Genomic DNA, 115,343 nt, shown 5'->3' with positions numbered 1-115,343 from the left:
TGCCGGCGCCGGTTTCGCCGTAAAGCATGACGTTGCTGTCGCAATCGGCAAAGGTATCGACGTGCTCCAGCAACCCGTGCATGGCCGGCGATGCAGCCACGAGGTCGCTCTGATCGTGCGCCTGAGCCTGCGCAGACGACATCGACGGCAACACCTTGCTGATCTGCGCACGGAGCTCGGTCGCGCCAAAGTCGGGCCCAAGCACGTGCGTGTATTCGGGGGGGAAGCGGCTCGAATCATGCTGCGTATCCGCCGCCACCCAGATCACCGGCATGCCTTGCGCGGCCTGCCAGTCGAGCACCGTAAAACCGCCGCTTTCCACCACCGACGCGCTGATCACCGCCACCGCCGGCTTCAGCCGAGGCTCGGCCGGCTGGAAGTCGATGCCGCCCGCGCGGATCACCTCCGCCCCAAACGGCGCCATGAACCGTGCCACACGATCGGCAATGTCGTGGCGGCCTTCCCAGACAAAAATCTCAAGCGTTTCGTACGTCCAGCGATCGGTTTTCATGTCGTCGCTTCCATGTCAGTAAACCAGCTCGACGGCGTCGCAGTCGAGCGAGAGGAGTTTGATGTCGGCGTAGCCGAGTTGGATGCCGAGGACTTCGAGTAGAGGTGACAACACTGCGTCGAGTGTCTGGCCGACAAGGCCAAGCGTCGCTCGAACGATCAAATCTGAAAGTCCCAACAGGTTTAGAACGCCCGAGCCGAGAACTTGAAGTTTCACTTGATTCGTATCGTTCAGAATCGAGGCAAAGAAAGTTCCAGTGCCTGAGACGCGAGTAGTCTGTCCAACGGTCAAGGTGGTGGGGTCAGGTGTCCAACCAGCACTGGCTGCGGGCGCGATGTTGGCTTGTAGCGATATCACGTCAACGCCCAAGGCTTGCAACACAACCGCTGGCGTGGAAGAGCACGAATAGCTGCTGACACTACTGGCAGCCGTGGCGGATCCGTTGGCAATGCAAAGCGATACGGGGGCTATCTGCCCACCAAAATCGGCGGAAATGCCGCTGCGGGGCACAGGACAATGCGCAGCTTCAAAGTGCGCATTTGCACCGGCAGCAATGAGCCCGATAGGGACATTGATGTTGACAATTCCAAGCACTGAAGCCGAAACATTCAAGCCCAGACTCACCTGCCCCGTGCGCGCCACCGTACGCCAGTTTCCAGATCCATCGGTTCCGGGAGGGCCGATCGCGATCACAGGCGGCTGAATGATTTTGAGCGACAAACCGACATTCACGAGGCCCGGGAGGCCGGCGACACCAGGCAATCCCAGGTTCGTGGAAACCGCTACACCATTCTGCGAATTGGCAATCTGTGCAGCCGTCATCAGCAGATCGAGCACGTTCAATGTCGCATCGGCCGCCGACTGATCGTTCCCCACATCCGCTAGCAGTTGAAGGACACCAGGCGTGCCTGCACTGTTTCCCATATTGATGGTTGTGCCGCTCAACAGTGGGCCAAGCACCAGCGTATCCGGCGCGGCTACAGTACCAGCCGAGACACCGACCAATCCGTTCTGTGCACCCGCCGCGATGACCGCGTTGAAAAACTGCGTCAAGGTCAACTGCGCTGACAAGAGTTGCTGCACCGTACCCACACCGACAGCCGCCATCAGGTCAGAAACACGAATGTTCGTGTTCGCCAGCCCTTGGTACGAGACCAAGCTAAGGCTCAAAGGATTGGCGTTACCAAGAAGGCTTCCTAGTAGCTGATTAAGTAGCCCTCCGTCGACGGCTGCCAGACCGGAACCTAACGAAAACGATGCAATCGGCGTGTTCTTGGCAATCGCCGTCGCGGTCAGTTGCCGCCGGCCCACCATGAAGAAATACGGCACGTTCTGTGTGATCGTCACCTGCGCTGCGTTGGTGTTGCCGTCAACGGCCGCCTGCGCGGTGAAGTACGTGGGCGCAGTGCCCGCGCTGGCATCCCAAACGCCCGGCACGACTGCCAGCGTGACATTGGTGCCATCCACTGCCAGTCCGTTCTGCACCACCGCCTGTTGTGCGGCGGTCGGCAGGTCAAGCCGCTGCACGGCGGCCATCGCCGCCAGATCGGCCGAGCGTTGCAGCGCGCGCTGCTGATAGAACAGGTTGCCGATGTCGATCGACACCAACACCGCCAGCCCGACTGTGGCGATAAAGGTGGCCGTCATCACGCTCACCGCGCCGCGCAGGCGGCGGAGCATGACGGCTCGGCGAAGACGGGGGGCGGCGGCTCGTGTCACAGCGTGGGGCGCATTCTGCAGGGATCAGCGCCCCGACTGCTGGACAAGATTGACCGTCGACGCCCGCGTTCCGGAGCTCTGCTGTGCCAGGCCGGGCATGGCCTGATTGAACGAATTGAGGTAGCGCTGATAGGCCAGCGCTGCCTGCTCGCCTCGCAACGGTACGAACTCGCCCGCGTAGGTGCCCTCGGCTTGCGCCTTGAACAGCGCTCGCGTCGCATCATTCACGTGGGTGCCGACCTTGGGTGCCGCCGGGGCGCCCTGCGAGTCGCTGCCCGAGAACCCCTGGGCGCCGGCAACGCCGCACGCCAGCCATGCCGCCACACCGGCGGCCATCAGGATGCGAAAAGTCATTGCGAAACCTCCAAGGTGTCAAGCAGGCGACCGCGCTGCAATGCCAGCGGGCGGGCCGATGTGGGGGTGGCGGTCGCCGCGGCGGCGACCGAGACGCCCGCAGACGCTGCCGCAGAAGGCCCGGTTGCCACGCCGCGCGGCACCATCGTTGTGGTTTCCCGGGCGATACGGCGATCTCGCCAGGCAGCGCGCACGCGAGCAACGTCGTCATCGACTGCTTTGCGGGCAGATGCCGTCAGTTGTGCGTGCGACGCGAGGGATGCAGCATCGTCCTTGCGATCGTTCACGGCCAGCCAGATCACCAGATTGCCGGCGATCTTCGGGCTGGAGGCGGCCATCTGCTGCGCCTGCATCAACGGCACGCGGGCTTGCTCAACCTCGCCGGCGCGCATGAGCGCGTAGCCAAGATCGCTGGCCGTGCTGGCGTCGGTCGGGTTGGCCTGGGCCGCCACCTGCAGCCGGCGAGCCGCTTCGGCAAAGTTGCCTTGGCGCCCCGCAACGATGCCCAGCCCGCGCCAGGCCGCGGCATTGAGCAATCCGCCTTGCGTGCCTGCGCCCATGGCGGAGGTGGCACCCACCACCGCCCGGTACTCGGCATCAGCAGCAGCAAGTTGGTCGGTTTCGCGCAGCGCATCCGCGCGCAGCAGCATGATCTCGGGTGCGCGGCCATAGCGTTGCTGGTAGGCATCGATATGCGCTAGCGATGCGTAGTACAGGCCCTGCTCCTGCATCTTGCGGATCAACGAAAGATACGTCGCCGGACTGGTGATCTCGGACTTCTCCTGGCTCTGACGCTGACGTGCCATTTCAATGTCGGCGTCGGCACGCAGGCTCATGTCGGACGTCGCCATCGAGCCACAGCCAGCCAGGAGGATGGTCAACATGGCCACGCCGGCCCAGCTGGCGCGCGCGGTGTTTGGGAAGCGTGTCATCTCAATGTCCCCCGGTATGTTGCAGGCTGCGCATGACGCCCATGAAGCCCGGCCCCGCAGTGACGATCAGCAACGCGGGCAACAGCGTCAAGACCATGATCATCGTCATCTGCACGGTCAGCTTGCCCACGCGCTCCTTCAGGCGAGCGCGGCGGTTCTCCTGCAGACGCCCGCCGAACTGCCGCAGCGGCTCCTGCACTGCGCCGCCGAAGCGGTCCACCTGCGTGAGTAGCGTAATCAGGCCCTTCAGGTCTTCGTTGTCGAACAGGCGCGCAATGCGCAGCAGCGTCTGCTCGCGGGGACGGCCCGAGGCGAACTGCTGGTTGGCGCGGCCAAATTCACCCGCCAGCACGGGCAGCATGCTGTGGAATTCGTTCGCAATCACCTGCAGGCTCTGGTCAATCGACAAGCCCACACCCTGCAGCAGCCGCAGCATGTCGACCATGACCGGCAGCTCATCGTCCATACGACGCCGACGATTTTCCTTGCGACGCCCGAGCAACCACTTCGGCGCAAGGTAGCCCAGTGCAATGCCAACAAAGCCAAACACGAACACGAACAGGAGCGATGACGCATGCAATGCGCCGAACACGCCAAGCAGCGGCGGCAGCAAGATACGGGTGCCACCAAAGACGGTGCGGGCGTGTTCGCCGTAGTAGCCGCATTCTTCGAGCAGCTTGCGGTCTTCCTCAGTCACGATGCGGCGGCCCAGGTCCGTGTCGATCCAACGCTGCCCCACCTTGGCAATCTGCTGCTGGAGCTGCTGGGCTTCACGCGGGCCATGCGGGCGCGGCTTGGTGGCGGGCGGCACGACTGGCGCCCCAGCGGCCGCGGGGGCCTTTGCCGCCGTCGCACGCAGGTCTGACAGCGCCGTATCGAGCTTGCGCGCGCTGCGATGCCGCGTGAGCGTCGCACGCAGCGCGAGCCCACCGAATACCAGCACGCCCGCCGCCGCTGCGGTCAGGCTGAGGGTGATCAGGGTGTCGTCCATGCGCCCTCCTCAGACCGATTTCGCCAGCTTGGCCAGCATGACCGCACCCAGCACTTCCAAGCCGAAGGCAGTGAGAATCAACGTCTTGCCGAACGGGTCGCGCCACATCGACATGATGTACGCCGCATTGAACATGACGATGACACCGCCGACCACGATCGGCAGCAGCCCGATGATCCATGCGGACAACCGCGTCTCCGCCGACAGCGCAAACAGCTCGCGCTGAGCTTGCTGGCGGTCGCGCATGAATGCGGCCGTGCGCTCCATCACAATGTCTGCCCGACCGCCGTAGCGCAACGCCAAGCGCAGCACCGACGACAGCAGGACCAGTTCGTTCACACGGTACTGCTGGCCGACTGTCAGCACCGCTGCGTCGAGGTCTTTGCCGGCGCGCTGCATCTGGGTGATGGCGATCAGGCAGTTGCGCAACGGCTGCTCGGTATTGGCACTCGCCGCCTGAAACGCCGCGGGCACCGCGCTGCCGATGCTCATCAGCCGCACCACGCCATCGAGGAAGCCCGGCAATTGCGCCAGCAGGCGCTCGTTCATCTTCCGGGTGCGGTTCCAAAACAGGAACGCAACGATCACGACATACAGCGCGAGCACTGTCAGGGCCGAAAGCAGGCTCGACACGGCCCAGGCGGCGAGCGCAATCATCAGCGCGGGGCCAATCAGCACCACGTAAAACCGCCGGCTCGGCTCGATATCGGCGCGGCGCAGTGCATCCTGCCAGGCCCGATTCAGCGAATCGGGCACGCTCGCCGGCACGGGCTCCACATTCGGTTGATAACGCGCATTGATCTGCTCGGTCTGTGCACGCACGAAGCTGCGCGATGCCTCGCGCTCGCGACGGCGCACGGCCTCCGCCCACAGCATGAGCGATGCGCCCATCAGCAGCAGCGCGAGGCAACCAAACCAGAGCGTCATGCTAGACATGGAAACGGCCTCCGCCGCCGAATCCGGTCATGCCACCGTCCATCCCGCCGCCTTCGCTGTTGCGCATGCGGGCCAGCTTGGGCGAATGCGGCTGCAGGCCGAGCGCCGTCCAGCGGTCGACCTCTTCGCCGTCCGGGCCGATGTAGGGCTCGTAGCGGTACAGCTCCTGCGTGGAGATGATGTTGTCCCCGAGCCCCGTCACTTCCGTGATCGACAGGATGCGGCGCTTGCCGTTGGACAACCGCCCGATCTGCACGATGAAATCAATGGCGTTGGTGATCTGCCGGCGCAAGCTCACCTCACTGCCTTGGAAGCCGGCAAAGCCCGCCAGCATCTCCAACCGGTAGAGGCATTCGCGCGGGCTGCTGGCGTGAATGGTGCCCATCGAGCCATCGTGGCCGGTGCTCATGGCTTGCAGCATTTCCAGCACTTCACCGCCACGCACTTCGCCCACGATGATGCGGTCGGGCCGCATGCGCAGGCTGTTGCGCAGCAGTTCTCGAATCGTGACGACGCCCGTGCCCTCGAAGCCGCCCGGCCGGCTTTCCAGGCGCACCACGTGCGGGTGGTTGAGCGACAGTTCGGCCGTGTCTTCAATGGTGATCACACGCTCGGCCTCGGGAATGTGATACGCCATCGCGTTAAGGAGCGACGTCTTGCCCGAGCTGGTGCCACCGCTCACCAGGATGTTGCATCGGGCGCGCACAGCGGATTCGATCAGCGCCCCGATCTCTTCATTCATCGTGCCAAGGCCGAGCAGGTCTTCCGGCTTGAGCGGGTCTTTCCGGAACTTGCGGATCGACACCACTGGCCCTTCCAGGGCGAGCGGCGGAATGACCACGTTGATCCGCCCACCATCGGGCAGGCGCGCGTCGACCATCGGATTCGATTCATCCAACCGGCGCCCGATCGGCGCGAGGATGCGGCGCACGATGCGCAGCAGGTGGTTGTTATCGGCAAAGCGCACCGGAATGCGCTCCAGAATGCCGTGGCGCGACACGTACACGTCCAGATGTCCGTTGACGAGAATGTCTTCCACCGCCGGATCGGCCAGCAGGTCTTCGATGGGGCCAAAGCCGGCCAACTCCTTCGTCAGCGCCTCGGCAATCTGCCGCACCTCCGTCTCGTTGACGGGGATGCGGCGCATGCGCGTGAAGCCTTCCACTTCCAGATCGACAAAACGCTGGATGGCCGTGCGCGACCAACGGCCGAACTCGGCGCCAAGTTCTTCGATGCGCGTCAGCAGGTGTTCGTGCGCGGCTTCCTTGATGTCCTGGAAGGCCTGCGAAACGGCAAACACGCCGTGGCCGGCGTCCGCCTGGTTGGAGAACTCGATGGGTTGGGTCATGTCGCGTTCCGTTCGGTGGTACCGATATCCAGTTCAGTGGCGTCTGCCGACTTGCGTTTGGAGCGCCCGCCAAAGCGCCCGCCCAGCCGCGCACTCACGCCTGAGACCCAGCTCGACACGCCCGACGCACGCTCGCTCTGCTGGGCATAGCCGAGCGTCTGCGCAATCTGGGCTAGCGCACGCACATAGGCATCGGTGGGGTGGGTCTCGGCCAGCATCGCTCCCTGGTTGGAGGCGATCACCAGCGCTTCGCGGCGGTTCGGCACAGTCAGCACCGAAGGAATTTCCAGCCGCTCGGCAATCTGCGCCGCGTCCAACGACAGGCGCGTGTCGAACTTCGAAATGGCCAGGTGCAGGTGGTCGCGGTCAATTTCGCGCTTCTTGAGTTCCTGCATCAGCTCGGCCGCCGACACGATGGCGCCCACGCTCTGCTCGGTCACCAGCATCACGTCGTCGGCGGCCTTGATGATCTGTGCGATGAAGTCGATGTTGCCGAAGCCGCCCAGGTCAACGACCTGCAGGTCGAAGAACGTACGCAGCCGATTGAGCAGGCCGAGCGCTTCGGAGAACGAAATGTCACGCATCTCGGCCAGCGAGATCGGCAGCGGCAGGATGGCAAGCCCGTTCGGATGGCGCGACAGCGCGGTCTGCACAAACACCTGGTCGAAGCGGCGCAAGTTGCGCACGGCTTCAACGAAATGGAAATTGGCCTGCACGTTCAGGTACAGCGCGCCATCGCGCAGCGGCTGGCCCAGATCGAGCAGCATCACATCACTGGCCGACGTGCGGCGCACGAGCGTGGCCAAATTGGTGGCCAACGTGGTGGCGCCCACGCCAGGGCGTGCGCCCAACACGGCCAGCACGCGGCCACGGCGGGTCGGCTCAGCCGATGCGCGCTCCGCCAGCAGGCGACGCACCACGCGCACGGCCTCGGCCGGCGCGCCGTCCACATCGACGAAATCCTTCACCCCTGCGCGCAAGGCAGCCAGCATCGCGCGGCCATCGGCAGCGGAACCCACGGCCACCAGCGGCAAGCCCGGAAACAAGCGCGTGAGTTGTGCGACCAGTTGCGTCGCCTCGTTGATCGCGTCGGCCCCCTCGCCCAGCTTCTGGTCGTGATCTGGCACGTCAATCAGCGTGGGCGACGAGGCAAAGCGCACGAACACCACTTCTGGGTTCACTGCGCCAATCTGCTCGATGAACGCGTCGTGGCCAGTCGTTTCGGCCACCAGCACGCCCAGTTCACGAATCGCCCCAGCCAGCCAGCGGTGCACACCTGCCGCCTGGGCGTCGCCCTGCATACCGCCACGCGCGCCGCCGTGCAGAAGGAAGTAATCCATGCCGGCCCCTTAGTTCGAGAACCCGGGCATGGTGGCCCGATCTGCCACCCCCAGAGCAAACGGCCGCCACACGGGGTCGCCTGCGGTATCGCGATCCTGCCCGCCGTTCTGTCCCGGCAGCATCTTGTCGATCGGCGCATTGCGTGCCATCGGCTTGACCAGATGCGGCGTGACGATGATCACCAGTTCGCGCTCTTCCTGGTTGTAGTTCAGGCGCTTGAAGAACGTCCCGATGATCGGCACGTCGCCCAGGAACGGCACCTTGTCGACGTTGGACAGCGTCGATCGGCTGACCAGCCCACCGATGACGAAGCTCTCGCCATCGCCGAGTTCAACGGTTGTATCGGCACGGCGCGTAACGATGGCCGGCACCGTTGCGCCATTGAGCGTGATGCCTCGGCTGAAATCCAGGTCGCTCGCTTCGGGCGCCACTTTCAGGGCGATGCGGTTTTCCGACAGGATCGTCGGTGAGACCGTCAGCCCGATGCCGAACGGCTTGTACTCGATGGTGGTGGTCCCCAGCGCTTGCGGCACGGGAATCGGAATCTCGCCGCCGGCCAGGAAGTTGGCGCTCTGGCCGGACAGGGCAACCAGGCTTGGCTCGGCCAACACGCGCGCCATGCCGTTCGATTCCATCAAACTCAGGTTGCCAAAGAGTCCCTTGCTGACCGACCCGATCAGCAGGTTGAACGCGGAGCCGATCGGCATGGTCGACTCGGTCGACAACCCCGTCGAGCCGAACGTGTACTTGGTCAGCGATGACGGCGAGAACGTGTTGAAGCTGAAACCGCCGCGCGTGCGGGTGAAGGAGAAGCCCGCTTCCTTGAGCACCGTCTTGCTGAACTCCACCACACGCACGTCGACTTGCACCGTGCCCGGCACGTTCATCGAAGTGGTGTCGATGACGTTGCCGTCTTTGGGCTTTTCCCCGCCGCTGGCTGCGGCGGCCGAGCGGCGCGCACGAGCCAGTGCGTAAACATCCTTGGGCTGACCTGAAACGACGGCGGTATCGCCCTGCGCAACCACGGCCGGATCGCCCGGCAGCGGCGCCGCGGCGTCCACTTGGACGTTGTAAGTCGTCGCAACGCCGCCTTGCGTCCAGACCATGACGTTGGCCGCACCCGGCTTCTTGGCGATGATCAAAACGCTCGTGGCCGTACCGCGCCCCTTGAGCAACAGCGCATCGGCAATCTCAGGGTTACCGATGGCAATGCGCTCGAGCGGTTTGCCCAGGCGGATTTCGCGCTGGCTGCCCGTCAGGAGATGAAGCGTCTGGCCGGTCGGTGCCGTCTCGGCAAATGCGCTCGACACGAAGGCGGCGCAGCCCAACGCGAGTACGCCCATCCAACCGCGAACCATGGCGGCATCAGTCATGTTGCTCCTCACGTTTTCCTGCGCGGATGATCTCTACGCCGCCGGTGGCGACTGTATTGGCGCGTGCGGTCTCGCGCGTTGATGCCACCACGGGCAGCGGCGGCACTTGGAGCACCGGCGAGCGGCGCGTCGAGCCAGTCAGGCTGGCCATCGACACGCCGGCCTGTGCCACATCCATCGGATTGCGGTTGGCGGCCGCCAGCAGGGCGGCGTCCTGCGGCTTCACGGTCGGCTCGGCGTCGTCCCCCGGGTTGCGCAGCGCCAGCAGCAGACGACCGCTCTGATGTGCCATCGCCAGTTGGCTGACAGCCTCCACCGGCACGGCCAGCACGGCCGTCTTGGCCTGATCGACCTTGCGCGTCACCCCGTTGTTCTCGGGCTGCTTCTGCGCCCCTTCATTGACGGCCAGCGGGCCAAACGCCAGCACGCGCAGGTGCGGCAACAGCAGGCGCGCCTGGCTGGCTTCAACCTCCTGGCCGTCCTTGCGCATCACGAGAAACACGTCCACGTAGTCGCCCGGCATGACGCGGTTGCCCACGCCAATCACCTCGTCCACATTGATGGCGACCGCGCGCTGCCCGGCCTCCACCTGCTGCGCAAGGCCCGACGACAGCTGCGAGGCAATCAACGGGACACCGACGCCGACCGGCAGAATGGGTTCACGCCCGACCACTTTCGTCACGTCCGAAAACGCCTCTGCCGGATTGATGGGCAGTTGCTCAATGGCCACCTGGTCTGCGGTGATGGGCTTGCCCGCCTCCAGCGGTTTCGTGGTCACGACCACGGGATAGACGGTTTTGCCATCTTTCTGCTCGGCCACGGGCGCCGGCGGGCGATGCGCCGTCTTCCATGCCACGGCGCCAAGAATGGCAGCCAGCAGCAACAGCGCGGCGGCGAAGATCTGGAGGTGTTTGCTGGTCATCTGGGCGGCGTGTCGTAGCGGTCGATCGAGAGGGTCAGCGAACTGAAACGTGTCAGGAGCCAGGCACCAGCTGCACGACGGCAGAGCCCGTCAATGTGTCCGGTGCGGGCAACAGGGGTATCGAAGGCAGCAACGGACTATTGCCGGAGGTCACGGGCAACGTCAGGACCACGCTCAGGCATTGCATGCCCGCCACGTTCTGGCAGTTCACAAGCGGGGTGCTGTTCTGATTGGTCTGGACCCGCCCGGTAAGGAAGGCGGGGAGTACCGACGTCACGGCCGCATAGGCAGCCGCCACGCGCTGCGTGTTGGAAGGCTGATAGCGGAGCGCGGCGCGTGCGCCCTCTTCCGCCGCCAGGGTCAGCGCCTGCTGCATGGCGAGGATCATGCCGTAGTACACGATGCCAAGCATGAGCACCAGCAGCACCGGCACGACGATGGCAAATTCGACTGAAGCCGCGCCACGACTGACTTGCCGCCGGGGGCAGCGGCCAGCATGCGTGCGGACTTTCGGGTGCATGCGAGCACCCTCCCGTTCCCGTTGCAATGTCGGCATGGCCGACTCCTTTCTTATAGGCTGGCCGCTTGGCGGCTCTTGTTCAACGCTTCAACTGTCTGAACTACATGCCCGGCAGCCATGGCATGCGCATCGCCGGGGGCACCCATGGCAGGCTCAGCAACCCGATTGCCATATAGGCGGCGTACGGGATGCCGCGGCGCCCTGCCTGAGCGATGTCCCAACGCACGATCGCTGGGCACACGCGCATCACGATCCATGCAGGTGGCGACGACGCGTCGAACTGGCGTAACACCATGATGGCGAGCGCATGCAGGCCGGAAATCATGCTCGAGACAAGCCATACGGCCACAAGGCCATGCCAGCCTGCCAGCAGGCCGACGACAGTGAAGAACTTCACGTCGCCGGCACCCATCCAGCCGAGGGCGTACAGCGGCAGAAAGCAGGCAAACGCGATCGCTCCGCCGAGCCAGAAGTCCTGCCAGTCATAGGCAAGCGCCTGTACCCCGCCGAACTTGATCAGGGTGACAGACAGCACAACTCCCGCAGCGACGAGCCAGTTCGGCACACGTCTTGCACGGAAATCCTGCGCAATTGCAACCAATGAAAGAACTACGACCGCTGCCCAGCCTGGCGTATCGACGTGGCCGTACCAGGTTGCTAGCAAGCCACGTTCTTGTTGACGGCTTGGCAGATGGACGCGAACACGCTCTCAAGCTTGGTACCGAGCGTGGACACGATTGTCACGATCGCTGCTGCGATGAGGCCAGCGATCATGCCGTACTCGACGGCGGTGGCACCTTGTTCGTCACGGATGAACTTCAGAATGGCGTTCTTCATGATCTCTCTCCTGTTTGTGCACTCGCCCGCGGATGTGTTGATCCCGACCAGCTTTCGGCGCTCCAACCGTAGCCAGTTCATATTGACTAATAGCGAATTAAACGCATGGGGATTTACTGCGATGACACGACCAGCAAAAAAAATCGCTGTTCGCGCCGTTCCACTAATGGAACGGAATTCAAATATCACCGAACGAAGCGTCCCGAACACGCCCGATGATCACCACACGCCCCCCATGGGCATTCATTTTTTTCGGTCATGTCACGTATGTCACGTAACACCCCGTAACAACTTTATAGGCGTGCGGTGCCGCAAACAAAATAACTCAATTGAGGTACTTGCCCCAAATTAGAGTGAAGTCTCTATTTAATTTCGTTAAAGACGTGCCAACCCTCTGAAAACTAATGGAAATCCCCTAATGATCCTAAGACTAGATCAATTATCTGGATGGGTTTCCCATTAATCCTCGGGGCCGGTCTGAACGCTCCCCATTTCTGTCCAGGCAAAAAAAGGATGCGCGAGCGACGGGAACACGCCCGCGCACCTTCAAGAGCACAGACAGGTACTGCTCAGTGCGCCAGGCTGCCAACGCCGCCCAGCAAGTTGGTAACAGGGGCCAGCGGATTGCTGCCCGATGCGCCGCCGGCCGCGCTGGTCGCGCCGCTCAGCAGGTTGGTGACGGGGGCGAGCGGATTGCTGCCACCGGCAGCGCCGCCCAGCAGACCCGTGACAGGAGCCAGGGGGTTGGAGCCGCCAGATGCGCCGCCCAGCAGGCCAGTCAACGGCGCCAGCGGGTTCGTGCCGCCAGTGCCGCCGCCCACGCCGCCGATCAGACCACCCAGCGGATTGCTGCCCGCCGAACCGCCGGTCGTGGCAACGCCGCCAATTGCCGCGACCGTGGTGCCGAGTGAAGTCACCACCGGGCCCAGGTTCGAGACCACCGGCACGCCCGTTCCGGTGATGGTGTTGCCGGCGCCGGCCACGCCGCCGCCAACGGTCCCCAGCAGGTTGTTCAAGGCGCCGCCCAGGCCCGTCGAATCGCCAATCATCTGGGTGGCGCCGCTGACCTGCGTGGTAACCGGCACGATCGCCGTGCTCAGTTGCTGCGTCACCTGCTGAACCGCGCCGGAAGACAGCGCGCTGCCCAGCAGCGTGCCACCGCCGATCAGCGCCTGGCCGATCTGCTGAACGCCGCCGCCCACAGGCTGGGTGATCGGGGCGAGCGGTGCGCCAGAGCCTTGGCCGAGGCCCTGCACGAGGGAGCCGGCGCTTACGGTCGCTTGGCCGAGATCCGTCACGACATTGCCGGTGCTGGCCACCGTCGTGCCGATCGGGTTCGGGTTCTGGCCCATCTTGCCGAGCCCGGTCTGGATGCCCAGGCCGAGATCGCTAACCGCTTTGCCAGTGTTGTCCACGGTGCCGCCGAGGCCTGCCTTGGCTTGGTCCGACAGGCCGGGAATGTTCGCGTTCTGGAGCGTCGAGCCGAGGCTGCTGACTGCCTGGCCGGTCGCCACAACGGTGTTGCCGGTGCCGTTTGCGACCTTGCCAACGGGCGTCACGCCCGTCGTGTCGCTTGGGCTCGGATTCGGCGAACTGCCCGAGCCGGAGCCTCCCGAAGAACAAGCCGCCAGCATCAGAGCAGCGACAGCGCAGGCCAATGGCGCAATGCGAATGGAGTGTCGAATGTGAGTCATGGTCCGTCCCCTTCTTGGAATGATGTGTCTTGATGTCTGAGCTCGGTATTGCGGACTGCGGGCCACATTCTGCAAATGGCATGCCAGGCGCGGTAGAAGCCCGATTCAGTTTTCAAAGGACGGCGTGGTTATTGGTTTTGTGGGCACCGCGCCAGGTGTTACCCCACCCTGAACGCGGACTGTTCCCCACCCAAATCCGTGTTCCGAGCGTTACGACGTAACGTGACACGGGAACACATTTCCCTCAGACATAACCCTGGAAACAAACGTTTAACCCCTACTTTGGTGGGGTATGTAATCCCATATTCTGATTAGTTTTCACAATTCCTCCATTTTTATTGAGCTAAACGCGGCAAGTTCACACACCTCATTACGCATTGCGTAATAACCATGACATGGCACACCGTTTGCAGAGTCCGGCCACCTCACATCGACAGTGAGACCTTTTCCAGCTGACTTAAGCGGACTTTTTAAAACGGGAGATCCATCATGAATAAGAACATCAAGTGCCTGGCCGCCACCATGGCAAGCCTGTTGGTTTTGGGTGGTTGCGCCAGCTCCGGTTCAGGCGACTTGGGCAGCTCGCTCGGTGGGTCGAACGGCGGCGGCTCGAATAACAACGGCAGCGGTTCAACACCAACGCCTTCGCCGTCCCCCTCCCCGTCGCCTTCGCCCTCGCCTTCGCCGTCCCCCAGTCCGACTCCGGCACCTGCGCCGCTGACCCCGGCCGGCGCTGTCCTCAACAATGCAGGCGGCATCGTCACGGCAGCCGGCTCGACCGTGAGCGGCCTGGGCAGTACCATCGCTACCGCACCGCTGCCCTCGCAACTGAGCGGCGTGCAAAGTGGCCTGGGCGGCGTGGTCGAAAATGCCGGCGCGACAGTCTCGGCACTGGGCACTGGCATTCAAGACGGGTTGGGTAGCATCGGCCGCAACGCCAATCCGGTGGGCACCACGGTTTCCAGCCTCGGGAATGTGGTGACCGGCGCAGGCAACACGGTCACGAGCGCCGGCACGCTGGTCAATAACCTTGGCACTGGACCGCTGGCGCCGCTGGCTCCGGTGACGACACCGCTGGCAGGCGTGGTCACGCAAGTCGGCCAGGCGGTTGCCAACGGCGGCAGCACGCTGGGCTCGGCCCTGTCGACCGGCCCGGTGGAACAACTCACGCAGCAACTGAGCACGGCCATCGTGCCGCTGACTTCGCAGATCACCAGCGGGACACAGACGCTGGGCGCTGCCACGGGCCTCGGTTCGCCGGCAAACACGCTGCTGGGCACGATTGGCGGCGCGGTGGCCAATGGCGGCACTGCACTCTCCGCAGCGAACGTTCCGGTGGTGAGCGGTCTCGGTGGCGTGGTGACGGCCACGGGCAACACGGTTGCCGCACTGGGCGGCGCGGTCTATTCGCCGACGGCATCGGGTGGCAATCCGCTCGCTCCGATTACGGGCTTGCTGGGCGGCCTGGGTGGCGGCACGGGCGGTAGCAACCCGCTCGCTCCCATCACTGGCGCACTTGGCGGTCTTGGCGGCGCTGGTGGCTCCAACCCGCTGGCTCCGATTACGGGCTTGGTGGGCGGCCTGGGTGGTGCTGCGGGCGGCAGCAACCCGCTGGCTCCGATCACCGGCGCACTGGGTGGTCTCGGCGGCGCTGGCGGCTCCAACCCGCTGGCCCCGATCACGAGCGCACTAGGTGGCCTGGGCGGCGCAGCAGGCGGTGCCAGCAACCCGCTGGGTCCCGTCAGCACGATCACGGCCCCGGCCGGCAACGTGGTCACTACGGTGGGTTCGGGCCTGACGTCGGCCGGTGCGGCCACTCCGCTGGCACCAGTTACCGGCGCGGTGGGCGGTCTGCTGGGCACGGTGGGCACCGCACTGGGCGGCACGCCCCGCTGATCCACGATCGAGGCTTCGGCGGACCGGCTATCACGCCAGTCCGCCGCTGTCGCGTTTCAAACGCATCGATGCCGCGCAATGCGGCATCGTCACTGGGCTGGCTGCCACGCATCGACGCATCCCAGTATTTACCTGGGCCGTTGCGTTGCGTGAACGCTCCCTCTATGTGTCTTGTTGTAAAGCACCATGTCTCGCGGTTATCGTTTGATGCAACGCGCGGCTGCACGGCTTCGCGACACTACAAACGAAAATCACGGAGGAGACAGGCGTGCGGACCACCACCATGCGGTTGGCCCTGGCCACAGGCATAGCACTGACCGGCCCGGCGCTCAGCTGGGCCCAGAGCAGCCCCACCCAAGGCAACCCGATCGACACGCTTCCCAAGGTCGATACCTCCCGCCCGCCCCAGCAGAAGATCCAGGTGGAAGTGCAGCGGCCGAATCCGGCGCTGGAGAATCTGCTCGCCTCGCATCTCACACCGACCAAGTTCCAGATCGAAGGCGTCAAGACGCTGCCGTTCCCCGAGGTCGCCGCGCATTTCGCACCGTTGGCCGGGCACGACGTCACCGTCGCGCAACTGCTGCAGGCCGCGAACGATGTCACCAAGCTGTATGCCGACCGCGGTTTCCCGCTCTCGTTTGCTTTTGTGCCGGCACAAACCTTTGAAGGCGGCGTCGTGCGCGTCACCGTGGTCGAAGGCTATGTGGCACGCATGCGCATCGAGGGCACACCCGGGCCACTGGAAGGCCGCCTGCGCGAAATCTCGAAGCGCCTGATGAACGAAAAACCCCTGCGCCGCGAAACATTCGAGCGCGTGACCGGTGTGCTCGCGCTGCAACCGGGCGTGCAGATCACCGCGACCGTGCAGCCGCCCACCACCACGGATGGCGCGAGCGAACTCGTGTTGAACGTCAAGCGCCAGCCGTACACCATCGGCACGGGCATCGAATACCGTTCGCCGGGTGTGCGGGCGATCATCACAGGCACGCTCAACAGCGTGACGCCGCTGGGCGAGCAGATCACCGTCTCGACGCTGCAACCACGCGGGTCGGATCACGAGACGTTCTACTCCGCCACTTGGGCGCAGCCGATCGGCACCGACGGGCTGCTTGCCAAGCTCACGTGGTCGCACTATCGCGGCATGCCAGAAAATCTGCCGCTGGAGCAACTGGGCTATCAATCGCGCTACCTGACCGACACGCAGCGGCTTGGGTTGTCATTGAGCTATCCGGTGCTGCTGTCGAACTCGCGCAATCTGACGGTGACGGGCACCGTCTACGGCAACGACGACAAGCAGCGCTATAACCCGCAAGACACTACGCTGGCGCAAACTGAGCTGGATACCAGAGTCCGCGTGGCCGGTGCCGAGGTTCTCTACACCGAGGTCAAGCCCGGTGAGACCCGACGCGCATCATTGGGCTTGTACCAGGGTATCAATAGTCTCGGCGCGGGCAAGGCCGCCTCCGTCAACGCCAACAACAACGTCGACCTGAGCTTCCTGCGCACGCGCATCACCGCCAGCGAAGCCCACGACCTGCCTATGGGCTTTGGCGTGGTGGTATCGGGAGCCGCGCAGTACAGCGGCGCGGTGCTGCCGTCATCGGAGCAGATCAGTTTTGGCGGGCGCTTCTTCGGCCTCGCCTATCCGGCTGGTGAGGTGGCGGGTGATCGGGGCTGGGGCGCGTCGGTTGAACTCAACCGCGCCTTCCAGGTATCGATGGATTACCTGAAAACCGTGCAGCCCTACGTGCTGTACGACACCGCAAAGGTCTATTCAAACGCAGGCACGCTCGTGCATGATCAGCTTGGATCGATCGCGCTGGGCGTGCGCTTCTCCGATCGGAAGTACTACACGCTGGACCTCGCCGTCGCGCGCCCCGTCGGCGACAAACCGATCAACTCAAGCTCGCGCAGCCTGCGGTTCAACGCGGCCTATACCTACCAGTTCAACTGACGCGCCAATATCGTGAACATGTGAACTAATTTTTTATATTTTTTATATTTTCAGCGCTGAAAGTCACCCATACTCCCCTCTGAAGGGGGGGATACATCGCCGCCGGAATTTGGGAGCATCGAAAGCGGAATGTTAAGTTTTTCCAAAGAGTTGCCGATTACCACAGAAGTCGCGCAGAACAACAATAATCATTACAGCGACGGCGGCATCACGCCGCAACACGCCGACAGCAAGGGATTGCATTCAGAGCTGTCGCAATACGCACCGGGGGCCATCATGCTGCAACGTCTATCGGATGACGCAGAGTTCCATCGACTCGTCGATACCATCTACGAGGCGGTACTTGAGCCTGCGCAGATGCCGATCGCCCTGGCCCTGCTCTCTGTCTACGCCGGCGCCGAAAGCGCACACTATTTCGTCTGGGACAAGCACACCGACACGCCGCGTCACGGCGTTTCGTCGGGCTGGTGCCAGCACTGCCCGCAGCCGGGCCACTGCAACGCCTTCTGCCAAGATCCGCAACTGCTCGGCCCCGGGCAACCTGAAGAGGCGCCGTCGGCATCGATGACCCTGATCGATACGCCCGACATGCGCGTCACGATGCGCCTGCGCACGCGCGACGACGATCTGTCGGAAGTCAGCGCCATCGACCGCGAGACCCGCCTGCAGCGCGTGCTGCCGCACCTGCAGCGGGCTGCGCGCATGCAGCAGCGCAATCTGGAGCTGAACGAACTCGCCGCGCTCGGCATGGCCGGGCTGGATACGCTGGACTTCGGTGTGATGGTCATCGAGCGCACCATGCGCGTGAAATACGCCAATGCCTGGGCGCGCACGATGACGACGGGCGACGACCGTCTGTCGCTAGATGGCGGCCTGCTGCACTCGGCAGATCACACACACGACGCTGCACTGCGCAACCTTATCGAACATGCCGCCGGCTCTCTCGGCGTACAAGGCGCGGCCGGTTCGTGGATGTACCTGGCGCGCGATGGCCGCCCGGTACCCTTCATTGCTACGCCCCTCGCGCCCTCCGATGCAATGCGTTCGACCTGGGCTTCGCCGCTGGCGCTGGTACTCGTCGGCAACTCCGAGGCCCGCTCGGTCATGGACGCCGGCGTGCTCGCCTCACTCTTTGGGCTGACCAACAAGGAGTGCATCGTCGCTGCGCGGCTGGCCGCAGGCGAAACCTTGCAGGAAATTGCCGAGCGCGAATTCCTCTCGCTGCACACGGTCCGCGTGCATATCCGCGACATCCTGCGCAAGACCGGCACGCATCGGCAGTCTGAACTGGTGCGCCTGTTGCATTTGTTGCCCAGCGTCGATCTGGAGCGTGCAGGCGCCGCCACTCCGGCTTCACGCCGGCGCGGCCGCCTCAATGCCTGAGTTCGCGCCCCATTTTCCTCTCCACTTAGCCTGACTCCGACGCCCAACCACGGGCGTCGAGCCATCCGCGTATACCCGGCTCACGTTTCGGCAGTTTCTGCCGATCCTCTAAGACAGGCGTGGCGCCGTCATGCTTGCTTGATGCGAGGCGGTATCCGCGAATGATCCCGACGCATTCTGTGAATAGCGCGCAACAAACGCGCTTTTTCGCGGCCTGAAACGACAGGTTTTTGCGCTATCCTCGCCGCAAAACACAGACTAGGCGCTGGTCGTAGATCGGGGGGCCGCGTCGGATGCGCTCGCATGCATAACGATTTCCATATTGCGCTGCTGCTGTTTGCGTGGGTCTGCACTGGGCTGACCACGTTTGCCGCACTGGACGCTGCGACACGTCTGCCGGGGGGCTCGACGATCGCAAAACGCCGCAACTGGCGCATCGCCTGCGCGGCCATTCTTGGCATTGGGTTGTGGTCGGGGCTTTGGCTCGGCCAGCTTGGCCTGCATCGGCAGGTCGGCACACCCATATCCGCGCCGATTGCGGCGACGCTCATGACGGCGCTGGCAGCATCGCTGGCGGCTTTCTCCATCGTGTTGCCAGACACGTCGTCCTCCAATGGCGCACAGGCTCCGCGACGACGCAGCATTGTCATGGGCGCCATGGCGCTTGGCATCGGGCTGTTGACGATGGAGTTGTACTTGACACGCCCCTGGGCGCATGACGAGGCCTTGCCGCTGCGCCGCGCCCTGCTTGGCTGGGGCGGCGGCACGCTGGTGCTTGGCGCAGGCGTGTGCCTGGCAATGTGTATGGCGTTTCATATGCCGCCTGGGCAGCGCCGCGCAGCCGTGGGTTTGCGTGCACGTGCTGCGGCGGTGCTGGCCACAACGGCTGTGCTGTCACTTGTGTTGTGGCCGGGCGCTACCGCATGGCCTGCGGACGAATCAACGATGCACATCGTGCCCGTCATCATGCTCAGTGCCGGCGGCGTGCTGATTGCACTGGGTTTGCATGCGGTGCTGATGATGCTTGAAACACGTGTCGACTCGGCGCAGGCGCACCTGGAAGCATCACTGGCGCGCGTGGCAAACCACACGCCTCGGCCCCAACTCCACGACACGCTGACAGGTCTGCCGAACCGCCTGCATCTGCGCGAAGCACTAGAGGCGGCAATTTTGTCGTCCACGCGGCGCGGGCGTCCGTTTGCCCTCTTCTATCTGGATCTCGACAACTTCGGTCAGATCAACGACCAATACGGCCGCAACGCGGGCGACCGCGTGCTGCAGATCATTGCGGAGCGCCTTCGCCAAGCCATTCGCGGCGAAGACACCGTGGCACGCCTGGGCGGCGACGAATTCGGCATTCTCGTTGAAGGTCTGGCACTGCCCGAAGCTGCCGCCACCATCGGCGACAAGCTGCTGTTCCGCCTGCGGGAATCGGTGGAAGTGGATGGTCGGCGACTGCGCGCGACCGCCAGCATTGGCGTGGTCGTCCATCCGCACAACGGCGCGACGGCGGACACGCTGCTTGAACATGCCGACACCGCCATGTTCGATTGCAAGCAGTCCACCGGCAACGCCTACCGCTTCTTCGAGCCACGCCTGAACACCACCGCGCACCGCGTGTTGCAGATTCAACGTGCGCTCTCGCATGCAGTGCTCAACGGGCAACTCTCGGTGTACTACCAGCCGAAGTACGATGCACGCACGCAGGCCATGACCGGCGCTGAAGCGCTGCTGCGCTGGAATCATCCGGAGCTGGGCCCGGTGTCGCCTGCGGAGTTCATCCCGCTGGCCGAACGCACCGGCACGATCGTCGAACTGGGCGATTGGGTGGTCGAAGAAGTCTGCCGCCAGATCATGCATTGGGATGCCATCGGCATGTCGCCGCAACGCATTGCCGTCAACCTCTCGCCACGGCAATTCCAGCAGCCCGATCTCGTGCAGCGTCTGTCGCAGATCCTGCATCGCTATCAGGTGGCCGCGCATCGGTTGATGTTCGAGATTACCGAGACGGCGGCCATGCGCGATGCCGGCCAGAGCATCGCGGTCATCCGTCAAATCCAGTCGCTGGGCTTTGAGGTAGCCATCGACGATTTCGGCACCGGTTATTCCAGCCTCAGTTATCTACAACGCTTTCGGGCCCAGCAAATCAAGATCGATCGCGCGTTCGTCTCTGCGCTCGACGACAATCCGCCCGAGGCAGCTGCCATCATTCGCGCCATTTGCGCGATGGCCCACTCGCTGGACATGACCGTGGTGGCGGAAGGCGTGGAAACCGAAGCGCAAATGCAGGCTCTGGTGAATCTGCAATGCGATCAGGTGCAGGGCTATCTGCTGGCCCGCCCGATGCCTGCCAAGGATTTTCAGGGGTTACTTGGAATCGAGTACGCCTGAACAGACGACCTCGAATAGGCGGCACTGAAAATGCGCCGTTCTGATGCAGGCGATACAGCCTTTCAGCAACCTTTCATCTTCATATTCGGAAATATTGGACGAAGAAGAGATGCGATTGCCGAAGCAATGAAGCAGTCACATAAGAAAGGAATTGTGTCGGGATTGCGTAGATAGTGCACTGCATCGATTGCAATACTGCCCAATGGTTTTTGCAATGGTTCATATGTTTACGAATTCGACATATCGCGCAAATGCCGGCCCCATGCAGGTTTGTGCAAGCGCAGTGCAGCAGAAAATCCACGCCGTTGACATGAGGTCTTAACGAAATTCAATTCTCACGTGCAAAGTCGTTATAATGCGCTGGGCTACGGGGAGCGTGCCCATGTTTCAATTGCAAAGTTGAGGAATCCATAATGCCGACTTACAAGGAAATCGTTCAGAAGATCTCTGAACTGCAGCGCCAAGCCGATGAACTCCGGGCAAATGAACAAGCGACGGTGATCGCTGAAATCAAGCACAAGATCGTGGAATACGGCCTGACCGCCGAAGACCTCGGTTTTGGCGCCAAGGGGGCCGTGGCCTCGAAGAAGGCTGGCCGCAAGGTGCCGGTGCGTTACCGCGACAACAACGGCAACACCTGGACCGGCCGTGGCAAGCGCCCGGGCTGGCTGGTAAAGGAGCTGTCGTCGGGCCGGAAGATGGAGGATTTTCTGGTCGCCTGAGCAGCGCTTTCAGCGCAGCATTCCGAGCCCGCACGAAGAGGCGCGCCGGAAACCACAAAAGAGAAAGGCCGGCGAATATGCCGGCCTTTTGCATTTCTGCTCGACAGAGGTCAGGCGCCGTTATACCTGGAAGCGCCCCACTGCCGTGCGCAGCAATTGCGCCTGCTCTTCCAGCGACAGCGCGGCGGCCGCCGCCTGCTCCACGAGCGCGGCGTTCTGCTGCGTCACTTCGTCCATCTGATTCACGGCCTGATTGACCTGCTCGATGCCGGAACTCTGCTCGTCAGACGCCGCAGAAATCTCGCCCATGATGTCGGTCACGCGCTTCACGGCAGTTACCACATCCTGGATCACCACACCGGCCTCTTCCACCAGCGCCGAGCCGTTCCGCACGCGGCCCACCGAATCGCCGATCAGTTCCTTGATCTCCTTGGCAGCGCTTGCTGAGCGTTGCGCCAGGCTGCGCACCTCGCCCGCCACCACGGCAAAGCCACGGCCTTGCTCGCCGGCGCGTGCGGCCTCCACAGCAGCGTTCAGCGCCAGGATGTTGGTCTGGAAGGCGATGCCTTCGATCACGCCGATGATGTCGGCAATCTTCTTGCTGCTTTCGTTGATGCCGGACATGGTCTCGACCACACGCCCGACCACCTCGCCACCCTTGACTGCGATATCCGACGCGTTGACGGCCAGCGTGCTCGCCTGCCGCGCGTTGTCGGCATTCTGCTTCACGATGCTCGTCAGTTCTTCCATGCTCGACGCGGTTTCCTCCAGCGACGACGCCTGCTGCTCCGTGCGCTGCGACAGGTCGGCATTGCCGGCGGCGATCTGCTTGGTGGCGCTGGCAATGGAATCCGCCGAGTTCTTGATGTCGCCAATCGTGCCGGTCAGTTGCTGCTGCATCTGCGACATGGCGAAAAGCATGCTGTCACGATCGCCCGGGCGGGTTTCAACTTGCACAGCCAGATCACCCGCGGCAATGCGGCCGGCAATGTGTGCGGCATAGGCCGGCTCGCCCCCCAACTGGCGCTGTAGGCTGCGCGTAACGGCCACGACCACCACCGTCATCAGCAAGCCGACGCCAAACAGCAGCCCCAGTGCCTTGAGGAGCGAGGCGTGGAATGCGGTCGCGATGTCGTCCATGTAGGTGCCCGTGACGAGGCACCAATCCCACGGCTGGTAATACAGCACGTAGCTCTTCTTCGGCTGCGGCGCCTCCGCGCCGGGCTTCGGCCATAGATAGTCGACAAAACCGCCGCCGCTCTTGCCCGCGCGAGAGATTTCCTGGAACAGATGATTCCCCGCCGGATCGGTAAAACCCGACATGTCCTTGCCGTTCATTTCGGCTTTGATCGGGTGCATCACCATCACCGAGTTGGTCTGGTTGATGCTGAAGTAGCCGTCCTTACCGTAGCGGATCACCTTGATGCGCGCGAGGGCCTGGGCGCGTGCGTCGTCGGCGGTGAGCTTGCCGTCTTGCGCCATCTGCCCGTAGTCCTTGATGATGCTGAATACGGATTCACTGATGTTCTGCAAGTCGCGCTCGCGTTCTTCCAGACGCAGGGTGCGGGTTTCCCAGGCGCTCCACAATGTGATCAACAACAGACAAAGCCAACTCAGGACGAGCGGCAGCCACAGCTTCTGACGAAGCGTGAGTCGATTCATCTTCCTTCCCTCCAAGCGTTTCTTTTGCCCGCGCATGGCACGAATGCCGTTCGCGGCGCTCCCCTGGCGCGATTACACGCGCTCTGCTTGAGCTATCGAACACAAACACGAAAAACTTGAGTAGGACATGCACTCAAGTGCCCGTTCGCCAGCGAGAAAGGGAAAGAAAGCAAACGCCTCAGCGCAAGGCGTCAGGATTGATGCTCGGAAGCGTGCCGCCCGTGGACGTCGTGGCGGGCACGGGCGTTGATGTCGATTCTTTTTGCGGTGCGACAGCTTCTGCGGCGGGATGATCGACAGGCGTCCACGACTCCCACAAGCCATGGCGACGCAGCGTTTCGGGCGCGTCGACGGAAGCTGAATAAGGCGCCACGGCAACTTCTGCCGAGGCCACCTTTGCTGCCACCTCGATATGCGACCCTGCCATGCGCACGGCATGGCCACCGGCGTCACGCACTGCCACGCCGTGCGCGGCAATCTGGCGATAGCTGCCATCCTTGTGCCGCATACGGAATTCCGCCACGTATGCGGGCGTGTTGCCGTCAACGTGCGCCTGGATGCGATTAAGCACCATGGGCAAATCATCCGGATACACCAGGCGGAGATATTCGCTCGTGCTTGGGCCGATCTCCTTGAGCGTGTAGCCGAGCATGGCGGCAAAGCGCGTGGAAAACTGCGCGGCGCGCGTGACCAGATCGAACTCCCAAAGGCCGAAATCTGCGCCGTCGAGCAACAGTTGGTGGCGTGCAACGAGTTCTGCTTCGCGGCGGCGGTAACTCTGCTCCAGGTCGTTGAGCGCCTGCACGGTTTCCTTGCGCAGACGAATTTCGCGCGCTGCGATGGCGGCGGCAGTGTCACCCGTAGCGCGGTCCCGATAGCCCAGCAGCAAAGCAGCGAGCACCGTGGCAACTGCGCCCATCACAAGCAGCAACCGCAACCCTGCCGGCGCATCGCCCGGCATGGCGGAAAGCGTCGAAAACGAGCCTGCGAGCGACGCCGTGTACACCGCATCCACCGTCAAGGCGGTGCCAAACAGCACGCTCACAAACAGACTCACGCCGGGGCGGCGCACCGCCACCCCCGTCGCGCCCGATCGTGCAGAGAGCGCAACCTGCAGCGCCGCCGCACACACCACTGCCGACAGCACCATGACGATGCCGAGCAGCCCAGCGTCTTCCCAGGCGGTGGTGCTGAAGCTCGTCACGCCCGCCAGCAATAACACCGCCACCGGGCCACTCACGCTCAGCAACACGCCGAGCAACATGGCACGCACTACGCCTGCGCGGCCGCCCAGCACGCACCACAGCGCCGCAACGGCCAGACTCCAGCAGAACGAAGCCAGTGTCATTACAAGCACAGCGGTGTCTTTGTGCAGCGGCCAATGCGCAAGCAGCGGCAGCAGCGGCACCGCCCATAGCCCAACCGCCGAGAGCAACGCTGTCATGACCAGCGGCACGCGCGTGCGCGGCGCCATCGCACTGCGCAAGTCATCGAGCAACCGCAACAGCAAGCTGCCCGCGCCGCAGGCGACGACAAAGGGCAGCAGCGCCGGCGACAATGCACGCGCCAGCGTACTGATCAGGTGAGCGATGAACGCCTCATCCACGAGGGGATGTCTCCTGTTGGTTCGAGCCGTTCAATGAATCAGCCACGGGTCTGAAAGCCGTCCGGATTCATGCTCTGCCAACGCCACGAGTCTTCACACATGCGCTCGATGCCGTATTGCGCGCGCCACCCCAAGAGCGAAGCCGCGAGTGCCGGATCGGCATAGCACGCTGCAATATCGCCGGGGCGACGATCCACAATCTCATACGGCACAGGCTTGCCGCTGGCGCGCTTGTAAGCCTCAACGACTTCCAGAACCGAATACCCACGGCCCGTGCCGAGGTTGACGGTAAAGCCGCGGCCATCGCGGCGCAGCGTGTCGAGCGCCGACAAGTGACCGCGCGCCAGATCCACCACGTGGATGTAATCGCGCACGCCGGTACCGTCGGGCGTGGGCCAGTCGCCGCCGTAAATCGAGAGCTTCTCGCGCTTGCCGACCGCCACCTGCGCCACATACGGCATCAAGTTGTTGGGGATGCCGCGCGGGTCTTCACCGATCAGGCCGCTGTGGTGCGCCCCCACCGGGTTGAAATAGCGCAGATAGGCGATTTTCCAGGCGGTATTGGAAATCTCCAGATCCCGCAGCACCTGCTCGCCCATCACCTTGGTCTGCCCATACGGGTTGGTGGCGGACAGCGGAAACGATTCGGTAATCGGCACGGTATGCGGATTGCCATACACCGTTGCCGACGAACTGAACACGAGCTGCCGTACGTTCGCATGCGCCATGGCTGCGCACAGCGTGACCAGCCCGCCCATATTGTTGTCGTAGTAAGCCAGCGGCTTCTGCACCGATTCGCCCACCGACTTGAGCGCCGCAAAGTGGATGACAGCTGAGATACGCGAACTGGCAAACAGGTCGTCGAGCAGGCGGCGGTCACGCACGTCGCCCTGCACGAACTTGGGCGTCTTGGCAGTGATCTGCTCGATGCGGGACAGCACAGTCGAACTGCTGTTGCAGAGGTTGTCGAGGCCGATCACCTGGTAGCCCGCATCCAGCAGTTCAACCCAGGTGTGCGAGGCGATGTAGCCGGTAGCGCCGGTCAGCAGAATGGTTTCTGTCATGGGGTGCGAGGTATCGAGGAAGGAGAGAGCTAGCGTGCCGGTTTGAACCCGGCATCGTCGTTCTACGCTGCGTCGACCTGCTCCGCAGCGCGCAAAACAGCGCGATCATAGCAAAGCCCGCCAACGGCTCGCGGGCAGTTTGAAGCTCTGGTTGCCCAAAACGGCACTACGGCCGGCCGTCTGGATGGGCAGCCGCCTGCCACTCAGCATAGGCCGCGCGCAGACGCCACGCCGAAGTCGCATCGCGCAAGCCCAGTGCGTACCCCACCTCAGCAGGGTCTGCGCCTGCGTCGAACAGCGCGGCGGTGTAGCCGTTACGCAGCGTCTGCGGTGACAGCCGCTCGCTGCGGTGCAACAACGCCGGCAGCGCGGCCAGCCATGCCTCCACGCGCCGGTATACCGACGCCGCGTGCATGACGCGCCCGCCGGAATCGGCAACGAACACGCGCTCGCCCGGCACCTCTGCGTGTGCGCGCACCGCCAGCCAGGCGGCCAGCGCGGGGCGCGCAGCTTCGAGCATGGGCGCCTTGTACGACGGACCGCGCGGCCGCTCGACGGTGATCGCCTCCAGCGCCTCGTCTACTTGGCGGAGCAGCAGCGATTGCACCTGCGCGACCTTCAGCCCCGCGCCATGACACACGGCTACGAGTGCGCGGTCGCGCGCCAGTTTGAACGCGCTGGCGTTGGCGGCGGCTTCGCTGGCCTGCGCGCCCACCTCCAGCGACGCCTCGATTGCCGCACGTTCAGCCGATGAAAGGAACGTGGTCGGATCGTTCTCACCTTCGGCCAACTTCTGCTGCACCGCAGAGCTTGCAGGGTTGTGCGTGCCGGTCCGTTGTTGCTCGATCTGATGGAAGACGCGCTCGATCAGGCGCGCGTAGCGGTAGCGATGCAGCTTGGTCAGGCCCGACTCGTCGAGAAAGGCGGCAATGTCGCCGGCGCTCCAATCGGCCAATGCGCGCTGGTGCGACTCCGCCCAGCGCAGCCATTTGCGCCACATCGCGCGGTACACCGTCGCCGACGATTCGCGATAGCCGCGTGCGGCCAGCCAGTGTTCGAAGGCTTGCGCGGGCCGCTCAGCCCAGTCTTGCAGGCTGGGCTGAAACAGATCCGGAACGGGCGTGGCGGGCGGCGTGAACGAGGTCAATGCGGTAGCGGAAATGCAGAAAAACGGGCGCAGGCGGACCGGGGGTTTGGCAATTCGCGTATCCTGCCGAGCGTAACACGCAGCCCATGTATCCCATTGCGGACCCCATCGTGAAGAAAACAGACCTCGAAAAACTCAAGGGCCTCAAGATTGCCAACAACATCAAGCGCGGCAGCCAGCGCACCGGCAAGCCCGACCAGGGCACCGGCAAGGCGATTCCCCAGAACAAACTGCTGAAAGCGCTGCTCGGCAAGCCCGCTGAAGACGACGCGAAGAAATCGGGAAAATCCTGACGCGCCTTCCACACATCTAGAGCCCCGCCCTGTTGTTCCAACGGGCGCTTGGGTGCTACCGTCCGGCGCGTTTCCACATCATCGCAGCGCCTGTGCCCTGCGCCGGACATGCCCTCCTCCACGCCCGCCTCGCCTTACCCCCACCTGCTCCAGCCCCTCGACCTCGGCTTCACCACGCTCAAGAACCGCGTGCTGATGGGCTCGATGCACACCGGCCTGGAAGATGGCAACCACTTCGACCGGCTGGCCGCCTACTTTGCCGAGCGCGCACGCGGCGATGTCGGCCTGATGGTCACGGGCGGATTCGCACCCAACATTGCCGGGTGGACAAAGCCCTTTGCCGGGCGCCTGGCCACGCATGGCGCCGCACGCCGCCACCGCACGGTCACCAACGCCGTGCACGACGAAGGCGGCAAGATCGCCCTGCAGATCCTGCATACCGGCCGCTACGGCTATCACCCGTTTGCGGTGGCTCCCACCGCGTTGCGCTCGCCCATCAGCCCGTTCACGCCACGCGAGCTGTCGGCGCGCGGTATCGAACGGCAGATCCGCGCCTTCGTGCGCTGCGCCCAACTGGCCCGCGAAGCCGGCTACGACGGCGTCGAGATCATGGGTTCCGAGGGTTACTTCATCAACCAGTTTCTCGTCACGCACACCAACAAGCGCACGGACGACTGGGGCGGCAGCTATGCGAACCGCATGCGCCTGCCCGTGGAAATCGTCCAGCGCACGCGCGAGGCTGTCGGCAAGGATTTCATCATCATCCATCGCTTGTCGATGATCGACCTGATCCCGGACGGCAGCTCGTGGGAAGAAGTCGTGCAACTGGCCAAGGCCGTGGAGCGCGCGGGCGCCACCATCATCAACACGGGCATCGGCTGGCACGAGGCACGCATCCCCACCATTGCGACGAGCGTGCCGCGCGCGGCGTTTGCATGGGTGACGAAAAAGATGAAGGGCGAAGTCGGCATCCCGCTGGTGACGTCCAACCGCATCAACACGCCGGAGGTGGCCGAAACCGTGCTGGCCGATGGCTGCGCCGACATGGTGTCGATGGCGCGCCCCCTGCTGGCCGATGCCGACTTCGTACGCAAGGCCGCAACGAACCGCGCGCAGGACATCAACACCTGCATCGCCTGCAACCAAGCATGCCTGGACCACGCATTCAAGGCCAAGATTGCGAGCTGCCTCGTCAACCCGCGCGCTTGCCATGAGACCGAACTCATCATCCGCCCGACGCCCGCCAAGCGCCGATTTGCGGTGGTGGGCGCGGGGCCTGCGGGCTTGTCGGCAGCCATCACGCTGGCCGAGCGCGGGCACGCCGTAGACCTGTTTGACGCGGCGCCGGAACTCGGCGGTCAGTTGAACATGGCCAAGACGATCCCCGGCAAGGAAGAGTTTCACGAGATGCTGCGTTACTTCAAGCGCCGGGTTGAGGCCACCGGCGTGACGCCCCGCCTGGGTGCGCGCGTGGATGCGCAGCAACTACTGGCAGGCAAGTACGACGAGATCATCATCGCGACAGGCGTGTCGCCGCGCAATCCGAAGATTCCGGGGCAGGACCATCCGAGCGTTCTGTCGTACATCGATGTGCTGCGCCATCGCAAGCCGGTGGGCAAGCGCGTGGCGATTGTCGGTGCCGGTGGCATCGGCTTCGACGTGGCGGAATTCCTCGCGCTTGACGGCCACTCTCCCACGCTGGATCTGCAAACGTGGCGCGCCGAATGGGGCGTCGGTGATCCGACCGAAGTGCGTGGCGGTGTGGATGGCATACGCCCTGAACCCCAAACACCCGCGCGCGAGATCGTCCTGCTGCAGCGGCGTGCCGGCAAACTCGGCGGCGGGCTGGGCAAGACCACCGGTTGGATTCATCGCACAAGCCTGAAGAACCTGGGCGTGCGCATGGTGGGTGGCGTCAACTACGAGCGCATCGGCGACGAAGGGCTGCTCGTGAGCTACGGTGAAAAACGCGAAGCCGCCGAATGGCTGCCGGTCGATTCCATCGTGCTGTGCGCGGGGCAGGAGCCGCTGCGTGAATTGGTCGAGCCGCTGCAGGCGGGCGGCGCCAAGGTGCACATCATCGGCGGCGCCGACGAAGCGCTCGAACTCGATGCCAAACGCGCCATCGACCAAGGCACACGGTTGGGGGCATCACTGTAGCGCGGGGCCGACTGGATAGCGCGTCGCATGAAGAACTCAGCGTTCGCTTCATGTTTCGCGCTTTCAATGAGAGTTAAAAAAATAGACGCATGAAAGGGCTTTCCTGCGCTTGCTGAAGTGCGCGCCGTGACCTTAGATGCCATTGCGCAAGCCGCTCAACCGGCCATCGGGCCGCAGTAGCACGCAAGAGGAAGCGGCACGCCTTGCGGTGGGGTGGGATGGTGCATGGGCACGACCACGGCCATCGCCGGAGGATCGCGCCATGCCCGACCAGCCTTCCAATCCCGGATCATCCGATCTGCTGCGTGCTCTTGGCGCAGACCTGTCGACCCATCCGAGCGTGCTCTCCGAGCGCGAGCGCGAATTGCTCGCCAGTCTCGTCGCACAGCTCAAGACGCAGACCACCGATCCGAACGTAGGCAACGCGATTCATACCGCGCTGTCCAACACGCTCGGCAAGCGCGCCAGCGATGTCCTCGGTGCGGCCATTGCCTCGCATCTTCTGGGCGCCGGCAGCCGCGTGCCGGTACAGGTCAATCCGGCGGTAGGGCCGGTGGTGGCGCATCCGGTGGCGCCCGTGGTGTCTGAGCCAGGCATCTTTGGCCCAATTGCCCCATCGCCCATCGGCCCCGTCGCGAATGACCCGAGCGGCGGGCCATGGGTGTGGCCGCCGTTGAACCCGCCGCCGCTTTTTCCGCCATCCATTCCGCCTGTCCCGCCGAACCCGGGGCCGGGCCCGGTGCCCGTTCCCATCCCCATTCCCGTCGATCCACAACCCGTACCGGTTCCCGGCGTACCGCCGTGGTTCCCAATTCCCGTGCCGCCTTCGCTGCCGCCGGACGACCCGTTCTTCCCGCACGGTCCCCAACCCATCTTTCCACCGATCCCGCTCGGCGATCCGGGTGTTCCGCCGCCTCCGGAACCGATTGATCCGGGCGTTCCGCAACCGATCGACCCAGGCTGGCCGGGCGACCCCCAACCTGGCGAGCCGGGAAATCCGGAGCCCGTCGATCCTGGCGAGCCCGGCCCGGTCGGTCCTGTCGGCCCCGGCGACCCTGGGGACCCCGGCGGCCCAGGCCCTGTTGGGCCGGGCGAACCGACTGGCCCCATCAATCCTGGGCCGGTAGATCCGGGTGGCCCCGGACCTGTGGACCCTGGGAGCCCTGGAGACCCGGGCCCCGTCGATCCAGGCCCGTCAGACCCCGGTTCGCCAGAACCTGGGCCATCCGACCCGGAGGGCCGGTGGAACGGCGTGCTGGATCCTGGCGCGCTCGAATCCATCGTCGACCAGTTCGCCAGCATGGCGGTGTTGCAGCAGGTGGCCGGTGCAGTGGCTGCGGCGGGCGCGCGCTTTGAAACCCAGGTCGTCTACACGCGGTCGATCGAAGCCAGCGAAACCCTGGCTCCTGCGCCGGTGCGCATCCAGGTGCTGCGCGACGCTCCGCAGATCGACAAGCTGCTCGTCGGCCCCGTGGAGCAGGCCTTGCCGGGTGCCGCCCGTCGGCTTGCGCCGCGTGCGCGGCAAGTGGGCCGGATTCGTGTGTCCGTGCTCGCGCTGCAGCCCGGTACCAGCACGCGCGTCGATCTGGCCAACCAGCCTGCGCACGCCAACGACGTGGTGCTGGTGGCAACGCTCGGCAGCACGGGCACGGCCAGTGCATCGCTGCGCATGCTGCGCGGACCGCTGCGCCTAGCGGGTGTCGACCCTCGCCGTGGACAGATCGTGGTACCGCTCTCCACGGGGCGCGCCGTGGTCGTGCCCGCTTTGCGGCCTGCGGAGATCGTCGCCCCTGTCGGACCCAACGCCAAGCCGCTGCTGGTCGCTGTCGTGCTGGCCGAGCTTTCGGTCAAGTAAAACGGAGGCCTGCGTGATTGCCCCCATGCTCGACTATCAGCCGGACGTTCTCGCACCGCGTGCAGCGGTGCAGCGCATCCGCGCCCGCGCGATGTCGGATCAGCCGCTGCGTATCAATCCGCGGCTGCGCTTTGGGCAATCGGAGCAAGGCTGGCTGCTGCATGTTGAAGACCCTGACCGTCGCATCGGGCGCACCTTCGCCGTCAGCCCGAATGTCTGGAGCAACCTGCGCCGGATGCGGCCCGGAGACGTCGCCCCGTCAATGGACCCGTTCATGCATAACGTGCTCGTTGACGCTGGCGTGCTGGTATCGGCCGCCCAAATCGATACCGCGCAGGTGCCGGCGCTCGAAGCCGCGCGGGCGTCGTTCGCCCGGGAAAGCTATGGCGTGGTGACCGACGCCCTGCACCCTTACGAGGTGGCAGTCGTGCGGCGCTACCTCCGTCATGGCGTACGCACGGGTGCCATCCGGTTTGGCGACCCGCAGGTGCCGCGCCGATACCGAGCCCACAATGATCCGATGCTGCGAACGCTGCAGGCGCGCCTCACGCCATTGATCTCGCACGTGGTGGGCGTTCCGGTCAAACCGTCGTACGCCTACCTTGCGGCCTATACGCAGGGCGCGGTCCTGCACCGGCATGTCGACCGGCCGCAGTGTGAATACAGCCTGACGATCGCCGTGGACTACACGCCCGAACCGACGCTCGAAGCCTCGTGGCCCATCCGTCTGGGCCTGCCCGATGCCGAAGTGCTGGTCTATCAAAGCCTGGGCGATGCGCTCGTCTATGCCGGCCCGCGCGTGGTCCATTTTCGTGAGGCCTTGCCCGAAGGACACATCTCGACCTCGCTGCTGCTGCACTACGTCAACCTCAACTTTCGTGGGTCGCTCAATTGAAATTCGAACCACAGCACTTGCCGACGGCATCCTGGCCCGACCTGTTACCGGTGGAGCTCGTCCACCCGCCATGGTGGGCGTCATGCGACGAATTCCTGCCGCCCAACGAACTCGAACTCGTGCGCGAAGCCGCGCTGGCGGACCCGGCCGCATACCGACCTTCAGCCGTGCTCAACACGGCCGGCGGCGGCGTCGAACTCGACATCCGCAGATCGCGCGTGCGCTACGACGAGCCGACCATCGTGGCGTTGTTCGAGGAGCGTCTGCTCGCCTGTGCCGACAACATCTTCGAGCGCTTACGCATCGCGCCGTTTCCGGTTCAGCGCCTGGAAGTGCAGCTCACCGTGACTGGCCATGGCGAATTCTTCAAGGTTCACAACGACAACACCCATGCGCAGTTGCGCACGCGCCGCGTCACGTTCATCTACTACTTCCACCGCGAGCCGAAGACGTTTGAAGGCGGCGACCTGCGGCTCTATGCATCGCGCACCGATGGCCGGCGCTGGCGCGAAACCGCAGATTTCGTCGACATCGCGCCCGTGCAGAATCGGCTCATCGTGTTCCCCAGCTTCCTCATGCACGAACTGCGGCCCGTGAGCGTGCCATCGGGGCGCATGGAGGATGGCCGCTTCACGGTCAACGGGTGGTTCCACAGTTGAGGCCGCTACGGCGGCAGGCCCGTGAAGGATTTGCATCCCGCTTCCGTTTTTACACACACCGCCCCCGCCACGCGCGCGAAGAATGGCGAAATGACAACGTGTGGTGCCGCCGCCCTCCGGTCGGCCCGGTTCTTGCGTGAAAAGGCGCATCACGCACATTTCCAAGAACCGGTTTGTCCAAAAACGTCTCTCCTCAGTCTTCTGCCAACGCGGCGCCCCTGCCCTCGCTCGACTTGGGGCGAACGGCCTTCCTGCTCGACTTTGACGGCACGCTCGTCGACATCGCGCCGCAGCCCGATGCTGTGCATGTCTCTGCGCCGCTGCGTGAAACGCTGGCTGCGCTGCACGCCGCAAGCGGGGGCGCATTGGCGATCATCAGTGGGCGCACGGTGCACGACGTGGAGTCGCGCCTGTCTCTGCCGGGGCTCGTCATCGCCGGTGTGCACGGCGCCGAACGCCGCTATGCAGACGGCGGCTTCGTCCGCCTGAACACCGACGCCGACGCGCTCGCCCGGCTGGAGCGCGAGTTACGCGCCGAACTCACACAGTTGTCGACGCAGTTTTCCGGCGTGGTGCTGGAGAGCAAGGGCATCGCTTTCGCCCTGCACTACCGCCATGCGCCAGAGGCTGAGAACGCCGTGCTGACGGTGGCTGACCGCCTCGCGCGCCGCTACGCCGACCACGTGCGCCTGCAGGCCGGCAAGATGGTTGTCGAACTCAAGCCGCGCGGCGCCAGCAAGGGCGACGTGGTGCACACGCTGATGACCGAGCCGCCCTTCATGGGCCGCACCGTGCTGTTTGCCGGCGATGACCTGACCGATGAAAGCGCCTTCGATGCCGTCAATGCGCTGGAGGGCTGGTCGATCAAGGTGGGCGCAGGCCCGAGTCAGGCGCGCTGGCGCGTGCAAGACGCCGCGGCATTGCGCGCATGGCTGGCAACGCTCACGGCCCCGGCCAAGCGAGGTGCCGCATGAGCCGGCTTATTGTTGTCTCCAACCGCGTTGCGCCCGTAGCCGAAGGCCAGGGAACAGCGGGCGGCCTGGCCGTGGGGGTGTTCGATGCGTTGCGCGAAACCGGCGGCATCTGGTTTGGCTGGAGCGGCGAAACTGCGACCACCAGCTCGGACACGATCGCGCACGAGCCGAACATCGTCACCAAGGGCAACATCACCTATGCCACCGTCGGCCTGAACCGCAAAGACTATGACCAGTACTACCGCGGCTTTGCCAATGCGACGCTGTGGCCGATCTTCCACTACCGCGTGGATCTCTCGCGCTACGAGCGCCAGGAATACCACGGCTACCGCCGCGTGAATGCGCAGTTTGCACATCAGCTCAAGGCGCTGGTGCAGCCAGATGACATCCTCTGGGTGCACGACTATCACCTGATTCCGTTTGCTGCGGAGTGCCGCGCGCTGGGGCTCACCAACCGCATCGGGTTCTTCCTGCACATTCCGTTTCCGTCACCGGAAATCCTGACGACGATTCCGCCGCATGAAGACCTGATGCGGGCGCTCTGCGCGTACGATCTGGTCGGTTTCCAGACCGAGACCGATCGCGTCGCCTTCTACGACTACATCGAGCGCGAGGCGCGGGGCTACATCGAACAGAAGGAACAGAACGGCCCGGTGCACGCCTACGGCCACACGCTGCGTGCCGAGGTCTACCCGATCGGCGTGCATCCGGACGAGATTGCGCAGCAGGCCAAGGCGTCGCTGGCGCGGCGCAATCCATTCACGCGGCATGCGAGCCCGCGCGGCGAGCGCGCCGTTGGTCAGGGGCAAGGTCAAGGCCAGCAGCCGCCGAGACTCATCATGAGCGTGGATCGGCTCGACTATTCAAAAGGGTTGCCTGAACGGTTCCGCGCATTCGAACAATTGCTGGACGATTTTCCGGACCATCGCCGGCACGTGACCTTCATCCAGATTGCGCCAACGTCGCGTCAGGATGTGCAGAGCTATCAGCAGATCCGGCAGCGGCTGGAGGCGGAGTCGGGCCGTATCAACGGCAAGCATTCGGAGCTGGACTGGACGCCCATCCGCTACATCAACAAGCAATACGAACGGCGCGTGCTGATGGCGCTCTTCCGCAGCTCCCAAATCGGCTATGTCACACCGCTGCGCGATGGCATGAACCTCGTCGCCAAGGAATACGTGGCCGCGCAAGACCCGGAAGACCCCGGCGTGCTCGTGCTGTCGCGCTTTGCCGGCGCAGCGCGCGAACTGGATGCCGCGCTGATCGTCAACCCGTACGACACGCGCGGTATGGCCGAGGCACTGAACCGCGCATTGACGATGCCGCTGGAAGAGCGCAAGGCGCGCTACGCCCACATGATGGATCGGCTGCGGGCCGCCAACCTCACCATCTGGCGCGAGCGGTTTGTGGCCGACCTGCGCAACGCGCCATCGCAGTAGTCAGGCGCGTCAGGCGCCTGCGCTGCCGGTGCGCGACATACGCTCGGCGGCTTCCGGTGGGTCTATCGATACGCCGGCCTGGGGCGACAACATGTCGGCCAACACGGCATTCATGCGTGCCCAGTGCGAACCGGGCCAATAGATACGCCGACAGGCATCGCAGGTGCTAAAGAGCCGTTGGCGCTCGCGCACGCGGGGTGGCACGCTGGCGGAAGCCTCTTCCGGGCTCAGCATCCGCAGCGGCACATTGCATTCGAGACAGCGTGAGAACGGCTTGGCCACATCTGCCAGCCGAAGGCGCATGACGATTTCGCGCATCTGCGCCTGCGGCTCGCGCGCGCGGATGAATGCGCCCCGGCGGATGCCGCGTCGCTTGAGGAGCTCACGGTCACGCGAGAGCACGATCCAGTCTTCGCCCTGTGCCAGAGCTTCGATGGCCGCGTCGGCGTAATTGTTGTCGTAGGCCGTATCAAAGCCCGCCATGCGCAGCAGCCGAGCCGTTGCCCCAAGATGGGCGTCGCACAGAAAATGCAGCGGCGCGGTTGGCACCAGGGGCGCCACGGCCGAAACGGCAACGTGCCCCCTGCCGGGCAACATGGCCTCCAGACCCATGGGTGCGCCATCCACCAGCACTTGCCCAACCTCGGTATGCGGCACGCCAAGCGCCTCAATGGCGTGCTTGAGCGTGGCGCCATCAGCCCAAGTACGCGCAACGGGATGCCCGCGCAACGCCAGCGGAAGAAGCGGCGTCAGACTGGAATCGAACGTGAGGACGACGGTCTGCATGCCTGCCACGATACTCCCAACCCAACATCGGCGCCCTGGCGCCCCGGCTCTCGCACCAACAAAAATGCGGCGTGACCGATGAAGTCACGCCGCAAACAGGGAGGAGGAGAAATTCAGCGGGTGCGCAGTTTATGCGCGCGATGCAGCGCCGGCCTTCGGATAGCTCGCATCGCCGTTCCACGACAGGTAGCCATAGGTGTCGGCCTGGCGATCCGCGCCTTGGCTGTACGGATCAAAGCGATCGTTCTTCCACGACAGATAGCCGTAGGTGTCTGCTTGGCGGTCGGCGCCTTGGGTGTACGGGTCGAAGCGGCCCGCCTGCGTCGCAGCCGGAGCGTCAAAGTTGGGCTGGATGGAAGCCGTCGCGGGCTGCGACAGCAGTGCGGCAGAAGCCGATACGGTAGCCACCATGGCCAGGACGGCGCGGCGGGAAAAAGCGGAGAAGAGGCGGGAGTTCATGATCTGTTCCTTGTTCGTTTGCGCTCGTTGTTGCGCTTGGAGGGCAGAATAGATCGTTGCTCCCGTCTGATAAATGCGACTTTGCAGAAATAACTGTTCAGGCGGCGCTAACAATCTGCAGCCGTGGATTTTCCTTGAGCTGCAGGCACGGGTGGTCAGCAAACAGCGTCGCCACCCAATCCACAAACACCCGCACCTTGGGCGACAGGTGCCGGTTGTGCGGATACACCACCGACACCGGCACCGGCTCGGAAACATGGTCCGGCAGCACTTCCACCAACGCACCCGACATCAGGTGCTCGTACACCAGGAAGCGCGAGGTCTGCAGCAGCCCCAGGCCATGCAGGCCGCACGCCACCGCAGATTCGGCATCGTTGACGGACACCATGCTGCGCACCTTGTGGATCTGCTTCTGCCCGTCAATCACGAAATCCCAGTCCATGCGGCGGCCGTTGCGCGCAGAGAAGTAATTCACCGCCGTGTGGTCCTGCAGGTCTTCCAACGTCTGGGGCGTGCCGCAGCGGGCCAGATATTCGGGCGACGCACAATTGACCATCGACAGCTGGCCGATGCGGCGCGCGACAAGACTTGAGTCCTGCAACTCGCCGCCACGCACGGCGCAATCCACACCCTCCTGCACGAGATCGACGGTGCGGTCACTCATGCCGATCTCCAGCTGAAGATCGGGGTACGCCTCGTGAAAATCCCGAATGCGCGGCACAAGCAACCGTTTGCCAATCGACGCAGGCACGTCGATGCGCAGGGTGCCGCGTGCGCCCGATGCGCTTTGCGAGAACGCAGCCTCGGTCTCTTCCAGATCGCCGAGCAGACGCACGCAGCGCTCGTAGTACGCAGCGCCATCGGCGGTGACATTCACGCGGCGCGTGGTCCGGTGCAGCAGGCGCACGCCGAGATGCGCCTCAAGGCTTTGCACCAGGTTCGTCACCGTGGCGCGGGGTAACTGAAGGCTGTCGGCAGCCTTGGTGAAACTGCTGGCCTCCACGACACGCGTGAAAACCTGCATGGCCTGCAAGCGATCCATCTGCGGCTCCTTAGGGACGGACTCCACGGGGCGGGCGCACTGCCGGAATCAAACGGGCAATGCGCCGGACCTGTGGAATCAAGAGGTCTGCTCATGCTCGAGAACACGCACGCGGTCTGAGCATGAGGCGCGATCAGGAAGGCGGCGACTACGGGTTTTCGCAGTGCAACAAGATCGGCCTCGAGCAAGAACACTTTGTAGCACAACCGTAAATTTTGATTGTTCGGCTGCAACTAATAGTGATGTCCGATTATAGGCATTTATCCGCGTTCGTCTAATCACCATCATTCAGCCCATCGATATCCGGGTTATCCGCAAAGGTAAGCCCCGCCTGACATCATGGGTTCTTCTCCACCGCGTCTCGTTGTTTCGGATCGCACGCTGACCAGCGATGCGGCATCGGCCGCTATTCGCCCAGCACGACCGTACGCAACGCCCGCCCCCACAAATGTTGCACTGAATAACAATTTGCGCGGCGCAACATCCAAGCTGCCTGAGCAAGCTTCTGCATGCGAGGAAACGGCTGGTGCGGGTCCGCTGCCGCGCGAGGTCACGACCGAAGATTATTGGACGCAGGGTTACGCCAGCCGCATCCGCCTGCGCGTGTTCCGCCCCGAAATGCACGCCGACGATGCCGCCGCGCCGTTGCGCCGCCCCGGCGTGCTGTACCTGCATGGCGGTGGTTTCGTACGCGGCTCGATTGACGATGCCGATGCACCGGCGCGCCTCCTGGCCGCCACATTGCCGGCGGTGGTGGTCACGGTCGGCTATTCGCTCGCACCGGCTGCGCCCTTTCCTGCCGCGCCCGAAGATGTGTACGCGGCGCTGTGCTGCATGGCCGACCACGCCGACGCATGGGGGATTGACCGCCGCCGCATGGCGGTGGCCGGGCATGACGCCGGCGGCAATCTTTCTGCCGCACTGACGATGATTGCGCGCGACCGCGGCGGCCCGAACCTGCGCGCCCAGGTCCTGATCGCCCCGATGCTCGACCCGACCATGGCTCGTGTGCGCCCGGATCATCTGGCCAATGCCGACAACTCGGCTGAAGTCTGCGCCGATTGTTATCGACAGTATCTGCCCCGCCCGACCGAGCGCGTGCACCCATACGCCGCGCCGGTTGAATCGCGCCGCCTGCAGGGCCTGCCCCCCGCCCTGCTGCTGACCGCGCCGCAAGACCTGCTGCGCACCGAAGCCGAGCGCTATGCCGCGTGCCTCATTGAAGCGGGCGTCGTCACGCAGGTCGTGCGTGTGAACGAGGCCTGCCATGACTCGATTGCCATGAGCGCGGTGGCGCAAGACGAGATGACGTGCTTCCTGCGCTGGCACCTCGGGATGACGCGTCAAGCGGCTGCGCCACGCAAACGCCGCGCACGTGCGGATCGAAAGGATCGCACCTCCATTGACCCGACTGTGGAGACGCCTGGCTGAACCCATACAACAAGAAACGGAGTGCGAGGCCGCCCGCGTGTTTCTACGCTGCGGCCAAAGCGCTTTTATCCAGTCTTTTCTCTTTGCTTACCCCAACAAAATCGAGAGAGTCATCATGAGCCTGTCCAAACGCACACTCGCCATTTCGGTTGCCGCCGTGCTCGGCGTTGCAGCTGTGGGCACCTACGGCCTTGTCTCCAGTGCCGGCGCATCGCAGCAGCCCTCCGCCGCACCCGCCGCCACGCCGGTGGATGTGGCGCCCGTCCTGGCAAAGAACGTGGCCGAATGGGACGAGTTTTCCGGCCGCATTGAAGCCGTTCAACGCGTTGAAGTCCGCCCGTTGGTGAGCGGCACCGTCACCGCCGTCCACTTCAAGGACGGCAGCATCGTCAAGAAGGGCGACGCGCTGTTCACCATCGACCCGCGCCCCTACGCTGCCGAAGTCGCACGCACGCAAGCCGCGCTGACCGCCGCCAAGTCACGCGTGGCCTACACCACGTCAGAGCTGGACCGTGCACGAAAGCTGGTGGCCGACAACGCCATCGCGCGCCGCGAGTTTGAAGAGAAGGAAAACGCCGCACGGGAGGCGCAGGCCAACCTGCAAGGCGCCGCCGCCGCGCTGGACGCCGCCAAGCTGAACCTGGAGTACACGCACATCGTGGCACCGGTTGCAGGCCGCGTGTCGCGCGCAGAGATTACGGTCGGCAACGTCGTTTCCGCCGGCGGCGCTGCCCCGGTGTTGACGACGCTGGTGTCGGTCTCGCCGATGTACGTGGCGTTCGACGCGGACGAGCAAAGCTATCTGCGCTACTCCGCCAAGGCAGCCCAGGGCGCGAAGACACCGGTCTACATCGGGCTGGCCAATGAAGACGGCTACACGCGCGAAGGCGTGATCCAGTCCGTCGACAACCGGCTGGACGTGCGCTCGGGCACCATCCGCGTGCGCGCCACGCTGGACAACGCCGACGGCCGCCTCACGCCGGGGCTCTACGCCCGCGTGCGCATGAGCACCGGCGCACCGCACGACGCCATCCTCATCAGCGATAAGGCCATCGGCACGGACCAGGACAAGAAGTTCGTCCTGGTGGTGGATGCCGCCAACAAGACGAGCTATCGCCCGGTGGTGCTGGGCGCCTCCATTGACGGCCTGCGCGTTGTGAAGTCGGGCCTGAAGGCGGGTGACCGCATCGTCGTGAACGGCATCCAGCGTGTGCGCCCGGGCGACGCCGTGGCACCCAACGCGGTGACCATGGATAGCCTGGTCACCAAGCGGGTGGTGTTGCCGGGTGCACAGCCGGAAGCCCCCGCCACGCCCGCCGAAGCCAAAGCCGACGCACCCGCTGCGCCTGCCGCCAAGGCTGAAACCAAGCCTGCCAACGCCAAGACCGCAGCCAACGCTCAACGCCTTCCGGCCGACCGCGCCTGATTGCGCCTGATTGCGACTGAAACTCATCGCTCACAGCCATGAACTTCTCTAAATTTTTCGTGGACCGCCCGATCTTTGCGGGCGTGCTTTCCACGCTGATCCTGCTGATCGGGGTCATCTCGATCTGGCGGTTGCCGATCTCGGAGTACCCCGAGGTCGTGCCGCCTTCGGTGGTGGTGCGCGCGCAGTTCCCGGGCGCCAACCCGAAGGTGATTGCCGAGACTGTCGCCTCGCCGCTCGAAGAGCAGATCAACGGCGTCGAGAACATGCTCTACATGCAGTCGCAAGCCAACAGCGACGGCAACCTGACCACGACGGTCACCTTCAAGCTGGGCACCGATCCTGACAAGGCACAGCAGCTCGTGCAGAACCGCGTGTCGCAGGCGCTGCCGCGTCTGCCCGACGTGGTGCAACGCCTGGGCGTGACCACCGTCAAGAGCAGCCCCGACCTGACGATGGTGGTGCACTTGCTGTCGCCCAACGACCGCTACGACATGACGTACCTGCGCAACTACGCAGTGCTCAACGTCAAGGACCGTTTGGCGCGTATCAGCGGCGTCGGCCAGGTGCAATTGTTCGGCTCGGGTGACTACTCGATGCGCGTATGGCTCGACCCGAACAAGGTGGCCGAGCGCGGCCTGACTGCCAACGAAGTGGTCAAGGCCATCCGAGACCAGAACGTGCAGGTGGCAGCCGGCGTGATCGGCGGCTCGCCCTCGGTGCCGGGCACGGATCTGCAACTGTCCGTCAACGCGCAGGGCCGGCTGAAGACCGAGCAGGAATTCGGCGACATCATCCTCAAGAGTTCGCCCGATGGCGCCGTCACGACCCTGCGTGACGTGGCCCGCATCGAGTTGGCCGCATCGGAATACGGCCTGCGCTCGCTGCTGGACAACAAGCAGGCTGTGGCCATTCCGATCTTCCAGGCGCCGGGCTCCAACGCGCTGCAGATTTCGGATGACGTACGCAAGACGATGGCCGAGCTGAAGGAAGACTTTCCCGAAGGCGTCGACTACCGCATCGTCTATGACCCGACGCAGTTCGTCCGCTCAAGTATCGAAGCCGTCACGCACACGCTGCTGGAAGCGGTGGCGCTTGTGGTGCTGGTGGTGATCCTGTTCCTGCAGACGTGGCGTGCGTCGATCATTCCGCTGCTGGCGGTGCCGGTGTCCATCATCGGTACGTTTGGTCTGATGCTGATGTTCGGCTTCTCGATCAACGCGCTGTCGCTGTTCGGGCTGGTGCTGGCGATCGGGATCGTGGTGGACGACGCCATCGTGGTGGTGGAAAACGTCGAGCGGAACATCGCTGAAGGGTTATCGCCACGCGAGGCCACCTACAAGGCCATGCGTGAAGTGAGCGGCCCGATCATCGCCATTGCGCTCACGCTGATTGCCGTGTTCGTGCCGCTGGCCTTCATGACGGGCCTGACCGGTCAGTTCTACAAGCAGTTCGCACTGACGATCTCCATCTCGACCGTCATCTCGGCCTTCAACTCGCTCACGCTGTCGCCTGCGCTGGCCGCCCTGCTGCTCAAGAGCCACGACGCGCCGAAGGATTGGCTGGCGCGCACGATGGACAAGGGCCTGGGCTGGATTTTCCGTCCGTTCAACCGCGTGTTTGGTGCGGCATCGGAATCGTATGGCCGCAGCACGTCGCGTGTGATCGGCCGCAAGGCCGTGATGCTCGGTATCTACCTGGCGCTGATCGGTGCAACTGCCCTGCTGTTCAACAAGGTGCCGGGCGGCTTCGTGCCGATGCAGGACAAGCAGTACCTGGTGAGCTTCGCGCAACTGCCGGACGGTGCATCGCTGGACCGCACGGAAGACGTGATCCGCCGCATGTCGGACATCGCCCTCAAGCACCCCGGCGTGGAAAGCGCCGTGGCGTTCCCTGGCCTGTCGATCAACGGCTTCACCAACAGCCCGAGCGCCGGCATCGTGTTCGTCACGCTCAAGCCGTTTGACCAGCGCAAGAGTGCCGACCTGTCGGGCGGTGCGATTGCAGGTCAGTTGAACAAGCAATACGGCGCCATCAAGGATGCGTTCATTGCCGTGTTCCCGCCGCCGCCGGTACAAGGCCTCGGCACGGTGGGTGGCTTCAAGCTGCAACTGGAAGACCGCGGCTCGGTCGGCTATGAACAGCTCTTTGCCGCCACGCAGGCCTTCATGGCCAAGGCACGCAAGACGCCTGAGCTGGGCCCGTCGTTCTCGAGCTACCAGATCAACGTGCCGCAGTTGAATGCTGACCTCGACCGCGTGAAGGCCAAGCAGCTTGGCGTGCCGGTGACCGATGTGTTCGACACCATGCAGGTGTACCTGGGCTCGCTGTACGTGAACGACTTCAACCGCTTCGGCCGCACGTATCAGGTGAAGGTGCAGGCAGACGCGCCGTTCCGCGCCCATGCAGAAGACATCCTGCAGTTGAAGACGCGCAACGCCGCTGGCGACATGGTTCCGCTGTCATCGCTGCTGCGTGTGTCGCAAGGCTTCGGGCCGGACATGGTGGTGCGCTACAACGGCTACACCGCTGCCGACATCAACGGTGGCCCCGCGCCGGGCTTCTCGTCGGGCCAGGCACAGGCGGCTGTGGAGCGCATCGCGCATGAAACGCTGCCCAAGGGTGTGCGCTTCGAGTGGACGGACCTGACGTATCAGCAGATCCTGGCCGGCAACTCGGCCGTGTGGATCTTCCCGATCTGCGTGCTGCTGGTGTTCCTGGTGCTGGCCGCGCAGTACGAAAGCCTGACGCTGCCGCTAGCCGTGATCCTGATCGTGCCGATGAGTCTGTTTGCCGCCATGCTGGGCGTCTGGCTCTCGCATGGAGACAACAACATCTTCACGCAGATCGGTCTGGTGGTGCTGGTGGGGCTGGCGTGCAAGAACGCGATCCTGATCGTGGAGTTTGCGCGCGAGCTTGAGCTGCAAGGCCGCACCATCGTGCAGGCCGCCATCGAGGCCTGCCGCCTGCGTCTGCGCCCGATCCTGATGACGTCGATCGCATTCATCATGGGCGTAGTGCCCCTGGTGGTGTCGACCGGCGCCGGCGCGGAAATGCGCCATGCCATGGGCGTGGCCGTGTTCGCGGGGATGCTGGGTGTGACGCTGTTCGGCCTGTTCCTCACGCCGGTGTTCTACGTGCTGCTGCGCACGCTGGCGGCACGCCGCGGCCAGCGCTCTGAAGATGCACCCGACCGCGATCTGGACCTGGACGGCGCGCTGCCTGTGCCCTCGGCCCAGCACTAAGGTCAACACTCATCAAGACATCGCTATGAACGCGTCTACACAACAACAAACAGGTCCGGCCATGCGGTCGGGCCGCTGGACCCCGCTGGCGCTGGCCGCCGCGCTGTTCCTCGCGGCCTGTTCGCTCGCCCCGACCTACGAGAAGCCGGACGTTGGCACACCCAACGCCTTCAAGGAAGCCGCACAAGCGGCACAAGCGGCGGATGCGCCGTTGGCCGCAGGCGAGCAAGGCAAGTGGAAGACCGCCGAGCCTGCCCTGCCCGCCGACGGCGCGTGGTGGAAGATCTTCAACGACCCGACGCTCGACAAGCTCGAAGCACAGGCCGCTGAAGCCAGCCCCACGCTGGCCGCCGCAGCCGCACGCGTGAATCAGGCGCGTGCGTTCGTGCAGGCCAACCGTGCATCGCTGTTCCCGGAACTGGACGCGGGCTTCGGCCCGACGCGCCAGCGGGCATCGGCGGCATCGGCCGGTTTGCCGGTCGGTGCGCCCGTGCAGCCGCAGACGTACTGGCGTGCGCAATCCACCGTGGCGTATGAGGTCGACCTGTTCGGCCGCGTGCGCAACAACATCGATGCCGCCGGCGCCGATGCCGAGCGTGTCGAAGCGCTGTACCGTGCCGCCCGCCTGTCATTGCAGGCCGACGTGGCGCAGACGTACTTCAGCCTGCGCACGCTGGATGCGGAAGAGGCGTTGCTGTCCCGCACGCTGGTCGGCCGTGAAGAGGCGCTCAAGCTGGTGCAGCGCCGCTTCAACACGGGCGACATTGGCGAGCTGGACGTTGCCCGCGCCGATGCCGAGCTGGCAACGGCACGCTCCGACCGCATCGGCGTACAGCGCCGTCGCGCGGTGCTGGAGCACGCACTGGCAACGCTGCTGGGCAAGGCGCCGGCTGATTTCACGATGGGCACCGACCCGCTGCAATCTGCCGACGTGCGCGTACCGGCCGGGCTGCCTTCCGCCCTGCTGGAACGCCGTCCCGACGTGGCCGCTGCGGAACGCTCAATGGCTGCGGCCAACGCGCGCATCGGCGTGGCGCGTGCGGCGTTCTTCCCGCAACTGCAGCTCACGGGCGGCTTCGGCTACGAGTCGCACGACATCGGCGACCTGCTCAAGTGGGGCAGCCGTACGTGGATTCTCGGCCCGCTGGTCGGCACCGCGCTCTCGCTGCCGATCTTTGACGGGGGCGCACGCAGTGCCGGCGTGAAGCAAGCACGCGCTGCATACGAAGAGAACGTTGCCAACTACCGCGAAAGCGTGCTCGTCGCCTTCCGCGAGGTGGAAGACAACCTCTCAGAACTGCGTCTACTGGCCGATCAATCGAAGGCACAGGATGACGCTGTACGCGCTTCCACGCGCGCCGCGCAGCTCTCGCGCACGCGCTACAACGCGGGTTCGGTCAATTACCTGGATGTGATCGATGCCGAGCGCAACATGCTGTCCGCCGAACGCATCGGCGTGCAACTGGCCGGCAGCCGCATGAACTCCACGGTGGGGCTCATCAAGGCGCTGGGCGGCGGCTGGGGCGGTCTGCCGCCGGCAGCACCGGCCAACGCGGCGCAGCCGGCAACGGTGGCGCAGCAGTAAGAATTTCTCTCCTCTCTCTCTGGAAAGCGAGATCTGCGCGGCTTCGGCCGCGTTTTTTTTCGTGCGTTCAGCGCGAACCTCTGGCCCCGCGCGCGTTCCAGCTCATCGCCCACGCATAGAAGCCCACCAGCGTGCCGAACTGCAGGAACACGGCCCACAGCAGAAAGATCTGCGGGTACCAGAGCATCGACCCCTTGAGCAGCACCACAGATGCCAGCGTGTACTGAAACGGAATGAACACCGTCAGATATGCCATGCCCATGACCGACAGCACCAGCTTGCGGATCAGGCCAAAGTCGAGCACGTTGTAGATCAACGCATAGAGCCACGGCGTGATCAGCACCACCACGACCGACGCCTGCGTGAGCGAGCCGATGGAACCACCGCCGTCATACGGAAAGCTCGCCGGCCACATGAAGAAGTAGAACTGCGCGCTGGCCTGCACCACGCCAATGAAGCGCAGCCAATACGCCAGCGGCAACGCACGGCCGCCGATGAAGCGGGTGCCGAACAGCAGCGCCAGCGTGACGATCATCCCGACCAGCCATTGCACGGCGGTGGGCAACGCGGCGTCGCTGTGCGGATACGGAATGGCCCCAAAGCCCGGCACGAGCGCCTTGACGGCCGCCACGCGAACCTGCCCTTCCAGTGCCACGCTCCAGAACCCGATGATGCGCTCCCACAGCCCGGCCACGGTTGGCCAGAGTGCGCAGTACCCGGCAGTGAGCGCTAGCGGAATCCCCAGCACGTCGATCCAGCGCGAGAGCGGGAACGCCAGACGCCGCATCGCACGGTGCATGACGATGCGATCGCCGCGATAGCCGATCACCCGCTTGGGCTCATGCCCGCGCAATCTGCGCCTGGTGGGCAAGTCGTCGGTTGGCGCTTCCTCGATCGGCTTGGCGTTCATCGGAAACTCCAGCGGAAGCCGATTTCACCGTAGGTGCGGTTGTAGAAGGGGTTGTGGTAGTACTGCGCGCCAATGAGCAGCAGCAGATCACGCGACACGCGCTCGCGCCACTGGATCGCGTAGCTCATGCTGTTGTAGTCCGCACGCTCGGTGCCGGTGGTCAGGACTTGATAAGCCTCGCGGGCGTGCTCCACGCGCAGGATGAGCGCGCGCTTTTCGTCGTTGCCGATCGTGGCCGCAATGTATTGGCTCGGGCCGAACACCAGGCCGGGATTGGCCCGGTTGAAGCGCAGGCCGCCTTCCAGCACCACCGACTGGAAATACGCCAGCGAGCTGAGCACCAGCCCCTGGTCATTGCGCACGCTGTCCTGGCCCTGCGCGTAGTAAGCGCCGATGCCCACCACGAAGCGGCGGTCGGGCCCGAACTTGCGATAGCCCGCCACATCCACACGCCACTTCGAGAACAGCTCGCTATTGCCCGTGCCCGCGCCGACCAGGAAGTAGTAATCCTCGGAGATATCGCGCGTGAGCGAGAGTGCGCCGTACTGGCCCGCAAAGCCAAACCGGCTCTGCCGATCCAGCTCGGCCTGCCAGATGCCATATGAGGTGACCATCATGCCGCGCAAGGCCACGGCCGTGGCACCGCCAAAGCCGTCGCTCATACGGCCGGTGTCGAGCACGGCCTCGATGGCGGCGCGCTCGGGTGCGTAGGGTTCCGGCACAGGCTGCGGCACGGTGGGCGCGTTGGCGCCAGGCGTGGGCACGGGCGTTGCGGCCAATGCCGTGGCGTCTGCTGGCGGTGTGGCGCCTTCCTGTGCAGCCGGTTGTTCCTGTTCGGTTGCAGCCTCTTGCTGGGTTGCCGGCTCTGCCGGTTGCATCGTTCCGGCCGGTTGCGCGTCTTCCACCGGCTGGGCGGCATCCTGGGCGGCGGCCGGCTCGGCAGCCTGAGCCCACACCGCTGGCGCAGTCATGCCGCAGATGGCCACCGCCGCCATCCATGCGATTGGAGTTCGGTTCACGCTGGTATTTCCCCGTCTGTTATTGAAGCGGGCGCCGGCCTTTTTTTTGATGCGCGGCGGCGGCCCTCTCTGCTTGTTGTCTTGTGCTTAGCCGCCCGTGCTCAACTTGGCAGCAACGGCGAGCTTGGTGCCGGCGCCTGCCACCACGCGCCAGTTGTTCCCTTCCCGAACCACGCTCGCCTGGCCCGTTTCCACGCGCGGCTCGGCATAGCGATCCGCAGGGAACAGCCATGTCAGGTCATTCAGTGTTTCCGGATTCTCAGCAATCACGCGCACGTCGCCGCGCTCCGATGTCGTGTGCCACACGGTCTTCTCACGCCGCTCGGCAAACTCGGCCATCTGCGTGATGGTGTGCCAGCGGAAGCGCTTGCGCGCCTCTTGCGCGTCGGCGGCTTCCATCAACGCGTCAATGGCGTGCAGGTAGCGCACCGCACCGGGCGGGTGGAAGTAGATCAGGCGGATCTCGCCCGAGTCCGTGGTGAACTTCACCAGCGAGGTCAGCCACGCCGCAATCTCCGCTTCCGGAATGTGCGCCATGTCGGCTTCTTCAATGGTCGCGTACTGCCCATACGTCTGCACGGGGAACGACCAGATGTGCTCGTCGCGGCGGCCGTTGCGATACGTGCGCGTCGGCCCCTGGCCGATGTTGCCGGTGAAGTAGTAGCCCTTGACGTTGTGCTCATCCAGCCAGCGCGTCGCCCATTCGGGCTGGTTGCCGGTGGGCGCGGAATACTCGGTCTGCGGCTTGCCTGTCAGCGCCTCGATGGCATCTGCGTTCTTCTGCAGGTAGGTCTCCATGGTGGCCTGGTTCTCTTCCGTCACGTTCAGGCCAAACCAGTCGTGAATCCAGCCGCCGTGGCTGCCCACTTCGTGCCCCTGCTTCATCAGGCCGTGCACGACCTCTGCAAACGCAGGGTTGTGAGCCAGGTTCACGCCCAGGCCGTCGCCAAACTGGCGCTGGTCAGGGCCGGCGGTGATGTGGAAGCTGAACGGGCCGCGCTTGAAGACGCCGTCTTCAATCAGCTTGTCCGTGGCGTCAATACAGATGCGCGCGTCGCAGTGCCAGTTCAGCACCAGGCCACCCACGCCCTGCGGCGCTGGCGACAGGCGCGGCTGTTCCAGCACGTGGCCGGCAAAGTAGCTGAGGAAGCCGTGCATCAGCACGCCATCGGTACGCAGCTTCAGATACGTCAGCGGCAGGTTGACGAACAGCACGTGGCCTTTACCCACGGTGCGCTCGCCCGCGATGATCGAGTTGTCTTCTGAGCGCAGCAGCACCTTGCCGGCGTAGTCGCCGTGCGTGCGCAAGGTCGGATACTGCAGCATGTCATGCCCGTAGCCCGACAACACGGCGCGCCCTTGCGACACAATCCAGCGCCCAGGCGGAATATGCAGATCGACCATCGCATCTGGCTGGCCATAGACGGTGGCCTGGCTTGCCATCTTTTCGCGCAGCGTTGAATAGAAACCGTACTGCACGCCAGCCAGCGTGGACATGCGCGAGGCGCCATCCTCGTAGAAGCCCTTTTCATTGAGGATGCCTGCGTCGTACACCTGCATGAGCGCGCCGCCGTTTTGCACGAACTGGCTGATCTGGTTGACAAGCGCGGTGGTCATCGAACGGTGCACGGTGTCGGGCAGGATCACGCCGGCAAACACACGCTCGCCATTCAACCCATGGCGCACGAAATCCGACGCCGACATGGTGCGCAGGCGCAAGCCCTCTTCCAGCGCGGCGTCTTCCCACGCCTGCACGTAGATGCGGTTGTCTTGCCCGAAGTTGTCAGGCACCACCAGGACGATGTCGTCGGTCTGCGGGCGACCTGGGCCCGCGCTGAGGTTGCGTGCCAGCAGCTGCGCGCAGGCCGCAAAGGCGATCAGGATCAGCAGACTGGCCAGATGCTTGCGCCAGTTGATGCGCTTGGAAGGTGTGCTCATTCGGAAACCGCCAGTGCGTGCGAGAGCCCGATCAGCGCGCCCTCTTCCATCAAGTTCCAGCGGCCTGCCGCGCGCCATTGCGGCGCGGCCCGCAGCCACTTCTGCGCAGTCGGCATATCGCCGAGCTTGTAGGCGGCCCAGGCGATCATGCCCCACGGGAACGGGTCAGCCTTGCCCGACAGCCACGTCTGCCCGTAGCGGAACTTCCATACCGCCCATTTGCGTTGGGCGGCGGAGCCGGTTTCCAGGCCATGCACCCACGGATAGACCGGCGCAACCGCCGTCGGGTAGAAGCCGTAGGGCGTGGGTGGCAGGCTCACGCGTGCGGGCTCCAGCGCGCCGTTCAACTGATAACCATAGGCATGCGCAAGGCCGTCCATCATCTGCTTGTGTGATGGCAGCGCGGCCAGCTCCAGCGTGTAGTGCAACGATGCCTTGGGGTCGGCGCGCAGGCGCTTGAGCGCTCCGGCCACTTCCACGTTGTCGGCAAAGTAGGCTTCCGGCCGATCGGCAAACGCCTGGAATGTCGCGCGCTTCGGGTCCCACAGCGTGGCCAGGTGCATCAACGCGAGGCTGCAGCTCGCCAGCAGTTGCGGCGGTCCATGCAGGATCTCATTGACGAGCAGGCACCAGAACACCGCTTGCGAGTCATCCGCATCTGCGTGGCCACATGCGGCCCAGCCGTCTGTGCCATTGCGGCAGAGGCGGGGGAACGTGCCATTCGGCTGTTGATATGGCAGCAGCCAGTTGGCCAGCCCAACGGCCGGGGCTTGCACGTCGGCACCCAGGCGGTGAGCGACCAGCAGCGCTTCGATGGCAACGTAGGGCTCGACGTAATCGCCCTGGGCGAATACGGTCATGGCCCCGTCGGGCGTGGTGAAGTCTTCAAACATCGTGGCACCGTGCGCAGCGGCAGCCGACATGGCGAGGCCTGCCAGCACAGCACCGCAGCGGCGAACGCAAGCGTTCCAGAACGTGACCATGCGAGCCCCCTTACCCTTCCACACGCGCGAACTCGTGCGCGGTAATCACGCCATGCACAACACAGCCGGGCGAGACGAACAGGCGGTTGCAGACAAGCGTGGTCGGTGCATCAGGGCGGCCGATACGGCAATTCGGACCGAGAACGATGTCCTCAAAGCCGATCAGCGGGCCAAGTACAGCGCTGCCCGCACCGATCTCAAGGTTCTTGCGTGCAGACAGCGTGCCGGCAATGCGCACGCCGTCGCCCGTGCGCAGGTGCCCGTGCGTTTTGATACTGCCTTCGAGCACGGTGCCGCCCGCGACCCGGCAGTCGCCACGCACCACGTAATCGCAATCGGTTAATTCGCCGGCCGACAGCGTGGCATCGCCGTCGAGCACGCGGCGCTCCGTTGCGGGTTTCGGCATGCCCACGGGGTGCGCAGCGCCGCGCACGTCGCCAAACATCACCTCAGTGGCGCCGGCACGCTCGAAGCGCGCCGGTGCAGCCATCACGATGCGGTCCTCCGCAGTGACACGGCCTTCGACACGCACGTTAGGCCGCAACCGCACATTGCGCCCATGCACCCAGCGCTGCACCACCACGTTCTCGCCCAGTTCGATATCGCCTTCGGCCAAGCAGGCACGCAGGCGGGTGTCGTGCTCGACCTCGACATCCTGCTCGACATACAAGTCGGCACGCACGCGGCTGCGTGGCCCCAGCCACGCGTTGCCCCGGAACACGACGATGTGGTTGACCTTGTCCAGCATGCGCACCAGCCCTGATTGCTCGGCAGACGGCCGGCCGCGCGGGTCGCGCCCCACGCTCAGTTCCGCGCTCACGGGCACCTGGTAGGCGGCACCGGCAGCGCGCATGGCTTCAACATCCACGCCGTACTGCTCTTGCAGACGGCGGCGGAAACTGTTGGCAAAGAAGGTGAGATTGTTCGGCTGGTCACGCCGCATCGGCAGCGGTGCGGAGTCGGTCGGACGCAGCCATTCCGACAACGCCGGCAGGAACGGCAGTACGAGCAGGCCCGCAACCGCGCCGCTCAGCAGCAGCACGCTTCCGATCATGTGCCCTCCGGGCCGGTGCGCACGGGCACCTCGCCGGCCATGATGTTGACCACACCCGCGGCTTCCGTGCGAAAGCGCTCGGTCTTGTCCCACACCAGTTCGCGCTTTTTCACGGCGTCGATGACTTGCGTCACACCCGCGCGCGCGATCGTCATCATGCTGACCAGGAAGCCGAACAGGTTCAGCGGCAGCAAGCGGATGCGGTTGCGATGGCCATCGAGGTAGGTGGCAGCCGCAATCTCAAAGAAGGCTGCGTTGGTACCCAGCCCGCCGTAGCACAGCAGCGCCGCCAGAAGAATCCAGCCCGAGACAATGGACTGCGCCGCCGCATAGAACAGGATGACGGCCACCACCCAGCCGGCCAGCTGCACCATCGGCATGACGAAGATCAGCAGCAGCAATGCGCCGTCCAGGCGTTCAAGCCGGCTGATACGATCGTTGGCGAGCAGCTTGCGGATGTTCTGCACCATCACCTGGTTGTGGCCGCGCGACCACCGGCTGATCTGCTTGAGCCGCACGGGCCAGACTTCGGGCACCTCTTCGTAGCATTCGGAGCGGTTCTGGTAGACCGTTTTCCAGCCGTGCTGCAGCAGCCGGAACGTCACATCGGTGTCTTCGGCCAGGGTGTCGATGTTCCAGCCACCGATATCGTCCAGCGCGCGGCGGCGGATGCCGCCCACGGTGCCGCCGTATTGCGGTACCAGGCCCAGGTTCATGCGGGCGGTCTGGTCCACCTGATAGCCGCCGGAGCGTTCAAGATCAAGCAGGCGCGTGAGCAGGTTTGCACCGGCATTCACCGGCACCACACGGCCCATGATGGCGCCCACTTCCGGGTCGAAGAACGGGGCCACGAGTTGCTTGATCAGCCCGCGCGCCGGCAGGTAGTCGGCATCGAACACGATCATGATCTCGGCGTCGATCAACTGCGTGGCGTCGCGCAACGCAGCCGCCTTGCCGGGCCGGCCTTCGGTGCGGTGAAAGCGCTGGAAGCGGCCCGGGTTGCGCGCTGCAATCTCGTCGATGATCTCGCGCGTGCGGTCCTTCGAGCGGTCATTGACCGGCATGATGGTCAGCTTGTCCTGCGGATAATCCACCAGCAGCAGCGCGTTGAGGCAATCGGCAATCACGCGCTCTTCGTTGTGCGCCGCCACGCAGACGACCACGCTGGGCCACGCACCCTGTTCAATGTCGAGATACGGCTGACGCTGACGGCCGAACAGCCGATTCAGCGTGAACAGGTAGTGCCGCGCGGTGTACACCACCAGCAGCGTGATGATGCAGAACGCAAGCACCAGCAGGATATCGATTGCGAGCGTGGACATGATCGTGATTGCCTTTTCGGTTTCCGCTCAGGCGGCTTCGCGTGCGTCCACGTCGCCAAGGAACTCCTGGACGAACCCGCCGCCCAGGGCGGACACGATGCGCTGTGAAGCCAGCCCATCGCCATATGGGTTGAGGTGCTGCGAGAATGCGCGCCATGCGTCGTCGTTGTCGTACAGGTGGCTGACGGCACCCACGATGCTGTCGACCTCCGTGCCGACCAGGCGCACTGTGCCGGCCTGCACGGCCTCCGGGCGCTCCGTCACGTTGCGCATGACGAGCACCGGCTTGCCCAGCGACGGCGCCTCTTCTTGCACGCCGCCCGAGTCGGTCAGGATCACGTGCGCACGCTGCATCAGGCGCACGAAGCGGGCGTAGTCCAGCGGCTCGATCAGGTGCACATTCGGCAGGCCTGCCAGCGCAGTCTGCACGGGCCCGCGCACGTTCGGGTTCAGGTGGATCGGATAGACGATCTGGATGTCGTCGCGGCGCGCCAGCTTGGCCAGTGCCTCGCAAATGTTGGCAAAGCCCGAACCGAAGTTTTCGCGCCGATGTCCCGTCACCAGCAACACCTTGCGGTCGTCCTTCAGGAAGGGGAAATGCGCATCCAGCTCCGCGCGAAAGGCATCGTCCTTCACGATGCGCTGCGTGGTCTGCAGCAGCGCGTCGATCACGGTATTGCCCGTCACCAGAATGCGCCCGCCCAGGTTCTCTGCCTGAAGGTTGCGGCGCGATGAATCGGTTGGGGCAAACAGCAGATCGGCGCACACGTCGATGGTGCGGCGGTTCATCTCTTCCGGCCACGGTTGGTAAAGGTCGCCCGTGCGCAGGCCGGCTTCAACGTGGCCGATGGGAATGCGACGGTGGAACGCAGCCATGGCCGACATCATCGCGGTGGTCGTGTCGCCGTGTACCAGGATGCGGTCGGGGCGCACCGTCTCCAGCACGTCGTCAAACGCCGTGAGCAGGCGGGCACTGAGTCCGTTCAGCGTCTGGTTTTGCGTCATCAGCTCCAGGTCGATCTGCGGAACGATGTCGAACAGGTCCAGCACCTGCTGCAGCATCTGCTTGTGCTGCCCCGTCACGCATACGACGGATTCCATGGCCGACTGCGCGGCCAGCGCCTTGACGAGCGGCGCCATCTTGATCGCTTCGGGCCGTGTGCCGAAGACGGAGAGAATTTTCATAGCCGGATAGAAGAAGCACGGCATGCGCATCGCAGACGCGCATACAGCACACAGGACTGACGAAGGGAATCGGGTGACGCCTCCTCCGTGCCTCCTTCTTGTTCTTGTGCGACCGTGGGGGCGGGGAAACCGGGCGTCGTGCAGGCCGCAATTTTCTCAATGAACACGCCATTGCCGCCACCCCTCGTTTTTTTAAACAGAAAGGCTGACTAGGATTACCCCTTCTTTAGGGGGTGCCGGAAATAACCAGCGTTTGCGGCGAAAAGGAGATGCAGGATCGCGTGCGTTGCTGAAACTGTCCGCGGGGCGCGGAGCCGCACTGGCACTTGCGTTGCAGCCGATTGATTGCCTGAACGTGAATAATCAGCTGATAAATCGGCGCCTCATGCCCGGCTTGTCTTAAAACCGAAACATACGCAATTGCAACGTGAATGAAAACACAAAAAGGCCAAATCATTCCCACCCATTAGTGGGGTGTTTCGATTTATTTTCTGGTAAAAAAAGCGCGGCGTCTTCCAAACGCCGCGCGCTGTGCACTTTGGGGGAAGCACAGGAGTTAAATCGATTCGAGTTCCCGGCCGCGTGTTTCAGGCAACGTGAGTGCCGCCACGATGAGCAGCCCATAGGCGCCCGCCGCGAAGATGCCAATGGCATGCCCCAGCGACGAATGCGCGCTCACCTGCCCGATCAGGAACGGGAAGCACGCGCCCACCGCCCGGCCAACGTTGTAGCAAAAGCCCTGGCCCGAACCACGCACCGCCGTCGGGAACAACTCGGTCAGGAAGGCGCCCATGCCAGCAAAGATGCCCGAGGCAAAGAAGCCCAGCGGCAGGCCGAGCAGCAACATTGTGCTGTCGGTCACCTCCAGCTGCGTGTAGGCCAGCGCCACCACCATCGAGCCCACTGCAAACAGGATGAAGTTGCGCTTGCGGCCCAGGCGGTCAGTCAGCACCGCGCTGATCAGGTAGCCGATGTACGAACCGATGATCACCACGGCCAGATAGCCGCCGGTGCCCAGCACGGTCAGATGGCGCTCGGTTTTCAGGAACGTCGGCAGCCACGTGGTGATGGCGTAGTAGCCGCCTTGCGCGCCGGTGGTCAGCACGGCGGCACGCAGCGTGGTGCTCAATAGCCGCGGGGAGAAAATCTCGAAGAAGCTCGTGCGCTCGGCGGCCTGCGACTTCGCCTCCTGAAACACCTCGGGCTCTTTCACCAGCCGACGCAGGAAGAACACGAATACGGCTGGCACGATCCCCACGAGAAACAACGCGCGCCATGCGGTCTCGGGCGGCATCACGCTGAAGAACCACGCATACAGCAATGCCGATGCGCCCCACCCCAGAGCCCACCCTGCTTGCACCATGCCAACGGCCTTGCCGCGATCCCGGGAGCGAATGGCTTCACCGATCAGCACTGCGCCGGCCGTCCACTCGCCGCCAAAACCGAAGCCCATGAGCGTGCGAGCAATCAGCAGTTGTTCGTAGTTCTGCGCGAGGCCGCACAGGAAGGTGAACACCGCAAACCACAGGATGGTGATCTGCAACGCGCGCACACGCCCGATGCGATCCGACAGGATGCCCGCCACCCAGCCGCCCGCAGCCGATGCCAGCAGCGTGCATGTGCCGATCAACCCTGCATCGGCCTTGGAAAGGCCCCACACGCCGATCAAGGTGGGGATGACGAAGCTCAGGATCTGCGTGTCCATCGCGTCGAGCGCGTAGCCCACCTTGCAGCTCCAGAACGTGCGGCGCTCCTGCGCGGAGATCTCTCGGTACCAGCGGAACAAACCGCCGGAATTGGCTGCGGTCGTGGCGTCCGTCCCGGCGGGCGCTCGCGCAACCGTTGCTTCGGTTGTCATGGTGTTTCCTCCTTTGTTGATGCTGTCTCGATGTATCTATCGCTTATTGCTTGCTATAGCCCAGCGCCTCTGCGTGCGCCAGTTGGAACCCCGATACCCGTCCGTCTTTCGGTCTTGCAGCTGCGTGTTCAGGTCAGCGCTGCGGTGCGCACGTCGGTGATCAGCATGTGCCCCGGCGCATGCGTGATGCACAGCTCCGGCCGTGCCTGTTGCACCACCGCCTGGGGTGTCACCCCGCAGGCCCAGAACACCGGCACTTCACCCGGCTGCACGGGCACCGCATCCCCCCAGTCGGGCTGTGCGAGATCGGCAATGCCGATGGCCGCCGGATCGCCAAAATGCACCGGCGCGCCGTGCGCACGCGGCATGCGCGAGGTGATCTCGATCGCGCGGATGGCATCGGGCACCAACATCGGCCGCATCGACACCACCAGCTTGCCCGCCAGGCGGGACGTGCCGATCGTGTCGACCGACGTGCGATACATCGCCACGTTGCGCGACATGGCGATATGGCGCAGCGGCACGCCCGCTTCCATCAACGCATGCTCGAACGAGAACGAGCAGCCGATGGCAAACGCGACCATGTCGTCGGTCCACAGCGCTTCAACGTCGGCCGGCTCGTCGGCCAGTTCGCCGTTGCGGTAGACGCGGTAGCGCGGCACGTCGCGGCGCACGTCAACGTCCTGGCCCAGATGGCGGAACACGGGCACGCCGGGTTCGGTCACGTCCAGCAGCGGGCACGGTTTCGGGTTGAGCTGGCAGAAGCGCAGGAACTCGTTGGCCCACGTATCGCGCAGCATCACGATATTGGCCTGCACGTAGCCATCGCACAGGCCGCTGGTGTGCCCGCGCAGCACGCCCGAGCGCGCCGCAAGGCGGGCGGAATACGGATTTGCGTACGCCACGCTGGCACCCGGGCGGGTGTGTACGGGCATCGGCGCCGGGTGTTCCGGCATTCTTTTTGCCTGGGCTATCTCCACTGCCGTCGTCATGCAAGCTCTTCCACAAGGTTGTTCGTGCGGCAAATTGTGAAAGCGTGATGAAACGCGGTCCAACGAAAGTTTCGGATTGCAGGCGATAGGAAAAGGTGATTGCCGAGGCGGGTGCAGCATCCGCGCGTGTAGAATCCCTCGCCCTACCGTTTGCCGCTCCTCGCCTGACATGGACTACCAAGCGATCCTGGACACCATCCACCGCGACATCCAGCCGTACCTCGGCCAGGGGCGGGTTGCCGATTACATCCCCGAGCTGGCCGGCGCCAATGCGGCGGATTTCGGCATGGCCATCGTCACGCTGGGCGGTGATGTCTACACGGTGGGCAAGGCGGATGCGCCGTTCTCGATCCAGAGTGTCTCCAAGCTGTTTGCCTGCACGCTGGCCTTCCAACTCGAAGGCGAAACGCTCTGGCAACGCGTCGGCCGCGAACCCTCCGGCAATGCTTTCAACTCGCTGGTGCAGCTCGAATACGAGAGCGGCATCCCGCGCAACCCGTTCATCAATGCCGGTGCGCTGGTCGTGACCGACGTGTTGTGCCGCCGCTTCGTGCAGGCTGAAACCGCACTGGTGCAATTCATGCGGCGGCTGGTCGACAACCCGCGCATCGACTATGTGCGGCGGGTGGCCGAATCCGAACTGGCCCATGCCGACCGCAATCGCGCGATGGCTCACTTCATGAAGAGCTTCGGCAACCTGCACATGCCGGTGGAAACCGTCATCGATGCGTACTGCCGCCAGTGCGCCATCGAGATGGACTGCACCGACCTCGCCCGCGCGGTGCTGTTTCTCGCCAACGGCGGCGTCGTGCCGTGGAGCGGTGAGCGCATCGTCGATGCCAGCCCCGCCAAGCGCCTCTCTGCACTGATGCTGACCTGCGGTACCTACGACGCGGCGGGCGACTTCGTCTATCGCGTGGGGCTGCCCGCCAAGAGCGGCGTGGGCGGCGGCATCGTCGCCGTGCTGCCCGGCGAGTTTGGCGTGTGCGTGTGGTCTCCGGGGCTGGACGTCAGCGGCAACTCGCTGGCCGGCCTGCAGGCGCTGGAATGGCTGACGACGCTGACCGGCCGCTCGATCTTCTAACCCTGCCACCACGGCACGCTTCCGTGGCCTGGGCGGCCTAGGCGGCTTAGGCGGCTTAGGCGGCTTCCGTGTTGCGCTCGACTTCTTCGGCAATGGCATAGCGCGGGCCGACCGACAGGCAGAATTCCCGCGCCATCGTGCGTGCCAGGCCAACAATGGCTTCGTGCACCTCCAGCCCCGCTCCCGCGCGCCATGACGCGATGATCGGCAGCGCGGGCAACGCCGGTTCCACTTCCAGCACCGTCAATGCGCCGCTCTCAATGCGGTCGCGCACCAGCACGGTGGGCAACGCGCCCACGCCAAAGCCATCGCCCACCAGGCGCGTCATGGCGGCCACCGAATTGACGCAGTTCACGCGCGGTGACTCCACCCCGCTCAGGTGCAGCAGGTTGAGCATGTCCTGATGCGGCCGCGAGTTGCGCACGAAGGTGATGAGCCGTTCGCGCGCCAGTTCACCCAGACTGCCATACGGGTGCGCCAGCCGGGAGTTGGTGGCCACCACCCAGTGGATCGGGTACTGCGCGAGCTGCACGTTGCGCACACTTTCGGCACGCAGCAGATCGGTCTGGAAAGCAATGTCGAGCGCGCCCTTCTGCAAATGCTCGACGAGGTGCATCGCGCTGTCGGCCACGAGTTCGATTTCCAGCGCAGGAAACATCTCCGCCGTGCGCGCGATGAGCGGCGAGAGCCAAGTGTGGATGACGCTGTCCATCGCCCCCACCCGCACGCGCCCTTCAAAGCCCGGGCGTTGTGCCACGGCTGCCTGCAACTGGTGCAGCGTGCTCACCATGCGGTCGGCATATTCCAGCACCTTGTGGCCATCGGGCGTGAGTTGCACGCCGCGTGTGTCGCGGTCAAACAGGCGCACGCCCAGCTCTTCTTCCAGCGCGGCAATGCGCGCCGAAATGGACGCCTGCGTGGTGAACAGTTTGTCTGCGGTGAGACGAAAACTGCGCAGCCGCGCCACCCAGACAAAGGTTTCCAGGAAACGTAGGTTCATGCCCTGCCCCTCGTGTTGTTGTATGCGGCCTGCTTGCGGCGCACCCGCTGCGCCACCGGCCCATGCAGCGCGCTCAGGTTACGGATTTTCGTGCTGCGGCGCACGCTCACGCACGCCTGTTCGGCAGTTTTTACCAGAGCCCCGCCAAAACCGCTACGGAACCTCGTAGTTTCTACAAAAGCGGCCGCGCCCACACCCGCGCCGCACTACGTAATTCGCCAATAGCTGTGCTGGCAACCGGCGTCCAGAATGCCCTTATCACCCGATTGCTTTCAATCAGGCCCACCCCGCATGGGGCGAAGCTGGAGGACACCATGCCTGCCATCGACGAGATCAACGGCCGCATCGTCTACTACCGTCCGCCGCCCCCTCCGCCGCCTCCGCCCACCCCCGAGCAGAAACAAGCCGCCGCCGACGCCAAAACCAAGACCGACGCGGCCATCCAGACAGCCAACACGGCGGTCAACGACTACATCAACAACGGCGACGACTCCACGGCCGCGCAGGCCAAGCTCGACAAGCCGCTTTCGGACGTCATCAACTCGGTGCAGAACGAGTTGCGCCGGCAGGCCGACGAAGCGCCCGGCGGCGGCGAGAAGAAAGCCATCGAAGACGCAGCGGACGCCATCAAGAAACGCGATCCCGATGCCAAATGGCTGGACAAGATCGTCGACGACGCAAAAGACGCGGTGGAGAAGCAAGACCCGAGCCAGCGCACCGCATCGGAAGCGCGCGACGGCGTGCTTGATGCCCAGGACAAGCTGCAGGACGCGCAAGACATCAAGGTCACGAACCGGACCATTGCTGAAGACAAGCAGGACTCGATCAACACGACGCAGGCCAACCTGGACAAGGCCATCCAGGATTTCAAAACCGCCATTGGCGGCGAGCTTTCCACGTACGAGAACTTCGGCTCCGGCGACAACCTGAAGGCCGCCAACGATGCCACCGATGCGCTGGCAAACGCCCACCCTGATTGGGACGACGGCAGCCTCGCCCTTGCCAGGAACATCGCCACGGCCGATGCGATCCAGTACCAGATCAACCACATCAACCCGAACGACCCCACGCTATCGGCACAGGACAAGGCGCTCGCCACCAACGACCCGGTGCAGTTTGCGTGTGTGCAGCTTGCGCGGCCGCACGCCAATGACAAGAACGCCGAGCAGATCTACGAGCAGATCGGCGCAGCCAGCTACGACGTGCGCGTGAACTACACCAAGGATCAGGTCGCGGCCAAGATGAAGGCGGGCGATGCCCAGGGCGCGCTGAAGATCCTGTCGACCAACATGAACGACGTGTCGGTCACCAGTGCCGACCCCGACGCGCGCGACCATCTGTACCAGGTGGCCGGCGCGCCCTTCTTCAACGCGCACAGCGACTACTTCAACAAGCAGATCAGCGACCTCACCCAGGTCTACAAGTACAACCCCGACGACCCGGACGCCAATCGCAAGATGGCCGACAGCACGGTCAAATACGACGCTGTCGGCAAATGGATGAAGGACCTCGCCACGGTGGCACCGCCCGAGGTGGCAAACAACCTGCTGACAACCGTAGAAGATCGCTTCAACGACAACGGCCACTGGTTCCAGAGCAACGCCGGCGCCGACACGTCTGGACTCGTGCCCCATGGCTCGGACTTTTATGGCGGCTTGAGTCTGACGGCTGCCGTGGCCGATTCACCGCGCTTTGCCAGCGACCAGTCGAGCACCGACCACGCCCAGCAGGTTGCCAACTGGCTGACCACCAACTCCAATGCCAAATCGTTCCTCTACAGCATGCAGACCTCCGGCTCGGGTGGGAGCATGCCGTCGTGGGTGCCGGTGCAGAACGCCGTGGGCGACGGCAACGGCGCCACCGTCACCGATGCGCTCATCCAGCAGCACGGCAAGGACTTGCCCAACGTCGACATGCTGCAACGCGCCTTCGACCGCGGCAACGAGAAGGTCCAGCAAAAGCAGGCAGAGGCCGACTACAAGACGTTCCAGTCCGACCAGAATGCGGGGCTGAAGAACATCTTCGGGCAGATGTCCAAGACCACCTTTGGCAAGGGCACGCCGCTTTACAACGACAAGGCGCAGACCTTCACCGGCCCCGATTCCGACACGCAGCTCAAGAACTACATCGGCGGCGCGCTGATGATCCAGGCCGACAACGCCGGCGCGCAGAGCAGCGGCGCCACCGGCACCGCGTGGTTCACCGGCGGCAACAGCACCAAGGTCATCAACGAGGTCAACAAGACGATCCACGAGGCGGGCGGGGACAACCCGACCGTGAAGGCCATTCCCATCGCCTACGTGGACACGAGCGCGGGCGTGATGCCGACGGCGTTGTTCGAAGTGGCCGACAAGAATGGGGGTAAGCCGCACTACATCGACGATCGTGGTTGGGACTACAGCAGCCTTGATGATTACCGCCACAACAACGCCTTGTCCGACGGCGGCACGATCTACGTGCCGAAGAACCTGGCTGGCACGGTCTCGCTCGACAGCAACGGCATTCCGGACGTCGATCACTTCAGTGCACATATCACCACGACGGGGCAGAAGATCCGGCACGTTGTCGACATCGTGGCCGGTGTAGCCACGGCGGTGGGCGGCGTGATCCTGTCAGTCGGCACGTTTGGCGGCGCGGCACCCATTGGGGGGGCCTTGGTTGCGGTCGGCACAGGCTGGATCGTGGGCGAATCGATCGATCACCTCGACACACTGGCGGATCACGGCCGCTCGTGGTCGCCGCTGAACCCCGAAGCGACGAATGACTGGCTGGCCATCGTCACCTCTGCTGCAGGCGAGTACAGCCTTGCGGGCAAGGGCCTGGTCGCCGTATCGGACGTGGCCAATGCATCGAGGCTCTTCAAGATCACGCGCTCGGCGTCGGACCTCGTGGCTGGCGGCGGCGGCATGATCATGACGGGCGCGCAGGTCAAGGACCTGCTGATGTACGGCGACCGGATGTCAGGCGAGCAGAAGGCCGAATCCATCATGTTCCTGGGTCTCGGCCTCGGGCAGGTGGGTGCAACGCGCATGCTCGAACGCGTTGGGCTGTCACAAGGCACCGAACGCGTCGGCCTGCTCAACGCACTGAAGAACAACGCCGGTCGCTACAAGCCCACCGAGATGGCGCCCGAACCCACCACGGTGGCCGCCAATGACCCAGCCACTGCGGGCCGACCAACCACCGATCCGACCACCGAGCCAGTGATCACGCAAGCCGGCGGCAAGACCACGGAGCCTGCCGGCACCGACCCGATCGACCCGGTCACAGGCAAGCCCAAAACCGCCGGCGACCCTATCACTGAACCGGGCAAAACAGGCACACCGGGCGACGAAAGCAACCCGACCAACCCGGGGCCTGCACGCCCCTCGCGGCCGCTGCCGGGCGCCCTGGACGACCTCGCCAACCCGGAAATCACGCTGACGAGCTTTACCGACACGCAAAAGGCTCTGGACGCCGGCACGCAGAATGCGCTGTCGCAGCATGCCGATCTACTGCTCGATGCAGAGAACTACCGCACCGACGGCACCACCAATGGCCGCCACCCGCGCGGCATTGGCGTGCGCAGGCTGGCCGCCAAGCTTGCCGAGATGAGCGACCAGCAGCGGCAGCTCATCCTCAGCAAGGCTGAGTTCGCGCACGACACCGCCAACATCAAAGACCCCGTGCGCATGAGCTGGCGCCAGCGCATGCAGCTCTACCGCGGCAAGTCGTCGGTATTCGGCCGCACGGCGGATCGCATCATGTCGCCGGTGGACCGCATCCAGGCGCTTTTCGTGGATCGCGGCATCCGCAAGTTCTTCGTCAAGGGCGGCACGGAAGACGCCGCCGCCGCGCTGCAAGACACCCAGCGCATTCTGCTGGTGACGGGCTTCACCGTCGGGCGAGATCCGGTCTCGGGCCGCGCCCTGCCGGAAACGGACGGCCCCGTCGGCACCGCTGAAATGGCAGCCAAGCTCGCGCTGGCCGGCCGGGACATGACCATCGCCACCGATTCGGCCAACATGCCGGTCGTGCAGTCCGTGCTGGCGAGCCTCGATGGCGGGCATCTCGTCAAGCTGGAGCCGTTCGATGCCAAGCGCGGGCAGCCCGCTCACGATGCCGCGAACGAACTGCTTGACCGCGTGCAGCCCGACGCAGTCGTCGCCATTGAACTGCCGGCCCGCAATGCCGACGGCGATTACCTCAACATGCGCGGCATCTCCGTGACGGAAGTGAATGCCCCGAAGGATCAGATCGTGCTTGAGGCCAACAAGCGCACGGGGATTGTCACGGTGGGGGTGGGCGACGGCGGTAACGAGGCCGGCATGGGCAGCCTGCGCAGCAATATCCCGCCCGTTACGCTCGCCGATAACACCACGATCGATTTCGCATCGACCGTGCCGGTGAAGTATCCCGTGACTGCGTGGAACTCCAACTTTGGCGCGCAGGCCATCCTGGCCAACATGCTGCACCAGATGGGCCGCATGGACCTCATGACCACGCCGGAGGAACTGCACGCAGCCATCAAGGCATCAGTGGATGCCGGGGCGGTGGACGGTGTCAGCCGCAAGCGCGAAGCCAGCGTCGACGGCTTCCCCTCACAGGTGCATCAGGGCATGCTCGTGCTGCTGCGCGAAGCGATGAACCACATGCCCACGGACAAGACCTTCGACGAAGCCACGCCCGCGGAGCCGTTTACGTTTGCCGCATTCGATTCCAGCAACGGCGGGCTGATCGCCGCCAAGAACATGCTGGCGACCATCAAGGCGCAAACGGGCGAAGACCTCCCAGTGGCCATCGTGGTCGACCACGCCAACGCGCCCTATGGCCCCAAGAGCCCAGAGGCGCTCATCCGCCTGGTGGGCAACGGCCTGCAGACGGCGCAGCGCCTGAAGGCCGCCATGGTTGCCATGGCGTGCAACACAGCGTGCACGGCCTTCCCCAAGGCGCTGGACAACGTGGACGTGCCCGTCATCGATTTGATTGACGTCACCTCACGCGCCATCGTCCAGCACGGCGGAGACCGCCCGGCCGTGATCGCTACCGCCGGCACCGTCAAGAGCCTCGCCTATCAGGAGAAGGTGGCCACACTGACCGACGGCAACATCCGCCCGCAGGCCGTAGCCGCTCACAAATTTGCTGATTTCGTCAACGACCTCAAGCACAAGATCGATGATCCGACGGTCAAGAAAGAACTGCAGGAGGCATCCGACCTGTACGTGTCGGAACTGGACCCGACCACCACATCGCTGTGGCTGTGCTGCACGCACTATCCAGCCATGAAGGACTTCCTCGTGACGTCGCTGCAGAAGCGCGGCATGGATATTCCCGTGGTCGACCCGATGCAGTACCAGGCCAAGGCGGTGCTCGATGCCATCGGCCAACAGGAATGGAAGGTGCCCAGCGCGGCGTATTCGTCCGATCCGTATGTCGTCACGTCTGGCAAGACCGGGCCGGTGAGCGAGTCGGCGCAGAACCTGATGGACCTGCCCGATGTGCCAGTGCAACGCGTGCGCAGGTTTGGCCCCGGCAGGACGCTGGACAGCGTGATTCCCTCGAACCCGAGGCTTGAGCCCAGCCCCATCACCAATGCCGTGCAGGCGCTGTTCACCGGCGACTCGGCCCGCATTGAAAACCCCTTGGGCATCGACCAGGCCGCCGCCGCGCTGCAAAACAGCAACCGCATTCTGGTACTGGCCGGCGCCCGCAACGCACACGGCGCAGTGGATACCGATGGCGTGGCCGGCGCCGCTGTGTTCGGGCATGACATGCAGGCGGCGGGCAAGCATGTCGTCTACGTGGTGCCGCATGAAGCCGTGCCGGCACTCGATGCCGCCCTGCAAGCGCGCGGTGCCGCAGTCAATGACTACAGCATCGTCCCCTTCGATGCCACACACGGTGAATCGGCACGCGCCGCCGCGCAGGAGCTGTTCAACGGAACAAACGGCGAGGCACCGGACACCGTTGTGTCGATCAACGTGCACGGCCGCAATAGCGAAAACCGCTACGTCGACCAGAACGGCAACGACGTCACTGACCAGACCGTACCGCTGGACGAAGTGGCCATTGCCGGCTGGAAGACCGACGGCGTGACCACCATCGGCGTAGGCTCGCGCGGGCATGAAGCCGGCATGGGCAACACGCGCCGCACGGCCCCGCAGGTAACCCTGCCCGATGGCACGGTGGTGGACCCGCGTTCAGTGGTGCCGGCGGACCACTATGTGAGTGCATCGAACTCCAACTGGGGCGCGCACGGCCTGGCGGCTTCGGTGCTGGAAGCCGCCGGCCGCACGGACCTGCTGACCACCCATCAGCAGCACATGGACGCGCTGAACGCCACCGCCAGCGCCGGTGCTGTCGATGGCGCGACGGGCCAGGCCACCGGTACGGTGGGCGGACACGACAGCAACACTTATCAGACGGTCGTGCAGATGATCAACCTGGCTGCGGGCAAGAAGCCCGATGTGCCGCCACCTTCGACCGCAAGCGCGACAGGGCCGAAGGGACCGGGAGGCCCGCGGCCCGACAACGCGGCGCCCAGCCCGCAGCCCACCGGCAGCAAGACTACGGAGCCCACCGCCCCGGCCATCAAGACCAGCGAAGCCGGCGACGATGGCAACGGCACTCCGCCCACCGGGCCCGACCGCGCCGCCAACGCTGGCGAACCCAAGCGCAAGCCGTGGATCCGCTGGATCTTCGCGGGCTCGCTCACGGGTGCGTTCTCCACGGCTGCGAGTTCCGCCACGCTCACCGGAAGCGCCGCGACGCACGCGGTATTCGATCCGTCCGTCACCAGCCCGCTGTCGTTCATGTATCGCGGCGGCATCGCAGCATTGCGTGCCAACAAGACACGCGCCGTGTCTGACCAGGTCGGCAAGTTGGGCACCGAAGACTCAGACTCGGCACTGGCTTGGCTCAAGACCAACATGTCGGATCATGGGCACCGCTGGGGCGTGACGAAGGGGGACCGGCAAACCATCGCCGACGCGGTAGCGCGGTTCCAGGACAACCCGGATGCGCTCACCGCCGCGCTGTCCAAGGTCGACGATCCCAAGGCCAAGGACGACCCCGATGTACAGGCACTGCTGGCCCTCAAGGGGGCGCCGGGCAAGCTGCTTTCGCCCAAGAGCCCCGTGGGGCGCGCGAACGACACGCTGCAACTGCTGACACTTGCGCTCAATAACGGCAACACGGCTTACTGGTTCGCCATGCATGGCGCGCACCTGAACACGCCGTCGTTCTGGAGCAATGCGCTGTTCCTGAGCGCCAACCTGGCACTGTCCAGCCGCAACTTTGCCGGCCGCCTGGGCGCGACGTTCAACGACAAGGCGACCAACGCGAGCCCGTGGCTGAACCGTGCCCAGGCGTTCACGATGTCGCTGTACACGGTCGGTTCAGTACCCCTGGCGATGAACGACGCGCTCATGCACACCAACAGCCCGGCCATGGGTGCCACCAAGGCGGCACTGGACCTGGCATTCGGCGCAGGCGCCCTGCGCATTGCCGGCGACCTGATGCCCAGGGTCGGCCAACGGCTGCCGAGCAACGCCATGCTGCCCGGCGGCGTGATCCTGGGTGTGGCGGCGGTCACGCGCTTCGGCATCGAGCTGTTCGCGCCCAACCAGGCGGCCAAGCCGGCCGTTGCGCAAGTGCAGGCCAACGGCAACGGGCAGGATCAGAACAACCAGCCCATTGCCGCGTTCCCGCTGCCCGACATGCAGGACGTAAGCGGTGACCTGCTGCGCGCCAATGCCCCGCACGCGTTGCCATCGATCGGCCCAGCGAAGTCGCCGCAGTATGCGATCGTTGGGCCCGGCGACACGCTCTGGCAATTGAGCGCCACCGATGCCGCCAAGCTGCTTGGCACCACGGGCCCGGCATCCGACGCGCGCACGGCTGCCGCGTTGGACAAACTGGCACCGATGAACAGCCAGTTCGACTGGGCGGCGCTGGATGGCAATCCATATACGCAAGGCGCAACGGGACAGGACCCGGATCTCGTCGTCCCGGGTGACATCGTGCGGATCGGATAACGGGGAAAGCAAGCCGGGCAGCGGGCAGCGGGCAGCGGCGGGCGCAGCAGTCAGGCGCCCGCCGCCTTTTTTCTTTCGCGTTCGTTGCGCGTTCAGGAAGTGGACGACACGTAAGGATTGCCCACCGCATCCGCGCCTTCAGCCCAGCGCAGCAGCGCCGCCACATCGCGGAACAGCGTGCGGTCAATGGTTGTATCCATCGGCACGGTGTCGTGCAGGCGCTCCGCCAGACCTGCGTTGGCAGCGGTCGGCACGAGGTGGTATTCGGCCATCTGCCGGATGCGCTGGACAGACTCGCCGCTGCCCTTGGCGATCACCATCGGCAACGTGCCATCGCCGGGGTAATACAGCGCCACCGCATGCCGCGCACTGAACACGATGGCGGTGGCAATGCGCATGCGATCTTCCAGCGCGCTGTATTGCACCTCCAATGCAAGCTGGCGGCGGCGCCCCACGATGTGCGGATCGCCCTGCAGCTCACGGTGCTCACGGCGCAGTTCTTCGGTAGACATGCGGTTCTTCTTGAAGAATTCGAAACGCACGTGCCAGTAGTCCAGCGCGGCCATCAGCACGTACACCACCGCCGCCCAGCCGAACAGCACAAGAATCAGATGCGCGACCACAGCCAGAATGGCCGCCGGCCGACCGTAACCGGCCTGCAGCGGCAACGCCAACGACCCGCGAATCACCACAAACAGCGTCAGCGCCAGGCAAGCCACCTTGAACAGCATGATGGCAAGGCCGATGAGGTTGCGCACGGAGAACATGCGCTGGATGCCTTCCCCCGGATTGAGCCGTGACATTTGCGGCGTCAGGCGTTTGGGCGCGAACATGCCGCCCACCTGGGCAAACGCACCCAGCACTGCCAGCACGGTCACCAGCAACAGGACGGCGGCGCTCAACAGGAGCCACTCCGCCCCGGCCGATACCAATGCCTGCCGCACCGCTGCAGTCGGGTCGCGCGCCTGCGCCACGGCGCTCACGTTCTGTATCAGCAGGCCGCGCATGCGTTCGAGCAACCACGGCCCGCCTTGCCACAACAGCACGAGCATCCCGATAAAGACCAGCGCGCTCGTCACGTCCGTGCTGCGGACGACTTCGCCTTCGCGCCGCACATCCTCCAGCCGGCGCTGGGTGGGCTTGTGCTGTTTCTCGCTCATGAGCCGGGGCTGTGCAGCAGCGCGCGCAACAGCCAGACCATCTCACCATTGCCAGCCAGGAAGGTGCGCATCGATTCGAAGACAAAGCCGAGGAACAGCACCATCATCAGCACGGCCAGCAGGCTCTTCACCGGCTGGGCGAACAGGAACACGTTCAACTGCGGCACCGAGCGGTTGATCAGCCCGATGCCCAGCTCCGCCACCACCAGCACGATGATCACGGGTGCGGCCAGCTTGAGCGTCCAGCCGAGCACGCTATCGGCCTCGTGCACCGCAAACTGCTCCAGCGCGACCGATGCGCTCGGCAACATGCGTTCGATCGGCCAAAGCTTGTACGACTCGAAGAACGCGCCAAGCATCACATGCAGGCCGCCGCCTGTGACGAACAATGTGACAGCCATGAAGCCGAGGAAACTGGCGGTCGGCCCGCTCTCATGCCCGGCCACCGGGTCAAAGAAGGATGCATTGCCCGAGCCGGTCTGAAAGTCGATCAGGTGGCCGATGTTCTCGATGGCCCAAAGCAGCGCGCCAAACGCCATGCCGAGCAGCACGCCGATCAGCGCTTCCTTGAGGGCCAGCGCCATCCACAGGCCGCCGCCCTGCACGTTCATCGCCGCGCCCGCCATGGACGGCGCCACGAACACCGCCAGGATGGCGATGAACCCGCTGCGCACCATGCCCGTCACCACCCGCCCGCTGAACACGGGCACGATGAACATGATGGGCAGCAGCCGCGGCAGCACCAGCAGCGCCTGCCGGAACAGGCCTTCCATGGAGTGCGGATCGAACCCTTGCATCGGCTCAGGCGGTGATCTTCTGGCTGACCAACTGGCGCGCGAGCTGGGCTTCAAGCGCGGCGTCTTCTTCCTGCCATTCCGCCGCGCGGCGCTGGGCGGCCACCACGCGCTGCTCGGCACGGTCGACGGCCTCGCACTTGGCGTTCGCGCGGGCCACATGCCGCTGGGCGCGTGCCTGCGCCACCTGCTCGGCTGCCAGCGCCGTGCCGGTCTGCGTTGATTCGACGTGCGCGTTGACGATGGCGCGATCCAGCGCCAGCCGCGCGGCATTGGCGCCGCACAGCAGAGCGACGGCGCTGCGCGCGTCTTCACGCACGGCCTGTTCAATGGCAGCGTCGTGCGCAGAGCGCGCCGATACCGTTTGCTGCAACCCTTGCTGCGCCGCCGCGTTCTGCGCGGCTGCCTGGGCCACCAGGGCAGCCTGCTTCTGCGCACGCGCCATGGCGCCGAGCTTGCGCGCTTCGCGCACGCGGGCGAGCTGACGCAGCACATCGCTCATAACGCCCCCACCACGGCTTCGAGGTCGGCCACGGTGCGCTCCAGCTTCACACGCGCATCGGCGTCCTGCTCAAAGAAGCGCGCAAGCGCGGCATGGGCGCGCAATGCGGTATCGCCCAGGGCATCGCTGCCTTCGCGGTATTCGCCAATCTGCACGAGCAATTCGATCTCCTGGTATTTGGCCAGCAGCTCGCGCACGCGTTGGGCGGCGGCGCGATGCGCTGGCGTGGTCACCTGCGGCATCACACGGCTGATGCTGGCCAGCAAATCGATGGCCGGATAGCGCCCGGCCAGCGCCTGCTTGCGCGAGAGCACGATGTGCCCGTCGACGATGGAGCGCACCTCTTCGGCAATCGGATCGCTCTCTTCATCGCCCTCCACCAGCACGGTGTAGAAGGCGGTGATGACACCATGCGCACCCGCACCCGCCCGCTCCAGCAACTGCGGCAATACCGAGAACGTGGAGGGCGGAAAACTGCGCCGCGTGGGCGGCTCGCCGCTCGCCAGCCCGACCTCGCGTTGCGCCCGCGCAAACCGCGTGAGTGAATCAACGAGCAGCAGCACGTTCTTGCCGCGGTCTCGGAAATACTCGGCCACGGCGGTGGCCACCAGTGCACACTTCACGCGCTCCATGGCCGGCCGGTCAGACGTGGACACCACCAGCACCGTCTTGCGCCGCGTCGCCTCCGGCAGGCAGAGCTCCAGGAATTCACGCACCTCGCGCCCGCGCTCGCCAATCAGCGCGATGACGTTGACATCGCTCTGCGCGCCGCGCGCGATCATGCCAAGCAGCGTGCTCTTGCCCACGCCCGACGGCGCAAAGATGCCCAGCCGCTGGCCAATGCCCACCGTCAGCATGGCGTCGATGGCACGCACCCCGGTGGAAAGCGGCGCGTCGATGCGGCGGCGTGACAGCGGGCTGGGCGGCTCTGCATGCGTTGAAACACGCTCGTTGGTGAACAGCGGTCCGCCGTCATCCATGGGCGCGCCCAGCCCATCGAGCACGCGGCCAAGCAACGCATCGCCCACGCCAAAACGATGCGCGCTGCCGGAGGGAATCACCTCCGTGGCGGCCGACAAGCCGTGCACGCTGCCCAGCGGCGTCAGCAAGGTGGACTGCCGCTCGAAGCCAACGACTTCCGCATAGATGCTGCGTTCACCGGGCGTGCGCAGTTCGCACACTTCGCCCAGCCGCGCCTGGATGCCCGATGCATTGAGCATGAGCCCCACCGCACGGTGAATGCGCCCGCGCATCTGGACGCCCGCAGCCATGCCGTCGGCGCGCTCCAGCACGTCGCGCAGGCTACGTTCCAGATCGCCCGCGTCGATGATGTGGCTGACGGCGGGTTCGGTCATCCTTCGTCCCCGACCAGTGCGGCGTGCAGCGCAGCCAGTTGCGTGTCGATGCCGGCTTCGACCACGCCGGATGCGGTCTCCACCACCAGCGCCTCTTCCGACAGGCTGGCATCGGGCACCACGCGCACGCGGCGGGTACCGTCGGTCATGGTTCCCAGCACACGCTCCAGATCCGCCACCTGCTGCGGGGCGATGCGCACCGTCAGCACGGGTTCGTGTTCGACCAGTGTTTCGATGCGCGCGAAGGCCTTGGCATAGATCGCCTCGCGCGGCAGATCGGCCGCCAGCTCGCGCACGGTGCGCGTGACGAGTTCGGCCATCAGTTGCTTCATGGCCGCCAAGGCACGCGCGTTGGCAAGCGCATCGGCGTACAGCCGCGTGGCGGCTTCGCGTTCGCCCTTTTCATAGCCTTCGTCGTAGCCGGCCTTGAGTCGTTGCTCGCGCTGCGCCTCGGCATCTTCCAGCAAGCGCTCACGTTCTTCCTGTGCGTTGCCGAGGATGCTCGTGGCATCGAGCAGCGCTGCATACTCGTGCTGCTTGAGCACCTTGCGCTCGCTCAGGATATGCAGCTTGTCGGTGGTAATCAGAAAAGCCAGTCCCATGCCGGCACCTGTTCAGGAATCAAGCTCAGCCGCAGCAGCTCGCCCAGTTCTGCGCGTTGCGTGCGGCCCAGCAAATACGGCGGCCGATCGGCGTCGGCCGCGTTGCGCGGAAACTTCAACGCCAGCCGACGGATGACGGCCGGGCCAAACGGCACCAGAAAATCAGTCAGCAACCGGCGCCCACGGGCGCGCAGCGTTTCCACCGCCAGGCGCGGGTACTGGCGCTGCGCCTGCAGGGTCTCGGCAACGGCCTCGAAGGCCGGCATGCGCTCCAACGCAAAGGCCACCAGCGGTGCACCGAACGCCAGATCGATGGCCTGGCGCGTCTTGCGCGAGACTTCGCCCTCGCGCAGCCACTGGCGATGCAGGCAAAGGCCGCAGCACACGGCCAGGCGCTCCAGCGCGTCGGCGGGCAACAGGGCGACGCGCTTTTCCATGGCGGTGAAGTCGTAGTCCCATTCGCCGTGCAACTGATGGGCTTGCAGCAGCGCCCGCGCCAGCACGGCGCGCCCGGCCTCGCCATAACGGGCGGGGTCGCGCAACGCCAGCGGCCAATCCGCGGGCAGCCACGACGCGTCGATATAGCGATCCGGCCGCAGGTTGAACGTGGCAACCAGCCCTGCCAGTCGCGCATCGGTGGTCATGACGCCCGCTCCGGCCGACGTCCGCTGAGGTTGTCGAACACGCCACGCCGCCATGCCACGAGACCTGTTACCACCATCGCCGCGACGATCAGCAAGCCGAGCAACCACACCAGGGGGTTGCGCATGCTGAATGTGCCGAGCAACGCCGCGCCCTTTCGCACGTCCACCGGCACCGGCTGTGCGCCCTGCAAGAACAGCGATACGTTGTCGTAGCTCAGCCCTTCAATGCTGTGCGCGACGAGGTCTTTCACCATCGGCGCCATGGCGGTGAGGTTCACGCCGGGCCGGTAACGGATGTACACCGCAGCGGAGGCTGGCTTGGCCTTGTCGGCCAGCGGATCGTTCTCGGGAATCACGACATGCACGTGCGCGAGCATCACGCCATCCACATCCAGCAGCGTGCGCGACAGCTCCTGCGATACGCCGTAGATGTAGCGCACGCGCTCTTCAGCCGGCGTGGCTACCAGCCCCTGTTTCTGGAACACCTGGCCGAGTGACGCCAGGCGCGGGCGCGGCAGGCCCTGCGCACGCAGCACCGCCAGCGAGGGACCCATGTCGGCCTGGTCGACGGTAAGCGTCCAGGTGCGGCCTTCCTGGCCCTGGCCGTCCTGCACGAGCTTCTGCCCGCTGATGCCAGCCGCCGACAGCGCGGACACCATCTCGTTGACCTCGACCTCCGACAGGCCGGTGTACAGCTCCTGCTCGCACCCGGCCAGGCCGAAGAGGCAGGCAAGCGCCATCAGCACACCCAGCAATCGGTTCATGTCAGCCTTCCTGGTTCTTCAGCAGCGAGTGGCTCACGCCGTTGGCGGCCTGCGCAAAGCTCATATCCATCTGGTACTCGGCCAGCGTCATCGAGGCGAAGTAGCTGAAGTCGGCCAGCTTCACCATGGTCATGGTCACGTCCATGCTGTCGAGCGAGTCGAGCATTTCCTGCCGCTTGCTGTTGATGCTGGTGTAGCGCTCGTTGAGGTCGTGGCCGTAGTCGCGCCACTGACCCATCGCACCGTCGGCGCCGGGCCCACGCGTGAACGAGAACGACACATCCGGCACCGGCGATGGCGTTGCGTGGGAGGCCATCGGAATGGGCTGCGCCGGCAACGTCGCGGGCTGCACCGTCGTGGTGGCAACCGGGCGCATCATGCCGCCAAACTGCTGGGCGTCGGTGGGCATGGCGGCCTGCGTAGCCGGAGTGCCGATGCCCTGCTCGACCTGCCCCGGGCCCTGGGCCGCATACGCCGCGGGGTTCACCTGCGCGGCCTGGCTGGCGCCGGCAGCACCGCCGGCTTGCGCCTGTGCGGCCTGAGTCGCGGCAACGGCCGCAATCGCATTCGCTTCGATCGACATCGTGCCCTCCTGAATTCGGTGAAGCGGCGGCAGGCCGCGCCCGCCGCCGCTGGGGTTGCGCGTCAGCTCGCGCGCGCGCCGTCGCGGACGGCACCGGCTGCCGAAGCCGCCGTATTGCTCAGCGATTGGGCCGCGCCGATGATGCCGCTGGCTGCCGCGCCCTTGGCTGCGGCGGCCTGCACCGCCGTGGCGATCTTCAATTGGTCATCGCCGGACTGGTTGATGCTGCCGATGGCGCCGTCGACGCCGGTGGTGGGTGTACCTGCCATGGTGCTCTCCTGGATGTCAGTCAAAAGGGTCAAAAGGATCAAACGGAACTACCAACTGCCTGGCGGTGGCAACCGGCCTCGCATCTGCCGGCGACCTCCGTACGACACACCCCACGCGCGGGAAAGGGGACCCGCTGCGCTACGGTGTTTGCGGCTGGATCGGCCACGTGACCGATTGCCCGCCGCGGTCGAGCACCACACCATCTGAAGCGATGCTCTTCACCTGGAGGCCGCCCTTGAGACGGGCGCCCTCGAAATACAACTGGCCGTCACGCGTCTGCACAAAGCGCGTGCCGTCTTCGTCTTCATACGTGCTCACGATGGCGGGCAGGCCGTCGGGGCGCGGCGTTTCCGCCACGATGTTCGGCGGCGGCGGGCCATCCCACGCCACGCGGTCGACCACCTCGACGGCCGGCTTGGCGTCGCGCGCGTAGTTGCGGATACGCTGCCATGCCTGTGCGCGATCGGCCGTGCCGCTCACCACGATGCGGCCATGCCCGTCGTAGGCCACGTTCAGCGCGGCCGTGCCGCTGGTGCCGCCGGCGCTGAAGTACTGCTGCGCAGCGGCCAGCAGATCGCTCACCACATACACCTCGCCAATCGACACATCGGACAACCCGCGCGCGCGGCTCAGCAGCGCCTGATGATCTGCCTCGGTCGGCACGTAGCCGGACACGCGCGACGTGCCGTCCGACGCCGGCGTCACCACAATCTCCGCCGGGTCACCCAACGCGTGGCGGACCTGCGCTGCACGCGCTGCGGGGTCGCGGCCCCACAGCGACCAGCCGTCATGCCCGGCAAACGCGACCACGCCGCCGGCCAGCAGCACCGCAAGCCACAGGCCGATGCCGGCAACCAGCCAAGTGCGCCCGCGCCCCGCCTTGGTGGACACCCGCGACAGCCACACCGCGGCGGCCAGCGGCATCCACGACGGCACGCGCTCTGCCAGCACCGCAGCACCCGCGCCTTCCACTGCGGCGGCCGGCATGCGGATCGTCCCGACCTTTTCGATGCCGACGCGGATGTCGCCCATGGCAATCACATCGCCTGGCACCACGCTGCGGCGCGTCTGGCCGAATGGCTGGCCGTTGAGCGTTGGCTCGGCGTCATCCAGCCGGCGTGCAGAGACAGCAATGCCGCCCACCTCGAACATCAGCTCGCGCGCAGCGACACTGCTGTCGGGCACGATGATTTCGCAGTTGGGCGCCGAGCCGACCACGTTGGCGCCCATCCGCAGCGGCATCGATCTGCCGTATAGCGGGCCGCTCAGGAAGCACAGCTTCCAGGGCGATTTATCCGAGTGCGGCGAGGGTTGTGTGGCTGGCTGGTTCATGCAGTCGCGAAACAGGCGGCGTGGGCAAGGTGCCGACACTGGCCGGCGGCTGGTTGGGTGCCGGCGTGTTGGGCAACGGGCCCGGTTTCCAATCGGTCGATCCCGGCACCGGCATGCCAACGCCCGGGATCGATACGGCAGGCACGTCGTTCGGATTGGTACTGGCGGCGGTCAGGATGCGGGGGGTCAGCAGATAGAAGCGCTCCATGTGCTGGCCGGTCTTGTTGGTGTACTTGAACAGGTTGCCGATGAAGGGCACGTCCGACAGGAACGGAATGCCCGACTTGGTGTTGTTCAGGCTGTCGGAGTTGAAGCCGGCAATCAGCAGGCTCTTGCCTTCTTCGATCATCGCCTTGGTCACGATCGAACGCTCCTGCACCACCGGCAACTGCGAGACGCGGTCGTTGGTCAGGTTGCCGTCGTCGATGTCGATCGACATCATCACGCTCATCTGCCCGGCCTCGTTGACGATGAGCGGCGTGACCTTCACGCTCGTGCCCGTCGTGATGCCGTACAGGGACGCATCCTGAAAGCCCGACACCGGCACGTAGAAGTGGATGAGGTTTTCGAGGATGGCTTCGGTGTTGTCGAGCGCCAGCACCTTCGGCTTGGCTTGCAGTTGCGCATTGCCGCTCTGCGTGAGCGCATTGATGCGCGCCAGCAGGTAGTTGCGCAGGCTGCCGCCAATCGATGCGGTGAGCGCCATGCCGATCGGGGTCGTGGCGCCGGTCTGGCCGTCTTCCGTGGTGCCGAGGTTGAACGTGAGCGGCGGATTGTTGCCGTTGCCGGATTGGAAATCGCCGTGCGTGGTATGCAGGCGCCAGTCGACGCCGAGGCTGTCGAGCGAATCGGTGCTGATGTCGATGATGGTGAGGTTGATCTCCACCAGTCGCGGCTTGGTATCGAGCGAGGCAATCAGGCGCTCGTACTGCGCCATGTGCTCGGGCACGTCGCGGATGAGCACGGCGTTGATGCCCGCGTCGGCCTCGATGCGAGGGAGGTCAGGCGGTGCACCACCGCCCGATGCGGCGGGCGCCTGCGCGCCGTAGCCGGAATCGCCCTGCGCGCCGGCCAGCGGAATCTCGATGCGCGGCACGTTGAGGCTGTCACCGGAGCTGAGCTTCATCTGCCGGGTCGGCCCAGTCAGCCGCATGGCGCGCGTGGGCGACATACCGGGGCTGCTGGCACCCGGGTTGGGCGCGCCCAGCAGACGACGCATCATGGTGGCAATGCCCGGAATCGTCACGGGCTTGCCAGACCGGTTGATCTCCACATCGCCCGCCCATGCGTACTTGAGCGGGAATGCGCGAATCTCGGCGCGATCCATGCCGCGCGACGGATCGGCAATCGATGCAATGGCCTGGCGCACCAGTTCCACATAGCGCTTCGGGCCAGATGCGTAGACGGTGTTTTCCTTGTCGCTCACAACCAGCGGAAAGCGCTGATCGGTGATCTGCATGGCGCGCAGGATCTGCGCAAGCTCCGGGCCGCTGCCCTTCGGAATGGGGAAGACCTGCGTCTGTGAATCGTCTGCGCGATCCACGTAGATGAGCGAACCGTCGTAGTACCACGTGAGCCCGTAGGTGGCGCACACGGTATTGAGCGTGCTGGCAGGCGGGCCCGAGAACTTGCCGTTGATGGTGCCCTCCACCTTCGGGTCGACAACCGCCGTCACGCCTTGGGATGCCGCCAGCTCGCGGATGAAATCGCCCACCTTCTTGCCTTCGGCCACCAGCGTGTACGACCGGTTGCGCCAGCGCAGCTCGGCCGCCTGCACCAGGGCCGCCGTCGTCAGCAGCCATAGGCACGCTGCTGATGCACTCCACCGCAGGAATCGATAGCGTTTGTTCACGCGTGTTCTCGCTCGGTTATGTTGTTGTTTGTTCGGCGCCATCTCGCGATCCCCCCGCTAGAAAGGCGCCACACCGCCGTAAAACACCTGATCGAGTGCCATGCGGGCAAAACGCAGCACTTCGCGTCCGCCCCACCCCGCCAGCACCACGATGGTCACCATCACCGCAATCAGCCGCACCGACAGGCCGATGCTCTGATCCTGGATCTGCGTCACTGCCTGCGCGATGGCAATCAGCAACGCCGATACCGTCGCCACGGCCACCACCGGCAACGAGACCAGCAGCACCAGAAGCAAGCCCTGGCGTGTGGCTTCGAGAATGGTGGCGCTCATGTTCATGGGCCTGTCTCCTTGTGCGTTCTATGCGTTCTGTTTTCAGGCGGGGTTGGTCACCCAGCCCACGGTGTTGAGCTCGATGGCTTCGTCGATCTCCTGGTACGACAGCACCGGCAGATCGCCAAACACCGGCTGCAACATCGTCTTGACGTAGCGCCGGCAATTGAGCGACACCATCACCGCCAGCGGGCGACCATGTCGGTCTTTCTCCAGCGGGCGTGTGCCGCCCAGGATCTTCACCACCTGGTCGGTAATCGCCTGCTTGGCCTCACGCGTGAGGCTCAACACGCTGCCCTGCTTGGTGTGCACGACGGCCTGCTCGATGCGTTCCTGCAAGGACTGCTCGAACAGCACCACATCGAGCACCCGGCTGGTGCCGCAGAACTGCTCGGTGATCTGGCGGTGCAAATCCACGCGCACCAGTTCCACGAGGCCGATCACGTCTTCGGGCTCCTTGGGCGACCACGTGATCAAGCTCTCGAAAATGGCCCGCAGGTTGCGGATCGACACGCCCTCCTGCACCAGCCGGCGCAGCACTTCGGTAATGCGCTGCGGGGGCACCAGGCGAGTGAGTTCGGCCACCAGTTCGCCGTGTTCGCGGCGCATGATCTGGATGAGGTTCTGTGTTTCCTGAATGCCGATGAGCGACGCGGCGTTGCGCTCGATGAGCGTTTCGACTTCGGCGGCCAGGCGGTCTTCTGCAGGCACGGCACTGTCTGGAATCGCATCGCGCTCCGGCAGCGTGCCTTCGGCGGCCAGCACGTCCTGCACGAGCAGCGCGTAACCGTGAGGCGGCAACGCCGCATCCCAGTTCAGTTGCACACGCGGGAACACCGCACCGAGCCTGCGCTGCACGCGTGACTTGGCTTCGGCCAGGCGGGTCTGCAAAGCAACGAGTTCGATCTCGCCACGCAGGTCTTCCGACAGGCGCACCGCAATGGGTGCCGCAATGCCTTCTGCGGGCGAGCCTGCTTCGGGCTCGGTCAACCGCCGTGCGTCGGGGCCGAGCACAAGCAGATCGAGTGGCGGGGCCTGCCGGCGCTGGCGCATGCGGAGGAACGCAGCCGAAGCGGTGCCGATCGCCAACAGCAGGAACGACCACTTGGGAAACCCCGGCACCAGCAGGAACGCCAGCAGCACGCCGCTGGCCATCAGCATGCCGCGCGGGTGGGCGGTGATCTGCGCGCCGATCTGCTGGCCGAGGTGGCGGGCCTCGCGGTCACGCGTCGCCACACGGGTGGTGACGATGCCGGCAGCAATGGAGACCAGCAGCGACGGAATCTGCGAGGCCATGCCGTCGCCCACCGTCAGGATCGCGTAACGGTGCAGCGCATCGCCAATCGACATGCCGTGCATGAGCGCACCCACGGCAATGCCGGCCAGGATGTTGATGACCGCGATGATGATGCCGGCAATGGCGTCGCCCTTGACGAACTTCATCGCGCCGTCCATCGCGCCGTGCAGTTGCGATTCCTGCTCCAGCGCTTCGCGGCGGCGCTTGGCTTCGTCAGACGTGATGATGCCGGCACGTAGATCCGCGTCGATGCTCATCTGCTTGCCGGGCATTGCATCCAGCGAAAACCGCGCACCCACCTCCGCCACGCGCTCCGAGCCCTTGGCGATCACGATGAACTGCACCACCGCGATCACCAGGAACACCACGCCGCCCACTACAAAGTTGTTGCCGACCACCAGCTTGCCGAACGTGTCGATCACGTGGCCCGCGTTGGCCTGCAGCAGGATCAGCTTGCACGAGGCGATGTTCAGCGACAGCCGGAACAGCGTCGTAAACAGCAGCACCGCCGGAAATGACGAGAACGCAAGCGCCGACGGCAGATAGATCGACACGCACAGCAACACGATGCTGGCCGCCAAATTGAGCGAGATGAGGCCATCCAACACGACGGTCGGCAATGGCAGCACAAAGAGCGCGACCACCGCCACCACAAACACGGCAATCGCGATGTCGTAGTTCACCAGCCGCGCCCAGCGCATGCCGGTGAGCGGAACGTTCAACGCTGCAGCAAGATTCCGAGGCTTTGCCATGGAGCGCCTTTGGGCCTGTTTGGGGCCGGTTGGGCCCAGGGCCCACGAATGTCCGTAGAAGGCGGACGCTGTTCAGCCCCCCCTTCCCTTGCGAAAAGTGTAGAGGTGGGGGGCCTCTCCGCTCAACGCTGAAACTCGTAGTCGCGCGGCCAATCTCTGACGAAGTTTCGGGGTCGACTACGCTTTTCGGTAGTTCATCGCGGCGTGTGCGCGCCACTACAGTGAGTGCATTCACTTGCCACGCGAGAGGCCACGGTTGACTGCTTCGAATGTGGGTGCCGGCGATGTCCGCGCGCCGATCCTGTTTGGCGAAGAACACATCGTGGTCGATGCGGAATCGATCCGCCTGGGTGCGATGGCGCGCGCCGAGTCCTTCTCTGAAACCGCGCAGGATCTGCGGGCCGCGCACGGTGCGCAGGAACGGCAATTGCTGTTGCGCGCCGTCTTGCGCAGCATCGGTTTCGACTGGCTCTGCTACTACCGGCTGACCCGCATTGGGGAATCGATTACGCGCGTGCTGTACTTCCGCGCGTATTCCCCGCCCAACTGGCCCAAGCGCTACGTCGACGAGCGTTACTTTGAAGTCGACCCGCGGTTGGCCTTCGCGCTGCGCTACGAATGGCCCCTCGTGTGGGATCTGGCCGACCTGGGCGCAACACTCACCGCTCCGGCAGATGCAGATCGCCTGCACCGCCTGTTGCAGGACGCCGAACGCTACGGCCTGCGCAGCGGTATCAGCTTCGGTGTCGTGAGCCCCCGCAGCCTGGAGCACAGCGTCATCTGTTTTGGATCGGGCAACAACGCCAAGGGCTGGATTGCCGACAACGTGGTCGGCCAAGCCTATGCCGTGGGGCTCGGCCTGCACGAATTCCTCATGCAGCACGCCAAGCCGTTGCATGAAGACACGCACGCGCGTGCGCTCACGCAGGTGCAACGGCAGATTCTGGAGTTCATCACCAGCGGGTTGTCGGACAAGGCGATTGCCGAGCAGCTCAACATGTCGCCGCACAACGTCGACTATCACCTGCGTCAGCTCAAGAAGAAATACGGTGCACAGAACCGCGTGCAGCTCGCCTATATGGCCGGGCGCATGTTCATGACATGAATACGCTCGACGCCCGCATGCTCTCGGCTGTGGACCAGACATTGGCGCGTACGCTGTCGCGCCTTTACCTGGCGCGCGCGGCACTACCGTTTTCCGTAGGGAACACACCCTACGAAGCGCGTTGCGAAGCCCACGCCGTGCAGGCCGCGGCACAGGCCTATCGATTCACGCTGGGCGATGCGCCGGGCTGGCTGCTGCTCGATGCCGCCGCCGAGCATGCGTGGCTGGCCGACGCCGCAGATGCGCACGTGCCGCAAGCCCTGCGCTGCGCCGTGCTGGCCGACGCCCTGGCGCCACTCACACGGGCCACCGAACAACGCAGCGGACGCGCGCTGGCGTGGCTACCTGAGACCGCGCCGCCCGACATCCGGTTGGATCGGCCGGACGTCCTGCAAATGATGATCATCCGCCGCGATGCCGATCCGGCAGAGGACGGTGCCGCGCCGTGGCTGGCACGGGCCGGGCTGCTGTTCGACGCGCCACAGGTTCTGCCCGAACTGTGTCCGCCGGAGCTGGCCGCGGAGCCCATTCCGCTGGCCGCGTTCATGGGCACACAGGTGCCGCTGCGCTTCGAACTGGGCGCCACCTTTCTGTCGCGCCGCGACTTTGCCAGCATTGCGCTGGGCGACATCGTGCGCATCGAAAAATGGCTGCCTGCGGGCAATGCGCTGCGCTGCGTGGCCCGCGTGCGGGGGCGGCTGCACCTGCGGGTGTTCGGGCAAGTGCAAGGCTCCCGCATCGTCGTGGAAAACGTGGAGGAAAAACCGATGGCAACCGAGAACCCAGCCCCCTACACCGCTGCATCCGGCACGGAGCCCACAGCGCACCCGCTCCCCACCGACAGCCTGGACGACATCGAACTGGTCACCACTTTCGAGCTGGAAGAGCGGCGGCTGTCATTGGCCGAACTGCGTGCGTTGCGGCCCGGCACGGTCATGGAGCTGGCGCAGCCGCTCAATCAGGCTGTCATCCGCATCCTGGCCAATGGCATGCCGGTGGGCGAAGGCCATTTGATTGCAGTCGGCAACCGGCTCGGTGTGCGCGTGTCGCGCTTCATCGGTCAGGCGGCACCCGGGCGGGCATAACGCCCGCCCTTCCCTCAACAAGAACAACGCATCGACACACTCGACACGCCCCATGGGAAACCTGCCCAATCCCGTAGCGATGATTGCCGTGGTGGCGGCGCTGGGCATCGCGCCCTTTGCCGCACTCATGGTCACGAGCTACACCAAGCTGGTGGTGGTGTTTGGCCTGCTGCGCTCGGCACTGGGCATTCAGCAGGTGCCGCCCAACATCGTGCTCAACGGCATCGCGCTGATCCTGACGGTGTTCATCATGGCGCCAGTCGGCATGGACATGGTCGACAACCTGCGCGGGCGCAACTTCAACCTGAGCAGCCAGATGAGTGTGGATGACGTGATCGCCATCCTCGATGCCGCGCAGCCGCCGGTGAAGAAATTCCTGCAGACCCATACCCTGGAATCAGAGCGCAACTTCTTCGTCAAATCCGCCACGAGCATCTGGCCCAAGGAGCGCGCCGCCGGCCTCAAGAACGACGATCTGACAGTGCTCGTACCGAGCTTCACCCTCACCGAGCTGATCAAGGCGTTCCAGGTGGGCTTTGTGCTCTACATCATCTTCGTGGTGGTCGACCTGATAGTGGCCAACCTGTTGCTGGCGTTGGGCATGCAGATGATCGCGCCGACCACCATCTCCGTGCCGTTCAAGCTGCTGCTGTTCGTGATGCTCGATGGCTGGTCGGTGCTGGTGCACGGGCTCGTGCTGTCTTATCGATAGAGGTGGCGACCATGCGTGCGAGTGCTTTCATCGTTGCCGCCATGACTTTTGGCGCCTGCATGGCAGCCACGTCTGCCGTGGCGGGACCACGCATTGATGCGCGCGCTTTCGCCACGCTGGCCGCCACGTGTGCACCGCGCGTTGACCGCCTCACGCTAGAAGCGCTAGTGCGCACGGAGTCTGCCTACAACCCCTATGCGATCGGCGTGGTGGGCGGCAGGCTGGTGCGCCAACCTGCCACGCTGGAAGAAGCCGTGGCAACCGCGCGTTCGCTGGAACGCCAGGGCTACAACTTCAGCGTCGGGCTCGGGCAGGTCAACCGCTACAACCTCGCGCGCTTTGGCGAGACACTGGAAACCGCCTTCGACGCCTGCCGCAACCTGCGTGCAGGCGGCACCATCCTCGCCGAGTGCTTTGCGCGCTCACTGCCTCGCTATGGAGATCAGCAACAGGCGTTGCGCGCGGCGCTGTCTTGCTACTACAGCGGCAATTTCGAAACCGGCTTCCGCCATGGCTATGTGCAGAAGGTTGTCGCCAACGCTGGCGACGTGCCGGCCATCGTGCCCGACGCCGCCGCCCCTGGGCGGATCGAGCCGATTCCTGTCGTGCCCGCCGGCGGCGGTACGCCGGGCCCAAGAGCACCACGCCCGGCCTCGACCTCTGCACAACCACGGGTGCTGACCGGTAGCGCGTGCACGGGCCAGACCGGCCGGCAGGTGATGATCGTTGCGTGCAATCGCGCCGACGGCACATCGTGCCTGCGCTGCGTGGCGCTGCCCCGCTGAACGCCGCGTGGCAGCTTGCACATCGTCCATCCCGGTCAGATCAGGCTCAGGCGACCCGCAATGTAGGCCAACTGCGCGCGGTTGGTCGCGCCGTAGCGGCGGCGAATCAGGCGCAGGTGGTAATCAACGTTGTGTGCCGTGGTGTGCAGCTTGATGGCGATTTCCTTGTCGCTCATGCCGGCGGCCAGGCACGTCAGCACACGGCTTTGCATGACGGTGAGCGGTGCCTCTTCACCAGATACGCGCGTGTTGCGCGTGAACGTTTGCAGTGGCGCCCGCCAGACCTGATGCAGCGCCATGCCAAAGAGGATCGACTGGCCAAGCACGCTGTCGCTGATCCACTCCCGCCCTGCATGCGGTGAACTGAGGCTGACAATCGCCTGGCTCATGCCCTTGCCGGCGCCCAGGCTGAACATCACGCCGCTGCGCAGGCCGTGTTCGTCCATCGTCTGCAGCAGCGTGCGCATCGCCGGTTCCATGCGCGCCTGGCCGCGCGCCAGCGATGCCAGATCCCACACCAGCGGCATGCCCGTGGCAAACACCGCCGGCAGGCGCGGGTCGACGGTGAAAAGGCGCTCGTCGCAATAGCGCTGCAGGAACCGCGGCGTCACGTAGTTCTTGAGCATGGCCACCGTAGGCGGCGCGTTTTCGTGGGGCTCGGTCAGCGCGTAGGTGAGGGATGAAAAGCCCATCAGCCCCATCAGCCCGGACACAATGCGTGCGCGCTCGGCCACCCCGCGTGCGGCCTGTAGTTCGGCAGCCAGGCGCAGGCGACCCGGCTGTGCGGGCGCGGGCTCGAACAGCAGCGCGTGCTCGTCCACGGGAACAACGTCCGTGCCCGGCGGCAGCGGCACGAAGAAGCGATCGCCATTGGCGGCATCGTCTGCAGCAGTGCGTGCGGCCAGGGAATCGGCGTGCCCGGGTAGCGGTGCAGTGTCCGCCTTCGCGGACAGCGCATCCAGGTCGAGCTGGACGGAAGCGCTTGCGCAGGTGGAAACGCCGGACTGCGCGTCCGCCCCCTTGAGCGCGGTGCGCATGTCCATCAGCAGCGCCACGTCTTCGGCGCGGGGGAAACGTACTGCCTGCAAACCATCTGAGCGATGTGCGGCGGCCATTGCCGTCCTCCGGTCATGTTGGAAACACTGCTTGGCCGCCGGAATGCTTCCGGCCATAGCCAAGACTGTTTCCCCCCCGGGGGATGACATTTGCTGTGCGGCGACCCTGAGCACCGCTGGGCATGGATCGTGAAAAGCGACGTCCGGCCTACGTTTTGGCGCATTGTTGCAAGCTGACGGCAAGGTTGTCCAACAAAACTTTTTAGTGCCCCACCATCGACGTGGCTTATGTTGCAATGCAGCGGAGGACGCCGCTGACAGCGGTCGCAGGACGGCGCATCCATGCCCCTTGCGGCATGCCGGACATCACTGTGTCAGGATTGACCGCGCGTTATATCCAACCCTATATTGCGAATAATTAACCCAATCTGTCGCCGGCGCCCAACGCGTCACCTCGTGGTTTGCGGGAATCATCCGGCCAGCCAACCGCACCTTCGCAACGTATCCGCATGTCCGCTTCCATCTGGACGCCTCTGCTGCTTTCACTCAAGGTGGCCGGCTGGGCGACCGTCCTGAACCTCGTGCTGGGCGTGGGCGCGGCTTACGCACTTGCCCGCACGCGCAACCGCCTGCGCGACGTCATCGACTCAATCCTGACGCTGCCCCTGGTGCTGCCGCCCACGGTGCTCGGCTATTACCTGCTGGTGCTGCTGGGCCGGCGCGGCCCAATCGGTGGGTGGCTCGACAGCATCGGGATCCAGCTCGTCTTTACCTGGCAGGGCGCGGTGATTGCCTCCACGGTGGTGGCGTTTCCTCTGGTCATGAAATCCGCGCGCGCTGCCTTTGAAGGCGTGGATCACCAACTGGAAAATGCGGCGCGCGTGCTGGGCCTGCCGGAGGCTGCCGTGTTCTTTCGCGTCACGCTGCCGCTGGCCGCACGCGGCATTGCCGCCGGCGTGCTGCTGGCCTTTGCGCGTGCATTGGGCGAATTTGGTGCCACGCTCATGATTGCCGGCAACCTGCCGGGCCGCACGCAGACGCTTTCCGTGGCCATCTACGAAGCCGTGCAGGCCGGCGACGACGCCACGGCCAATACGCTGGTGCTGATCACCTCACTCACTTGCATCGTGGTGCTGGTGGTTGCCAGCCGGCTGCTGCAAGGGCGCGCGCCGAACCTTCAGGAGCAACTGGCATGAGCGGCGGCATGATCGATCTCGTCGTGCAGAAAACGCTCACCAGCGCGGCGCGTGTGTTCTCGCTGGACATTGCCGTACGCTCGGACAGCCGGCGCGTGGTGCTGTACGGGCCGTCGGGCGCGGGCAAGAGCCTCACGCTGCGCGCCATTGCCGGCCTCATGACGCCCGAGCGCGGCCGCATCGTGCTGAACGGGCGCACGCTGTTCGATCACGCCGACGGCATCAACCTCAGCGCGCAAGAACGCCGCGTCGGCTACCTCTTCCAGGACTACGCGCTCTTCAACCACCTGACGGTGACGCAGAACATTGCGTTCGGGCTCAAGCGCGGGTGGTTCAACCCGCCACGCCGCACACACGACCCTCGCGTGCAGCAGTGGATCGACACGTTCGAGTTGGGCGCCGTCGCCGCCAATTACCCGACGCAGATTTCCGGCGGGCAGCGCCAGCGTGTGGCGCTGGCCCGCGCGCTGATCGCCGAGCCATCGATGCTGCTGCTCGACGAGCCCTTTGCCGCACTGGACCCGGCGCTGCGCACGCGCATGCGTTCCGAGCTGTCTGCCCTGCAAGCGCGGCTGCGGGTCCCGATGCTGATGATCACGCACGACCCGGCCGATGTGGAGATCTTCGGAGACCACGTATTCGAGCTGCGCGATGGCCGCGTCGTGGCCGATGCGGTGCGCGCGCCCGATGCGGCACCGCTGTCGCCGTATCCGCATCTGACGGCTGTGGTGAACCGCTAGAAAACGCCTAACGCGAGCCCGGTTGCCATGGCCTGCCCGAGGGCGCGGCAGCGCTCCAGATCGTCTGCCCCGATGCGCTTGGGAGCCAGGATGGCCTCGGGCGTTTGCGCATGCGTGCAGACGATGATCGGCTCGGCCACGGGCGTGAGCCGCCAGCCGGTGGCAATGCGTTCAATCTGGCGCACCGCGTTCTGGCCATCGCTGCCTGCACAGATCAGGCACGCGTATGGACGGCCGTTGATACGGTCGAGCACCGGGTAATAGCAGCGGTCGAAAAAGTCTTTGAGCTGCCCGCTGATGGCGGCGAGGTTTTCCGGTGTCGCGAAGAGATAGCCGTCCGCCGCCAGCACATCGTCGGGGCCGGCCTGCGCCGCGTGCCGCAACCGCACCGCAATGCCGCCCTCTTCTGCGGCGCCCGCCTGAGCGGCCTCGGCCATCTGGCGCGCGCCACCCGTCATCGAGTGGTAGACGATCAGCAGGGTTTTGGGCGTCATGGGGGCTTAGGCCAATCCCAGGATCACGCTCGACGCTTCAAAGACAGCCACGGCTTCCACACCTTCGGCCAGTGCCAGTGTTTCCACAGCGGTGCGCGAGAGCATCGCCACCAGCACGGTTTCGCCCGCCGACGCGGCGTTCGCATCGAGCAGGCGCAAGCGCACTTCGGCCTGCACCGCGCCATCGCGGATTTCCGTGACCACGCACGGCAACTGATTTTCTGCCGAGACGCGCCATTCGCCGGCGCCGCGCATCAGCATCACGGCAGGCGCCTTGATGAGCGCGACGGCCTGCACATCCGGCGCCAGCCCCAGCATGCGCGTGCTTTCCTGGGTGATGGTGGCGGCGACAGCCTGACCGCCGGGCAGGCGCAGCGTCACCACATCATTGACGGCGCCCGACGCCACCGATTCCACCGTGCCGAACAGGGTGTTGCGCGCGCTCGTGCGCAGCATCAGGCGGCGCAGCAGGTTGACGTCTTCGCTGGCAGCCTGCGCGGCGGCATCCAGGCGTTCGACAAAGCGACGGTGCTCGGCTTCCAGCACGCGGAAGCTCTCGATCAGCCGTTGCGCGCGCGGCGTCAACACACTGCCACCGCCGCCCTTGCCGCCCGTGGTGCGCACCACCAGCGGCTCGCCGGCTAGGTTGTTCATGGTGTCGATGGCGTCCCACGCGGCCTTGTAGGAAAGACCCACGGTTTTGGCGCCTGCGGTGATGGAGCCGGTCTGCCCGATGGCAGCCAGCAGTTCGATCCGGCCGCGCCCGCCCCAGTTGTCTTCACCGGCGCGCAGCCAGATGGTGCCGTCGAGTTCCAGCATGTCGTCTCGTCTTGGATGGAGATTGCAACATGCAGGATGTTAACGCTGATTCGTCGGCTCAAGCCGCCGCCAGGCGCGGCGTACGCACATGCAGCAGCACCGAGCGCGAGAGCAGCAGCCCGCCCAGGAAGCCGAACAGCGCGCTGAACATCGCCATGAAGCTGGCAGAGTGCGAGACCTCCGGGTGCATCGCTAGCATCACGTTGTAGGCATAGCGGGCAGCGAACAGGCCCACGATCACCACCATCGGCACCCAGCTTCCGGGCACGCGTACGGTGCGGGCCGTTTCAGACACGGCGCCGTTGGGCGGCGACATGTATGTCAGCAGGAATGCCATCAGAACGGCCACCAGCCACATCGTGAGCGCAAGCGCGCTGCCATGGCTTGCCATCGACACGCCGTAGAGCGAGTACGCGGCCACCACCAGCGGAAGCACGATCAGGCGGCGGCGCGACACGATGCGGGGCTGCATCTGACGCACCCCAATGGCGATCAGCACGGCAAACACCACGAACACCCAGGTGGGCGTATGCGACACGATGGAGGCGATCGATTCGAGCATGGCGGTCTCCCTGTTGGAATGACGCCAGCTTAGGTGCCGGCCCCCGCACGCGGGAGCGGATTGCGACGAACGGCAGAAACGCCGGTGTGAATGGCTCAGTCAGCCGCTCGGTCAGCCCCGCAGTCAGCCGCGCCGTCAGCCCAGCGCGGCGCGCACGCCGGCATCCACCACGGACAGGTGCGCCCGCAGCAAACGGTCGAAACCTTCGGCCGTGACAGGCTTGCCGATGTAGTAGCCCTGGATTTCCTGGCAGCCCGCCTTGGCGAGGAACTCCACCTGATCGGCGTCTTCCACACCTTCGGCGGTGACGGTCATGCCCAGGGCGCGCGCCATAGCGACGATGGCCTCCGTCAACGCCACGGAATCCGGATCGCCCGGAATGCCGGTGATGAACGAGCGGTCGATCTTCACGTTGCTGATCGGGAAGCGCTGCAGATACGACAGCGATGAATACCCGGTACCGAAATCGTCGATCGAGATCCGGATGCCCTGCGCGGTGAGTGCATCGAACATCGGGCGGACCTCGTCCGCACCGCCCATCAGCAGGCTTTCGGTAATTTCGACTTCAAGCGCGGTGGGCGGCAGGCCGCTGTCGGCCAGCGTCTGTTCGATCATCGGGACCACGTCGCCGGCCTGGAACTGGCGCGCCGACTGGTTGACCGCCATGCGGAAGTCATAGCCCAGCGCTTCGTACCAGATCACGGCCTGCTCGCAGGCGCGGCGCAAGACCCATGCGCCAATCGGCACGATCAGACCGGTCTCTTCCGCCACCGGGATGAACTCCACCGGCGAGATCGCCCCAAGCTTGGCGCTGTTCCAGCGCAGCAGTGCCTCGGCACCGACGATGCGATGGCTGGCAAGGTCGTACTTGGGTTGATAGACGAGCTGCAGTTCGTTGTTCTCGCGCGCATCGCGCAGCGCGTTTTCCAGCATGTAGCGGCGTTGCAGCCGGGCGTTAAGTTCAGCCGTGTAGAACTGCGCACGGTTGCGACCGTTCTGCTTGGCGCGGTACATGGCGGCGTCGGCAGAACGCAGCAGGTCGGAACCCGAGATGCCGTCATGCGGATACAGCGCCACACCAATCGACACACCCAGGTAGTAACGTCCGTTGACGGTATCGAAGGGCTCGCGCATGGCCTGAAGCAAACGTTCAGCCAGCAGCGCGATGCGCTTTCCCTCAACACGCTGGTCGATCAGGATGACGAATTCGTCACCGCCCAGGCGGGCGATTACGTCGCCGGGGCCGATGCAATCGGTCAGGCGCGCCGCGGCGCTTTGCAGCAGCGTGTCGCCGCAGGCATGGCCGGCAGTGTCATTCACGCTTTTGAAGCGGTCGAGATCGAGGAAGAAGAGCGCCAACTCGCGGCTCTCGTCGCGCGCGCTCTCAATGGCGCCTTCCAGGTGCGCGATGAAGAAGCTGCGGTTGGTCAGCCCCGTGAGCGCGTCGTGCGCGGCCAGATGGCGCAAGCGCTGCTCGGCGCGCTTGATATCGGTGATATCGGCAAACGACAGCATCACGCTGCTGGGTGCCGGCTCGGCATGGCGGCGGATGGGAATGATGTTCTGCCGCACCCACATCAACTCGCCCGTTTTGAGCAACAGCCCGTACACGCGGCCGAAGATGGGTTCGCCGGTGCGCAGCACCAACGCGGACGGCATCATGGTCGAACCGACTTCCTTGCCGTCTTCATCCACAACGCGTTGAATCGGGTCGAGCCGGTTACGCCCCACGAGCTGCCCGGGGCGCACGCGCAGGATGCGCTCGGCGCTGGCGTTGGCGGCCTGCACCACGCCGTCCGGCGACATGATGACGACGCCTTCATGCAAATTCGAGATCGCCAGGCGATAGCGCTCTTCGCTTTCGGCCAGGCCGCGTTCGACGGTGTCCTTCTGAATGGCAACGCCTGCCAGGTGCGTGACGTCGTCGAGGAAATGCTGCTCTTCTTCCACGGGCATGCACGGTTGTCGATAGAACAGCGCGAGCACGCCAAGCTTGTCCCCGCGAGAAGAGCGGATCGGCAACGCCCATGCAGAAGCAAAACCCGCAGCCAATGCCGCCGTGCGCTCGTGTTGCCAGCGCGGGTCGGTCGCAATGTTGTCGACGAAGACGGCGTCGCCCAGATACACCGCGCAGCCGCATGCGCCGGTATCGGGGCCGACAGGCGTGTCTTCCAGTGTGGCGACATAGGTCGCTGGCAGCGTGGGCGCAGCGGCCACACGCAAGGTCTGGGAGCCGGCGTCCAGCAACAGCAGCGCCGACATGGCATTCGGATAAACCTGCTCGACATACAGACACAGGTGGCGCAGCACACTCGACAGCGTCGCATTGGAGGCAAGTTGCGCAAGCACGGCGTTCTCCGAAGCGAGCAGACGGCGCGCATGCAGCGCTTCAGCGCGAGCCTGTACGGCGTGGCGCTCCAACGCATGGCGCGACACGGCTTCACGCAGCACAATCATGACGGCGGGCTGGCCCTCGTGCTCGCACGCAGCGGCTTCGCTGGCAACCAGCACGTGTGTGTAGTCGGCGCGCACCAGACGGTGTTCGACCGGCTGGGCAGAGACCCCGCTGCTCAACATGCCTGCCAGGCGCGGAACCGCCTGGGCAACGTCATCGGGATGAATCAGGCCGGCGAGTTGCAGGCCCGCCAGTTGCGCTGGATCCTGCGCGCCCAGCAAGCGGGCGGCGGCCGGGTTGGCTCGCACGAGGCGCCCGTCCACGGTCAGCAATACCGCGTCGGACGACAGCCGTGACAGCGCATCGAAATCGGTACCACGCACATCAGTCATCGCCCCGACCATGGCCGCTACCGGACGTTGCGCGGCCTGGGGGCCCAGCGCAACGTCTGCAGGAGAGGCTCCGGCCTGAGCCGGAAGAAACTGGGTCATGGGCAATGCGATGGCTTGAGCGATAACAGCAACAGCAGTGGCAATGGGAAAGCGAGAGGGAGACTACAGGTGTCTCGCCCCTAACCACAACGGCGCGCCGGTGAAAAACTGAAGGGTGCTGCGTGCGATCGCCCTGAGGGGCGTGTGGAGGCCACCCGACGTTGACATAACCCAAGAAAAAACCCGCGCTCAGTTGACGAGGCGCGGGTTGAAATCTCTGGACCGTGTCGATCTGTTCCAGAGAGGAGAACCGACCCATGAGGCAAACGACGCAAAGTTGCATCGCATCGCCATGTTGTGAATCATAGTGGCCCCCTTGGAAAAACAAAGGGCGGAAAAGACCGGATATTCCATCGCATTTTCATTCCCGCCGACCCATTTGTTTTGGCACTGCACGAACCCCGTTGCTGCTTGTCCCGTCTGCTTACATCGCCTGCATGTGCGAACCTTACGGGCGGTTCGTTTCACGATGCCGACGACGTCGGAAAAATCTCCCCGGCATATTGATTGGTCGCTACATTGATGAGAATGTTCCAGCCTGCACGATTATGTCGTTCACATGACGTATTTTGCGCAGGCAAAATCACGCTTGAGTGACCCATGAGGCAGATTGCCGCGTCAAGTTCGGGCGCGGCGTGCCGTTACTGGTCGAAAGAGCGCGCCTGTCCCGTGACCTAGCAGGCGCAATTTGGATGCCTGTGCCTGGACTGTCATGCCGTCTCTGTCTCCCCCCAATCGATCGCTTTCACGGCGCACGACGCGGTTGCTGATTACCGTGAGCGTGCTGGCCGTACTTGTTGCGTTGCCGCGTGCGCACGCTTCTACGCCGCCCGCGGCCGCGGCAGCCCCTGCCCCCAGTCGTCCACCCGTTGCTGCTGCGGCACCCGCCCCAATTCCGGCCGCCAAGACAGCCAAAGCCACGACCGTTGCCTCCACGGCCCCGACCTGCCGGGCGATCATGCAGCGGCTGTCGGGCAGCCTCGCGGCCACGCCCAGCACGGCCGACAAGCCGGGCACCGTGATGATCGACGTCGACAAGGCAGGCGTGATGATGGCCTGCAGCCATTCCGACTCGATTGCCATTCCCGTACCGGGTGGCAAGCCCCGATGACATCCTTCGGCGTCACACACCGTGCCGTGACCGGCATGCTGGCGGCGCTGGCAGCGCTGTCCATGCCGGTGGCCGGTGCTGAGCGCTGGATCCCGCTGCCCGACCAACCGGACAGTCACGCGTCGCTCGACGTCGGCAGCATCCAGCGCATGCCCAGCGGCCCGGTCAGCGCGTGGGTGCGCGTAGAAGCGTCGAACCGCGCGGGCATGCGTTCGCTGCAACGGATGTTCGGCGCCTTCCGCGGCGACATGGCTGATTTTCTGTACACCGTCGATTGCCGCAGCCGGCAGTTCTCGGTCTCGCAAGCCAAGCTGTATCAAGGCGCGCTGACCGTCAGCGAAAGACAGATCGCCAACGATGCGGGCTGGCAACGCGTGGACGGCGTCGGGCTGGCGGGCGAGGTGGCGCGCCAGCTCTGCAGCGGATAGCACCCGGGCTCTTTGCGTCGCGTCGCGGTGCCATCGTTGGTAACATCGACGCGTGCGCCCCGCCCCCACGCCCCCTTCGTCTCAACCTGCCGACCCTCGCGTAACCGCAGACGCGAGCGTCTTCGGCACGCTTGCGCGCGGCTCGCGCGCATCACTCGAGCGCGTGACGAATCTGGGCGACGGCGTGACCGCCGCCATCTGGCGCAACGAGCACGACGAGGCGCGCTACATCCAGCCCGAGCACCACACGCTGTCGGTCTATCTGCAAGGCGGCTACACCACGCACCGGCAAGATCTGCCGCACCTGTTCGGCGCACCGGGGCGCGTGTGCATGCTGCCGGCCGAACACCAGTCGAGCTGGGTGATCGAGCAGCCGATGCGTTTCGTTCACCTGTATTTCCCGCCCGACGCGCTGGCCGGACACGCCGTACGCCTGCTCGACGCAGAGCCCCGCTTGTTCACACTGCACGACCGCACCTTCATCGAAGACGTTCATCTCGCACAAGCTTGCGCGAACATCGCCCAGCTCGATTGGACCGACCTGGACGACCGCATGCGCGCCAACGCGCTGGCCAATGACACGCTGTCGTATCTCGTGCAGACCCAGGGCCGCACGCGGGCGCTGGCCGTACGCGGCGGACTGGCGCCGCACGTGTGCCGGCGCATTGCCGCGCGCATCGATGCCGAGCTGCATCTGCCCCTGTCACTCGGACAACTGGCGGCAGAAGCGAACCTGTCGGAATTCCATTTCGCGCGGATGTTTCGGGCGTCTTTCGGGGCGGCGCCGCATGAGTGGGTGATGCAGCAGCGCATGGCGCGCGCGCAGGCGCTGCTGCGCACAACCACCCTTGCGCTGGCGACGATTGCCGAGCGCTGCGGCTTTGCCAGCGCCAGCCATTTCAGCCGGCGATTCGCGCTGCAGCTTGGCGCGTCGCCGTCACGCTATCGGCAGGCGTGGCAACGGGGCTAGGCCGCAATCTGCCACGTCAATATGCGAACGACCGTGCATTGCGATCGTCTGGTCGTCCAACTCAGCCGAAAAGCTGCGCTGGACTAGCGTTTTCCACGATAGAGGCGCATCGGTGGGCGCAGTAACGTGGAGATGGGTTCCCCATGGAGACCGCCATGTTTACCCATATCCTCCTGCCGACCGACGGCTCCGAGCAATGCCGCAAGGCCATCGACGGCGCGCTCAAGCTGGCGCACGCCACCGGGTGCCGCCTCACCGCCTACACATGCATTGAAGAATTCCCCAACATGGCCTATTCGGCCGGCGTGGGCGAGTGTCCGCATGCGCACTACATGGAAACGGTGCAGGGCTACGCGAAGGACTGCATCGACCGCATTGCAGAGCGCGCCCGCGAAGAAGGCGTGCAGTTCGACAGCGATGTAACGCAGTTTGCCGAGCCCTATCTGGGCATCCTCGATGCGGCAAAGCGGCACGCGTGCGACGTCATCTTCATGGCATCGCACGGGCACCGCAGCCTGATGGGGCGACTGTTGATCGGCAACGAGACGCGCAAGGTGTTGACCTACGCGCACGTACCGGTGGTGGTCTACCGCTAGGAATCCGTTCACGGGCCGTCCGCTGCGGACAGAGAACCGATTCCCTATCTTTGGGCCAGTCCTGAATTACATCATCGGCACCGGTTCCGGCCCGCCTTCGCCGGACTCGAGTTCCGCCACGCGCTGGGCTTCACGCTCGCCCACCTGCTTGCGCTGTTCGGGCGTGAGCACCTGCATGATCTTGGCGCCGGCCTGCGCGCGCAGTTGCGCTTCGCGGGCAACGGCGCGGCCCAGCGATTCAGTCAGGCTGCGCGCACGCGCTTCGTCATACTGACCCGAAGCCACCATCTGATGCAGATCGCGGCGCGCATGCTCGATGGCCTTGCGCTGCTCTCGCGCTTCGGGCATCTGTGCATATTCGATGGCGAAGATCTTGTCGCGCTGCTCTTCGCTCAGTTTCAGGCCACGCAGAAAGGGCGCGCCGCCATGATGCGGGCCCATGCCACGTGGGCCGCCTGGGCCCATGCCTGGCCCGCGCTCCATCATGCCCGGACCATGTGGTGACATGGGTGGCATGGGCGAGAGCGGAACGGCGCCGGGGCCGGCGGTCTGGGCCAACGCGGCGCACGAAAGCAAAAGTCCGGCGGCAATACCGGCCACGCGGGAAGTCACAGCGGTCATGTTGAGGCTCCTCATGAGATCGTCGGCCGAACACGCCGGCCATACGTTCACTGTAGCCATCGGCCCTGCACGAAAGGTGGGCAAACAGAGGAGTTTTCTTGAACCTCAGGCGTCGAGCCTGTAACCCACGCCATAGACGGAATGGATCATCTCGGTACCCGGGCTCACCTGTTCCATCTTGCGGCGCAGGTTCTTGATGTGGGTATCGACCGTGCGGTCGGTCACGATGCGATGGTCGTCATAGATCTGCTCGAGCAGGTTCGAGCGCGACAGAATGCGCCCCGGTGCGCCCGCCAGCGCAGCGAGCAGACGAAATTCCACCGGCGTGAGGTCCAGGCGCTGGCCGCGCAGCGTGGCGGCATAGGCGGCGCCGTCGATCTGCAAGGCGCTCTCCGGCATGCCGCCACCGCGCTGTACGCGGCGCAGGATGGTCTTGATGCGCGCCACCAGTTCGCGCGGGCTGAATGGCTTGCAAACGTAGTCGTCAGCGCCAAGCTCAAGGCCGAGCAAGCGGTCGATTTCTTCCACGCGCGCCGTCACCATGACGATGGGCACCTCGCTGAACGCGCGCACCTCGCGGCAGATCTCCAGGCCGTCCTTGCCGGGCAGCATCAGGTCGAGCAGCACGAGTTCGGGCGCGGTCTCACGAATGCGCTGCGCTGCATGCGTGCCATCGGCCAGCCACTCGGTCTCGTAGTGAGCGGCGCGCAGATAGTCGGTCATCAATGCGGCCAGCTTGGGTTCGTCTTCAATGATCAGAATCATGGTCGGCTAGCGGATCAAGCACATCAAGAATAGGCAGGCGAATGGCGATCCACAGCCCGCCCTGCGGCGAATGTCTGGCTTCAATGGTGCCGCCGTGTGCGGCGATGATGGTCTGGCACAGGCTCAGGCCCAGGCCAGCCCCGCCCTGCGCCCGGCTGCGTGAGGCATCAACGCGGAACAGGCGATCGAAGATGCGCGGCAGCATCGCCTCGGGCACACCCGGCGCGCTGTCCTGCACGTCGATCTGCTGCCAGTCACCGTCCTGATGCACATGCACACGCAGCGTGCCGCCGGCATCGGTATAGCGCAGCGTGTTCTCCAGCAGGTTCTGCATGACCTGCCGCAGACGCTGCGCGTCGCCCTTGACCATCGTTTCCTGCGACGGCGCCTCCGGCATGTCCAGTTGCAACGCGATGCTCTTTTCCATCAGGCGCGGCGTAAAGCCCTGCACGGCACTGCACACGGTATCGGCCAAATCCAGCGGCTCCATGTGGAAAGCGAGCGCGCCCACATCGGCCAGCGAGAGTTCGTACAAGTCGTCGATGAGCTTGCTGAGCGTCGACACCTCCGCCTGCAATGACGCGAGCGAGGTGGCCGTCAGCGGGCGCACGCCGTCTTCCAGTGCTTCCAGTTCACCGCGCAGCACGGCCAGTGGCGTGCGCAGTTCGTGCGAGATGTCCGCCGTGAGCTGACGCCGCATCTTCTGGTTGGCCTCCAGCGACGCGGCAAGGTGGTTGAAATCCGCCGCGAGCCCGCCGAGTTCATCGCGCGAATGCACGTCGACACGGGTGGCGTAGTCGCCGTCGGCCATGCGGCGTGCGGCATCCGTCAGCCGGCGCATCGGAGCCAGCAGGCCGCGTGCGAGCAGCACCGCCACCAACGCCGCCAGCAGAACCGACAGCCCCGCGATGATCCATGTGGCGCGCAACTGCTGCGCTTGGAATGCCTGGTCGGCGCCTTCGGGCACACGCACGCGCGGCGGCATGGCGAGCCAGCCGACGGTCTGGCCGTTGTGGCGCAGTTCCTGCCATCGTGCGTTCGGCCCGAGGGGCGGCCCGTCGCCAATGATGACGTTGCGCTGCGCATCAAGCAGCCAGATCGGCGAGTGCGGGATCGGCGGCTCGCTGGGCGGGTGCGGCGGCATGCTCCCTGCCGGAGGCGGGCCGGGCGGCGGCGGCATGTCTCTGTCGATGCCGCGGTCCGGGCCGGGCGGGAGTGTATCGAAGCGATGACCTGGTGGCAGGTCGAAGCGGTCGCCGCCCATGCCATTGGCTCGGGCCCGGGCGCCTTCGCGGCGCAGCAGGCGGAACCACGCCGTGCGATCGTCGCGCAGGAAATCCCAGTTGCCGTGCTGCGTGTAGGCGGCCTCCACACCCTGCGCGAGCGCGGCCATGCGCTCGGATTCGCGCGCGTTCACGTAGTCGAGAAAGTTGGCGTCAAAGCGCCAGCGCACCGCCGCGCCCATGGCGAGCGCAACAACGATGCTCAGCATGAACAACGCAACGAACAGCTTGGAGGTAATACCGAAAGACGGGCGCATGGATCAGTCAGGGGCTGCCGGGCACCACTAGCGGAAGCGGTTCCCGCGCTGCCCGGCAGCAGGCACGGCCTCATCTTACCGGGCGTGCTGCCGCAGAAAGCGCCAGCATACCAACCGCCTGCGCGCAAAAAATGAGCGAAATGCGAAGAAAGCGTATGCTGCTGCCACGCTGCACACCCATGGATTCGCGTATCCCCTCACAAGGAACCGCCCTTGCCCAGCCGGCCGGCCAACCTCGCGTTTTCGATGCATCGCTGCGCCATGCGCGGCGTGGAAGCCGTCGCCGCAGACTCCGGCCACACCTTCCCGCGCCACACGCATGGCCAGTTCGGCATCGGCATCGTTGATCGCGGGGCGCAGAGATCATTCAGCGGACGCGGCACGGTAGAAGCCGGCGCAGGCGACGTCATCACGGTCAATCCGTTTGAAGTGCACGATGGCACACCCATCGGCGATGCCGGCCGCGCATGGCGCATGCTTTACCTCGACCCCGGCGTGGTCGCCGAGTTGGCGACGGACCTGCACCCCGGCCACTACGGCGACGCTGAGTTTGACCGCCCTGTCATCCACGACGCAGACCTCGCCCCCCGCATGCGCCTGCTGTTTGCGCAGATGACGGTGCCCGCCGCTCAAAGCGATGCACTGCTGCGCGAGCAGCTGCTGCTGTCCGTACTGGCAGACGCGCTGCACGCCGCCAACGACCGCACCAACCACCACACTGACACAGCCCCCGACGCCATCCGGCTTGCCCGAACCCGCATCGATGACGACCCGGCGGCGGCCATCTCCCTGCTCGACCTCGCACAGGAAACAGGTTTGAGCCGCTTCCAGGTATTGCGCGGCTTTGCCCGCGTGACCGGCCTCACGCCTCACGCCTATCAGGTACAACGGCGCGTGGCCCTGGCGCGCCGCCTGATCGCCCAAGGCGAGCCGCTGGCGGAAGTGGCAGCCGCATGCGGTTTTGCCGATCAAAGCCACATGACGCGGCAGTTCGTCCGCAAGTACGGCGTGTCGCCGGGCATGGTCGCGGCGGCGCGCTAGCCGCATCCTCCCCCCGCTGCAATTTCGTTCAAGACGCGCGCATCGCGCGGGCCCATCCTGCGGCTTCCACACACGCAGGATGCGATATGTCCAAACGACTCGAAGGTTGTTTCTACCTTGCCCTGGCGATGGTGCTGGTGGGCAGCACCGTGGCGGCCAGCAAGATCATCGCGGCGGGCCTGCCGCCATTTACGGCGACAGCGTTGCGCTTTGCGATGGCGCTACCGCTATTCCTGCTCATCATGCGTATGACCCGCACGCGCTGGCCCGTGCTCGCACGCAGGGAGTGGGCCCTGCTTTTCGTGCAGGCGGCTGCCGGCAGCGTGGGCTATACGACGCTGCTCATTTCGGGGCTGCGGCACACGTCAGCGGCAGATGCGGGGGTCATCATCGGCACGCTACCGGTGATGTCGGCGCTGATCGCCATCGTGCTGCTGGGCGAACGGCCCGGGCGCGCGGTGCTGGGAGCGATTGCGCTGGCCACCGCCGGCGTGCTGGCCATCGCCCTGCAGCCGCGCGGAGACGCGACACATCCGCTGCTGGGCAATGTACTGGTGATGGGCGCAGTGGTGTGCGAGGGACTTTTCATCCTGCTTAACAAGCGGCTGCGCACGCCGGTGCCACCGCTTGCGCTGTCGGCATTGATGAGTGCATTCGGTTTGCTGACTGCGCTGCTGCCCACGCTGTGGGAAGCGCCGTGGCAGTTGCACGCATCGGCGCAGGCAACGCACGCGCTGATGGCCGTGGCGTATTACGCCATCGTGCCGACCGTCGGTGGTTTTGTGCTCTGGTATGCCGGGGCCGCACGCGTGAGCGGTGCAGAGGCTTCGTTGTTTACCGCGCTGGCACCTGTGGCAGCCATGGCATTTGCAGCAACGCTGCTCGGCGAGGCCGTCAGCACGCGCCAGGTCGGTGGCATTGCTTGCGTGCTGGCAGCGGTGCTCAGCCTTGGCTTGGCGCGTGCGCCACGGCCAGCAATATCGACGACGTCTTAGGCTTCCGCCTCGGGTGCCGTCACATCTTCCATGCGCTCGATGCGCACGCGCACGATGCGGCGGCTGCCAGCTTCAAGGATCACGAAACGCAGGTCGTGGCGCACCAGCGTATCGCCCACCTCGGGCAGGCGATCCCATTGATTGAAGAGGTAGCCGCCCAGGCTCGTGGCGCTGCCGCCTTCGTCAAGCAGCCAGTCGACATGCAGCACATCTTCGAGCCGGCGCAGGTCAGCCTCGCCGGCCACTTCCCAGCAGCCATCGCTGACTTCCACCACGCCCGGGCGTTCGTCTTCATCGGGGAATTCACCGGCAATGGCTTCGAGCACGTCGATGGGCGTCACTACGCCCTGCACGACATCCAGCGAATCCGTCACCAACATCATGCGGCCGCGTGCGCGCTTGAGCTTATCCATCAGGCGCAGGATGCCGACGTTGTCCGACACCTTGAGCGCAGGCTTGACGCTGCGCTCCACGTCGATGGCACCGCGCGTGTCGAGGTCGCCCATCAGGTCTTTGGCGCGCGCCACGCCAACCAGGTCATCCAGCCCGCCGCGGCACACCGGAAACTGGTTATGCGGCACAGCCAGCAACAGTTTGCGCGTGATGGACACGTCGGCATCCAGATCCACCCACGAAATATCGTGGCGCGGCGTCATGATCGAGCGCACCGAGCGCTCGGCCAGGTCCAGCACGCCGCTGACCATGCTGCGCTCTTCCGGGCGGAACACGGTCTCGGGCACGGACTGGCCAGCGTCGTGCGAGGCGGCCTCGTGCGATTCGGACTCTGCCGGCGCGCCACGGCGGTCGCCCAGCAGGCTCAGCACCGCATCGGCGGTGCGCTCGCGCAACGGGCGGCGACGATCGTAGCGCACGGTATTGTGCTGGGCCACCTGGTTGAAGAACTCGATCAGGATGGAGAAGCCGATGGCCGCATACAGATAGCCCTTCGGAATATGAAAGCCCAGGCCCTCGGCAACGAGCGAGAAGCCGATCATCAGCAGGAAGCTCAGGCACAACACCACCACCGTGCGATGCGCGTTGACGAACTCCGTCAGCGGGCGCGAGGCAAACAGCATGGCGCCCATGGCAATCACCACGGCCGTCATCATCACCGGCAAATCGTTGACCATGCCCACGGCGGTGATGACGGAGTCGATGGAGAACACCGCATCGAGAATCACCACCTGCGCGATCACATTCCAGAACTTGCCGTGACCGGTGCCATGGCTTTCGTCCTGCGGCTCGCCGTCCAGACGCTCATGCAGCTCGGAGGTGGCCTTGAACAGCAGGAAGAAACCGCCCAGCAGCAGGATGATTGACCGGCCCGACAGATCGACCGGCCCAAGCGTGAGCAGCGGCTTGGTGAGCCCGATCAGCCACGACATAGCGGCCAGCAGCACCATGCGCATCAGCAGGGCGAGGCCTAGCCCGATCATCCGGGCACGGTCGCGCAGCACTGGCGGCAGCTTGTTGACCAGGATGGCGATGAAAACGAGGTTGTCGATGCCGAGAACAATCTCGAGCACCACCAGGGTGAACAGGCCGATCCAGATGGACGGGTCAGCAAGCCAGGTCATAGCGGGAAATGGAAGACAGCAAAAAGACGATCCGCCGATGATAACCGCAGCGCACGCACCGCCCTGCGCGAATCCCGCGTTGGGTGTTGCAACAAACGGGCCGCGGGGCTTGGAGCCGGCGGTTCAGCGCTGTGCAACCCGGCTGCCGCCTTGGGCGCCGGATTGCGTTGTGCGCACGGGGCGGTAGCCGTCGGTCAGCGTCTTCAGGAAGGCAACGATGTCGCGCACGTCGCCCTCGGACAGCACGGGCTTGTCGCCGGGCTTGCCGCCGAACGGCGGCTCCATGTTGACGTTGGCGCGGTATTGGGGCGGCAGGTCATCAAACTTGTCGACCGTGCCGTCTGCCTTGCGCGGATACCACTTCTGCGGCTGCGTATCGCGCTGGGCATAGAAGCGCACCGCGTCTTCCAGCGAATGGATGGCGCCGTTGTGGAAGAACGTCTTGCGCAGCGCCACGTTGCGCAACGAGGGCGTGCGGAAGCGGCCGCAATAGTCGGCGCGGTCCTTCAGGTCGGTCCGATCGGGCCCGCACAGGCCCAGATCGAAGAACTTCGGGTCAGCATTGGCCGCCAGCGTGCGGTTGCGAGGAACGCCCACGGCAATGTGCCCGAAATCGGTGAAGGCCGGGAACGCACCGTCCTGCTTGATGGCGCTCACGTGGCACGAGGCGCAATTGCCTTTGGCCGGATCGCTGAATGCCTGCAGCCCGCGCATTTCCTGCGGAGACAGCTTCACCTGCTTGCGCAAAAACGCGTCGTATTTGCTGTCATACGGATAGAACTCGGACGGCGTTTCCTGGAAGACCTCCAGCACCATCAGTGCTGCGCGGAAGGCAGTGTCTTCGTTGTCGAGGATGTCGTTGCCGAATACCTGGCGGAATGTCTGCGCGTGGCGGCCACTGCGCAGCTTGGCCACGACCCCGGCCGGCGTGCCGTTGGCCATCTCATGCCCCGACAGCAGCGGAATACGCGCCTGGTCGTGCGTGGACGACACGCGGCCATCCCACGTGTAGCCGCCGGTCGGGCCCTGGTCTTCAGAGTCGTTGCCGTCGCTCTCGTAAAAGTGTTCGGAGAACGGCGGCACATTCTGCAGATAGCGCAGCGATGGTGCGGCACGCACGCCGGTCTTGTTCATGCCCGTGCCGCCAAGCTGCACCGACAGATCGTTCGGCGGGCCATAGGCATGCGTGGGGCTGTGGCAGCTTGCGCAGGCCTGTTTGCCCGAGGCAGACATGGCCGGATCGAAGAACAGCGCCTTGCCCAATGCCGTCATCGCCGGAACCGATGGGCGTCGCGTCGCCATCATTGTGTAGAAGGCTTTTTCGTAAGCGGGCGTCGCTGGCGACTTGACGGCCGGTGCTGATGCCGTCGATGCCGCCACTACCGGCGCCGTTGCTGCATGCGCCACCGCGACTTCGCCGCGCCCGCACCCGCTCCAGCCAGCAGCCAGCCCGACAAACGCAAGCGCAGAAACGGCGATCACGCGAACAGTTGCAGCAGGCAGAAGGCGGCGCATTGGCGATAGGCGAAATTTTGGGAGCCTTGCAACTTAGCATGGCTCCCATGACACTTTGATGTCGTCAAATGTGTGTCACGTCAGCCCTTGGAGAGGTCCCATGGTGGCAAATGTCTTCAAACGTTCGGTGGTGCCCCTGCTCATCCTGATGACGCTCATCACGCTGAACTGGAGCGAAATCGGTGCCACACCTGCGTTTTCATCATCAACTTGTCACACACGAAGCACAGACTCCCGCTCGCTTTCGTCCCCCACACAACAATCCAGGGAAATCATGAGCCGAGCGCTTCGTCTTTTGCCGCTGACCGCGTTGGTTGCGGCCAGCATGTCTGCCTGTGGTGGCAGTGATTCGAGCAGCAATGCCTCCGCGTCCACCTCGGGCGTGGTGACCGGCAGCTACTTCGAGCATGCCAAGGTCTGTATCGACGCCAACAACAACGGCAAGTGCGATTCGGGTGAAACCAGCACCTATACCGATGCGAACGGCGCCTACACGCTGGCAGGCTCGGGCGCCATCACCGTGGAAATCGGTACGGACGCCTTCCGCAACGATCCGGACAAGGGCACGCACACGGCCATCACGCAGCCACTGGTGTTCCGTGCACCGGCCGGCGCCAACGGTGTTGTCAGCGCCATCTCGACCGAACTGGCTGTGCTGATGGACAGCAACGGCGGCGACATCAACGCTGCCAAGACGGCACTCGCCGCACGCCTTGGCGTGACGATCGACAAGCTGCTGGAAGACCACAACAAGGAAACCGACGCCGGCACCAAGGCTGCGCTGCAGGCTGAAATCGACCAGGCCATCGCCCTGATCGCCGACGCCGTTGCCAACGGCGGCGACATCGGCAAGACCATCCGTGACGGCGTGGCAAAGCGCATGGCGCTGACCAACAACGTCAAGACGATCGTGGTGATCTACGCAGAAAACCGCGGCTTCGATAACCTGTACGGCCTGTTCCCGGGCGCCAATGGCATCCCCGGTGTGAACCCGACCTCGACGGGCACCGCCGTTGCGCAGAAAGACTTCGATGGCTCCGTGCTGCCGACGCTGCCGCCCACCTGGGGTGGCGTGACCGCAGCCGGCCAAAGCGTGCAGATCACGCAGGCCTCCACGGCCAACATGCCCAACCAGATGTTCCAGATCGACAGCCCGTCGGGCTTCGGCAGCACGGGCACGGTCGTCGGCCAGAACGTCATCACGCGCGACCTCTGGCACCGCTTCTATCAGAACCAGATGCAGATCAACGGCGGCAAGAACGACAAGTTCGCCGCCTTTGCCGACGCCGGCGGCCTGACCATGGGCTACTACGACGGCAGCAAGATGACCATGTGGAACATCGCCAAGCAATACACGCTGGCGGATAACTTCTTCATGGGCGCATTCGGCGGTTCGTTCCTGAACCACCAGTACCTGATCTGCGCGTGCGCACCGATCTATCCGAACGCCGCAAACTCGCCGGCCTCGGGCAGCATCGCCTCGGTTACGACCGATGCAAACGGCTCACCCACGCTCACCCCGAGCGCCAGCTCGGTCATGGCGGGTGCCCCGACGTCGTACACCGGCGGCACGAAGGACGGCAACCTGACACCGGTCGACAGCAACGGCAACTCGTACGCCGTCAACACGATGCAGCCGCCGTACCAGCCGTCGGGTAACGCCGTCGCCAGCGGCAACACGGCCTACGCCGACCCCACCAAGGCTACCACCATGCCGAAGCAGTCGAACACCAACATCGGTGATCTGCTGACGGCCCGTGGCGTGGACTGGGCCTGGTACGCCGGCGCCTGGAACGCGGCCCTTGCCGACGCCCCGAACACCACGCGCAGCGTGATCTACAGCGGCTCGATCCAGTTCCAGCCGCACCACCAGCCGTTCAACTACTTCAGCCGCTTCGACCCAGCCACGACCACCGGCGCTGCTGAGCGTGCGGCCCACCTGCGCGACTACGACGCCGCCTTCCTGCAAGACGCAGCCGCAGGCAAGCTGCCCGCCGTCACGTTCTACAAGCCGCAAGGCAACCTGAACCAGCACCCGGGCTATGCCAACGTGGCTGACGGCGACGCACACATCGCCAACGTGATCGCCCAACTGCAGAAGAGCCCGCAGTGGAAGAACATGGTGATCGTCGTGACGTATGACGAAAACGGTGGCTTCTACGACCACGCCACGGTGCCGAAGGCTGACCGCTGGGGCCCGGGCACGCGTATCCCGGCGATCGTTGTCTCGCCGTTTGCCAAGAAGGGCTTCGTTGACCACACCCAGTACGACACGGCTTCGGTCCTGCGTCTGATCACGCACCGCTTCGACCTGCCGACGCTGCCGGGTATCAAGCAACGTGACGAGGCGCTCGTCTCCAACGGCAACAAGCCGATGGGCGACCTGACCAACGCGCTGGACTTCACGCAGGCGCAATAACACTGCAGCGCAGTCCTCACGAAAAAAGGCGGCCCGGAGAAATCCTGGCCGCCTTTTTCTTTAACCGCTATTTGCCCTTCTTCTTGCCGGCGGGCTTTTCGCTCTCCAGCGTTTCGAGCCGCATCCCCACCTTGATCGTCACCTGCCAGTGGGCGATTCTGCCGTCGACCAGGTGGCCGCGTGTTTCCAGCACCTCAAACCAGTCCAGATGCTTGAGGGTCTCGCCCGCGCGCGCGATGGCGTTGCGGACGGCTGCATCGCTGGAATCGGGTGAAGAACCGACCAGCTCGATCATCTTGTAGGTATGGGAACCCATATCGCCTCCTTGTTGGCATGGTTGGAACGTCGGCAGGGTGCCTGCAAGGCGCGAGGTGCATGCGATTGGCATGCGATGCGCGCGCCATGGCACTTACCAGAATGGCACCTGTCTCCGCGCCTTGATAGCCCGGATTTGCACGGGGCCCAAAAATCCTGGCGGTTAATTGCGTTTACAAAATTGACAAATCTCGTCAACGGACCGACGCATGGCGTCAAACCCGCCCGCATGTCGAGCGCCTGACCGGCGTTGAGGTGCCACTTTTCGGGCGGCCGCACGGCATGTCCAGGCCAAACGGAGCTGGTACGGAACCTGCGTTGGGGTGTATACCCGTTTTCCCCGAAGAGGAGGCGCCATGCGCCACCCCGAACAACAAGCCCCCGCTTCATACTCGCCGCTGTCTGCCGTGCCGCCCACGCCGCCGGCCACGCAGGAAACCGCGCGACTGGTCGCTGAGACCATCCCTTTCAATCTCGAGCGCGGCGGCCGAAGCATCGAAGCCACCTATTCGACCCGCAACGGCATCGTCACGGTCAAATACCGGGGCAAGACGCTGTCCACATATTCCCCGCAGAGTGACAAGGCCGACTACAAGGCGGTCGCACGCCAGTTGCTCAGCGTCATGCTGACCATCTGAGCGGCGCCGCACCTTCCATCAATGCCGGGCCTTGGCCGAGCTGTGCGCAGGGCGGCCGAACTCGGCACGCAGTGCATCCTTGGCACGCTCCAGAATCCGGCGCCGCCCGACGCTGAGGTTGTCCCCCGCCCGATTGATATAGAACGTCAGCATTGACATGGCCGACTGGAATGCCGTCCCCTTGCGCCGCCGGCTGTGCTCGGCCGATGCCTTGAGCGACGCCGCAATCCGCGCGGGGCTGCGCGACTTGAAAATGTCGGGTTCGATGTCCAGCGCGTCGCTGGTCTCCATCACCTGGTGCGACCAGCGCTGGGGCTTCGGCTTGGCCTTCGATGATTGGGCGGGCGCCGGCTTTGAGCTGGCGTGGTGCGTGGCCATGATGAAATCTCCTGTAATGACGTACCGGCAGTTCCGCAAGCCACGTACCCGCGCGGGCGGCTATAAAGGGGCGACTTCCGTTACGATGACGGACGCTTCACGCTTCTTTTCCGCCTCCTTCATTGATCGCCGGATTCCGGCGCACATCCAACGTGTCTGGCGACGCTGGTCTTTCCCCCACCTCCTCTTCCGCATCCGCGCAAACGCTGTCGCATGCGCCGTTCGCCTACCCCGCCTTCAGGCTGTTCTGGTTCGCCCGGCTGTCCACCACCTTCGCGTATCAGATGTTCGGGGTGGCCGTTGGCTGGCAGATCTACGACCTGACGCGCAGCGCCTATGTGCTGGGGCTGGTCGGGCTGGCGCAGTTCCTACCGTCGGTGGTGCTGGTGCTGGCCTCCGGCCATATTGCGGACCGCTACGACCGGCGGTACGTCGTGCGTGCCTGTCAGGCCATCGAAGCCCTGGTGGCACTCTCGCTGGCTGTCCTGGCGGCCAACGGGCACGCCGGTGTGCAACCGATCTTCCTGTGCGTGGTGGTGATTGGCGCGATGCGCGCGTTCGAGACGCCGACGCTGCAAGCCCTATTGCCGACGCTGGTGCCACTGCAGGCATTGCCGCGCGCGGTGGCGCTGTCCAGCTCGGCCGGGCAGACCGGCGTCATCCTGGGGCCGGCGCTGGGCGGCTTTCTGTACGTGGCCGGCGCGCCAGTGGTGTATGCCACGGCAGCTGGGCTGTTCTTGCTCGCGCACGTGTTGCTGGCGCTGGTGCGGATGGAGCGCGCGGTGCCCGTCAGCACGCCGGTGAGCCTCCAATCGCTGTTCGCGGGCATCTCATTCATCAAGGGGCGGCCAGTGGTGCTGGGCGCCATCTCGCTCGACCTGTTTGCCGTGTTGCTGGGGGGCGCGACGGCGCTGCTGCCGATCTACGCGCGCGACATCCTGGGCACAGGCGCATGGGGGCTGGGCCTGCTGCGCTCGGCGCCGGCCGTGGGAGCGCTGGGCATGGCGCTCTTCCTGGCGCACCGTCCGCTGGATCGGCATGTTGGCCGGGTGATGTTTGCTGCCGTGGCGGTGTTCGGGTTGGCGACGCTGGTGTTCGGGGTGTCGCGCTGGCTGCCGCTGTCGATGCTGGCGCTGGTGCTGCTGGGCGCGTCGGACATGATCAGCGTGGTGATCCGGACGTCGCTGGTGCAGCTCGATACGCCCGATGCCATGCGCGGGCGCGTGAGCGCGGTCAATTCAGTGTTCGTGGGCGCGTCCAACCAGTTGGGCGAATTCGAATCGGGCATGTTGGCCGGGCTGCTGGGGCCAGTGGCCTCGGTGGTGATTGGCGGCCTTGGCACGCTGTTGGTGGTGGCAGTCTGGATGCGGCTGTTCCCCGCCCTGACGCACCGCAACCGCATGCGCGATCCGCACCCCGAGCATGCGGGGCACCCCTCGTCAGGGGGATAACCCCGCGGGCCCGCGCCGCGACTGGCCCGGGCAAGAATGGGGCACTGTCTTGCACGCGTGTCAGCGAAACCCCGATGGCATCTGCGGTGGCCAATTCGTATCCTGAGTCACCTTTGGCTGCTTTGTTCTCCGCCCGGTATTGCGCCCGACTGTGACGTCCATCCTGCCCCCATCGTCCCGCCCGTCGGACACGCGCGCTGCCGGCCCTGCCCGGTTGCCGGACCCTGGGCCCTTCAGCACCAGCGGGTTTACCGTGACACCGGCCATTCGCCCATCGGCATGGCTGGTGGCGGTGGGTGTGGCCGCCGTCGGCACCATCGGACGGGTGCTGCTCGAATCGGCGATGGGCATCCATCTGCCGTTCTACCTCGCTTTTCCGGTGGTGACGATTGCGGCGTGGTACGGCGGGTTCTGGCCGGGCATGCTGGCCATCGTCTCCTATGCGGGGCTGTTCATGGGACTGGCCGCGCTGCAAAGCTGGCCCGCCGCTGTGCCCCTCACGCCGATCCAGATGACGGTATTTGGGGTGGGCGCACTGCTTATCTGCGGCTTGTGCGAGCAGTTGCGCCGCGCCCGCGCCGGGGCCGAACGCCGCGCACGGGCTGAAACCCAGCAGCGCCTGTCGCAGCAACGCCTGCTGGCCGCGCTGCAGGCCTCGCCCATTTCGCTCTACGACGTCGACAACACGATGCACTTCACGTGGGTGCACAACCCCGTGTTCGGCCTTCAGCCCGAACAGCTGTTGGGGCGGACGGTGCGCGAAGTGTTCGGCCGCCGCGCCGCATCGCGCCTGACCGAGGCCGGCCAGCGCGTCATCGCAACCGGCACGCCTACGCGCGTGGAGTTCGCGTTCCGTCGGCGCCATACGCAGCGCGTGGTCTACGACGTGGTGGTCATGCCGCTGCGCGACGACACCGGCGAGATCATCGGTCTGACCAACGCCGTGATCGACATCAGCGAGCGCCGCCAGGCCGAGGCCCGCCGCACGCAGTTGCTCGAAGCCGAATCCCGCGCCCGCGAAGAAGCCGAGCGTGCCAGCCGCCTGAAAGACGATTTCCTGGCGACGGTCAGCCACGAGCTGCGCACGCCGCTCAATGCGGTGCTGGGCTGGGCGCAATTGCTGAACATGCGCGCCTACGATGAAGCGATGTTCAAGCGCGGCATTGAAGCCATCGAGCGCAGCGCCCGCACGCAAGTCCACCTGATCGACGACTTGCTCGACATGTCGGCCATCCTCTCGGGCAAGGTCCCGCTGGAGATCGGACCCGTGGACCTGGCCGATGTGCTGGAACGCGCGCGCGAGACCATCGAGCCCATGGCGCGCCAGAAGAACATCACCATCGATACCGAATTCCTGCCCGTGCCCATGCTGCAAGGCGATGCCGGGCGCCTGAAGCAGGTGTTCTGGAACCTGCTGGCCAACGCCGTCAAGTTCACGCCCGAGGGCGGGCACATCCGGCTCTCGGTGCACCCGTCGCCCGAAGGCGTGGTCGCCACCGTACGCGACACCGGCATCGGCATCGAGCCGGCCTTCCTGCCGCATATTTTTGACCGCTTCCAGCAGGCGGATCTGTCCAGCACGCGCCGCCACGGCGGGCTCGGCCTGGGGCTGGCGATTGCCAAGCAACTCGTCGAGCTGCACCACGGCCGCATCACCGCGGCAAGCAGCGGCGCGGACCGTGGCACCACCATGGCCGTGTCGTTGCCGCTGCACGCCGCGCAGCCGGGCGAACAGGCCAACCGCACGCCGGGCCTGGTCGCAGGTACGGGCATGCCGACGCTGGATGGCATTCGCGTGCTGGCGGTGGATGACAACCCCGAATCGCTCGGCGTGATCGCCCTGATGCTGGAGCGCTACGGCGCCGAGGTTGTCACCGTATCCAGCGGAGCCGCCGCGCTCGATGCGCTGGAACATGCAGTCGCCAACGCCTACCCGTTCGACGCGCTGGTCAGCGACCTCGCCATGCCCGGCATGGACGGCATGCAGTTGGTGCGGGCCGTGCGCGAACGCGGTTTGACCGACCTGCCCGCCATTGCCGTGACGGCTTTCGCCGACCCGATCCGCCTGAAGGCAGCGAAGGAAGCCGGTTATCAATCCGTCATCACGAAGCCGATCTTCCCGGGCGAGCTGGGCCACGTGCTGGCCGCCAATGTGCATCGCAAGACCGGGCCTGAGACGCTGGTGTGACACATCGGCAACCATGCCTTGACGGAATGGTTGACCGAACAAAAGTCATTGGCGCAAGTGGCGGCGCATCCGCATACTCGTCACTCTGTGCCGATCGGTGGGCATCTCTCCCCTAGCAGTTGCCAGCACCGGCTCACTCGATCGGCCAGCTTGCCCTTCCCCTCAGCCGCGTTCGCGGTTGTCTGCCGTATCCATAAGAACGCCTGAATCCTCCCTGCCCATCTGGGCTGCGCTGGCATTCCGGGCTCAGAGAGGAGACTGCATCGCCATGCTTATCCGTTCGCTTCCCATGCTGTTGTCTGCCGTTGCGCTCGGCATTTCCGCGCAGGCCGTTGCCAAAAACGCGCCCAAGGCGACTACCCAGACCATCGCCGTAGCCGGCCTGTCAAAACCCGCCGACATCCTGATCGACCGCTGGGGCGTGCCGCATATCTACGCCAAGAGCGAAGACGATGGCTTCTTCGCCCAAGGCTTCAACGCGGCGCGAGACCGCCTGTTCCAGATCGACTTGTGGCGCCGCCGGGGCCTGGGGCAACTTTCGGAAGTGTTCGGGCCGGCCTATGTCGAGCAGGATCGCGCGACGCGGCTGTTTCTCTATCGCGGTGAAATGCAGGTCGAATGGAATCACTACAGCCCCGATGCGCAGCGCATTGCCACGCGCTTCGTTGCCGGCATCAACGCGTATGTCGACTGGCTGGCCAAGCATCCGGAGCAGATACCGCTCGAGTTCCGCAAGCTGAACTACACGCCCGCGCACTGGGCGCCGGAAGACGTGGTGCGCATCCGCAGCCACGGGCTGACGCGCAATCTGCAATCGGAAGTCGCTCGCGCCAACGTGGCGTGCAAGGCCAACCTTGCTGACGACACCATCCGCTTCGGCCTCCAGCCTGCCTGGCAAACCCAGTTGCCCGAAGGCCTGGACCCGTGCCTGCCGAAGGATCTGCTGAAGGTCTTCACGCTCGCCACGCAGGGCGTGCGTCTCACGCCTGAATCGCTCAAGGGCGTAGACGTCGACAGCACGCGCGTGGCCGCCGCCGCCAACCTTGAAGAGACCATGGAGGGCAGCAACAACTGGGTCATCGCGCCGGGCAAATCCACCACCGGCCGCGCCGTGATGGCCAACGACCCGCACCGCGCGTATTCGGCACCGAGCCTGCGCTACATCGCCCACGTCAGCACACCTACGCTCGACATCATCGGCGCCGGAGAACCATCGCTGCCGGCCGTATCGATCGGGCATAACGGGCACGTCGCGTTCGGCCTGACCATCTTCAACATCGACCAGGAAGACCTTTACGTCTACGAGTTGAACCCGGCCAACAACAGCGAATACCGCTACAACGGCGGCTGGGAGCCCTTCACCGTGCTGCATGAAACCGTGAAGGTGCGCGGCGGTGAATCCCACCCCGTCGACTTGACGTTCACGCGCCACGGCCCTGTCATCTACATCGATGCCGAGAAGCACCGCGCGTATGCCGTGCGCTCGGCATGGCTGTCGCCGGGCATGTCACCGTATTTCGGCTCGGTGGGCTACATGCGCGCACGCACCTTCGCGCAGTTCAAGCAATCCATGATGAACTGGGGCGCCCCCACCGAAAACCAGGTCTATGCCGACACGAAGGGCAACATCGGCTGGGTGCCGGGCGGCCTCGCCCCGATCCGCCCGAACTGGGACGGCCTGCTGCCCGTACCCGGTGACGGCCGCTACGAATGGGCCGGCTTCTGGCGCGGCGATCAACTGCCCAGCACCTACAACCCGAAGTCAGGCTACTTCACCTCGTCCAACGAGATGAACCTGCCGCCGGATTACCCGTACCGCGAGCGGAAACTGGGCTTTGAGTGGACCAACGGCTCACGCCACGCACGCATTGACGAAGTGCTGGCCAAGATGGACAAGGTGTCGATCGAAGATTCGATGCGCCTGCAGAACGACATGGTGTCGATCCCGGCGCGCAGGCTGATGGCACTGCTGTCGCCGCTATCGTCCAACGACGCCGACACGCAGGCCGCGCTCAATCTGTTCAAGGGTTGGAACGCAACCATGCTGGCGGATTCGCCGCAGGCCGCGCTGCATGAGGTCTGGTTCACGCACCATCTGGGCCGCGCGTTCAAGAACGCCGTGCTCTCCAAGGCGGGCGCCGAGGCGATGGCCGCGCCCGATACCGCCGTCATGCTCGACACGCTCGAACACCCGCAAGGCAGCGAACGCAAATTTGGCGAAGACCCGCAGCAAGCCGCCGCCAAGCGCGATGCCGTGCTGCTCGACAGCCTGAAGCTGGCGTGGAACGATATGGTCAGGCGCCAGGGCCCGAACCCTCAAGCGTGGAACTGGGGCCAGTTGCACCACAATCTGAACGCCCATCCGTTCGCCGCCATCGTCGACGAAGCCACGCGCGCCAAGCTCAACGTCGGCCCCACGCCCGAAGGCGGCAGCCCCTACACGCCCAACCAATCGACATATCGCGCGACCGATTTCCTGCAGACCAACGGCCCATCGTTCCGCACGGTGGTGGACGTCGGTAATTGGGACAACTCGCGCGCCGTCAACCTGCCCGGCCAGTCCGGTGACCCCGACAGCCCGCACTACCGCGACCTGGCCCCCCTGTGGCTCAAGGGCGAATACTTCCCGCTGCTGTATTCGCGCAAGGCGGTGGAAGCGGCGACCGAGTCGCGAGTGCATCTGGTGCCGGCCAAGTAAGCACACGACGCACAAAAGAGAAACGCCACCGCAAACAATGCGGTGGCGTTTCTCTTTACCCAACAGGTTCGCATGGCACGAACACAGGCACACGAGGGTTTGGCCGTACCCTGCCCTATGCGGCGCCTTGAATTTTTGTGAGCGGGCGGAAAAAGGAAGGAGGCTTGTCTGAGCGCAGCGAGTTTGCCTCCTTCCCCGCACGGTCACATAAATTCAAGGAATCTGTCGCCGCATCGGGCGCGCCTTTCTTTGCTTACTTTCTTTGGCAAGACAAAGAAAGTGAGTCAGCCCCGGCAGGGGATGAAACACAAAGCCCACCCGCAACGCCCATTCAAGCAGCCTGAACCGAGGCCAACGCCGCCCGCACCACCTCCGCCCGAGGAATCGGCGCAACCGCGCTATACCCAGTCGTAGAAATCGCCGCAGCCACATTCGCATACCGCGCCGCCTCTACCGGCGAATCCCCCGCCACGATCCGCGCCACGAACGACCCGCCAAAGCAATCGCCCGCGCCGGTCGCGTCAATCGCATTGACGGTGTGACGCGGCACCAGCGTGCGCGACTCGGGCGTGGCCACGTAGCAGCCTTCCGCGCCCATCTTGAGCGCCACCAGCTTCACGCCCCAGCCGAGCAGCGTATCGACAATGCCATCGCGGTCATGGCAGTCGAGCAGTACCGTCACATCGTCCCAACTCGGCAGACACAGATCGCACGTGCGCATCGCTTCCTGCATCACGGCGCGTGCACGCGCGAGCGGCCACAGGCGCAAGCGCAGGTTAGTGTCGAACGACACCAGCACACCCGACGCCCGCGCATGCGCCATCGCCGCCAAACCCGCGTCGCAGGCCGTATCGCTGATGGCGAGGCTGATGCCCGACAGGTGAAACGCCTTGGCTGCCGCAATCGCCTGCAGCGGCAGTTGCGTCGTCTGGAAGCGGCTCGCAGCCGAGCCCGCGCGCAGATAGTCGAAGTGGTGGCCGCGCGCATCGTGCGACACGAAGTACAGGCCCGTGGGCGCCTGCGTATCGGTGTGCACGTAGGTGTGGTCCACGCCCTCGTCCTGCCATAGCGCGCGCAGCGCCTGGCCGAATCGATCGGCGCCCACCGCGCTGATATAGCCGGTGCGTGCGCCCTGACGTGCCGCCGCAATGCAGAAGTTCGACGTATCGCCGCCGAAGCCGAAATTCCACGACGTGCTGCCGGAATCCGCCTGGTTGAACTCGATCAGCGCTTCGCCGTAGGCGAGGATGTCTGCCATGGGCGCTCTCGCTCAGAAGTAGGTCTGCACAACGTCGACCACGTTGTACGCATCGTCAACCACCGAAATCTGGCGCCACTTGTCGAACGTCAGGCACGGGTGCGAGATATCGAAGGCGATCATGTCGCCCACCTTGATGTCATCGCCGGGGGCGATCTTCAGGTAGGCATGCTGATCCATCATGCCGGTAACTTCCCAGTGCGCGGGCGTAGCTGAAGGCGTCTTGTCACCCGGGCGGAAATGCAGCACCGGCAGCGGCAGGCCGGCGTCGAATGCAGCGTCACGTTTGCCCATTGCGATGATGGCGCGTTCAGCCTCAGGCACGGATTGCACATAGGCCCAAAGCTGGAGCGCCGGCAGCAGGCTCGAACGCATCTTGTGCGCGATCGGGTTGTTGGCGTCGATACGGGCCTGCGCCGCGCGGTAGATGCCCACGTCGTGCGTCAGGTAGCAGCCCGGACGCAGCACGACATCCAGCGGCTGGCCGATATTGGCCTTGGCGAACTCTTCGGCCACCACGTCGTACCAGGCCGACCCCGCGCCGGTCAGCACGGCCGGCGTGCGTTGCAGGCGACCCGCCTTCGCCAGATCCCCCATCACCTTCACGGCGCGCTGCAGGAAGCCACGGATATCGGCCTCTTCCTTGATCACGCCCTCATAGACTTCAACGCCTGCGAGCTTGACGGCGCTGTTAGCACGCGTAAGCGCGTCGAGCACCGATTGCAGTTGCGCGTCATCACGCACGCCGGTGCGGCCGCCCTGCACGCCCAGCTCGATCAGAACTTGGATCGAACGGCCGACCTTGCCGAAGAAGGCGGCAAGCTGGTCGACCTGATCCGCCGCATCCACAAGGCAGAAGAACTCGAACGTCGGGTCGGCCAGCAGCTCAGCCAGGATGCCCATGTTGCGCTTGCCGAGCAACTGGTTGGCCATCAGGACGCGGCGCACGCCGTGGGCATAAGCAACGCGCGTCTGGTGCGCCGTTGCCAGCGTAATGCCCCATGCACCGCCGGCCAGCTGGCGCTGGAACAGGCGCGGGGCCATCGTGGTCTTGCCGTGCGGCGCGAGCTTGGCACCGTATTCGCTCACGAAGCGCTGCATCCAGGCCAGGTTGTGCTCCACGCGCGATTGCGAGAGCACCGCCGCGGGCAGGTTCAGGTCTTCGTTCAACACATTCCAACGCTGGGCAGCAATCTGCTCCGGCGCGCATGCGGTTTCCAACGCACCCAAGCCCTTGTCGAGCGGGTTGACGACGGCGTTGGCGTCTCCTTGGTACTTTGTATCACTCATGGGAATCGATTCGCGTTCCTTTGGGGGTAAACATCGGGTTGACACAATGATAGCGGCGAAATTATTCTCCCGGCCAGCCTGTTACAAAGTACCAAAGCACTCTCCAAGCCGCTATCCGGACGACTACCGGGGGCCAGACCAGAATGCGAGACCCTAAGCCCGACCTCATGCGTGAACCGATGGACATCGTGACCCGACTCTCCCAGCGCGCCGCAGAACTGCGCCCCGCCGAGCAGAAGGTCGCGCAGACGGTCTTGAGCGACATTGCCGAAGCCGCCGCCGGCAGCATCCAGACGCTGGCCGAACGCGCCGGCGTGAGTGAGGCCAGCGTCACCCGCTTTGCCAAGGCGATGGGTTGCCGCGACGTGCGTGAACTCAAGCTCAAGCTAGCGCAGGCGGCCGCAGTCGGCCAGCGCTTTCTGGATGGCGGCGCAGACCGCCCGCCCTCCAGCGCCGACGGCATCCTGGCCGACATCAGCAATGTGCTGGAGGCCAACCGCGCGCTGGTGCAGCCCGAGGCGTTCCGCGCCGCGGCAGTGGCGCTGGTGGCGGCGCGCATGATTGCCGTATTCGGCATGGGTGGCGGCTCGACCACCATGGCCGATGAAATGCGCTACCGCCTCGCCCGCCTGGGACGGCCGGTCACCACCTATCATGATTCGATGCTGCAGCGGATGGTCGCAGCCACGCTCAGCCCAGACGATGTGGTGGTCGTGTTTTCCGTCACCGGGCACGTGCCAGAGGTGATCGACAGCGTGACCATCGCGCGCGAGTACGGCGCCAAGATCGTCGCCATTACAGCCATCGGCTCGCCGCTGGCGGCGCTGGCCGATGTCTTGCTGCCGATCCAGGCCATGGAAACCGATTTCATCTTCAAGCCGTCGTCATCGCGCTACGCCATGATGATGATGATCGACCTGCTGGCCACCGAGGTCGCACTGCAGCAGGCCGATCGCAG

At 65.0% G+C, this 115,343-nt stretch carries 94 protein-coding genes (2 of these 94 running past the window's edge); 36 read left to right on the top strand and 58 right to left on the bottom strand.

The features are described 5' to 3' along the window. The 14 genes from BG83_RS0121670 to BG83_RS0121605 all read right to left on the bottom strand — a co-directional run. On the bottom strand, window positions 1-511 hold the 5' portion of the coding sequence (locus BG83_RS0121670; protein WP_024978695.1) for a sigma-54-dependent Fis family transcriptional regulator. It extends 887 nt beyond the left edge of the window; the window shows 511 of its 1,398 coding nt (coding positions 1-511); its start codon is at window positions 509-511; its stop codon lies beyond the left edge, outside the window. A gap of 15 nt (window positions 512-526) precedes the next feature. Then, complete coding sequence (locus tag BG83_RS0121665; protein ID WP_235193235.1) at window positions 527-2,191, bottom strand: TadG family pilus assembly protein; 1,665 nt, start codon at window positions 2,189-2,191, stop codon at window positions 527-529. Window positions 2,192-2,254: 63 nt separating this feature from the next. Beyond that, entirely contained in the window at window positions 2,255-2,584 is a 330-nt protein-coding gene (locus BG83_RS0121660; protein ID WP_024978693.1) for a DUF3613 domain-containing protein, read from the bottom strand. After that, window positions 2,581-3,516, bottom strand: a complete 936-nt coding sequence (locus BG83_RS0121655) for a tetratricopeptide repeat protein (protein ID WP_024978692.1) — start codon at window positions 3,514-3,516, stop codon at window positions 2,581-2,583. The genes BG83_RS0121660 and BG83_RS0121655 overlap by 4 nt, the downstream gene beginning before the upstream one ends. Window position 3,517: 1 nt before the next feature. Continuing rightward, window positions 3,518-4,507 carry a type II secretion system F family protein gene (locus BG83_RS0121650; protein WP_024978691.1) on the bottom strand — a complete coding sequence of 330 codons (990 nt, stop codon included), beginning with the start codon at window positions 4,505-4,507 and terminating at the stop codon, window positions 3,518-3,520. Window positions 4,508-4,516: 9 nt separating this feature from the next. Beyond that, window positions 4,517-5,443 (bottom strand): type II secretion system F family protein, encoded by a 927-nt coding sequence (locus BG83_RS0121645; protein WP_024978690.1) that lies wholly within the window; start codon window positions 5,441-5,443, stop codon window positions 4,517-4,519. Further along, the gene (locus BG83_RS0121640; RefSeq protein ID WP_024978689.1) at window positions 5,436-6,791 is read right to left on the bottom strand and encodes a CpaF family protein; all 1,356 of its coding nucleotides are present in this window, start codon (window positions 6,789-6,791) and stop codon (window positions 5,436-5,438) included. Before BG83_RS0121640 ends, BG83_RS0121645 begins: the two co-directional genes overlap by 8 nt. After that, entirely contained in the window at window positions 6,788-8,131 is a 1,344-nt protein-coding gene (locus tag BG83_RS0121635; RefSeq protein ID WP_024978688.1) for an AAA family ATPase, read from the bottom strand. The genes BG83_RS0121640 and BG83_RS0121635 overlap by 4 nt, the downstream gene beginning before the upstream one ends. 9 nt (window positions 8,132-8,140) lie before the next feature. Further along, window positions 8,141-9,505: a type II and III secretion system protein family protein gene (locus BG83_RS0121630; protein ID WP_024978687.1), complete on the bottom strand. Its 1,365-nt coding sequence runs from the start codon at window positions 9,503-9,505 to the stop codon at window positions 8,141-8,143. Then, window positions 9,498-10,427 carry a Flp pilus assembly protein CpaB gene (gene cpaB, locus BG83_RS0121625; RefSeq protein WP_024978686.1) on the bottom strand — a complete coding sequence of 310 codons (930 nt, stop codon included), beginning with the start codon at window positions 10,425-10,427 and terminating at the stop codon, window positions 9,498-9,500. Before cpaB ends, BG83_RS0121630 begins: the two co-directional genes overlap by 8 nt. A gap of 52 nt (window positions 10,428-10,479) precedes the next feature. Further along, window positions 10,480-10,983, bottom strand: a complete 504-nt coding sequence (locus BG83_RS0121620; protein WP_024978685.1) for a TadE/TadG family type IV pilus assembly protein — start codon at window positions 10,981-10,983, stop codon at window positions 10,480-10,482. Window positions 10,984-11,047: 64 nt separating this feature from the next. Next, window positions 11,048-11,512: an A24 family peptidase gene (locus tag BG83_RS0121615; protein ID WP_024978684.1), complete on the bottom strand. Its 465-nt coding sequence runs from the start codon at window positions 11,510-11,512 to the stop codon at window positions 11,048-11,050. 92 nt (window positions 11,513-11,604) lie between these two features. Next, window positions 11,605-11,784: a Flp family type IVb pilin gene (locus BG83_RS0121610; RefSeq protein WP_024978683.1), complete on the bottom strand. Its 180-nt coding sequence runs from the start codon at window positions 11,782-11,784 to the stop codon at window positions 11,605-11,607. A gap of 569 nt (window positions 11,785-12,353) precedes the next feature. Next, window positions 12,354-13,478 carry a collagen-like triple helix repeat-containing protein gene (locus tag BG83_RS0121605; protein WP_024978682.1) on the bottom strand — a complete coding sequence of 375 codons (1,125 nt, stop codon included), beginning with the start codon at window positions 13,476-13,478 and terminating at the stop codon, window positions 12,354-12,356. Between the two features lie 489 nt (window positions 13,479-13,967). Here BG83_RS0121605 and BG83_RS0121600 point away from each other — a divergent pair, with 489 nt between their 5' ends. The 5 genes from BG83_RS0121600 (at window position 13,968) to BG83_RS0121580 (ending at window position 21,824) form a co-directional block, all read left to right on the top strand. Continuing rightward, window positions 13,968-15,374, top strand: a complete 1,407-nt coding sequence (locus BG83_RS0121600; RefSeq protein WP_024978681.1) for a collagen-like triple helix repeat-containing protein — start codon at window positions 13,968-13,970, stop codon at window positions 15,372-15,374. Between the two features lie 268 nt (window positions 15,375-15,642). Next, window positions 15,643-17,328, top strand: coding sequence for a ShlB/FhaC/HecB family hemolysin secretion/activation protein (locus tag BG83_RS0121595; RefSeq protein ID WP_024978680.1), 1,686 nt, complete (start codon window positions 15,643-15,645; stop codon window positions 17,326-17,328). A gap of 129 nt (window positions 17,329-17,457) precedes the next feature. After that, on the top strand, window positions 17,458-18,711 hold the full coding sequence (locus BG83_RS0121590; RefSeq protein WP_024978679.1) for a helix-turn-helix transcriptional regulator: 1,254 nt from the start codon (window positions 17,458-17,460) through the stop codon (window positions 18,709-18,711). 303 nt (window positions 18,712-19,014) lie between these two features. Then, window positions 19,015-21,102: a putative bifunctional diguanylate cyclase/phosphodiesterase gene (locus tag BG83_RS0121585; protein ID WP_024978678.1), complete on the top strand. Its 2,088-nt coding sequence runs from the start codon at window positions 19,015-19,017 to the stop codon at window positions 21,100-21,102. Window positions 21,103-21,515: 413 nt separating this feature from the next. Further along, window positions 21,516-21,824, top strand: coding sequence for an H-NS family nucleoid-associated regulatory protein (locus BG83_RS0121580; protein ID WP_004627393.1), 309 nt, complete (start codon window positions 21,516-21,518; stop codon window positions 21,822-21,824). Between the two features lie 120 nt (window positions 21,825-21,944). Here the strand turns inward: BG83_RS0121580 and BG83_RS0121575 are convergent, their stop codons facing one another. From BG83_RS0121575 to BG83_RS0121560, 4 genes are all read right to left on the bottom strand, one after another. Beyond that, window positions 21,945-23,486, bottom strand: coding sequence for a methyl-accepting chemotaxis protein (locus tag BG83_RS0121575; protein ID WP_024978677.1), 1,542 nt, complete (start codon window positions 23,484-23,486; stop codon window positions 21,945-21,947). 178 nt (window positions 23,487-23,664) lie between these two features. Beyond that, window positions 23,665-25,092 carry a PAS domain-containing protein gene (locus tag BG83_RS0121570; RefSeq protein WP_024978676.1) on the bottom strand — a complete coding sequence of 476 codons (1,428 nt, stop codon included), beginning with the start codon at window positions 25,090-25,092 and terminating at the stop codon, window positions 23,665-23,667. 38 nt (window positions 25,093-25,130) lie between these two features. After that, window positions 25,131-26,156: a UDP-glucose 4-epimerase GalE gene (galE, locus tag BG83_RS0121565; protein WP_024978675.1), complete on the bottom strand. Its 1,026-nt coding sequence runs from the start codon at window positions 26,154-26,156 to the stop codon at window positions 25,131-25,133. 166 nt (window positions 26,157-26,322) lie between these two features. Then, a complete protein-coding gene (locus BG83_RS0121560; RefSeq protein WP_024978674.1) occupies window positions 26,323-27,303 on the bottom strand; it encodes a tyrosine-type recombinase/integrase in 981 nt (326 codons plus the stop codon). An 86-nt stretch (window positions 27,304-27,389) separates the two neighbouring features. On the opposite strand from BG83_RS0121560, the gene BG83_RS0121555 reads away from it, so the two are divergent. The 7 genes from BG83_RS0121555 to otsA all read left to right on the top strand — a co-directional run bounded on the left by BG83_RS0121555 (window position 27,390) and on the right by otsA (window position 35,578). After that, complete coding sequence (locus BG83_RS0121555) at window positions 27,390-27,596, top strand: hypothetical protein (protein ID WP_080693713.1); 207 nt, start codon at window positions 27,390-27,392, stop codon at window positions 27,594-27,596. Window positions 27,597-27,704: 108 nt separating this feature from the next. Then, window positions 27,705-29,756, top strand: coding sequence for an NADPH-dependent 2,4-dienoyl-CoA reductase (locus BG83_RS0121550; RefSeq protein ID WP_024978672.1), 2,052 nt, complete (start codon window positions 27,705-27,707; stop codon window positions 29,754-29,756). Window positions 29,757-30,018: 262 nt separating this feature from the next. Continuing rightward, window positions 30,019-31,611: a hypothetical protein gene (locus BG83_RS28370; protein ID WP_024978671.1), complete on the top strand. Its 1,593-nt coding sequence runs from the start codon at window positions 30,019-30,021 to the stop codon at window positions 31,609-31,611. 13 nt (window positions 31,612-31,624) lie between these two features. After that, window positions 31,625-32,506: a hypothetical protein gene (locus tag BG83_RS0121540; protein ID WP_152543737.1), complete on the top strand. Its 882-nt coding sequence runs from the start codon at window positions 31,625-31,627 to the stop codon at window positions 32,504-32,506. Then, on the top strand, window positions 32,503-33,165 hold the full coding sequence (locus BG83_RS27965; protein WP_024978669.1) for a 2OG-Fe(II) oxygenase: 663 nt from the start codon (window positions 32,503-32,505) through the stop codon (window positions 33,163-33,165). The genes BG83_RS0121540 and BG83_RS27965 overlap by 4 nt, the downstream gene beginning before the upstream one ends. Window positions 33,166-33,338: 173 nt before the next feature. Further along, the gene (gene otsB, locus BG83_RS0121530; protein ID WP_024978668.1) at window positions 33,339-34,139 is read left to right on the top strand and encodes a trehalose-phosphatase; all 801 of its coding nucleotides are present in this window, start codon (window positions 33,339-33,341) and stop codon (window positions 34,137-34,139) included. Next, window positions 34,136-35,578 carry an alpha,alpha-trehalose-phosphate synthase (UDP-forming) gene (otsA, locus tag BG83_RS0121525; protein WP_024978667.1) on the top strand — a complete coding sequence of 481 codons (1,443 nt, stop codon included), beginning with the start codon at window positions 34,136-34,138 and terminating at the stop codon, window positions 35,576-35,578. The genes otsB and otsA overlap by 4 nt, the downstream gene beginning before the upstream one ends. A gap of 9 nt (window positions 35,579-35,587) precedes the next feature. Here the strand turns inward: otsA and BG83_RS0121520 are convergent, their stop codons facing one another. The 3 genes from BG83_RS0121520 to BG83_RS0121510 all read right to left on the bottom strand — a co-directional run bounded on the left by BG83_RS0121520 (window position 35,588) and on the right by BG83_RS0121510 (window position 37,865). Next, window positions 35,588-36,364: a Mut7-C RNAse domain-containing protein gene (locus BG83_RS0121520; RefSeq protein WP_024978666.1), complete on the bottom strand. Its 777-nt coding sequence runs from the start codon at window positions 36,362-36,364 to the stop codon at window positions 35,588-35,590. 129 nt (window positions 36,365-36,493) lie between these two features. Continuing rightward, window positions 36,494-36,823, bottom strand: coding sequence for a hypothetical protein (locus BG83_RS0121515; RefSeq protein ID WP_024978665.1), 330 nt, complete (start codon window positions 36,821-36,823; stop codon window positions 36,494-36,496). Between the two features lie 97 nt (window positions 36,824-36,920). Next, window positions 36,921-37,865: a LysR family transcriptional regulator gene (locus BG83_RS0121510; RefSeq protein WP_024978664.1), complete on the bottom strand. Its 945-nt coding sequence runs from the start codon at window positions 37,863-37,865 to the stop codon at window positions 36,921-36,923. A gap of 339 nt (window positions 37,866-38,204) precedes the next feature. On the opposite strand from BG83_RS0121510, the gene BG83_RS0121500 reads away from it, so the two are divergent. The 4 genes from BG83_RS0121500 (at window position 38,205) to BG83_RS0121485 (ending at window position 45,552) form a co-directional block, all read left to right on the top strand. Continuing rightward, a complete protein-coding gene (locus tag BG83_RS0121500) occupies window positions 38,205-39,296 on the top strand; it encodes an alpha/beta hydrolase (protein WP_024978663.1) in 1,092 nt (363 codons plus the stop codon). A 115-nt stretch (window positions 39,297-39,411) separates the two neighbouring features. After that, window positions 39,412-40,722: an efflux RND transporter periplasmic adaptor subunit gene (locus BG83_RS0121495; protein ID WP_024978662.1), complete on the top strand. Its 1,311-nt coding sequence runs from the start codon at window positions 39,412-39,414 to the stop codon at window positions 40,720-40,722. Window positions 40,723-40,760: 38 nt separating this feature from the next. Next, complete coding sequence (locus BG83_RS0121490) at window positions 40,761-43,967, top strand: efflux RND transporter permease subunit (RefSeq protein ID WP_024978661.1); 3,207 nt, start codon at window positions 40,761-40,763, stop codon at window positions 43,965-43,967. Window positions 43,968-43,992: 25 nt separating this feature from the next. After that, the gene (locus tag BG83_RS0121485; protein ID WP_024978660.1) at window positions 43,993-45,552 is read left to right on the top strand and encodes an efflux transporter outer membrane subunit; all 1,560 of its coding nucleotides are present in this window, start codon (window positions 43,993-43,995) and stop codon (window positions 45,550-45,552) included. A gap of 67 nt (window positions 45,553-45,619) precedes the next feature. Here the strand turns inward: BG83_RS0121485 and BG83_RS0121480 are convergent, their stop codons facing one another. The 9 genes from BG83_RS0121480 to BG83_RS0121440 form a co-directional block, all read right to left on the bottom strand. Then, complete coding sequence (locus BG83_RS0121480) at window positions 45,620-46,462, bottom strand: hypothetical protein (RefSeq protein ID WP_024978659.1); 843 nt, start codon at window positions 46,460-46,462, stop codon at window positions 45,620-45,622. Next, window positions 46,459-47,481, bottom strand: coding sequence for a YaiO family outer membrane beta-barrel protein (locus BG83_RS27960; RefSeq protein WP_235193234.1), 1,023 nt, complete (start codon window positions 47,479-47,481; stop codon window positions 46,459-46,461). The genes BG83_RS0121480 and BG83_RS27960 overlap by 4 nt, the downstream gene beginning before the upstream one ends. Window positions 47,482-47,568: 87 nt before the next feature. Then, entirely contained in the window at window positions 47,569-49,419 is a 1,851-nt protein-coding gene (locus BG83_RS0121470; RefSeq protein ID WP_024978657.1) for a polysaccharide deacetylase family protein, read from the bottom strand. Continuing rightward, window positions 49,416-50,402, bottom strand: a complete 987-nt coding sequence (locus tag BG83_RS0121465) for a hypothetical protein (RefSeq protein ID WP_024978656.1) — start codon at window positions 50,400-50,402, stop codon at window positions 49,416-49,418. Before BG83_RS0121465 ends, BG83_RS0121470 begins: the two co-directional genes overlap by 4 nt. Window positions 50,403-50,412: 10 nt before the next feature. Then, a complete protein-coding gene (locus BG83_RS0121460) occupies window positions 50,413-51,456 on the bottom strand; it encodes a hypothetical protein (RefSeq protein ID WP_024978655.1) in 1,044 nt (347 codons plus the stop codon). Next, window positions 51,453-52,778 carry a glycosyltransferase family 2 protein gene (locus BG83_RS0121455; RefSeq protein WP_024978654.1) on the bottom strand — a complete coding sequence of 442 codons (1,326 nt, stop codon included), beginning with the start codon at window positions 52,776-52,778 and terminating at the stop codon, window positions 51,453-51,455. The genes BG83_RS0121460 and BG83_RS0121455 overlap by 4 nt, the downstream gene beginning before the upstream one ends. A 27-nt stretch (window positions 52,779-52,805) precedes the next feature. After that, window positions 52,806-53,963, bottom strand: a complete 1,158-nt coding sequence (gene wecB / locus BG83_RS0121450; protein ID WP_024978653.1) for a non-hydrolyzing UDP-N-acetylglucosamine 2-epimerase — start codon at window positions 53,961-53,963, stop codon at window positions 52,806-52,808. A gap of 556 nt (window positions 53,964-54,519) precedes the next feature. Beyond that, a complete protein-coding gene (locus tag BG83_RS0121445) occupies window positions 54,520-55,821 on the bottom strand; it encodes an MFS transporter (protein WP_024978652.1) in 1,302 nt (433 codons plus the stop codon). Between the two features lie 128 nt (window positions 55,822-55,949). Next, window positions 55,950-56,756, bottom strand: a complete 807-nt coding sequence (locus tag BG83_RS0121440; protein ID WP_024978651.1) for a putative hydro-lyase — start codon at window positions 56,754-56,756, stop codon at window positions 55,950-55,952. 226 nt (window positions 56,757-56,982) lie between these two features. On the opposite strand from BG83_RS0121440, the gene BG83_RS0121435 reads away from it, so the two are divergent. Next, entirely contained in the window at window positions 56,983-57,897 is a 915-nt protein-coding gene (locus BG83_RS0121435; protein ID WP_024978650.1) for a glutaminase, read from the top strand. Between the two features lie 55 nt (window positions 57,898-57,952). Here BG83_RS0121435 and BG83_RS0121430 read toward each other — a convergent pair whose 3' ends face one another. Continuing rightward, complete coding sequence (locus BG83_RS0121430; RefSeq protein WP_024978649.1) at window positions 57,953-58,897, bottom strand: LysR family transcriptional regulator; 945 nt, start codon at window positions 58,895-58,897, stop codon at window positions 57,953-57,955. 314 nt (window positions 58,898-59,211) lie between these two features. Between BG83_RS0121430 and BG83_RS0121425 the strand changes: the two genes are divergently transcribed. Continuing rightward, window positions 59,212-66,912 carry a glutamate cyclase domain-containing protein gene (locus BG83_RS0121425; protein ID WP_024978648.1) on the top strand — a complete coding sequence of 2,567 codons (7,701 nt, stop codon included), beginning with the start codon at window positions 59,212-59,214 and terminating at the stop codon, window positions 66,910-66,912. A 92-nt stretch (window positions 66,913-67,004) separates the two neighbouring features. On the opposite strand, the gene BG83_RS0121420 is transcribed toward BG83_RS0121425, so the two are convergent. The 13 genes from BG83_RS0121420 to BG83_RS0121360 all read right to left on the bottom strand — a co-directional run bounded on the left by BG83_RS0121420 (window position 67,005) and on the right by BG83_RS0121360 (window position 79,101). After that, window positions 67,005-68,072: an EscU/YscU/HrcU family type III secretion system export apparatus switch protein gene (locus tag BG83_RS0121420; RefSeq protein WP_024978647.1), complete on the bottom strand. Its 1,068-nt coding sequence runs from the start codon at window positions 68,070-68,072 to the stop codon at window positions 67,005-67,007. Next, window positions 68,069-68,845: a type III secretion system export apparatus subunit SctT gene (sctT, locus tag BG83_RS0121415; protein ID WP_235193233.1), complete on the bottom strand. Its 777-nt coding sequence runs from the start codon at window positions 68,843-68,845 to the stop codon at window positions 68,069-68,071. The genes BG83_RS0121420 and sctT overlap by 4 nt, the downstream gene beginning before the upstream one ends. A 28-nt stretch (window positions 68,846-68,873) precedes the next feature. Next, window positions 68,874-69,368 carry a hypothetical protein gene (locus tag BG83_RS0121410; protein ID WP_024978645.1) on the bottom strand — a complete coding sequence of 165 codons (495 nt, stop codon included), beginning with the start codon at window positions 69,366-69,368 and terminating at the stop codon, window positions 68,874-68,876. Next, window positions 69,365-70,723: a FliI/YscN family ATPase gene (locus BG83_RS0121405; RefSeq protein ID WP_024978644.1), complete on the bottom strand. Its 1,359-nt coding sequence runs from the start codon at window positions 70,721-70,723 to the stop codon at window positions 69,365-69,367. Before BG83_RS0121405 ends, BG83_RS0121410 begins: the two co-directional genes overlap by 4 nt. Then, window positions 70,720-71,325, bottom strand: coding sequence for a type III secretion system stator protein SctL (sctL, locus tag BG83_RS0121400; RefSeq protein WP_024978643.1), 606 nt, complete (start codon window positions 71,323-71,325; stop codon window positions 70,720-70,722). Before sctL ends, BG83_RS0121405 begins: the two co-directional genes overlap by 4 nt. Further along, complete coding sequence (locus BG83_RS0121395) at window positions 71,307-71,969, bottom strand: SctK family type III secretion system sorting platform protein (RefSeq protein ID WP_024978642.1); 663 nt, start codon at window positions 71,967-71,969, stop codon at window positions 71,307-71,309. The genes sctL and BG83_RS0121395 overlap by 19 nt, the downstream gene beginning before the upstream one ends. Further along, a complete protein-coding gene (sctJ, locus tag BG83_RS27955) occupies window positions 71,966-72,733 on the bottom strand; it encodes a type III secretion system inner membrane ring lipoprotein SctJ (protein WP_051541538.1) in 768 nt (255 codons plus the stop codon). The genes BG83_RS0121395 and sctJ overlap by 4 nt, the downstream gene beginning before the upstream one ends. Window position 72,734: 1 nt before the next feature. Then, the gene (locus BG83_RS27950) at window positions 72,735-73,316 is read right to left on the bottom strand and encodes a hypothetical protein (RefSeq protein WP_024978641.1); all 582 of its coding nucleotides are present in this window, start codon (window positions 73,314-73,316) and stop codon (window positions 72,735-72,737) included. Window positions 73,317-73,378: 62 nt separating this feature from the next. Continuing rightward, window positions 73,379-73,585, bottom strand: coding sequence for a hypothetical protein (locus BG83_RS0121380; RefSeq protein WP_024978640.1), 207 nt, complete (start codon window positions 73,583-73,585; stop codon window positions 73,379-73,381). A gap of 139 nt (window positions 73,586-73,724) precedes the next feature. Next, window positions 73,725-74,918, bottom strand: coding sequence for an FHA domain-containing protein (locus BG83_RS0121375; protein WP_024978639.1), 1,194 nt, complete (start codon window positions 74,916-74,918; stop codon window positions 73,725-73,727). Continuing rightward, a complete protein-coding gene (gene sctC / locus BG83_RS0121370; RefSeq protein WP_080693710.1) occupies window positions 74,878-76,812 on the bottom strand; it encodes a type III secretion system outer membrane ring subunit SctC in 1,935 nt (644 codons plus the stop codon). Before sctC ends, BG83_RS0121375 begins: the two co-directional genes overlap by 41 nt. A gap of 15 nt (window positions 76,813-76,827) precedes the next feature. Then, window positions 76,828-77,103 (bottom strand): type III secretion system export apparatus subunit SctS, encoded by a 276-nt coding sequence (gene sctS, locus BG83_RS0121365; RefSeq protein ID WP_024978637.1) that lies wholly within the window; start codon window positions 77,101-77,103, stop codon window positions 76,828-76,830. Between the two features lie 42 nt (window positions 77,104-77,145). Then, the gene (locus BG83_RS0121360) at window positions 77,146-79,101 is read right to left on the bottom strand and encodes an FHIPEP family type III secretion protein (RefSeq protein ID WP_051541566.1); all 1,956 of its coding nucleotides are present in this window, start codon (window positions 79,099-79,101) and stop codon (window positions 77,146-77,148) included. 307 nt (window positions 79,102-79,408) lie between these two features. On the opposite strand from BG83_RS0121360, the gene BG83_RS27945 reads away from it, so the two are divergent. From BG83_RS27945 to BG83_RS0121340, 4 genes are read left to right on the top strand one after another with little or no spacing between them, the layout of a single operon-like run. Then, window positions 79,409-80,257: a helix-turn-helix transcriptional regulator gene (locus BG83_RS27945; protein ID WP_024978635.1), complete on the top strand. Its 849-nt coding sequence runs from the start codon at window positions 79,409-79,411 to the stop codon at window positions 80,255-80,257. After that, the gene (sctQ, locus tag BG83_RS0121350) at window positions 80,254-81,342 is read left to right on the top strand and encodes a type III secretion system cytoplasmic ring protein SctQ (protein ID WP_024978634.1); all 1,089 of its coding nucleotides are present in this window, start codon (window positions 80,254-80,256) and stop codon (window positions 81,340-81,342) included. Before BG83_RS27945 ends, sctQ begins: the two co-directional genes overlap by 4 nt. A gap of 52 nt (window positions 81,343-81,394) precedes the next feature. Continuing rightward, window positions 81,395-82,054, top strand: a complete 660-nt coding sequence (gene sctR, locus BG83_RS0121345; protein ID WP_024978633.1) for a type III secretion system export apparatus subunit SctR — start codon at window positions 81,395-81,397, stop codon at window positions 82,052-82,054. Between the two features lie 11 nt (window positions 82,055-82,065). Continuing rightward, a complete protein-coding gene (locus tag BG83_RS0121340) occupies window positions 82,066-82,839 on the top strand; it encodes a lytic transglycosylase domain-containing protein (protein WP_051541534.1) in 774 nt (257 codons plus the stop codon). A gap of 35 nt (window positions 82,840-82,874) precedes the next feature. Here BG83_RS0121340 and BG83_RS0121335 read toward each other — a convergent pair whose 3' ends face one another. Further along, window positions 82,875-83,954 (bottom strand): helix-turn-helix transcriptional regulator, encoded by a 1,080-nt coding sequence (locus tag BG83_RS0121335; protein ID WP_024978631.1) that lies wholly within the window; start codon window positions 83,952-83,954, stop codon window positions 82,875-82,877. A 449-nt stretch (window positions 83,955-84,403) separates the two neighbouring features. Here BG83_RS0121335 and modB point away from each other — a divergent pair, with 449 nt between their 5' ends. Both modB and BG83_RS0121325 read left to right on the top strand, forming a co-directional pair. Then, window positions 84,404-85,090 carry a molybdate ABC transporter permease subunit gene (gene modB, locus BG83_RS0121330; protein ID WP_024978630.1) on the top strand — a complete coding sequence of 229 codons (687 nt, stop codon included), beginning with the start codon at window positions 84,404-84,406 and terminating at the stop codon, window positions 85,088-85,090. Next, a complete protein-coding gene (locus BG83_RS0121325) occupies window positions 85,087-85,830 on the top strand; it encodes an ABC transporter ATP-binding protein (RefSeq protein ID WP_024978629.1) in 744 nt (247 codons plus the stop codon). Before modB ends, BG83_RS0121325 begins: the two co-directional genes overlap by 4 nt. Here BG83_RS0121325 and BG83_RS0121320 read toward each other — a convergent pair. From BG83_RS0121320 to BG83_RS0121305, 4 genes are all read right to left on the bottom strand, one after another. Continuing rightward, on the bottom strand, window positions 85,827-86,324 hold the full coding sequence (locus BG83_RS0121320) for a flavodoxin family protein (RefSeq protein WP_024978628.1): 498 nt from the start codon (window positions 86,322-86,324) through the stop codon (window positions 85,827-85,829). The genes BG83_RS0121325 and BG83_RS0121320 overlap by 4 nt on opposite strands. A 6-nt stretch (window positions 86,325-86,330) precedes the next feature. Continuing rightward, a complete protein-coding gene (locus BG83_RS0121315; RefSeq protein WP_024978627.1) occupies window positions 86,331-87,143 on the bottom strand; it encodes a TOBE domain-containing protein in 813 nt (270 codons plus the stop codon). A 58-nt stretch (window positions 87,144-87,201) separates the two neighbouring features. Next, entirely contained in the window at window positions 87,202-87,705 is a 504-nt protein-coding gene (locus tag BG83_RS0121310) for a DUF6622 family protein (RefSeq protein WP_024978626.1), read from the bottom strand. A 135-nt stretch (window positions 87,706-87,840) separates the two neighbouring features. Further along, window positions 87,841-90,591, bottom strand: coding sequence for an EAL domain-containing protein (locus BG83_RS0121305; protein ID WP_024978625.1), 2,751 nt, complete (start codon window positions 90,589-90,591; stop codon window positions 87,841-87,843). 712 nt (window positions 90,592-91,303) lie between these two features. Here BG83_RS0121305 and BG83_RS0121295 point away from each other — a divergent pair. The 4 genes from BG83_RS0121295 (at window position 91,304) to BG83_RS0121280 (ending at window position 93,696) form a co-directional block, all read left to right on the top strand. Next, window positions 91,304-91,702 (top strand): hypothetical protein, encoded by a 399-nt coding sequence (locus BG83_RS0121295; protein WP_024978623.1) that lies wholly within the window; start codon window positions 91,304-91,306, stop codon window positions 91,700-91,702. Then, window positions 91,699-92,130 (top strand): hypothetical protein, encoded by a 432-nt coding sequence (locus tag BG83_RS0121290; RefSeq protein ID WP_024978622.1) that lies wholly within the window; start codon window positions 91,699-91,701, stop codon window positions 92,128-92,130. The genes BG83_RS0121295 and BG83_RS0121290 overlap by 4 nt, the downstream gene beginning before the upstream one ends. Window positions 92,131-92,182: 52 nt before the next feature. Further along, window positions 92,183-93,100, top strand: a complete 918-nt coding sequence (locus tag BG83_RS0121285; RefSeq protein WP_024978621.1) for an AraC family transcriptional regulator — start codon at window positions 92,183-92,185, stop codon at window positions 93,098-93,100. 155 nt (window positions 93,101-93,255) lie between these two features. Continuing rightward, a complete protein-coding gene (locus tag BG83_RS0121280; protein ID WP_024978620.1) occupies window positions 93,256-93,696 on the top strand; it encodes a universal stress protein in 441 nt (146 codons plus the stop codon). Window positions 93,697-93,762: 66 nt separating this feature from the next. On the opposite strand, the gene BG83_RS0121275 is transcribed toward BG83_RS0121280, so the two are convergent. From BG83_RS0121275 to BG83_RS0121265, 3 genes are all read right to left on the bottom strand, one after another. Continuing rightward, complete coding sequence (locus BG83_RS0121275) at window positions 93,763-94,317, bottom strand: Spy/CpxP family protein refolding chaperone (RefSeq protein ID WP_024978619.1); 555 nt, start codon at window positions 94,315-94,317, stop codon at window positions 93,763-93,765. A 105-nt stretch (window positions 94,318-94,422) separates the two neighbouring features. Beyond that, on the bottom strand, window positions 94,423-95,082 hold the full coding sequence (locus tag BG83_RS0121270; protein WP_024978618.1) for a response regulator: 660 nt from the start codon (window positions 95,080-95,082) through the stop codon (window positions 94,423-94,425). Then, the gene (locus BG83_RS0121265) at window positions 95,066-96,622 is read right to left on the bottom strand and encodes an ATP-binding protein (RefSeq protein ID WP_024978617.1); all 1,557 of its coding nucleotides are present in this window, start codon (window positions 96,620-96,622) and stop codon (window positions 95,066-95,068) included. The genes BG83_RS0121270 and BG83_RS0121265 overlap by 17 nt, the downstream gene beginning before the upstream one ends. 261 nt (window positions 96,623-96,883) lie before the next feature. On the opposite strand from BG83_RS0121265, the gene BG83_RS0121260 reads away from it, so the two are divergent. After that, entirely contained in the window at window positions 96,884-97,663 is a 780-nt protein-coding gene (locus BG83_RS0121260; RefSeq protein ID WP_024978616.1) for an AraC family transcriptional regulator, read from the top strand. An 86-nt stretch (window positions 97,664-97,749) separates the two neighbouring features. Then, on the top strand, window positions 97,750-98,658 hold the full coding sequence (locus BG83_RS0121255) for a DMT family transporter (protein WP_024978615.1): 909 nt from the start codon (window positions 97,750-97,752) through the stop codon (window positions 98,656-98,658). Here BG83_RS0121255 and BG83_RS0121250 read toward each other — a convergent pair. Together BG83_RS0121250 and BG83_RS0121245 are read right to left on the bottom strand one after the other, a co-directional pair. Beyond that, on the bottom strand, window positions 98,655-100,235 hold the full coding sequence (locus BG83_RS0121250; protein ID WP_024978614.1) for a TerC family protein: 1,581 nt from the start codon (window positions 100,233-100,235) through the stop codon (window positions 98,655-98,657). The genes BG83_RS0121255 and BG83_RS0121250 overlap by 4 nt on opposite strands. A gap of 123 nt (window positions 100,236-100,358) precedes the next feature. Continuing rightward, window positions 100,359-101,750, bottom strand: a complete 1,392-nt coding sequence (locus tag BG83_RS0121245; protein WP_024978613.1) for a cytochrome-c peroxidase — start codon at window positions 101,748-101,750, stop codon at window positions 100,359-100,361. A gap of 274 nt (window positions 101,751-102,024) precedes the next feature. Between BG83_RS0121245 and acpA the strand changes: the two genes are divergently transcribed. Next, window positions 102,025-104,169 carry an acid phosphatase gene (gene acpA / locus BG83_RS0121240; protein ID WP_024978612.1) on the top strand — a complete coding sequence of 715 codons (2,145 nt, stop codon included), beginning with the start codon at window positions 102,025-102,027 and terminating at the stop codon, window positions 104,167-104,169. 67 nt (window positions 104,170-104,236) lie between these two features. Here the strand turns inward: acpA and BG83_RS0121235 are convergent, their stop codons facing one another. Further along, window positions 104,237-104,485, bottom strand: coding sequence for a dodecin (locus BG83_RS0121235; RefSeq protein WP_024978611.1), 249 nt, complete (start codon window positions 104,483-104,485; stop codon window positions 104,237-104,239). Window positions 104,486-104,840: 355 nt separating this feature from the next. Here BG83_RS0121235 and BG83_RS0121230 point away from each other — a divergent pair, with 355 nt between their 5' ends. After that, on the top strand, window positions 104,841-105,122 hold the full coding sequence (locus BG83_RS0121230) for a hypothetical protein (protein WP_024978610.1): 282 nt from the start codon (window positions 104,841-104,843) through the stop codon (window positions 105,120-105,122). A gap of 18 nt (window positions 105,123-105,140) precedes the next feature. On the opposite strand, the gene BG83_RS0121225 is transcribed toward BG83_RS0121230, so the two are convergent. Further along, window positions 105,141-105,500, bottom strand: coding sequence for a DUF3175 domain-containing protein (locus BG83_RS0121225; protein WP_024978609.1), 360 nt, complete (start codon window positions 105,498-105,500; stop codon window positions 105,141-105,143). A 152-nt stretch (window positions 105,501-105,652) separates the two neighbouring features. On the opposite strand from BG83_RS0121225, the gene BG83_RS0121220 reads away from it, so the two are divergent. From BG83_RS0121220 to BG83_RS0121210, 3 genes are all read left to right on the top strand, one after another. After that, a complete protein-coding gene (locus tag BG83_RS0121220) occupies window positions 105,653-106,951 on the top strand; it encodes an MFS transporter (RefSeq protein WP_024978608.1) in 1,299 nt (432 codons plus the stop codon). Between the two features lie 151 nt (window positions 106,952-107,102). Further along, window positions 107,103-109,139 carry an ATP-binding protein gene (locus BG83_RS0121215; RefSeq protein ID WP_419177614.1) on the top strand — a complete coding sequence of 679 codons (2,037 nt, stop codon included), beginning with the start codon at window positions 107,103-107,105 and terminating at the stop codon, window positions 109,137-109,139. 268 nt (window positions 109,140-109,407) lie between these two features. Further along, the gene (locus BG83_RS0121210) at window positions 109,408-111,837 is read left to right on the top strand and encodes a penicillin acylase family protein (protein WP_024978606.1); all 2,430 of its coding nucleotides are present in this window, start codon (window positions 109,408-109,410) and stop codon (window positions 111,835-111,837) included. Between the two features lie 331 nt (window positions 111,838-112,168). On the opposite strand, the gene BG83_RS0121205 is transcribed toward BG83_RS0121210, so the two are convergent. Next, a complete protein-coding gene (locus BG83_RS0121205; RefSeq protein WP_024978605.1) occupies window positions 112,169-113,095 on the bottom strand; it encodes a sugar kinase in 927 nt (308 codons plus the stop codon). Window positions 113,096-113,107: 12 nt separating this feature from the next. Then, a complete protein-coding gene (locus tag BG83_RS0121200; protein ID WP_024978604.1) occupies window positions 113,108-114,385 on the bottom strand; it encodes an amino acid deaminase in 1,278 nt (425 codons plus the stop codon). A gap of 167 nt (window positions 114,386-114,552) precedes the next feature. On the opposite strand from BG83_RS0121200, the gene BG83_RS0121195 reads away from it, so the two are divergent. After that, window positions 114,553-115,343, top strand: the 5' portion of a protein-coding gene (locus BG83_RS0121195; protein WP_024978603.1) for a MurR/RpiR family transcriptional regulator. Its footprint extends 79 nt past the window's final position; the window shows 791 of its 870 coding nt (coding positions 1-791); the start codon lies at window positions 114,553-114,555; its stop codon lies beyond the right edge, outside the window.

Source organism: Ralstonia pickettii (assembly GCF_000607165.1).
Classification (GTDB): domain Bacteria; phylum Pseudomonadota; class Gammaproteobacteria; order Burkholderiales; family Burkholderiaceae; genus Ralstonia; species Ralstonia holmesii.
This window is presented reverse-complemented; position numbering and strand designations above follow the sequence as displayed.

Coding starts and splice junctions, on each gene's coding strand:
- BG83_RS0121665 (WP_235193235.1), bottom strand. CDS start 2,191: ATGCTCCGCCGCCTGCGCGGCGCGGTGAGCGTGATGACGGCCACCTTT.
- BG83_RS0121660 (WP_024978693.1), bottom strand. CDS start 2,584: ATGACTTTTCGCATCCTGATGGCCGCCGGTGTGGCGGCATGGCTGGCG.
- BG83_RS0121655 (WP_024978692.1), bottom strand. CDS start 3,516: ATGACACGCTTCCCAAACACCGCGCGCGCCAGCTGGGCCGGCGTGGCC.
- BG83_RS0121650 (WP_024978691.1), bottom strand. CDS start 4,507: ATGGACGACACCCTGATCACCCTCAGCCTGACCGCAGCGGCGGCGGGC.
- BG83_RS0121645 (WP_024978690.1), bottom strand. CDS start 5,443: ATGTCTAGCATGACGCTCTGGTTTGGTTGCCTCGCGCTGCTGCTGATG.
- BG83_RS0121640 (WP_024978689.1), bottom strand. CDS start 6,791: ATGACCCAACCCATCGAGTTCTCCAACCAGGCGGACGCCGGCCACGGC.
- BG83_RS0121635 (WP_024978688.1), bottom strand. CDS start 8,131: ATGGATTACTTCCTTCTGCACGGCGGCGCGCGTGGCGGTATGCAGGGC.
- BG83_RS0121630 (WP_024978687.1), bottom strand. CDS start 9,505: ATGACTGATGCCGCCATGGTTCGCGGTTGGATGGGCGTACTCGCGTTG.
- cpaB (WP_024978686.1), bottom strand. CDS start 10,427: ATGACCAGCAAACACCTCCAGATCTTCGCCGCCGCGCTGTTGCTGCTG.
- BG83_RS0121620 (WP_024978685.1), bottom strand. CDS start 10,983: ATGCCGACATTGCAACGGGAACGGGAGGGTGCTCGCATGCACCCGAAA.
- BG83_RS0121610 (WP_024978683.1), bottom strand. CDS start 11,784: ATGAAGAACGCCATTCTGAAGTTCATCCGTGACGAACAAGGTGCCACC.
- BG83_RS0121605 (WP_024978682.1), bottom strand. CDS start 13,478: ATGACTCACATTCGACACTCCATTCGCATTGCGCCATTGGCCTGCGCT.
- BG83_RS0121600 (WP_024978681.1), top strand. CDS start 13,968: ATGAATAAGAACATCAAGTGCCTGGCCGCCACCATGGCAAGCCTGTTG.
- BG83_RS0121590 (WP_024978679.1), top strand. CDS start 17,458: ATGTTAAGTTTTTCCAAAGAGTTGCCGATTACCACAGAAGTCGCGCAG.
- BG83_RS0121585 (WP_024978678.1), top strand. CDS start 19,015: ATGCATAACGATTTCCATATTGCGCTGCTGCTGTTTGCGTGGGTCTGC.
- BG83_RS0121580 (WP_004627393.1), top strand. CDS start 21,516: ATGCCGACTTACAAGGAAATCGTTCAGAAGATCTCTGAACTGCAGCGC.
- BG83_RS0121575 (WP_024978677.1), bottom strand. CDS start 23,486: ATGAATCGACTCACGCTTCGTCAGAAGCTGTGGCTGCCGCTCGTCCTG.
- galE (WP_024978675.1), bottom strand. CDS start 26,156: ATGACAGAAACCATTCTGCTGACCGGCGCTACCGGCTACATCGCCTCG.
- BG83_RS0121555 (WP_080693713.1), top strand. CDS start 27,390: ATGTATCCCATTGCGGACCCCATCGTGAAGAAAACAGACCTCGAAAAA.
- BG83_RS0121550 (WP_024978672.1), top strand. CDS start 27,705: ATGCCCTCCTCCACGCCCGCCTCGCCTTACCCCCACCTGCTCCAGCCC.
- BG83_RS28370 (WP_024978671.1), top strand. CDS start 30,019: ATGCCCGACCAGCCTTCCAATCCCGGATCATCCGATCTGCTGCGTGCT.
- otsA (WP_024978667.1), top strand. CDS start 34,136: ATGAGCCGGCTTATTGTTGTCTCCAACCGCGTTGCGCCCGTAGCCGAA.
- BG83_RS0121520 (WP_024978666.1), bottom strand. CDS start 36,364: ATGCAGACCGTCGTCCTCACGTTCGATTCCAGTCTGACGCCGCTTCTT.
- BG83_RS0121515 (WP_024978665.1), bottom strand. CDS start 36,823: ATGAACTCCCGCCTCTTCTCCGCTTTTTCCCGCCGCGCCGTCCTGGCC.
- BG83_RS0121510 (WP_024978664.1), bottom strand. CDS start 37,865: ATGGATCGCTTGCAGGCCATGCAGGTTTTCACGCGTGTCGTGGAGGCC.
- BG83_RS0121500 (WP_024978663.1), top strand. CDS start 38,205: ATGGGTTCTTCTCCACCGCGTCTCGTTGTTTCGGATCGCACGCTGACC.
- BG83_RS0121495 (WP_024978662.1), top strand. CDS start 39,412: ATGAGCCTGTCCAAACGCACACTCGCCATTTCGGTTGCCGCCGTGCTC.
- BG83_RS0121490 (WP_024978661.1), top strand. CDS start 40,761: ATGAACTTCTCTAAATTTTTCGTGGACCGCCCGATCTTTGCGGGCGTG.
- BG83_RS0121485 (WP_024978660.1), top strand. CDS start 43,993: ATGAACGCGTCTACACAACAACAAACAGGTCCGGCCATGCGGTCGGGC.
- BG83_RS0121480 (WP_024978659.1), bottom strand. CDS start 46,462: ATGAACGCCAAGCCGATCGAGGAAGCGCCAACCGACGACTTGCCCACC.
- BG83_RS0121470 (WP_024978657.1), bottom strand. CDS start 49,419: ATGAGCACACCTTCCAAGCGCATCAACTGGCGCAAGCATCTGGCCAGT.
- BG83_RS0121465 (WP_024978656.1), bottom strand. CDS start 50,402: ATGGTCACGTTCTGGAACGCTTGCGTTCGCCGCTGCGGTGCTGTGCTG.
- BG83_RS0121460 (WP_024978655.1), bottom strand. CDS start 51,456: ATGATCGGAAGCGTGCTGCTGCTGAGCGGCGCGGTTGCGGGCCTGCTC.
- BG83_RS0121455 (WP_024978654.1), bottom strand. CDS start 52,778: ATGTCCACGCTCGCAATCGATATCCTGCTGGTGCTTGCGTTCTGCATC.
- wecB (WP_024978653.1), bottom strand. CDS start 53,963: ATGAAAATTCTCTCCGTCTTCGGCACACGGCCCGAAGCGATCAAGATG.
- BG83_RS0121445 (WP_024978652.1), bottom strand. CDS start 55,821: ATGACAACCGAAGCAACGGTTGCGCGAGCGCCCGCCGGGACGGACGCC.
- BG83_RS0121440 (WP_024978651.1), bottom strand. CDS start 56,756: ATGCCCGTACACACCCGCCCGGGTGCCAGCGTGGCGTACGCAAATCCG.
- BG83_RS0121435 (WP_024978650.1), top strand. CDS start 56,983: ATGGACTACCAAGCGATCCTGGACACCATCCACCGCGACATCCAGCCG.
- BG83_RS0121430 (WP_024978649.1), bottom strand. CDS start 58,897: ATGAACCTACGTTTCCTGGAAACCTTTGTCTGGGTGGCGCGGCTGCGC.
- BG83_RS0121425 (WP_024978648.1), top strand. CDS start 59,212: ATGCCTGCCATCGACGAGATCAACGGCCGCATCGTCTACTACCGTCCG.
- BG83_RS0121420 (WP_024978647.1), bottom strand. CDS start 68,072: ATGAGCGAGAAACAGCACAAGCCCACCCAGCGCCGGCTGGAGGATGTG.
- sctT (WP_235193233.1), bottom strand. CDS start 68,845: ATGGAAGGCCTGTTCCGGCAGGCGCTGCTGGTGCTGCCGCGGCTGCTG.
- BG83_RS0121410 (WP_024978645.1), bottom strand. CDS start 69,368: ATGAGCGATGTGCTGCGTCAGCTCGCCCGCGTGCGCGAAGCGCGCAAG.
- BG83_RS0121405 (WP_024978644.1), bottom strand. CDS start 70,723: ATGACCGAACCCGCCGTCAGCCACATCATCGACGCGGGCGATCTGGAA.
- sctL (WP_024978643.1), bottom strand. CDS start 71,325: ATGGGACTGGCTTTTCTGATTACCACCGACAAGCTGCATATCCTGAGC.
- BG83_RS0121395 (WP_024978642.1), bottom strand. CDS start 71,969: ATGACCACCGATGCGCGACTGGCAGGGCTGGTTGCCACGTTCAACCTG.
- sctJ (WP_051541538.1), bottom strand. CDS start 72,733: ATGAACCGATTGCTGGGTGTGCTGATGGCGCTTGCCTGCCTCTTCGGC.
- BG83_RS27950 (WP_024978641.1), bottom strand. CDS start 73,316: ATGTCGATCGAAGCGAATGCGATTGCGGCCGTTGCCGCGACTCAGGCC.
- BG83_RS0121380 (WP_024978640.1), bottom strand. CDS start 73,585: ATGGCAGGTACACCCACCACCGGCGTCGACGGCGCCATCGGCAGCATC.
- BG83_RS0121375 (WP_024978639.1), bottom strand. CDS start 74,918: ATGAACCAGCCAGCCACACAACCCTCGCCGCACTCGGATAAATCGCCC.
- sctC (WP_080693710.1), bottom strand. CDS start 76,812: ATGGCGCCGAACAAACAACAACATAACCGAGCGAGAACACGCGTGAAC.
- sctS (WP_024978637.1), bottom strand. CDS start 77,103: ATGAGCGCCACCATTCTCGAAGCCACACGCCAGGGCTTGCTTCTGGTG.
- BG83_RS0121360 (WP_051541566.1), bottom strand. CDS start 79,101: ATGCGCTGGGCGCGGCTGGTGAACTACGACATCGCGATTGCCGTGTTT.
- sctQ (WP_024978634.1), top strand. CDS start 80,254: ATGAATACGCTCGACGCCCGCATGCTCTCGGCTGTGGACCAGACATTG.
- sctR (WP_024978633.1), top strand. CDS start 81,395: ATGGGAAACCTGCCCAATCCCGTAGCGATGATTGCCGTGGTGGCGGCG.
- BG83_RS0121340 (WP_051541534.1), top strand. CDS start 82,066: ATGCGTGCGAGTGCTTTCATCGTTGCCGCCATGACTTTTGGCGCCTGC.
- BG83_RS0121335 (WP_024978631.1), bottom strand. CDS start 83,954: ATGGCCGCCGCACATCGCTCAGATGGTTTGCAGGCAGTACGTTTCCCC.
- modB (WP_024978630.1), top strand. CDS start 84,404: ATGTCCGCTTCCATCTGGACGCCTCTGCTGCTTTCACTCAAGGTGGCC.
- BG83_RS0121325 (WP_024978629.1), top strand. CDS start 85,087: ATGAGCGGCGGCATGATCGATCTCGTCGTGCAGAAAACGCTCACCAGC.
- BG83_RS0121320 (WP_024978628.1), bottom strand. CDS start 86,324: ATGACGCCCAAAACCCTGCTGATCGTCTACCACTCGATGACGGGTGGC.
- BG83_RS0121315 (WP_024978627.1), bottom strand. CDS start 87,143: ATGCTGGAACTCGACGGCACCATCTGGCTGCGCGCCGGTGAAGACAAC.
- BG83_RS0121310 (WP_024978626.1), bottom strand. CDS start 87,705: ATGCTCGAATCGATCGCCTCCATCGTGTCGCATACGCCCACCTGGGTG.
- BG83_RS0121305 (WP_024978625.1), bottom strand. CDS start 90,591: ATGACCCAGTTTCTTCCGGCTCAGGCCGGAGCCTCTCCTGCAGACGTT.
- BG83_RS0121295 (WP_024978623.1), top strand. CDS start 91,304: ATGCCGTCTCTGTCTCCCCCCAATCGATCGCTTTCACGGCGCACGACG.
- BG83_RS0121290 (WP_024978622.1), top strand. CDS start 91,699: ATGACATCCTTCGGCGTCACACACCGTGCCGTGACCGGCATGCTGGCG.
- BG83_RS0121280 (WP_024978620.1), top strand. CDS start 93,256: ATGTTTACCCATATCCTCCTGCCGACCGACGGCTCCGAGCAATGCCGC.
- BG83_RS0121275 (WP_024978619.1), bottom strand. CDS start 94,317: ATGACCGCTGTGACTTCCCGCGTGGCCGGTATTGCCGCCGGACTTTTG.
- BG83_RS0121270 (WP_024978618.1), bottom strand. CDS start 95,082: ATGATTCTGATCATTGAAGACGAACCCAAGCTGGCCGCATTGATGACC.
- BG83_RS0121265 (WP_024978617.1), bottom strand. CDS start 96,622: ATGCGCCCGTCTTTCGGTATTACCTCCAAGCTGTTCGTTGCGTTGTTC.
- BG83_RS0121260 (WP_024978616.1), top strand. CDS start 96,884: ATGCGCGGCGTGGAAGCCGTCGCCGCAGACTCCGGCCACACCTTCCCG.
- BG83_RS0121255 (WP_024978615.1), top strand. CDS start 97,750: ATGTCCAAACGACTCGAAGGTTGTTTCTACCTTGCCCTGGCGATGGTG.
- BG83_RS0121250 (WP_024978614.1), bottom strand. CDS start 100,235: ATGACCTGGCTTGCTGACCCGTCCATCTGGATCGGCCTGTTCACCCTG.
- BG83_RS0121245 (WP_024978613.1), bottom strand. CDS start 101,750: ATGCGCCGCCTTCTGCCTGCTGCAACTGTTCGCGTGATCGCCGTTTCT.
- acpA (WP_024978612.1), top strand. CDS start 102,025: ATGAGCCGAGCGCTTCGTCTTTTGCCGCTGACCGCGTTGGTTGCGGCC.
- BG83_RS0121235 (WP_024978611.1), bottom strand. CDS start 104,485: ATGGGTTCCCATACCTACAAGATGATCGAGCTGGTCGGTTCTTCACCC.
- BG83_RS0121230 (WP_024978610.1), top strand. CDS start 104,841: ATGCGCCACCCCGAACAACAAGCCCCCGCTTCATACTCGCCGCTGTCT.
- BG83_RS0121225 (WP_024978609.1), bottom strand. CDS start 105,500: ATGGCCACGCACCACGCCAGCTCAAAGCCGGCGCCCGCCCAATCATCG.
- BG83_RS0121210 (WP_024978606.1), top strand. CDS start 109,408: ATGCTTATCCGTTCGCTTCCCATGCTGTTGTCTGCCGTTGCGCTCGGC.
- BG83_RS0121205 (WP_024978605.1), bottom strand. CDS start 113,095: ATGGCAGACATCCTCGCCTACGGCGAAGCGCTGATCGAGTTCAACCAG.
- BG83_RS0121200 (WP_024978604.1), bottom strand. CDS start 114,385: ATGAGTGATACAAAGTACCAAGGAGACGCCAACGCCGTCGTCAACCCG.